The following is a 115,343-nucleotide window of genomic DNA, read 5'->3' as shown; positions in this document are numbered from 1 at the left end:
TCAAACGATTTCATTGGATTCCATCTAGGAAGTGATGGAAGTGGAGCACAACATGTATATCGTTCTGGATTATCCAAAATGGTCAATGGGATTGAGTTGATTGATACACAACTTCTTGTACAGAATGGTAGGGAAGTTTTTAGATGGGTCGTAAGGAATGTTCCAGATAGTATTAGACAAATTCTGAAAAAAACACAAACAACTTTAGATCAAGTTGATTGGTTTATTCCTCATAGCGCTAACTTAAGAATGATTGAACCAATCTGTGAAAAATTAAACTATCCAATGGAGAAGACTCTTTATAGTTTGGTGAACTTTGGAAATACCTCAGCTGCTACAATTCCTTTAGCACTTGATCTTGGAATACGTGAGGGGAAAGTAAAAAATGGAGATCAGGTTCTTATGTACGGATTTGGATCTGGTTTGGTTCACGCTGGACAGCTTTTAAAAATTAATTTTGATGAGCAAGTAACAGCCCCCGCAGAATTGTAAAGACTTTTAACTATTGCTTAGAAGTAAATGTTTGATCCTTGGGCTTTTAATTGAATAAAAAATCTTGAATAATCAGGCGTTTTCCTTTTCTGAAATAAGGAGAGCGTCTTTTTTTATGAAAAGGACAATTTAATTATTTGGAAATTAAGCTTTTATTATTGTGAATTCGAAAGTTTTTTACTTTATAAGCAGATGGAAGTAAATAGGCCGGATAAGAGGAAAATTAAGTAAAAACTAACTAAGTAAAGTTAGAAGATTATTGAAAAGCTATAAATAATTAAATGCCATTTTGGAAAGTTTAAGATTAGCATTGATTAATCAACAAGGAGGAGTTTCGATTGACTTATAACAAAAATGATAATCGCCCGAAAAGAAAATCGAAACCAAAGTTGAAAAAAGAAGAAATTACCGTTGTTGACACGAGTTCCGCACGTAAAGCTGTTATGGCAACTGCTGTTGGTAATGGAATGGAATGGTTTGATTTTGGAATTTACTCTTATCTAGCTGCTACAATTGGACAAGTATTTTTCCCTGATGTAAGTGGTCCTATGCAATTAGTATTTTCTTTTGCAACCTTTGCAGTTGCTTTTATTGCTCGGCCCCTTGGTGGGATATTCTTTGGGATGCTGGGAGACCGGTTAGGTCGTAAAAAAGTCTTAGCGATTACCTTAATCATGATGGCTCTGTCCACATTAAGTATTGGTTTGATTCCCGATTATGCATCTATAGGCTATACTGCCACTGTTCTTTTACTCATTGCTCGTCTAGTTCAAGGATTTTCAGCGGGTGGAGAATATTCGGGTGCTATGACGTTTATTGCCGAATCCACACCCGATAAAAAAAGAGGTTTTATGTCAAGTGGTCTTGAGGTGGGTACCTTAGTTGGCTATATCGCCGGAGCTGGTCTCGTTACTTTACTTACTTATATTTTAGGGGAGGAAACAATGTTGGATTGGGGTTGGCGTATTCCCTTTTTCTTATCGGCCCCAATTGGTTTAATTGGCTTTTACTTGCGAAATAATTTAGAAGAAACTCCTGCTTTTGAGGCAATGAAGGAAAACAAATCAGACGAAGACGATGAATCCGTAAGGCATATATTACAGTACCATTGGAGAGCAATACTGATTGGTATGTTTGTTGTTTTCTTTTATATTGTTGTAAACTATATTGTTTTATCCTATATGCCATCTCATTTAACCGCTGTTCTTGGTTATGGGGAAACAGAAGGGCTTTTATTAATTGTGATTGTAATGGTTATTATGATTCCAATTGTTCTGTTAATGGGCTATTTTAGTGACCGTATTGGAGCAAAGAAGGTAATTCAAGGCGGTTTAATCGGATTGATTATTTTAAGTATACCAGCGTTTAATTTAATCGGTAGTGGAAATACCTTGTTTGTATTTTTCGGTTTAATGATTCTTGGAATATTTTCTGCTTCTTTCCAAGGAACAATGCCAGGTTTATTACCTTCTCTATTTTTTACGAATGTGCGGAATGGGGCATTGGCGATTACCTTTAATATTTCTGCATCATTGTTCGGTGGTACGACACCTTTACTTGTATCTTGGTTAATTAGTAAAACGGCGAATCCAATGATACCTGCCTACTATGCGATATTTGCATCTATTGTCGGTATTATTGTGGTAACCCTCTTTCTAAAAGATACTTCAGGAAAAGCTCTCCGAGGTTCACCTCCAGCGGTAGAAGAGAAAGCTGAAATAAAAGAGATTTTAGAAGAACCAGAAGAAGCATTATGGTGGCACGAAGAAAAGAAAGAAATTGAAGAGCGTATCGAGGATCGTTCGGAAGATGGAAAGTGAACTGAGAAAAAATAAATGGAATGTTAAAACAGATTGAACCACAAAAGCAAGGTGAGTTAGTTAAACAGATTTTTCCGAGTTTTAATATAGGGTTCAATCAGAGTAAGTATAAAAAGATACAATTCAAATAAAAAGATGCAAGAATGCTTGTCTAACGACTACACTCTTGCATCTTTTAATTTATCAACTTTTATTAACGAACTGCTTTTAGCATATCTTGAGAGATAAAGAATTGCTTATCGTTGTAAACAGCAACTGAATTAAATTCAAGTGTATCAATTTTGCCATTCTGCTTATTTTCAACGAAAACAATGTTTTTATTTTCAGGGATTTTTACGATTTTATTGTTATTTTCTGCAACAAATACAGGATTATTTTCATCACTGTTATCAATTGAAGTAGTATAACCTAGTGTTTCAAATGATTCTTGTGCATTAACAAATAGATTGTTAGATAAATTATTTAAATCGAAATTCATCGCTTTAGCCATTGTATGTGCTAAATCAGTATTTTCTACTAGTCCAGTTGGGTGTGATGGACCATATGCGTATAAAAAGACATCGTCACCAGTGTGGCCGCCAGTAGTGAAACCGATATTTGCACGTTGTGATAACAATTGAACCATTGTTGCTGCTAGGTCTTCACTTTCGTTTAACTTTGTAATTTCTTCAGCTGATGGATTAGTTAATCCATAAAGTGCCGCAACATCTAGTAAGTTTGATTTATCTTCTTTTAATAAGCTTAATGCACCTTCAACTGTCATTGTCGCCTTTTTAAGTGGTTCAATATAAGCTGAAACTGGAGTTGTGTCATATGTTGAATCTGTGTTCGTATTACCTATTGTTATACCGCTGTTTCCGTGGTCTGTAACAGCGATGACTAATGTATTAGGATTTGTTTTAGCAAACTCTAAAGCTTCGTTTACAGCATCATCAAATGCTAGGAAATCAGAAATCATACCGATTGGATCATTAGCATGAGCTGCCCAGTCAATTTTACTGCCTTCAACCATTAAGAAGAAGCCATCTTTATCTTTGCTTAATGTTTGAATTGCTTTGTCAGTCATTTCAGCAAGTGTAGGCTCGTCTGGATTAGTTGATGGACGATCGAAATCATAAGCTAGAGCGCTTGGTGCAAAGCTTCCCCAAATTTTATTTGAATTTGTTGAAAGCAGCTCTTCGCGGTCAGATACAAAATCGTATCCCTTTTCTTCAATAGTTGTTAGCAAGTTTTCGCCGTCTTTACGAGTATCGTTTAAAGAATTATAGCCACCACCAAGAACAACATCTATGTTTTGGTAAACTTGTTGCTCTGCGATATCATCATAGTTGCTGCGGCTTGCTACATGGGAAGAAAAGCCAGCAGGAGTCGCATGCTGAATTTCAGAAGTAGAGACAATTCCAGTTGCTTTTCCAGCAAGTTTAGCTCCTTCTAGAACGTTTGCTACAGGTTTAAATGCATCTTCTTCAGCTACTGGTTCTACACCAGGTGTTGTTACAGTTGATGGCAACACACCTACGTAGCCGCTGTTTGATTTATTGCCAGTTGCAAGAGCAGTTGCAGCCGGTGCGGAGTCGGTAATTGCTGATTCAGCTGAATATGTTCTAACAGCGCCTGTTAAAATACTATCTAATGCTAAACTTTCACCTTTGTACCAGCGAGAAATAGTACTAACATTATCACTGCTGCCATCCATTACTAGCATAATAACATTTTTCGCTTTTTTATTATTAGAGTTAACAGTTTTTGCTTCAGCATCAGTCGCCCCCATTAAACCGAAAGAGACTAGAGATCCTACTAAAGCATACGAAAGCCATTTTTTTCTTAAACTTTTCACAACATTACCTCCCAAAAAATTAAATTACTATTATAAAGTAGCAATAAATTATTAATAGTAAATTGAGAGTTTGGTAAGATTTTGTTAAGAATGTAAATAATATAAAAAGATTAGAATAGATAATTATCTTTCTATAGTATCAAAAAAATAGCATTACATTCTATATAATGTCAGCCTTTATGAAATTATTTTTAACGCCATATCCTTTGTGGGATATGGCTTGTTTTGTATAGAGGGGCAAATTTGCACTTGCAAAATAGTGTTATAACACATATATTTTAATTATTCAGAATTATAGAAAATATCTATCAATTTGTTATGATACAAAATTATATAGATTAAGAGATTGTATTGTAAAAAAAGAAATAGAGAAATTGTCTAGGGGGAATTTAAAATGAATTTTAAAGTAAGAAGAAAGTGGCTATTAGGGCCATTATTAGCGGTATCAGCAATGCTGGCAGCCTGTGGGGGCGGGGAAGATTCAGCAGAAAATGCAGCAGATAAAGAATATAACTTGAAAATGTCAATTACAGTTGCTGACACTACGACGTGGTATGCTGGTGCTCAAAAACTAGCAGAAGATATTGAAAAAGAAACGGATGGTCGTATTACAATTGATGTATTTGCAAACGAACAATTATCTGGTGGAGATTCAGGTAAGGCAGTCGAAGGGTTATCAAAAGGTTCGATTGACCTAACATTAAACTCTACAATTATTTATTCAATCTTAGATGAACGATTTGGAGTAGCATCAGCTCCGTTCTTATTTAATTCATACGAAGAAGTTGATAAGGCTTTCGAAGGTGAAGCAGGAGAACAAATTAAAAGTTTATTAGCTGAAAAAAATGTACATGCCTTAGGTTTTGGTGAAAATGGCTTCCGTCAAATTACGAATAATGAAGGGCCGATTGAATCAGTTGATGACTTAAGCGGAATGAAAGTACGTATTCCTGGAATTACGATGTATACGGATTTGTTCCGTGAGTATGGAGCAGATCCAGCGACAATGACTTGGTCAGAAGTATTTACTGCGCTTCAACAAGGAACAATTGACGCACAGGAAAATCCAATCGATGTAATTCACTCATCGAAAATCGATGAAGTACAGGATTACTTAACATTGTGGAACTATTCATATGACCCGCTTGTGTTAGGAATTAACAAGGAACTTTATGATTCAATGAGTGACGAAGATAAAGCATTATTTGATCGTCTAGGAAAAGAAGCTGCTGATTACCAAAAACAATTAGCGCGTGAAAAAGAAGCGCAGCAATTATCAGAGCTTGAGGAAAAAGGCATGAAAGTAAATAAATTAACTGAGGAACAAGTACAAGCGTTTAAAGATGCTTCTCAGCCAATTTATGATAAGTATAAGGACATTTGGGGCGAGGATTTATTAAAGGCATTTCAAGGCAATTAAGGAGCTTAGCGCATGAAGATATTGAATTACTTTGAAGAGATTGTCCTATGTGTCGCTTTTATAGTGATTACAGTTTTGACATTTCTAAATGTCGTCTCGAGAAATTTAATGGGTTTGTCGATTTCTTTTACTGAGGAAATTACAATAAATGTTCTAGTTTTAATCACTTTCTTAGGAGCATCAATGGGTGTGCGGCGCTATGCACACCTTGGCTTTACTCTTATTTTCGATAAAGCTGGAAAAGGATTAAAGCAAGGAATTGTTATTTTTAGTGGATTAGTCAGTTTCATTTTGTTTGGCGTTTTAACATGGTATGGAATAGATATGCTTCTATTCCAAATGGATATGAATCAAAAAACACCCGCTTTAGGGCTGCCGCAATGGATTTTGTCGCTCGCATTACCAATTGGAACACTGTGTTGTATCATTCGAACAATTCAAGTTGTTGTTGAGGAGCTAAAAGACGGTGTTGTTAGCGGAGATGTGAAGGGAGAGAGACAATCATGACAGCACTGATTTTATTTGGTGTGTTTATCCTTCTCATATTTGCTCGTGTACCGATTGCCATTTCACTTGGGGCTGCGTCCATGGTCGTTCTTTTTATTGATAACGGTTTGGACAGCTTTGAAGTGTTGACTGATATTATGTATACAAGCGTAGCAAAATTTACTCTGCTAGCTATTCCTTTTTTCATTTTAGCTGGTGTTATTATGGATCATATTGGAATTTCAAAGCGTTTAATACATTTTGCTGAAGCGCTTGTTGGGCATAGGAAAAGCGGGATGGCTCTTGTAACAGTAATTGTAGCAATATTTTTTGCAGCAATTTCAGGGTCAGGCCCCGCAACAGTAGCGGCTATCGGAGGAATTTTAATCCCTTCAATGATAAAAAATGGCTACCGAAAAGAAACAGCTGGTGGTTTAGTAGCCAGCTCAGGTGCGATAGGCATTATCATCCCTCCATCTGTGGCATTTATTATCTTTGCTTTAGTTGCCGGAGATCAAATGCCTATCACAATTAATCGTTTATTTATGGCAGGGATAATCCCAGGCATTTTAGTAGGAATAGCCTTGCTGCTAGCCGCTATGTATGTACGCTATCGTGATACAAAAAAGGGGATATTCAATTCAGAAGGTAGGGAGCCTGCCCGTAAATATACTATAGAAGAAAAATTTCAGGCATTTGTTGGTGCACTACCCGGGTTGTTGATTCCTGTTATTATTCTTGGCGGTATTTATGGAGGTATTTTCACGCCGACAGAATCAGCAGTTGTTGCAGTAGTTTACAGTATAATTGTAGGCTTCTTTATTAACCGTAAAGGATACGGAAAAATCTTATATAAAATTTCAATTGAAGCTGCAGTGCAAACAGCGGTTGTTATGTTAATCGTTTCTACAGCATCAGTATTTGCCTATATTGTTACAACAGAACAAATTGCATCAACTATTTCTGATGCGGTAATGGCATTAACAGACAATAAATATATTATCCTATTACTAATAAATATTATTTTATTAATTGCTGGTGCATTTATTGATGCCATTTCAGCATATTATATTTTCGTACCTATTTTATTGCCGATTATGATTTCACTTGGGGTAGATCCTACTGTATTTGGTGTATTTATGACAATCAACCTGGCGATAGGATTATTTACTCCTCCTGTCGGTTTAAACCTTTATGTTGCAGCAGGATATGCTAAAACAAATATCATTGAGATTTCCAAAGGGGTTTTGCCATTTATTGTGGCATCAATTATCGTACTATTTTTAGTAACATACATTCCACAAATTTCAACTTTCTTGCCGGACCTACTAGGAGTTGAATAATAAAGGGGTTAATTATAATGAGCATTAAAGGGGATATTGCAATTGTAACTGGCGCTGCATCAGGGATAGGGCAGGCCATTGCAGTACAATTGTCTAAACAGGGAGTACATGTCGTATTAGTTGATATTAATTCATGTGAAGATACAATTAGTAAAATGGCTACAGATGTAAGTTATATTGAAAGTTTAGGGGATATTCGTGATGAGAATTTTGTAAATGCCACAGTCAATCAAACAATCGAACGGTTCGGCAAAATACATATTCTAGTAAACAATGCTGGAACATGTTGTCGTAAAAGTTTAGAAGATTTGACGATTGACGATTGGAATCGTGATTTAGATACGAACTTAAAGGCTGCATTTTATTTCACAAAAGCATGCGTTTATCCGCACATGAAAGAAGCGAAATATGGTCGTATTATTAATATTAGCTCAATTTCGGGAATGAACGGTGGTGTAACATCGGGTCAAGACGGTCAAGGACGTTCAGGTGCAGCTTATGCAGCATCAAAGGGCGGCATCATTGCATTTACAAAATGGGTTGCAAAGGAACTTGGCCCAGATGGTATTACATGTAATTCAGTAGCACCCGGCGCTACTGCTACAGGGATTACAGCAGGTGTACCTTACGATCTCTCCTTACAGCCAGTTCAACGCATTGGTGTACCAGATGATATTGCCCACGCTGTATTGCATTTTGCTTCCAGAGAAGCGAGCTATACAACAGCGCAGGTTTTAAAGGTAGACGGCGGCTTATCTATCGGGTAGTAAATGGGGATTGTCCATGGTGGGCAATCCTTTTTTAATAGGAGGTTTTTTGAATGTTAAAGGTATATGCAATTATGGTTTTAACGATGCTCTTCTGGGGATTAAATGTGTCTCTCTTAAAGCTGCTTATTAATGAGATTCCACCGTTAGTGATGCAAGGCACTCGGATATTCCTAGCTGGAATTACATTATTTATTATTTTATTAATCTGGAAAAAGCAAATTATTTATAAAGAGATGCCTTGGAAGCTTTTATTATTAGCAAGTTTTTTAGGTGTTATTGCCCATCATTCTTTATTAGCAACTGGAATGGTGGAGACGACTGCAATTAAAACGTCTCTTATTTTAGGCTTAGCACCGTTAATAACAGCCATTATTGCAGTATTAACACGTTCTACATCATTAACGGTTATAAGCTTCTGTGGGTTCGTAATCGGGTTTATAGGAATCGTTGTTGCTGTAGTTGATAATGTGTCTGAAGTCGTTTCTGTCGTTGCAGGGGACTTTCTTGTTCTAGCTTCCATTATTGCACAGGCGGTAAGTTTTTTTGTTATTCGACGGATCACATTAACGATTCCGCCTCTCGTAGTTACCGCATACTTGCTAACAATCGGATCGCTTATTTTAATGGTCTTTAGCTTTATAATAAGTCCAAAATCTTATGCAGTATTTATGCAATTAGATATTACGATATGGGGAGTATTTATTTTCTCAGCAGTATTTGCAACTGCGGTAGGACATAGCCTGTATAATTCGATGATTAAGAAAATTGGTACGGCTGAAACAGCAATCTTTACAAACTTAAGTACAATATTTGCCTTAATCGGTGCAACGATTATCATAGGGGAAGAAATGCACTTATCTCAAGTGATTGGTTGCTTATTAATTGTTATAGGAGTATTAATTGGTACCGGCGGAGTAGAAGAGTGGATACGAAAAAGAAAGCAGCAAGACAATAAGGAAGAATGCACAAGTAGTATCACATAATTTTCAAAGAAAAAAGGGTTCTATGTCAAATGTTGGGGTGAAGTGATATTACACGGCACCCCGATTATCCTAAATGAACCCCAATTTTCTTATATAAATTATTTAATAAAATTTTCGCTTTAAAGTGTTCATAGCTTCTAAAACCATAAGCATTGCGCTTCAAAACTTTTGATTTATTATTAATTCCTTCTAAAAAACCATTTGAATATCCAAAACTTAAACTATTTAAAATTTCAACTTGCCAATTTTTTAGCGTTTGAATAGCCTTTAAAAATGCCGGAATATTTGCTTCTTCTACCTTTCGGTAAAAGGCTTCTAATCTTTTTTTTATTTCTATCAAATCATTTGAAGTTTTTGCCCAATCAAACCATTCGCAGTAAGCTTCTTTTAATTCATAGGCTTGCTTTAGTTCCTTCGACATTCCTATGTAACGATTTAAGTACCAACGATTCGTTTCTGTTAACTTATCAAATCGTTTATATAGTACGTGACGCATTTTCTTACATTTCTTTCGATCATATGCATGCCATTCTTTTTGAACATTTCGACGTACTTCATCTAGTGCCCAGTAAATATAACGACAATAATGAAAGCGATCCGCAATAATAATCGGGCGATTTAACGCCTTCCTAACTGCTGCTTTAAAGCTTGGATTCATGTCCATAACCACAATTTCTACATCTGCACCGTATTTTTTCTACGATTTGGTAAAATATCAATTGGTTCATGTGTTTCCGCATTGGCAATAATTAATTGATAAGTTCCCGCATCGGTATCTGCTTTATATTCATCAATCGCGATACATTTTGGTAAATGAACCCCTTCATTTAATTGTTCCTTTACTACTTCTTTAAAGCGACGAATCACTGTTGAGCTTGATGTACCAAGTACTTCAGCTGCTTCTTTAAATGTTTTTGCCTTTATTGAACGGATTCGTACAACTTGATTCCATTCTTTCGAGAAACGTTGATATTTATCCACGAAAGGGGATTTTTCTGAAAAACGTTTCCCACATTGGCATACATAACGACGACGTTTATAAAAAAGGACGGTTAATCGTTCAAACCATTTTAAATGATTAATTTTTTGAATTCGATAATCATGGACTTTTGATGTTATATTCTTGCATGCTGGACATTGATGTTCTTTTTTTGGTATGGAAACGTGTAGAACAATACGTTCCCCCATCTCCTCCACCTTATGAACAGTTACACCTTTTAATCCTGGAATATTCATGTTAAAATTCATTTGCACGTATCACCTTTCATTGCTTGTTTCTCGACAATTCAAGTATATAGAAATCGGTGATTACGTGCTTTTTTATTTATGAAATTTTTTCAAACCCCAACAAATATTATAGAGCCGAAAAAAGAATTCGCTTGCTTCTTAGTGAAGTTTAGCGAATTCTTTTTATTTTGTAATTCATCTTAAGAAAGCTCAGCCTCTACAGGAGGTGTTGATTCTTTTACCGCTCGATTTGCTTTTGCCCCCCAGTAAGTTGCGATAATTGGACCTGAAATATTGTGCCAGAAGCTAAAAATCGCACTAGGTACAGCCGAAACTGGATCAAAGTGAGCCATTGCCAAGTTTGCACCTAACCCAGAGTTTTGCATACCAACTTCAATCGATACTGCTTTTTGATCATCATATTTAAGCTTAAATAATTTCGCTACTAGGAAACCAAGTAAGTAACCTAATCCGTTATGTAGTATAACAATGGCGAAAATAGTAGCACCAGTCTCCAAAATTCGGTCACGGCTGCCGCTAACAACAGCTGCTACAATTAAAACGATCGCAACTACTGAAACTGTTGGAAGAATATCAATACTTTTAGCTACAAGTGGTTTAAATACAAGTTGTACAACAACACCTAATACGATTGGAATTAATACTACCTGTACAACAGACATAAACATTGCCATGAATGATACTGGCAGCCATTCGCTAGCTAATAAGTAAATTAATGCTGGTGTCATAATTGGTGCTAATAATGTTGTAATAGATGTAATTGTAACAGATAATGCCGTATTTCCTTTTGCTAAAAATGTCATAACATTTGATGATGTACCACCTGGACAACAACCTACTAGTATTACTCCGACAGCAATTTCTGGTGGGAGATTAAATAATTTTGCTAATGCGAATGCAAGTAAAGGCATAATGACAAACTGAGAAACGACTCCAATTGCCACCCCTTTAGGATGCTTCAAAATCAATCTAAAATCATCGAGCTTTAAAGTCATCCCCATACCGAACATAACGATGCCCAGTAAAATAGTGATGTAGCCGCCAATCCATGTGAAGTATTCAGGAATCCAAATTGCAAAACCAGCAGCGACTAAAACCCAAAGCGCAAATGTATTACCGGCAAATTTACCGATTTTCTGTAAAGTGTTCATATTGATGTTACCTCTTTTCTACTGAATGCTGAAAATTCTAAATTAAAAGATTTCAAATAACAACAAAATTCTGAAAACTAAGAATAATTGTGATTAAGTGAGAATTTTATGTAATTAATATAGAAATAGTGGAAATGGAAATATTGATTTTACTTTTAATTAAAAGAAATTTAATAGGAAATAATTTATAAAAAATAGCGTAAAATTGTTGCTTCGTTAGTTAACATATTACGTTACAAATTGATAGGATATGATAATAATTGAATGATTTTAACTTGAATATTGTATCTTCAGACTATTTTTGGTATACTCTTACTTGTTGTGAAGTTTCAATTTCAGGAGGTGGAGTATATGCATACGGTATTGTTAATACTACTGATTATCGTGAGCGTAGCTTTAATTACAATCGTATTATTACAATCAGGTAAGAGCGCGGGATTATCAGGTGCCATCTCAGGTGGAGCTGAGCAACTTTTCGGTAAACAGAAAGCACGAGGAATGGATTTAGTTTTACATAGAATTACAATCGTTCTTGCAGTCCTGTTCTTTATCTTAACTTTAGCTATTGTAAAATTATAATGTGATAAAAATTTAAAGCCTAGCCGAGCATGGTTAGGCTTTTTATTATAAAATAAAAAAGAATGCAGATACTGTATACATAAGAAATAAATGGAGGCTTACTTATGCAAAAGGCAGAACTAAAACCATTTTTCTTTAAAGCAGGGAATCGGGCAGTATTATTACTTCATGGATTTACTGGCAGTTCTTCTGATGTTCGAATGCTCGGTCGATTTCTTGAAAAGAATGGCTACACTTGTCATGCACCACATTACAAAGGGCATGGCGTACCGCCGGAAGAACTAATCGAAACCTCTCCAGAAGAGTGGTGGGAAGATGTTCTGCAAGGATACCAAACATTAAAGGATGCTGGCTATGAAGAAATAGCAGTTGCAGGTCTTTCATTAGGCGGCGTTTTTTCTTTAAAACTAAGTACACTAAAACCATTAAAGGGCATTGTGACGATGTGTTCTCCTATGACGATGAGAACGACAGATAAAATGTTCGAAGGTGTACTAAAATATGCTAAGGACTATAAACGCTTTGAAGGGAAAAAGGATGATGAAATCGAACATGAAGTAGAAGCAATCCGATTAAAAGGAATGCCGTCCTTATCCGAATTGCAGCAATTAGTTGCAGATGTTCGTGGAGAACTTGACATGGTTTATGCCGCTTTATTAGTCGTTCAATCGAAAAATGATGAAATTATTGACCCGAATTCTGCTCATATTATTTATGACGAAGTGGAATCCTTAAAGAAAGAATTAATTTGGTTTGAACATTCTGGGCATGTCATTACGTTAGATAAAGAAAAAGAGCAATTACATGAAGCTGTTTTGAAATTTTTAGAGTCGCTGGATTGGGAAGTTTAAAACTGTAAATGACCAGCACCTCATTCCGATTAAGGGGTGAGTCTTAGGCACAAACAATTGGGCGTTTTCACTGCAGAGCAGCTAAGGGCGTTACAGTTTTCTTATAGTATCGCAAAAAGGAGGGAAATTATATGAGTCAAAATGAAGAATTACAACAGCGCATATTAAATCTGCTGAAACAGGATGATTATAAGCCGCTTAAAGTTGATGAAATAGAAGATGTGTTACAACTAGAGGACGCTGATGAATTTAAAGAATTAGTTAAAACATTGGTGAGAATGGAAGACGCTGGTTTAGTTGTGCGCTCTCGCTCGAATCGCTACGGTTTACCTGAACGTATGAATTTAATGCGAGGTAAATTTATCGGCCATGCAAAAGGCTTTGGATTTGTAACACCAGAAGAAGAGGGAATGGATGATATTTTTATTCCCCCTCATGAAATAAATGGTGCATTAAATGGCGATACCGTGTTAATACGTGTATTAAAGGAGTCATCGGGCGACCGCCGAGAAGGTACTGTTACGAAAGTTATTGAGCGCAGTAAAACGACTTTTGTTGGTACATATCAAGCAAATAGAGGCTTCGGTTTTGTCGTACCTGATGATAAAAAACTAAATATGGATATTTTTGTTGCAAAGGAAGATACATTAGGTGCAGTTGATGGACATAAAGTAGTGGTTGAAATCGTTAATTGGCCGGATGATATCAAGTCTGCAACAGGAATAATTACAAAAATTTTGGGCCATAAAAATGACCCAGGTGTAGATATTTTATCCATTCTTTATAAACACGACATTCCACCAGAGTTTCCACAAGAAGTCGTGGAGGCTGCGGGTGAAGTGCCAGATGAAATTACGGAACAGGATTTAGTTGGCCGCCGTGATTTGCGCAATGAAGTGATTGTGACAATTGATGGCGCCGATGCAAAAGACTTGGACGATGCAGTTACAGTAACAAAAAATGAGGATGGAACATATAAACTAGGTGTTCATATTGCAGATGTCAGCTATTATGTGACAGAAGGCTCAATCATTGATACAGAAGCATATGAGCGAGCAACGAGTGTTTATTTAACTGACCGTGTAATTCCAATGATTCCACATCGGTTGTCAAACGGTATTTGTTCGTTAAATCCGCAAGTCGATCGTTTAACGCTTTCTTGTGAAATGATTATTGACCAAAATGGACAAGTGATTGAACATGAAATTTTCCAAAGTGTCATAAAAACGACGGAACGGATGACGTATTCTGATGTTTATAAAATTTTAGAACATCAGGATGAGGAATTACTGAAACGCTATGAGCCACTTGTTCCGATGTTTAAGGATATGGCGGACTTAGCGGAAATTTTACGTAAAAAACGTATGGATCGCGGTGCCATTGACTTTGACTTTAAAGAGTCGAAAGTGTTAGTTGATGAAGATGGCTGGCCAACAGATATCGTTTTACGCGAGCGTACTGTATCAGAACGCTTAATTGAAGAATTCATGTTAGCTGCCAATGAAACAGTTGCAGAACATTTCCACTGGATGCAAGTACCGTTTATTTACCGTATCCACGAAGATCCAAAGCCAGAAAAGCTACAACGCTTCTTTGAATTTGTAACGAATTTTGGATTAGTTGTAAAAGGTACGGGAAATTCAGTTCATCCCAAAGCGTTGCAGGAAATTATCGCTGCTATTGAAGGAATGCCAGAAGAACCGGTTATCTCGACGATGCTGCTACGTTCCATGCAACAAGCGAAATATTATCCAGAATCGATTGGGCATTTTGGATTGTCTACTGATTTCTATACGCATTTTACATCACCAATTCGACGTTACCCAGACTTAATCGTTCATCGATTAATTCGTACGTATTTAATTGAAGGTGATGTATCGAAGGAAACGACATTTAAATGGGCACAAGCAATGGATGAAATTGCAGATCACACATCTGAACGTGAACGCCGTGCAGTTGATGCGGAACGTGATACAGATGCGCTGAAAAAAGCACAATATATGTCTGATAAAATTGGTGAAGAATTCGAAGGAATCGTATCATCCATTACGAACTTCGGTATTTTCGTTGAACTGGCTAACACGGTTGAAGGACTTGTGCATATTAGCAATATGACAGATGATTATTATCATTTTGATGATCGACAAATGATTATGATTGGTGAACATACAAATCGTCAATTCCGCATTGGAGATGAAGTGAAGGTTCGCGTAGCCAATGTTGTCATTGAAGAATCTTCCGTCGATTTTGAAATTGTCGGTATGGTCAAACAATTTGCTGGCCGCACTCGAAAAGCAGCACCTAAAGTGATTCATGCAGGCAGAAAAGGTGAAGGCGGCTCTGGAAGAGGAGAGCGCCGTGGCAAGAAGGATGAAGGTGGTTCCGCAAGAGGAAATCGCCGTGGAAAAGGCAGCGACGAAAAAGAAAGCTCACGCGGTGGCAATGGCGGCCGCAAAGTAAAACAAAAACAGAAGTTTTACGAGGGTGTCGCTAAAAAATCGAAAAAGAAAAAATCGAAGAAACGATAATATTGTTGGAGGGCTAGCTGTAATTGGCTAGCCCTAAAAACTGTTGGAAAATGATGAGGTTGCTTCTAATTTCGGGTTGAGACTAAGAAATTAGAGGCATCTCCTTGGCAATTGTGCGGTTTAAATGTATTATTTTCTAATAGAGCTTTTGTTGTGAGATTGTGAGGTGTTTGCTTTGGCAAAAGGAACTGGGAAAGTATTAGCCCAAAATAAAAAAGCAGGCCATGATTACTTTATTGAAGAAACATTTGAAGCAGGAATGGTACTGCAAGGAACTGAAATTAAATCAATCCGAGCTGGCAAAGTGCAGCTAAAGGATTCATTCGTTCGTATTCGAAATGGTGAAGCATGGATTTCAAATATGCACATTAGTCCATACGAGCAAGGAAATCGTTTTAATCATGACCCGCTGCGTACTCGTAAATTACTCCTACATAAAAAGCAACTTGGCGAATTAGTCGGTCGTACAAAACAAGATGGCTACACAATTGTGCCACTAAAAATCTATATTAAAGACGGCTATGCAAAACTGTTAATTGGTGTAGGTAAAGGTAAAAAGAATTACGATAAGCGTGATGATTTGAAGAAGAAAGAAGCGAAACGTGAAATGGAACGTGCGTTTAAAGCAAAAAATCAATTTTAGAGATTCGCTAGTTCTACAGGGCTTTGGTTAATAAAGGTACTGTAGGAATAAAGAGATGTGTTGAAGTTTTGCTATAATTATCTTATAATAAGATTACAAATTGCCAGTGCATTAAGGCACAAGCTTATAACGCCTTTTTCCCGTATGTGTGAAAACACATCTCCTTATTATAATAGGGGGACGTTACGGATTCGACAGGGATGGTTCAAGCTTGAGCTGCGCGTCGGAGGTCTCGGCTCCGTCATCAACGGAAGTTATATAATAACTGGCAAACAACAAAATTTAGCTTACGCAGCTTAGTCTCGTAGCGCTCCGCCTCTCTATCGCCCATGTAGAGAACGTGGGGCTCAACTTTAGTGGGATACGGTCGGTGGTGCCGCTTGAGTCACCGGCAAGAGATTTCCAAGCTAGCGTGCAGGACGCCTGTTTGTCGGCATAATGACACGCGAATTGTAAGTAGGCAAACTACACGCGTAGAAGCTTGAGTATTGGAGTTTCTGGACGCGGGTTCGACTCCCGCCGTCTCCATACATAGGATTTCATTGAATTTCATTTGATTTCAATGAATCTCAAAACCCTTGATATTCAAGGGTTTTTTGCTTTTTTAGAGATCCATTTACTTTCATCTAATTTCATTCAATTTCATTATTATATGGTCAATTACATGGTCAATTTAAGGTCACGATTTTAAGAAGTTGGTGAATAAATTAACAGTTTCTTTTTCGGCATGCGCAGTTAAGTGCGTGTATATGTCCATCGTCGTTTTTATATCTGAATGACCGAGGCGTTGTTGGACTTGCTTCATATTTGCGCCTGACTCGATTAAGATTGAAGTATGAGTGTGTCTGAGGCCGTGAGTTGTAAGTGGCGGAAGTTTATATTTTTCGATTACATAATTGAGCCACTTGCGCGTCTTAGTTGGTTGCAAATAATTGTTTTCTTCATTCGGCATCACTAACTGCTTTTTCTTTTTGAAACTGCGACCTAAAGATTTTTTAAGATCAATTTGCCATTCTTTTAATAGATTAATCGTTTCATCATCTAAGCTAATAGTTCTGCTAACACCTGTCTTCGTTGATTTCTCATACATAGTGTTTTCTAATCCGCGTGCAATTGCCTTGTTGATTGTCATTTCCTTTTTCTCGAAATCAATATCCTCCCAAGTGAGAGCTAATAATTCACCTTTACGCATCCCTGTGAAAGCCAAAATATGAATTGCAACGTATGCTTTTCGATTAGTTTCCTCTTTCATAATAGAGAGGAGAGTATTCAGCTCTTCCTTCGTATAGAAATTGCGTTCCACTCTATTCACGCTCTTTTTAGGGGCACGCTTTTTTGGCATCTCTACTAACTTAAATGGATTTGAATGAATCAGATTCCGTATAACGGCGTAATCTAATACCTTTGAAGCATATGCTTTTACAGCACGAGCCTTCACTAATTTTTCATGAAGCTTATTGACGAACTTTTGACAAATATCCACATTTAACTTTTCAATGCGGTAGTCACCGATTTCGGGTAAAATATGATGCTCGAAGTATTTTAAAGTTTTATTGAGCGTGCTCTCTTCGACACTGTTTTTATAAGTTTCAACCCAAGCTTCATATACTTCACGATACGTTTTATAGGAACGCTTTTGATACGTACCCTTACTTACTTCAAGTTTAATTCGAGCTAAAGCAATTTCCGCTTCTTTTTTAGTTTTAAAGTCCCTTATAGTTGTAGATCGTTGCTTTCCAGTTAAAGGATCTCTTCCAAGGTAAGGTTTAATATAATAATATGTTTTCCCATTTTTCTTATAAGGGTAAATAGGGAGATTTGATTTTCTTGGCATAGTTAGTATTCCTCCTATAATTACGGGGACAAATTACAAAGGGAATATAACCAGAGTTACTTAATGAAAGTAACACTTATATTATAAAATTACGGTTTCGAGTTGTCTAAAAAATAGCGTAATTTGCCACCGTAAGTTATTTTTTAGTTTTGAGTAATCGGAATTTTGATTAGCAGATTGCTAATGGAAAGGGTTTTAAAGAGTGGGATTAAAATGAGTGTTCATTAAGGAAGCGATCGATTTCACTTTTCGCAACGCGTTTTACGCCATCGATTTCAGCAACTTTTAGTCCCATAATGCGGAATTTTTTAAATGTGTTGTAGGAAATATTGAGATACTTGCATGCCTGTTCGATAGACATCCATTCTTTAGACTCTTCTTTTTGATTGTTTACAATTTCTTCAAGTAACTCAGCAATCGTATTTAGAATAATTGCCTGTGTGGTGGATTGAATTTCAGGTGTATTTAGTTCCATTACAAATGACCTCCTAATCGTAAAGTGAAATTAAATTATCTTCGTTATGATTAAGGTTATGTCATTGATAGTTCCTCCTTTCGAAATATGTAAATGCTTTAGTAAGCAGGAGGATAATTGGGTATAATAAAAAACAGGCTTATTTAAAAATACATATATACTTAAAATGCGCAGTTAGCCTAAAATGGGTACAGTACACCCGTTATTTGCTAAATAGCACTCTAAGTAAAAACATGTACGTTTAAATAAACCAGTTAAAAAATAAAAAAATCAATACATAAAAACTAAAATCCATATATTAAGTAGCCTATATTCAATTTTAATTGTATTTTATAAAGGAGTTTGTCTACTGTCAAGTCTTTTTACAAAAAAATAAAAGGGAGTCAGACTCATCCAGCTCCTTTAATTGTATATCGAAGCTATTCGAGTTTCGTCACTTTATATTAGCTCTTCTAATTCGTCCTCTTCAAAAGCTTCATCATGCCATGGAGTTGGAACATCTCGTAATGACTTTAGCACAAAGTTTGATAGAGCAGGAAGAGGTTTATGATCTCCACTCTTTAATGTTTAAGTCACCTTTAAGAGTTGCTAATAAGATTTTAACTGAGGAGGAAAAAATGCAGATAATTAATATAATCGAGCGGATTGTTGAATTTGAATGAACGGGTAACTCCGTGTGGCGCGAACTTAGTGAATTGGGAAGTTACGTGAGTGTATTGAAGGGGAGAGCTAATTTTCAGCCGAGAACGTAATTGTTCTCGGTCTTTTTTATTGAGTAGAACAGGGTTCAACATCAAAAGGACTTTTCAAATTTTGTTCTGTATGTATAATGAGTATTGATAAATTTTAAGTACCACTATCCATAATCCGTCCTCTGTTATTCATTTTGTTTTATTAAAACTTCTGTAACTATTATTTCTCACATTTGATAACCTACTTTTTGAAAACCACATAAGTAATCTGTGCCGACAGTTAAGTTTAACTGAACGTCTTTTTCTGCGTCTGCACACCTGCGTTCTTGTGAAGAAGAAATATATTTAAATTGGGAAAAATAATACATCTTAAACCTAATTGTAATGCTATATTTCATAAACCTAATTGTTTAAGTATACATATCTATTAATTAGGAGTGATCACATATGATTCATACTTTTTTAATGAAGTTTTTAATTAGCTTAGAAGATGTAGAGATAGTACAACTTAAACTTGGAGTGAATTACAAAAATATTAACCAACAGTTTCAGTTGATTTATGGAAAGCACTTCAATTACTCTTTAACGCCTCAAATTACGAAAGGTCACGGCAAATGGTATTTATCATTGTTTGTCGATGCAGTAGCCTTATTACAAAAATCTAATATTAACGAAACTGATTACAATGAAATAAAGCTAAATATCATGGAATGCTTAATGCTGTTATTTAATCACGCAACTCATTATGAGGACCATATACTTGCAAGACTCGATTATCGCTATGATGTAACAATCGAAGATAAAAAACTAAGAGAATTGTATTTCCATCTTATAAAGAAGCATGTTGAAAAGTATCGTTCTCAACAGAAATGTACTGGAAAAATTAATTCTTCAGGCGAGTTTGAAGACTTCGTCACGACAATTTATCATTCCTCGCAGTCAGTAGTCACTACCGCTTACGATAAAGAAGCAGAAAGGATTGCAAAAGGATGTAAGGTCGAAGAATATGAAAAGAATGTTGTGCGTTTTGAAGTCCGACTCCAATACAGTCATCTTTATTACAAAGCAAGTCACCGATGTAAAGAACCAATACCAATGCAATTAGAGAACTATTTAAAAGAAAACGTATATTATGAATATCTACGACTCTATCTTTTAAGTATTTACCCCCCAGGCAATTACTACAAGTACTCCGTTGCGGAACAATTAATCCACTATTCTCCCGTAAATGCTTCTGATAAAACTTTCCTAAAAGAATTCCTAAAGAAGACGGCTTATAAAAGTTTATCTACAACTAAACGAACATACTCAAAATATCGCTATAAAAAAGCTTTAAATTTTTTGAAAGGTTTGGGAATTAACCCTATCTTGATCGCCAAAAACTATCCTCAAGCGCCAAAGCAATTTGAAAATCCATTGAACAAGCTGTATGCGAAATATGAATAAATTCTATTTGTAGTTCTATTTGAGTTTGATACGCGAATATAATCGAATCTCTATTAGCGATTATGCTTGCAAACAGTATGATAATTACAATGCTAAATATATTTTGAGTTAAATTATTATCGTGAATGTATTTCAATTTGTATTATATTCGCGATTATAATCGTGGTTCGATTAGAAAATTGCATATATTCAACTACGCTTTTGTTGGGGGATTTCGTTGCCTTTGTAACGAATTTAAAAATATTTCATAAAATAAGTTTACAAACAAATCCATTTTGTTATATGATGCATTTAACTTAAGTGTTAAATGATTCATTTAACGAAATGGAGGTGTGATTTTTGTTATTAGGAGATGTAGCAGATATACGCGCAGGTATGGTAATTACGCGTAAAAAAGCGATGAATTTGAGTGAAGTAAAAGCAATGTATAATATGTTTACACTTAAAAATATTGACTCATTAAATGAGCCGTATGAGCAATTTCAAAGTAATGATGTTCTAAGTCCGCAACATTTCACACAAGTAGGTGATATTTTATTTCGTTTGAATTATCCATACTCGGCTGTTTATATTGATGAAGCAAAGTCAGGGCTATTAATTCCCTCAACGTTCGCGGTAATAAAAGTTCAGTCTAATTACTTTTCACCTGAATATGTAGCATGGTATATGAATACCGCTTTCGTAAAGAAGGAGCTGGAAAAAGGTCAAGCGGGAACGAAAATTCCAAGTACAAATAAAGCAACATTGAGAGCAATACCAATTGAGCCAATTGAACTTGAAAAGCAACGAAATATTGTTAAATTGTACAAGCTTCATTTACAAGAAAAACAGCTATTAACAAGCTTGATAAAAGAAAAAGAAAAGCTATTCCAAGCGCAGACAAATAAAGTGCTTCAGGGAATATAACAGGAGGAATTCACATGGCAGAAAAAGTTTCACAAGATCAAATCAACAGAAATTTATTTCAGGCCGCGGATACATTCCGCGGAAAAATTGACTCAAGTATTTATAAGGACTACATTTTAACAATGCTGTTCATTAAATATTTAAGTGACTCTTATAAGGAGCATTTAGAAGAATATACGGAGCGCTATAATGGTGATGAACAGCGTATTCAACGTGCATTAACGCGTGAACGATTTGTATTAGATAATGAATCTACATTTGATTATCTTTACAGCAAACGTAATGATGTCGAAGTAGGAGAAATCATCAACAAAGTGTTAGAACGTATTGAGAATGAAAATACAGGTAAGCTTCGAGGCGTGTTTCGTAATATTGACTTCAATAGTGAAGCGATTTTAGGGAAAGCAAAAGAGCGTAATGCAATGTTACGTACATTATTAGAAGACATCAATAAATTAAATTTAAAGCCTTCAGTAATCGGCAATGAAGATATTATCGGTAACGCATACCAATATATGATTGAGCAGTTTGCTTCTGATGCAGGTAAAAAGGGTGGAGAATTTTACACACCAACGATGGCATCTGAATTATTAGCTCGTTTAGTAAAGCCACAGGAAAATGACCGTATTTATGACCCAACATGTGGCTCAGGTTCATTGTTAATCCGCGTTGCGAAACAAGTACCAAATAATAAAGTAGCGATTTACGGTCAAGAGCGTAATGGTGCGACACATTCATTAGCACTTATGAATATGTATTTACACGGAATTGATGACGCTACTATCGAGTGGGGAGATACGTTAGCAAACCCACTTCATTTAGAAGATGGCAAGTTAATGAAGTTCCAGAAAATCGTTGCAAACCCGCCATTCTCATTAGACAAATGGGCAATGGGCTTTGCGGGTGAAAGTAATTCAGATAGCAAATTTAAAATGGAAGCAAGTTTAGATCCGCATCGCCGTTTCGAATGGGGTGTACCACCAACATCTAAAGGTGACTATGCCTTTGTACAGCACATGCTTTATTCATTAGCTGAAAACGGAACAATGGCGACGATTTTGCCACATGGCGTTTTATTCCGCGGTGGAAGCGAAGGGAAAATTCGTCAGCAAATTATCGAAATGAATTTACTGGACGCAGTTATCGGTTTACCAGAAGGTCTGTTCTACGGGACAAGTATTCCAGCATGTATCCTTATTTTTAAGAAAAATCGTACTTGCAAAGACGTACTGTTTATTGATGCATCAGGTGAAGGCAACTACGAAAAAGGTAAAAATCAGAACAAGCTACGAGAAGAAGACTTACAAAAAATTGTAACGACATATGATAGCCGTGAAGTAACTGAAAAATACTCGTATATAGCAACTTTAGAGGAAATCAAAGAGAACGATTTTAATCTTAATATTCCTCGTTATGTTGACACTTTTGAAGAGGAAGCGCCTGTGGATATGGAAGCAGTAAAGCAAAACATTGTGAAAATTAAGAAAGAGTTAGCAGTTGTTGAGGCTGAAATGGATAAGTATTTGAAGGAATTAGGTATGTGATATTTAGTTAGAACGCTATTAAATAGACGATAAAACTCTGCTTTAATTATCCAGTTGAGAAATTGGTTAGCTCTCTTATAAAAGCTAAACATAGGTATATACGAAGTGAAACTGAATAGTATTAAAACTTCAGTTGGCAACGATTAGTAGAGTAATGAATAATGACTATTCCAAATTTATAGAGGTAAATAAAAGGGTGGTAGATTAAATTGGATTCTTGGAAGAAGTACGAGCTTCAGGAAATTATTTCTTTATCTAAGGAAAAATATAATCCTAAAAAAGATAAAGAAAGTTTTAAATGTGTAGAGTTGGAACATTTAGAAAGTGGTACTGGTAGACTATTAGGGTATACAGATAGTTTAAATCAACAGAGTGTTAAAAATAAGTTTAATCCAGGGAATGTCCTATTTGGAAAATTAAGACCGTATTTAAAAAAGTATTATTTACCAGACTTTGAAGGCGTTTGTTCTTCTGAAATCTGGGTGTTAAAAGGTAATGAAGAAAAAATAAGTAGCACTTATTTATTTTACTTAATACAATCAAATAGGTTTCTTCAAAACGCTAATAAATCTGCAGGTTCTAAAATGCCACGTGCTGACTGGGGCTATCTCTCGGAAGTGATTTTTTCGATTCCAAGTTTGCGTGAGCAAGATGAAATTGCCTCGATATTATTGACTTGGGACAGAGCTATTGAGCTAAAAGAAAAGCTGGTTAATCAGAAAAAAAAGCAGAAAAAAGGGCTAATGCAAAGACTGTTGACAGGTGAAGTAAGACTTCATGGATATGAAGAGGAGTGGAAGTCAATAGAGCTAAAAGATGCAATAGCAAGGGTGATCGATAATAGAGGGAAAACACCTCCTTTAAGTAGTGAAGGGTTTGAATTAATTGAGGTTAATGCACTTGAATCAAATAATAAAAATCCTAATTATAAAAAAGTAGCTAAATATGTTAGTGAAGAAACCTATAATTCATGGTTTAGGAATGGACATCCGCAAAAAGGCGATATCTTAGTTGCTACAGTTGGTAGTGTAGGTTCTACAGTAATTATGAATGAAAATCGAGGTTGTATAGCTCAAAATATAATAGCGTTGAATATTAAAGATGAATATAATGCTGATTACATTTATTATTGGATGAATAGTAGTATATATTTAAATTTAATTAAGAAGGTCTTAATGGGCGCGGTGCAACCGAGTCTAAAAGTGCCTCATTTATTGCAATTTAAACTAACGATACCAAAAATCGAAGAACAAGAAAAAATAGCCGAGATACTGTCGAGTTATGATAATACAATAAATTTATTAACTCAAGAAATTAACAACTTGAAATTACAAAAAAAAGCCCTTATGCAACAACTTCTAACAGGAAAAATACGAGTGAAGGTATAGCACCTTTGCTTCACTTCCTGCACTTTTATAGATTGGAGGTGGCGATATGTCCACTGAGCAACCTTATGATGAAATTAATATAAGCCAACAGCCAGCGTTGGAAGTATTACAAAGTTTGGGGTATATCTATATCTCGCCTGAGCAAGCAGAGCAAATGCGTGGGAATCTTCATAACGTATTGCTTCGAGATGTGCTGGAAGACCAGCTACGAAAAATTAATCGCTATGAATATAAAGCCGAATCCTATTCATTTACTGAAAACAACATTCAACAGGCAATACGCGATTTAGATGAGCCTTTAACAAATGGACTTATAAAGGCGAATGAAGCGATTTACGAAACAATAATGTTAGGAAGAAGCTATATAGAGTTTCTTCCTGACGGCTCAAAGAAATCTTTTACTATACAGTTTATTGATTGGGATAATATCGAAAATAACGTCTTTCATGTAGTGGAAGAGTTTTCTGTTGAGCGTGCGGACGGGAAACTTGCACGTCCAGACATTGTCCTTTTCGTAAACGGGATACCTTTTGCGGTGATTGAATGTAAAAAAGCATCGATTTCAATGAGCCAAGGTATTAGCCAAATGATACGTAATCAAAAGAATGATTATATTCCGCAGTTATTCAAGTTTGTGCAAATTGTGATGGCGTCAAACAAAAATGAAACACAATATGCAACGTGTGGAACACCGAAAAAATTCTGGTCTGTTTGGAAAGAAGAAGAACAAACTTGGTTAGAGCAGTTGTTACAAAATAATGTGATAAATCGCTTACCAACTACGCAAGACAAAAATATTATCTCATTGTTCCATCCTGCACGTTTACTGGAACTCACAGCTTTTTTCACTTTATATGACAAAGATGTCAAGAAGGTAACTCGTTATCAACAATATTTTGCGATAAAACAAATTTTACAAACAGTGGAACAACGTGATGAAAACGGCAATCGCCAATCAGGTGTTATTTGGCATACGCAGGGGTCGGGTAAAAGTTTAACGATGGTGATGCTTGCAAGATATATATTAACAGAGTTATCAAGCTATAATCCAAAGGTAGTAGTTGTGACAGACCGTGTAGAATTAGATAAGCAAATTCATAAGACGTTTAACCATACGCGCTTAAAAGCAAGTCGTGCGAATTCGGGTAATCATTTAATTGCATTGTTAAATGACGGGAACACCGACATCGTTACAACTTTAGTGCATAAATTTGATACAGTGCAAGCAAAGCAACAAGTAAATGATTCACGAGATATTTTTGTTCTTGTAGACGAATCGCACCGCACACAGTATGGTGAGCTTCACAATAAAATGAAGAAGGTATTTCCAAATGCATCGTATCTTGGCTTTACAGGTACGCCTTTAATGAAAAAAGAAAAGAGTACCATGATTAAGTTCGGTAAACTGATTCATAAATATACAATTGCTGATGCGGTTAATGATAAAGCTATCGTACCTTTATTATATGAAGGGAAAATGGTTGATCAAACGGTTAATAAAACGGCAATTGATAACCGCCTGAACATGATTACACGTCATTTAAATGATACGCAAAAAGAAGAAGTGATGAAAAAGTGGGCGCACTTTGAGCGTATAGCTTCTTCAGACCAACGTATTAGTATGATTGCATTTGACATTAATGAACATTTCAATCGAAACTATAAAACGCAGGGTTCACAGTTTAAGGCGATGCTTGCGACAAATAGTAAGATGGAAGCAATTCGTTATTTGAATTTCTTTGAGGAGTTTGGGGATTTAAATTGCGCTGTTGTTATTTCACCTCCAGACCAACGAGAAGGGCATGACGAGATTGACGAAGACTCACAAGATTTAATACAGCGTTTTTGGAAGAAGATGATGGATCGCTACGGAACACCAGAAGCTTATGAAGATGCGATTAAAGAAGAATTTATTTACGGTGATGACATTGATTTATTAATCGTCGTAGATAAATTACTAACAGGCTTTGACGCACCACGTGCTTCGATTCTTTACATTGATAAACCAATGAAAGAGCATACGTTATTACAAGCGATTGCCCGCGTTAACCGACTTTATGAAGGGAAAGATTATGGTCTTATCATCGACTACCGTGGCTTACTTGAAAAATTAGATGAAGCGTTACAAATGTATTCAGGTGCTGGACTTGAGAATTTTGATCCCGAAGACATTCAAGGTGCGATTCACGATGTTATTACAACTATCGGTGATCTTCGTCAGTATCATTCACAACTATGGGACATCTTTGCATCAGTTCGAAATAAATCAGATGTAGAAGAATATGAGGTACTATTAGAAGATGAAGAACTGCGCACTGATTTTTATAATATGTTGAGTAAATTTGCGCGTAACCTTGCTATCGCATTGGAATCAGAGCGTATATATAATTCTTTACAGGAAGAAGAGCTATCTAAGTACAAGAAAGATTTGAAATTCTTCCAAGAGCTACGTAAAGCTGTGAAGTTGCGCTATTCAGACTCTATCGACCATAAGGAATATGAAGCGAAAATGCAAAAGCTAATGGACCAATATATTTCAGCCGAAGACATTATTCGTATTACAAATCCAGTCGATATTTTAAATGAAAAAGGATTCAAGGAAGAGCTTGATCGTCTTGGCTCGAAACGCGCAAAGGCGGACGCAATTCGTACACGTTTAACGAAAAGTGTTAGCGCTAAGTGGGATGAAAATCCTGCTTACTACAAGAAGTTCTCTGAACGTATTCAGGAAGTAATCGACCAGTATAAAGAAAAGCGTATTACGGAAGCAGATTACTTAAACTCAATGAATGAATTGTTAAATGAATTCCGTCAAGGAGAGCCGAAAGAAGATTATCCAGCAATCATTAAGGACAACGGTCATGCACAAGCCTTTTACGGCGTGACAAAAGATCTTTTAACGATGAAGGATGAACAAGTATCATATGGTAATGAAGACTTTGCGAAGCTATCAATAGAAATGGATACTATTATTAAGTGCCATAAGAAAGTAGATTGGCATAATAATGTGCAAGTGCATAACCGTATTGAACAAGACATTGACGATTTATTGTATGATTTTTCGAAAGAGAAGAATGTAGTTTTAGAGGATGATGTAATCCTCAAATTAATTGAACAAATTAAGGTAGTGGCTCTTAAGCGCTATTAAGGTAGTGAGCAATATGGAAAAGCACCAAATTCATTATGGCACTCAGCCCATTGATTTTTGGATAGAACGAAAGGACGTTAAAAACGTCAATTTAAACATTAAGCCTGACATGAGCATCGCAGTGTCAGCGAACGAAAAAGTACCCTTAAGTTTTATATATGACTTTGTGAAGAGTAAAGGTTCATGGATTTTAAAAAACGTAAAGCAGTTTGAAGATGTCCTTCCACTGAAGCAGAGCGAGCGCGAGTATGTTAGCGGTGAGTCGTTCAAATATTTAGGCAAACAATACCGTCTGCGCGTCGAACAATCAGCAGAGGAATGCGTCAAATATTTCAGAGGTTTTATATATGTACACGTACAAAATCCATCGAATCACTCTAAAAAGGCGAAACTTGTGGATGCATGGTACAAGGACAAGGCATACAAAGTGTTTGCTGAATCGCTAAATCGGATGTCCATATTAATGGAAAAGTACGGTGTTGAAAAGCCTAAACTCGAAATTCGCGTCATGAAAGCGCGCTGGGGTTCCGCCCAAGTAGACAACAATACGATTCTCATTAATACAGAGCTTATTAAAGCACCAAGATTCTGCATCGACTATGTAATACTGCACGAACTCATACACTTTAAATACAACAATCACAGTGAAAACTTTTACAATATGCTATTTGTGCTGATGCCCGATTGGGAAAAGCGTAAAAAAGTATTAGATGAAGAAATTGTGCGCGAACTATAACATCTTAGAAATCACATCATGAATATTTAACTTTCGACAGTTTCTTAGCATTACGCGAGGGAACTGTCTTTTTTTAGGGGGAATATATATGGGTGTAGCAAGTAACTTTGAAACTTTTTGTAAAAATTTAAGAATGAGTGAAGAAACAGTAAATAATATTAGTTATAGAACAAAGCGTATTACAAAGCAATTAAATAAGGATTTTTGGAAGACTACTTCAGAAACAGATCACAGTTTTTACTCAGGTTCATATGGACGGGGAACAGATATTCATACAAGTGATATTGATTTATTAGTTCGTTTACCTTACTCGACTTATGAAAAATATAATAATTATAGCTCCAATGGACAATCTGCCTTATTACAAGCGGTGAAAGAATCAATTGGAAATACGTATCCATCATATAAACGAGCAGACGGACAAGTAGTTAAGGTTGATTTTACTGATGGAATTTCATATGAAATCGTACCTTGTTTTATAAACAAAGATCAAGAAAGTTACACATATCCAGATACAAATAATGGTGGTAGTTGGAAGACGACTAATCCCAAAGCGGAAATTAAAGCTTTTAATGAATTGAATAAAAGGAGTAATAAAAATCTTAAGCGACTTTGTAGGATGATTAGAGCATGGAAAAATAAACATAATGTTCAAATGAGCGGTTATCTGATTGATACATTATGTTATAGGTTTATGCAAAACTGGTCATATAGTGATAAATCTTATATGTACTATGACTGGATGGTTCGCGACTTTTTCGATTTTTTAATAGAACAATCTGATAAAACATGTTGGTATGTACCTGGCAGTAACAGAAGAATAGAAGCCAATCATAATTTCTCTTACAAAGCTAAACAAGCTAAAAATTTAGCTTTAAAAGCAATTGAATATGAATCAAATGGTAATGAATATTCTTCTAAAAGGGAATGGAGGGAGCTTTTTGGAACAAAATTCCCAAGCTGAAGTGGAGCAACGAAATAAACTAATGAGTCAAATTAGAGAATGTTACGGGCGTGTTGCATATACTCAAAAAACACATGATATAAGCGCGGTATTATTAGAAAAGAAAGAAACACGATATAAAACGATTCAATTAATATTATCTACTTTGGTAGCTGGCGCATTTTTAATTGTGTTATTGGGTGATGGTAAAATAACAACTTGGATCGGTACATTTATATCTTTATTGTTATTGGTAGTTACAACAATCATGCGGGAATTTGACTTCGATGGTAATTCGAAAAAACATAGAAATGTAGCGCAAACATTATGGGTTATACGTGAGGACTATATTTCTTTAATTGCGGATATGGATTCTATGAGCATTGAAGAAATTAGAAATGCGCGCGATGAATTACAGTTAAGGACGTCAGAAATATATAGTAATGCGCCAATAACATCTGCTAAAGCATATAAAAAAGCTCAAGACGCATTAAAAGTAAAGGAAGAACTAACTTTCTCAGATCAAGAGATTGATTTTATGCTTCCAAAACATTTAAGAAATGACAAAGAAGTAGTTTAGTTCGCTAAACTACTTCTAATCATTTGAATAATTATTGCTAAAGTTTAATAAAAGTTGTGCAATGATGTCTTGTATTTTCAAATGCGGGAATTCTTTTTCACAAGTAAGGACGAATTGCTGATATAATTCCTCTGGCATACGGAACGTCTTAGTTGAAAGTTTAGAAGCGAATATTTTCTTATCAATTGTGAAGTCATCGTTGGCTTTTTGCTTCTCAATAATCTTTTTAAGGACGTCTATATTTTCAGTGAGAAATGCTGTTAAGTCGTCCGCAGAATTATCAATTTCTGAAATAACATTTTCATTGCGTACAAATTTGTAGTATTGATTTTCACGTTTTATATAAACGTAGTCGCCCTCTTGCATAATTTTCGTAAACGTAGAGTAGTTAACAGAGATAAAATCTGCAACTTGGTGCAAATCATAGCCTTTATTTTTTAACAAGTCATTCACGAATTCAACGCGCTGTTTGCAATCAAGAGTAAGGAACTTGTCTTTATTCATATTTGCATCTCCTTTAAAATTTGATGCTATATTATAGATAAATGCTTTCAAAATATTCACAGCGACTTGCAAAAATATTAAGAAATTAGTATGATAATCTTGCTTAACCGCAACAATATAAATTCATTCAATTCAAGTGCTATTGTATAGTCTTGCAAAAAAAAAAACTCTTTTGCACAGACTATAAACAATAGTGCTTTTTGTTTTGCCAGCAAAATAACTCATTGAATTCAAGTCTGCTAATGAAGAGTCGTGCGAAAATAGCACTTTTGTTTAGACTATTGTCAATGGCGCTTTTTTTGTTTGTCTAAAAACAAGGAGAATAATTTATGTTAGTAAAATTTGATGTGTTATTTTACGACGGGCATAATCCGACGTTTGAATTTAAAATGGATCATACAATTGATGCTATTGAAAAATTTGTAGGTGATTTATTTGAGGTCAATCAGTGTAGGCGAATGAAAATGAATGCGGAAGAAAAGTTTTACGATTGTAATAATCCGAATGAAACATTTCCGATTCTAATCTCAAGAAAAAGATATATTAAAATATCCAGTAGTAAGACCATGATAGAGTTCCAAATTGAAGATGCAAACTTACATAAGACGAGTTATCGTCAATATGAGAGATGTATGAGAGTGGGAGGAAAAATAAGGTTAGTTTTCACCTCGACTATGGAAGAGGTAAGTAAAGTATGCTTTATAGGAACTGCGCAATTAGTTAATTATTAATTTGTCCCCGTGAATTACCGTTTATGGTCAAAAGTATGGTCAAAATGTTTTGGATGGCTATAAACCCTTGATATAATAACGTTTCTCGACGACGGGGTAAAGCCCCGCCGTCTCCATACATATGAAACCATTGAGTTTCACTGAGTGTGACTTTAAGTATATTTTTGCCGGTTTGGCAAGGATATACTTAATTTTATTGGCTGTACAATTTATAACGTTGGTGAATGAAAATCACCTTCTCCCGAAAGTTGGAGAAGGTGATGGAATTTCACTAGCGTTATTTTCTTTTATTTTAATAATAGAAAACAAGTGAGGTTCCCTGTAGAATTAAAGTCGACCAAAACCATCATTCAGGAGGGAATTCACTTGTCATATTCTAATAGTATTAAATCCTTGATTGATATTCAAGACTTGAATATTACATTCGATGAAGATTGTGTAAAACAAGGGACTTTTAAAGGAAAAGCTTGTAAATACATCACTGGAACATTAACCTACAACCCTACTCATTGCGTAAAGTGTGGTATTGAAAACAAAAATTTTACAGTTTTTAAGAACGGAACTCAATTATCGCGAATTACTTTACCTCTTACCGGGGTAAGTCCAACCTATTTACTACTAAGAAAGCAACGCTTTATGTGTACAGAATGCAACACTAGCTTTACTGCCAAAACACCAATCGTTGAACGTAATTGTTATATTTCTAAGAATGTTAAAGTTCAAGTAATGATTAAATCTGCAGAAGCTCAATCCTTAAAATCGATCGCTAAAGATTGTTCGATTTCACCTACAACGGTTCAACGAGTCATTAATGAAGTTGCAGTGCATCTTAAACCCCATCATACTAAGCTTCCGAAGCATCTTTCTTTTGACGAATTTAAATACGCAAAAGGGGCAATGGCTTTTGAATATATCAATGTGTTGAATGGTGATATCTTGGACATTCTTAATCGTCGCGATAACTTCGCAATTAAAAATCATTTCATTGTGAATTACAGCCTAAATGACCGACGAAATGTGGAAACGGTAACGATTGATATGAATGCAGGTTATGTAAGCGTCATTAAAGAGCTGTTTCCAAAAGCGAAAATAATTATTGACCGATTTCACTTAGTTCAATTAATCAATCGATCTATGAATAAGTGCCGAATCAGTGTGATGAATCAACTAAGAACTTCAGATAACGAAGACATGAAAAAGTACCGTCGATTGAAGCGTTACTGGAAGCTAATTCTCAAAAGGAAATCGGCTCTCTCTAGCGTTGAATACAAATATTATTCGCTATTCGGACAACGTCTTGAAACAAGCATCGTTGAAGAGATTTTAGCGTATGATCCAGTGCTAAAAGCGAATTATGAGCTTTATCAAGCCCTTTTGAAAGCAATGGAAGAGAAGGACTTTAAAATGTTAGAATCTTGTTTAATAAATCCTGTTCATCCTTTAATCTCTAGCTATATGAAGACTAGTATAAAAACGTTGAAAGAGCATCTTCCGTATATACATAACAGCTTTAATTATCCTTATAACAACGGCAAAATTGAAGGGATTAACAATAAAATTAAAGTATTAAATCGTGTAGCTTATGGATATAGAAATTTTATGAATTACAAAAAGCGAATTATTTTACACTTCAAACTCAAAACAACAGAACAAAAACAACCACGCTCCCAAACAGCCTAAGGCTAGTTAAGAGCATGGTAATAATCGATTAATATCCTTCACCAACGTTATTTGACAAAGAACCATTTTATTTAAGGCAAGGTTATACTTAAAAATGTTCATACATGTGAATACAGTGTGATATAAAGTATGTTTCCTGACACATTGAACTCTGTATCGATTAATTGAAAAGGTTATTATCGGGCGTTTATCCAAAAAGGATTTTCGCTTTTTTGTTGAACAAATTGTACTGACGATTTAGTTTAGTTGAAATATCATCTTTAGCTGTTATTCCGCAAAACCAGCTAATAGAGGCTGATCTTTATTCAATAATAGGGGGCAAAAACAAATAACTAGTACATAAGCAGTGTATTTCGTAAATGAAAACACACTGCATTTGGCATTTTTAAATGCGGTTTTATAGTGGAATAACAAAGAGGATAATAAAACATACGTTTCATTTAAATAAAGAAGGATTAGACAACTTTAACCTAGAGTAGTTGTTTAAAAGCTTCGAAAACAGTAACAAATACTATTCTAACTGATTTAGTTCTACTGAAAGAAAAATTAAAAAGGAAACAATTGAGATACTTGAGGGATATAAAGTTACTGCACTACAAGATTCTTTCGCATCTATGAAAATGTATCACCTTATATGGAAATATTAAAGAAGGTTCAGAAGTAATAGAAGCACTTAGAGAACTTGATTTACAAGGTGTTGATGATATTCATAAAGCAGCTAAGGGGTACTATGAAATGGTTTCTTATAAAAAATGTAAGGTTTACTTGACAGAAATATTTGGAGTTTGATACTCCCAGTGTAAGGTAAACCTGACAAGATAAGGTGAAATAATATTGAAAAATAGAGTAAAAGATCTTCGAGAAAAACATGGATTAACACAAGGACAATTAGGAGAGAAAGTAAATGTTTCACGGTAAGCCATAAATGCAATAGAAAATGACAAATTTTACCCATCAATTTGGTTGGCTTATGATTTGGCAATATTTTTTAATATGTCCATTGAAGAACTTTTTGATTTTAAAAGGAGTGAGAGGAAATAAGATTGTTAAAATCGCCTATTATAAAAGCAACTTTTATTTGTTTGATGTCGGCTTTTTATTCACTAATTTTTATTTTTACTGCTAATCTTATGGAATTGAATGGAATGCTTGGTCTGACTTTAATGGAGAAATAAATGATTCTGCTATTTAACAGATCCAACCATAGAGGTTGATATGTATGTATATCGAGGCTGCTGCCCAGGCAGCCTTCTTTAGTTATTGTCCACTTTTAACGTGACTTCTTTTCTTTTATCCAATTGACCTTCTCCCCAATAGCAAATTGCATCTAATACAGGAATCAGTGATAAACCCTTTTCCGATAAACTATATTCTACTTTTGGAGGTACTTGAGGATATTCTTTTCGATTAATTAATTTATCACCCTTAAGTTCCTTTAGTGTATTGGTTAATGTTTTAAAAGAAATATTGCCAAGCATCCGTTTCAATTGGTTATAGTGAATAGGCTTATTGTTTAAATATAAAGCATATAAAATTGTCATTTTGTATTTCCCACCAATTAATGACAAAGTATATCCAAAACCAGTATCCTTCAAATTACCATTTAATACATAAGATTCTTTTTCCATTTGGCACTCTCCTTTAGGTTAGTATCTCACTTAAATTACCGTACTAGTAGAATGTTATAGCATACAATAAAATCAATGTACATTAAAATATGATGCAAATAAGGGAGAAGGGTGATTAATAATGAAAACAATTGTCTATGCACATCCATGGGAAGGAAGCTATAATCATGCAATCTTAACCTCTATCACGAAAGACTTAGAAGCTAAGGGAGAAAAAGTTCAAGTGATTGATCTTTATAAAGATGGGTTTAATCCCGTATTTACAGCTGAAGAATTGGCGCAATTTAATAGAGGAGAAACACCCTACAAATTAGTGAAGGAATATCAAAAAAAATTAAGCCAGGCAACTGAGTTGATTTTTATATTTCCTGTCTGGTGGTGGGACTTACCGGCTATTTTAAAAGGATTTATTGATAAAGTGATGCTGAGTGGCTTCGCTTTCCAAGAGGATAAAAAAACAAATACTCTGAAAGGTTTATTGACGAATATAGAAAAAACAACTGTCATTTCAACTTCTACAACGGATAAAAATTATATTGAATCTGAAGGAGGAAATGCTATTCAGGGAGTCTTCATTAACCGAACTCTAGCTGACCTGGGAATTAAAAATGAACACACTAAATGGATTCATTTAACAACAGATGAGAAGAGGAAACAATTTTTAAAAGAAATAACCCATGAAATTTAAAGTAGAATGAACTGAATAGAAAGATATTTGTGAGAAATACACTTAAACAAACGGTTGCGATTTTAATAAGGAGAAAAACTTAGTAAGTGTAATTTTCGTTCTTCCACAATCAGGCTGCAATTCTTGAAGAGGAATTGTTGTCTTTTTCAGAAATAGAGCCAGATTGTCGAGGAATTAATAATGGGTATTACAGAAGAAGGTCAAAGGAGGGGATGTATTGAAGAAATTCTTTCTCTCTGTATTTTTTGTAATTTCTATATTATCGGCATGTAATTTATCAACAGTGAGTATGAGTGAAGTTGAAAATGTACCTAATAATGTGTGGGCTATAATTGATCCTAATTTAGAGCTTCAATTAATCAATGATGGAGAAAAAGGATCATATATAATTTTTCATTCAAGTGAAGATGTAGAATTTGATTTTACAACTCAAGAGAATACGGTAACTATTAATTTTAATGAGAAATAGAATGATGTTGAAAAGCAAAATACTTATTATTTGACAACGGATTTAGAACACTATGCATTGGAAGTTTTAGTAAATGGGGGAACTGTGTATTGCATAATAAAAGTGCAGACTAGTGCAACGAATTTGTACAGAGTCTAGCACTTTTTTAGTGCAAAAAAATAGACTTGCCAGCCACCCCAAGTCACTCTACTGTTAAAGTGTCGAATTTTACCAGTGGAGGTTTGAAAGGATGCTAGCAATGTCTGAAATTAATTGTATCAAAACTTTAAGAAATGAAAAAGGATTGTCTATTTCTAAAATTGCAGAAACTATGAATGTAAATTGGCGTACCGCCAAAAAGTATGGTGATGGCAATCAGTTACCTCAAGAAAAAAAGCATATTAAAAAAGGGATGATGTACGAAGAAAAATGGGGAGAAATCGTTATAGACTGGCTTGAAGAAGATCTCAAACTAAAGAAAAAACTACGTCGAACAAATAAAAAAATAGTTGCGGATTTAAAAAGGATGGGGTTTAAAGGATCGTATCGAACGGTCTGTAACTTTATTCAAGAATGGCGTGCGACAGAAGATGATGAAGTAAGTAAAGGGCATGAGCGATTACAACATCCAGAAGGTGAAGCGCAACTAGATTTTGGCGTAATGGAGGCTGTTCAAGACGGAGAGATTGTCGATGTTCATGTTTTAGTTATGACGTTCCCAGCTAGTAATACTGGTTTTGCGATACCGATGCCTGGAGAAAATTTGGAGTGTTTCCTAGGTGGGTTACAAGAGCTGTTTAAGCAAGCTGGTGGAGTGCCAATTAGTATTCGAATTGACAATTTAACACCTGCGGTCAAAAAAGTACGCAAAGGTGATACAGAAGCTGAATTAACAGAAGCATTTCGCCATTTCCAAAACTATTATGGCTTTAAAGTGCAAGTGTGCAATCCATCCAGAGGTAATGAAAAAGGAAATGTGGAAAATAAAGTAGGCTATGTACGATATAACTTCTTTAGCTTACCACCAGTCATAAAAGACTTTGAAGATTTAACGGAACAATTAAAGCAACAACTGAAGGAAGATCGTGACCGACCACATTATGAAAAAGAAGAACTCATTGAGGATTTATGGCAGCAAGAGCAAAAGCAATTAATAAAATTACCAGAAGATCCGTATCCAGTATTTAAGCAGTTTCCGATTAAGTTTAATAAGTATAATGAGTTTAAGTTAGACAAGCATTTTATTCATGTGCCTAGAGCGCGTAACTATGTGCAGTTATATTGCATTACGTATTGGGATTCATTCAAAGTGATTACAAATGAGGGAGAAATTTTATTATCAGATGCAAGACCTTATATGAAGAAACGACGTTTCATTCCATGGAAAGATATTTTAAAAGATTGGTTAAAAAAGCCTCGTGTTATTGGGCATTCACGTTATACCCCTTATTTACCGACTCGTATAAAGGAGTATTTAACAGTTCCATCCTTGGCATTAAGGAAACAGCGTCTAAATGAATTACTCACTCTTTTAGTGACTCATGATATGAAAGAAATTGACCAGAATTTTTATGAACTTATTGGAAAAAATAGCGATGATCAAGAACATCCTTACGGTGTAAAATGGACTGATTATGATGCGCTATCTCCTAAAGGAATGGAGGCTTCAAGTCATGAATAATGCCATTTTACAATTGTGTAAGCAATTGCGGTTAGCTCATATCGCTGAAGCAATACATGATGTTCCATTTACAACACCTGAAGAATATATTTACCAACTTTTATTAAAAGAACAAGATGGTCGGGAACAAGCAAGGATCGCAAGAAACTTAAAGAATGCCCGATTTATCGATACGAAAACATTAGAGGGCTACGAATGGCACAAAGATATTTGTTTACCTAGTCATCTATCGAAAGAAGAACTAGTGCAGCTCGATTTTATTCGAAGAAAAGAGAATGTAATTCTAGTAGGGGCGCCTGGAACTGGTAAAACACATTTAGCTTCAGCACTGGGTAGAAAAGCTTGTGAGCAAGGTTTTGAAGTACGTTTTTATCGAGTTTCGCATTTAGTAGAAGAATTGGAACAGGCTTTACATGTGGGGAAATTAAAGCAATTTCGAAATAAATTAGAGAAAATTGATTTAATGATATTGGATGAAATGGGTTATCTTCCATTTGGTAAAGAAGGAGCGGAGTTACTTTTTCAAATCATTTCTGAATTTTACGAACAGAAGAGTTTGATTATCACGTCAAATTTAGAATTTAGTCAGTGGAATCGTATTTTTTCAGATTCACGTTTAACGGCAGCTCTGGTGGATCGTTTGATTCACCATGCCCATATTATTTCTTATACGGGACAGAGCTTCCGTTTAGCCAATGCGTTGTCGAGAAAACAGTAAAAATATTGGGTGGCAACACTCTGTATTTTTCATTGCAATTCTCTGCATTTTTATCTTGCAAAATACAACATATACATGCCCTAATCAGAAACGTCTTGAATTTCGTTATCATTCTGTTCGTAATGACCAAACAGGCTTCCAACGGAAATTCAAAATCTACGAGTGCGAAGACTGTTCGGGTTGCCCATTCCGTTCATCATGTACAAAAGCAAAGGAAGGCAACAATCGGAAACTAATGGTGAATGAAAAATGGGAACAGCAAAAAGAATATGTAACAGCGAAGCTTTCAGAAGAGAAAACGAGTGCCATCTATCGAAAACGTAAAACCGATGTGGAACCAGTTTTTGAATCCTTGAAGGCTAATTTGCGTTTCACTCGATTTTCTGTACGGGGAAAACCGAAGGTAGAAAACGAAATGGGCCTCGCGTTAATGGCCGTGAATTTAAGAAAATTCACGACCAACAACTAAGGTAATAGAAGATTTTCACAGGCGAAAAGAGAGAAAGGTGAATTTGAGCATGCTCAAATTCACCTTCTTACTATTCGAAGCTAGTTATGTCCCAGCCTCTGGTAGGAATTTTTAATATTATTAGTCAGCTCATTTAAAATAATTTTTTTCTTTCCCTGAGGTAAATGGCAGCTTAAAATTAGCAAATCAACTAGGTCAGGTTGTTCCTCAGCAATTTCCTGCAAGTAATCCCTGCCAAACTCTTTCATAACAGGTAGCAAACTGCTCATTTTTAATGGAAATCCACATCAATTCTCTTTTTATTTGTTTGAGTTTGTTTAGGCATGATAACTTCTAGTACACCATTCTTATAAGAAGCCTTTATACCTTCCTCAGAAACAGGAGTTGGTAGTGTAATAGCTCTTTGAAAGCTACCTGTGTATCTTTCTCTCCTATGCATATTCTCTTCTTTAATCTCATTAGTTCTGTTAATTGAGCCACTAATTCTCAATACATTATTTTCAATATCAATGTTTACATCTTCTTTACTCTGTAAGCCTGGAATGTCACAAGTTGCAACTACCTCTTTATCTGTTTCATGAACATCCACTCTTATATTCCCCAATTGATTCATTTCATTGTCTAAATGAAAAGGGAAATCATTGAATAATCTGTCAAAATCTCTCCTAATGTTAGTTAATTGTCTAAATGGATCATAAGGTATTAATGCCATTTGTATCATCTCCTTAGTTATTTTTAACAAATATATCTTTTACATTTTACTATGTAATTATTCATTTAAGGGATAAGCTGAGTCAGTTTTAGAAAAGCATCCTATTACAGAAAAAGGAGAGCCTAATTAGCTCTCCTCAGTGTCATTAGTTTTAACCTCATATCCAAATAGCTGTGACCTTTCATCAGGTATCCATTTTCCATCTCTAATCCTGCTCAAGCCCTGATACAAAGAGCCTCCTATAATATTCTCTAACCATTTGGAGCATTTAGTCATAGTATCAAAATCATGTAAGTATACTCCATTTTTATACAGTGAATACTTTTTATGTTGCATACGAACACCTCCTTTGATTGATACATGTATCGTACCAGGAGGTGCTGCGTGTTTATATGCGTTGTTTGAATGGGGGCTTACATTGTTTATTCATTTTGTAGTGTAATTTTTTGGTTTAATTTCAATTATCACCCTTTTGTATAAATGGAAGTTTTCACTAGTTCTTCAAATAAGTCAGTAGAAATAGGTGAAAACCATTGTTCAAATGATGTTTTTCGTGTAAACTTATCCATGCTTATATCCTTTATTTTGGATTTGGATAGGTTACTACCACCAAACCATTATAAAGGCTTTTTTTATGCAATTGGTAAGTTACAGAAAATTCAATTTATAAGGGTGCGATTAATTATTTTAATGCGACACTAGTGACTATTGATGAACAAAAATTACTTAAGAAAAATCCTTATGTGAAGACTGTTAGTGAAAAAGGAATTACATATACTGATGAATTTAAATCAGTGGCCATTAAAGAGTATGAAAACGGGAAAAGTCCAAGAGAAATATTTGAGGAATCCGGATTTGATATTGAGATTGTTGGCATTGAACGTGCGAGCTCGTCATTAAAAAGATGGCGCAAAGCTTATAAAGAAAACGGTGTGGCTGGACTTGAGGATGCACGTAAATACTATTCAGGACGACCACTTGAACGCGAATTAAGTTTTGAAGAAAAGTTTGCTAGATTAGAGGCACAAAATGCATTATTACGTGCAGAAAATGAATTATTAAAAAAGATCGATTTAGCAGAAAGGATGCTGGTGAAGAAAAGAAGAACTAAGGGCAGAACAGAAATTTCAACTGATCCACACTGTCATCAAAAAATATAAATTAAAACGAATGGTACGTTATCTTTGCGAGTTAGTAGGGGTCTCTCGTTCAGGATATTATCGTTATTTTCAGAAGAAGCAGAGACAAAAAGACAAACACGTCATCAAGAAGATGAAGAGATGAAAGAAGTTATTTTAAAGGCATTTCATTTCCGCCGCCGGAAGAAAGGCGCACGTCAAATTAAAATGACTTTAGAAAATCAGTTTCAAATTACATATAACCTAAAACGAATTCGCCGTATTATGAAAAAGTTTGATATTGTTTGTCCAATTCGAAAAGCGAATCCTTATCGAAGAATGGCAAAAGCAACAAAAGAACACAGAACATTACCGAACCTATTGAATCGTGAATTTAAGCAAGGTGTTGTTGGGAAGGTATTATTAACAGACATTACATATTTAAGTTATGGAAAAGGGAAACGCTTATTTATCTACCATTAAAGACGCCGAAACCAATGAAATTCTAGCATATGAAGTGTCTGACAAAATAACATTAGCTATCGCTCTAAATACGGTCAAGAAATTAAAGAGGAATGGTAGAAAATTAGCTAAGGGTGCATACATCCATTCAGATCAAGCAGTCCATTATACTAGCCCCCAATTCCAAAAGCTTGTGAAGAAAATGGGATTAAGTCAGTCTATGTCAAGGCGTGGAAACTGTTGGGATAATGCCCCACAGGAATCGTTTTTTGGGCATTTTAAAGATGAAACCGACTTAAAATCGTGTGAAACATTAGAACATGTAAAACTAGAAATAAAGAGTTATATGACCTACTATAACCATTATCGTGGTCAATGGAACTTAAAAAAGATGACGCCTGCACAATACAGACATCATCTTCTTCAAGTTGCCTAGCTTTTTTTAAAATGTCCTTTACAAAGGGTACACTTTATTTTTGGAGGAAAGCCAGGCTTTTGTGATGAAATCATGGTCATTTCCATAGTTTTCGACCACAACGCTCGCTTGTGTTATTGTATAATTATGACAGAATTTACACAATGCTATAGATTCTAAGGCATTTGTTTACGTTATGGGTTATTCGATAGGAAAAATTAAAGGTTTGGCCTTTTTGAATTTGCATCCGTCAAAGGATCGATATTAATAATGTATTTTATTTTAATGTTCATCTTCTCAAACATTTCAATCCATTTTTTTTCTTCCATTGGTTTTGAGAATGGTCTTTTTGTTTGTATGCCAAGCTGTAATGGATCCACTTTCAATTCTTGCATCTTTTTAACTAGTTCATGTGTTTGTTTTTCAAGATGGGTTTCGATATCTTTTTTCATATTTTCTAACTGCTTTGGGTCAAATAATTGCTTCTCTCCCCGGTATTCCTCAATCCTAGTGTCTATATTCACGGTATAGGTCATTGTAGAATAGCTGCTATCGATATCTACTATTACTTTAGATCTAACATGACCCAGTACAATTTCAAATTTTTGAATCGGTAAAACAGCTAAGTAGTGATCGTTGTTTATCAGCTGGAAGATACGATCATCTAAAGATGAAATAGTTTCAACTAGCTTGTCATCTTTAAACAAGGCTGTACCTTCATAGTTGAACCCATCCTCTTCTATTTTGAATACAGGCAAAAAAGGATCTGAATAAGGAGTATAGAGCAAATTTTTAAATTCATGAAGATTAACGACAGTTAATTGTCCTTGGTTTTTTTCCTCATAATGCTTCAGCATACGGTAAAACGAGTAATCAAAGTTTTCATCTTTGTCCAATTGACTTTCCAAGTATTCATCAAAATTTCCTTTTACGATTACTAAATAGATTCTCGGAGAAATATCCGGATCAGTCAATAATACATTTATAATGGACATAATCCCGTCTCTTCCAAGTTCATCACTAATTACCAGCATCCGCATTTGTCCGAATTTAATTTCCTGGTAGAAGTTTAAATCGTACTTCTGTACTCCCTCCTTTAATAAGCTGACTTCTTGCGACATAACAAACTTCTTTTCTTTACTTAGAGGAGGCAAAATTGTACTGACTTTTAATTTCCCTTTATCCCCCTTACTAATTGACAAAAAGGTAACGGGAGAAATTTCTTCAATAAGGTTGTTTTCAGTAAAAGGGGCACAGCCAGATAACCAAAAAGTCATAAAAAGGAGTATCAATCTTTTACATATCTTTTTATGTAGACGCATGTTTTTTAACCCCCTCTTTTTTCATTACTAAAACAATAACAAGAGGAACAAGAAAATAGCTTATGCTTCCAGCTATAATTTGGAGATTAAGTAAAAAGTTCTGCTTCTCCTCAGACTTCCAAAATAATTCATTCATAAGAACCATTCCGATAAAAATAAGGAAAACATTGGATAATAAACCTTTTCCACTGGTTGGCTTGCTCATTTTACCAAAAGCTATTTTAGATGCTCCATAAAACAATAGTAAAAATAGAGAAACTGCAAAAACTAGGTTAAATAATTCAAAGGAAAGCATGATCATATCAATTCGTTCAAACACTGGGTTTTGAAAATAACGGGACATATTAATAATTGGATATTGAGTTTTACTTAAATAATTGGAACCGAAAAAAAATAGGGATGCTATAAATAGGAATACATACTCTACAACGGTGAGAGCGTTGCCGTAAGACAAATAGCGAAAGGTTTTATTGTTTGTTTTAAGCCATGGTCCCAAAAATACCAGAAATTCCGGACCAGAATAGGAAGACAAAATTAAAAAAAAGGCTTTCCAATTTTCTACTTTCCACTCCATTGGAATAAGCGGATACAAATCACTGAGTTGAGCTATTGGGGGAAAGAAGAAAAAAACGAAAAATGTGATCATCGAAAATGTACAGAAAAAAGAAATCAACACAAAACGAATGGTATGTTCAACGCCCTTACCTGCGACATAAAAACAGAACAACAAAATAAAAAAGACAAGAAAATTTGTATCTGTTGATGGAAGCATAAATGTTTGAACAATTTGGCTGAATCCTAAGGTTATGACGGAAAGTTTAAGCAGAATAAAGAACAACCCGATGAAAGAGAGAAATCGTACCAATTTTTTTCCAAACATTTGGACAAATCCATTATATCCATTGCTAGATAAACGGGTTAAAAGCCACTTCGATAAAAGAAGAAGGTTTAGTTGGGATAATATCCCGACAGCTATAAGCACCCAAATCATATATGAATGGATCAAGATATTTGGCATAATCAGAAAAAAGTAAAGCATTTGGAGGCGATTTACCAACAACATGGCATAGAGCCCATTATAGGTTTCATTCTTTTTAAATAATTGGTAAGTTCCCATCAAGTCATCTCCTAGTTTTATATCTCTTCAGTTTTAGAGGTTTAAGATGCTCTGGACGCTCCAACATCTTGGTTAATGGCCCTCGAATGAATAAGTCTATCCAATCCTTTCTAAAGAAAGGGGAAACTGGTGAAAAATAGGGTTGCTTGATTGAAGACAAGCTATTAAGATGGGCTAAAATAGCAATGCTTCCTAGTGCAATCCCAATTATCCCAAGTAAAGAAGAAAAAACTAGAAGCATCAATTGAATTAATGAATTTGCTTTTGTCATAAGGTAGTTGGGAATAAGAAAGGAAGCTATCGTCGAGATCCCAACCATGACAATTAATACTTTGCTAGCGAATCCAGCCTCAACAGCCGCTTGACCAATCACAATACCACCAATAACCCCAAGTGTTTGACCTGTTTTTGTAGGCATTCTTAAACTTGCTTCTTTTATGATTTCAATAAAAATTAACATGATAAATGCTTCCCAAAAAGGAGTAAAAGGAAGCTTGCTCCTTGATTCGACCAAGACCAGAAGTGTTTGCATAGGAATCATTTGATAGTGATGAGTTGTCAATGCCACATAGATAGGAATCAATGAGACTGACAGAAGAAAACAGACATATCGGATGATGCGCAAAAAACTGGCAACTACCCATCGATTAATATAGTCCTCGGGTGATTGGAACAAATGGAAAAAAGTAATGGGTGCAACAAGAGCAAATGGTGTATTGTCTACCAGAAGGGTGATCTTTCCTAATCCCAGAGAATAAGCAACTACATCAGGCCGGTCAGTTTGCTGAAACTGAGGAAAAATACTGTTTTGATTTTCCTCCATGAATGCCGCAACTTGAGAGGAGTCAAAGAAGAGATCAAAATTAATTTCAGAAATCTTCTCTTTGACTGTTGAAACAAAATCTGGATTAGTCAATCCCTCTATGTACATTAAAACAACACTTGTCTCACTCATAGAACCGACAGTAAACTTCTCTGCTTTCAGTTCATGTATGGGGAGTCGTCTTCGAATAAGCGTAATATTTTGTTCTACTTGTTCACTAAAGCTGTCTTTTGCTCCGAACATTATGGTTTCTGTTTCAGATGTTTCAATGGCACGTCCAATAGGATTTTGTAATGGCACAGCTAACCAAAGGTTTTGCGAAGAATCAAATAACAAAATGGACCCTGAAAACAACTGTTTTTTTGCCTCTATAAAAATAGGAATGGGAATAATTGAGGAATTCACAATGCAATCTTGAATAGACGGTTTGGAACAATTAGTTAAAGGTTTTATAATGCTTTCATTCAATTTTTCTTGGTCAATGAGAGTTCGTATGTAAACAAGATGAATTTTTCGAATATCGGAAATGTCAATTTCCACAAATTCTGCATCATCCATTTGAACGAGGCTTTTTTTCAGAGCTTCTACCGATAATTCTGATTCAGTTATTGATTGAGCAACAAGCTTATTTTCAATTTGTTTTTTTTTCCAAAACATGTACATCGCACCCCTCTTATTGAGAAAAAACATTTCTAGTCGTACTTAAAAATTCCTTATTCATACATATTATTAGCAATTTAATTTAAAGTATACAAAACACGTAGAGGTACATAACGATCCAAGAAGAACAAAGGCAATCCATAATAGATAGGCCTTCTTCATCTTAAAGATTGTTATAATAAAGAAGTGTCAGAAGCTAACTGTAGCTTTGGATGCTCTTTTTTGTCCAAAACACGAATCTTACTAACCAGGGAGTTAATTTTAGAGATGAATAACAAAGATATAGCGAAGATTCTAAAACAATTTAAGTTGGATAAGAGTGTGTGCGAATTTTTTCTGAGAGGCATCAAGAATATCATGTATTTTCTAACAAAAAATTCTCATACTGTGGTCAAAGAGGAGAAGTTGATGTTTTAGTAACTTTGCCTTTCGCTACAGAGTAACTTCCTGCGGGAATAGCGTGTGCCTTGAGACCCCGCAGGAGCCTTAAAGGAACAAAGCCTAAGAGCGCCACTTCCATGTGGCAACGGCTTCGTGACCAACATCGTGTTGGCCCGAGGAGGCTCAAGCCACGCCCGCGGAAAGCGTCCGTCTGTAGCGGAGATTGAATAATGCTTTACTTAAACAACAAAGACTCCACACCTTCATAACTGCTTAGCTTCGGTGGCCAAACACTTAAGTCAAATGGAAAATCAGACCCTGGAACGACTCGATCTTCTCCAACACATTTGATAAGGAAATCAATACTATCCTCATTCCAAAGAACATTATCATACCAGAAACGTTTTAAATATTCAGATGGATGCGCTTTCAAATTGGATGATACAAGGTTCCATTGATCAAAGCCTTTGTCTATTCTACCGATTTGATATGGAAGGAAGCCTCCACCATGGGCAAATAATATTTTCACATCTGGATATTTATCGATTAATCCACTTAACAGGATATCTGCTGCACAAATGGTCGTCTCCCAAGGTACCCCGATTAAGTTCGGCAACATTCTTCTTTTTAATCTTGGATCTTCACATAGTAATGGATGAATAAAAAGGACTGCCTTCAGTCGATTTGCCTCTTCAAAAAAAGGTGTGAAAAATTCATCTGATAGCATATGATCTGCTAAACCTGGACCAATGATGACGCCTTTCAGACCAAGATTCATAACTTGTAGCAGCATTTGAGCAGCTTTGTCTGGATCATTCAATGGAACCGTTCCGAGTGCTGAAAGGGTTGTAGGTGAAGAAGCTGCCCATTCAGCAAGTGATTGATTATAAACCTCTGAAATTTCACTTGTAATTTCTATAGGAAAATCATACATAAACAGCTGTGGAATCGGTGAAACCACTGAATGTGAGACATTAGCTTCTGCTTGTTGGGCCATGTAAAGTTTACTGTCGATAAAAGATTTTTTTAATTCAAATCCCCATTTTTCATTGACTACTAGGAGGGGATCCTTGTTTTCCTCTTTATGAACCCATTGAGCATGAACAGCCTCTTTATTATCCTTGAGCCAAGATAGAACATTTTCAGGTATAAAGTGTGTATGAAGATCGTACAAATCGATTTCCCCCTTTTTAAGCTTCTATATTTGTTCTATTTCCAATACCCCATTCGACTCGAAATTTCATCAGCTGCATGAATCACTCTTTTAGCCAAGTTGTTTAATCGCTGATACTGAATTCGCTGTTTCGGGCCAACCATTGATAGAGCAGCAATAACTCTTCCGCGATAATCATAAACGGGAGCTGCAATGGAGTGTACCCCTTCGTTATACTCTTCATAGCTATAAGCGAAACCATTGTGTCTGATTTCCTTTATATGCTCTATCAATTTTTTAGGATCTGTTATCGTTTTTTTTGTGTATTGCTTTAAACCTTTTTTGATTACTTTATCTAAAAGCTCTTGATCTTTGCTAAATGCTAGAAACACTTTCCCTGAACTAGTGCAGTAAAGCGGGTTGCGCCTGCCAACATGGGTTAAAACTCTAACGGGATGATTGCATTCAACCTTTTGCAGATATACCACTTCTAAATTATCAATGATAGAAATGTGAGAAGTCTCTCCAGCGGTTTCTACCAATTTATTAATGATGGGCATTGATTCTCGGTAAACGTCCATATTGCTATTTACGATTCCACTTAGAGAAAGAATGGAGTAGCCTAAACGATATTTTTTTGTTTCTGGATCTTTATAGACAAAACCTTCGCTTGCTAAAGTTGACATTGTTCTACTTACTGTACTCTTATTTAAACCAAGCGCTTCAGCGAGATCTCCTATCTTCTTTTCAGGTTCGTCCATTGTAAAACTTTTTAAGATTCGAAGAGCATTTTTAACAGTGGATAGTTGATTCAAATCTTCCTTCTCAAAGCTCATAAAATTCCCTCCTTCATTTGATAGTCAATCAATTGTTATATTGAGGAAAATATAGCAAATAAAAAAATTCTTGGAAAGTCACTTTTTATAAAATTCTAACTTTTCATTTTTCTTATTCAATGGAATTGCTTGTTATTACTTGATTTGTAAGTAAATCAAAAAGTTTCAAAAAATTTGTAGTTGTTGCAAATAGAGCAACAAGGACGTTGAAGATGCAATTAACAACAATTAACATAAAATTATGAAAATTTTAAACTATTTTTTAATTGGGAGGAATTGTAGTATGCAACTAGAAACAAAAGTAAAAGCAATTGATTGTTTACATTTCATAAACGGACAATTTGTAGAATCTCAAAACAAAAAAACCTTTGAAAATATTAATCCAGCTACAGAAGAAGTATTAGGAACAGTTTCTGAGGGTGGCAAGGAAGAAGTAGATTACGCAGTGGCTGCTGCAAAGAGGGCTTTAAATGGTTCTTGGAAAAAAATGACGCTTGTAGAACGCTCAAAAATCCTTCGACGAATTGGCGATCTTATTTTAGAAAGACAAGAGGCACTTGCACTTTTAGAATCATTAGATACTGGAAAACCAGTTTCTTTAGCTAATAAAATTGATGTTCCTCGTGCGGCATACAACTTCCACTTCTTTGCAGATTATATGATATCTGTCGGTACTGACGCTTATCAGCAGGATGATCAAGCAATTCATTATGCATACCGTCGACCTGTAGGTGTTGTAGGAATTATCAAACCATGGAATCTACCATTACTTTTATTAACATGGAAATTAGCACCCGCTTTAGCAATGGGGAATACTGTAGTCATTAAACCAGCAGAATGGACTCCAATGACAGCGACGGTATTGATGGAGATTTGTAAAGAGGCAGGCGTACCTGATGGGGTAGTCAATTTAGTTCATGGGTTTGGTCCAAATTCTGCAGGAGCAGCAATTTCGGAGCACCCAGATGTAGATGCTATTTCATTTATAGGTGAACCGAGCACAGGAACGGCGATTATGAAATCTGCCGCGAACACTCTGAAGAAACTTTCCTATGAATTAGGTGGGAAAAATCCAAACATTATTTTTGCTGATTCAGACTTAGATGATGTCATTGATACAACAATCAAATCTAGCTTTATTAACCAAGGTGAAGTTTGTCTCTGCGGTTCACGCATTTACGTAGAACGACCAATTTATGAAGAATTTGTCCAAAGATTTGCAGAAAGAGTAAGAGAATTAAAAGTAGGAGATCCACTTGAAAAAGGTACTGATGTTGGTGCATTAGTTTCTAAAGAACATTATGAACGAGTGAATAGCTATATCGACATTGCGAAAAATGATGGAGCGACAATTGTTACAGGTGGAAAACGTCCTGAAGGTTTAACTAAGGGGTATTTCCTTGAACCTACAATTCTTACAGGCTTAGATCGCAATTCAAGATGTGTAAGGGAAGAAATTTTTGGACCTGTCGTAACAATAACTCCATTTGATATGGAAGAAGAAGTGATTATGCAGGCAAATGACACTCATTACGGATTAAGTGCAACGATATGGACGAACGATTTAAAACGTGCTCACCGTGTTGCTCATCAAATTGAGGCAGGAATTACTTGGGTAAATACTTGGTTCTTGCGTGATCTACGTACTCCATTTGGTGGCATGAAGCATAGCGGAATTGGACGTACAGGTGGCATGCATAGCATTGATTTCTATTCAGAACTATCTAATATCACAATTAAGCTATAAAAGGAGGGAACAAAATGACTACTAAAATTAAAGAATACGCCGATCAGCTTGCTGCGGCAGAAGCAACGGGAATTGGAATCGACCCACTAAGTGAAAGGGATAATGAGCTAACAGTGAATGATGCCTATTCGATTCAACTCGAAAACATTCACCGAAAGCTGGAACAAGGACATAAAATCGTAGGGAAGAAAATTGGTTTAACTTCATTAGCGATGCAAACATTACTTGGAGTAAATGAACCTGACTACGGCCACCTGTTAGACAGTATGGTTATTGAAAATGGCGGTAGAGTCTCCATAGAAAAGACTCTTCAGCCGAAAGTTGAAGCTGAAATTGCCTTTGTCTTGAAAAAAGACCTTCAAGGGCCAAATGTTACGACACTGGATGTTTTACAAGCAACTGAATATATTGTCCCTGCATTAGAAATTGTTGATAGTAGAATTACAGATTGGAAGATTAAGTTAACTGATACAGTCGCAGATAATGCATCATCTGGATTTTATGTACTGGGTGGTAAGCCGACGAAAATTGAAGATATCGATCTTGAATTAATAGGAATGGTGTTTAGTAAAAATGGTGAAGTCGTAAACACAGGTGTCGGTGCAGCAGCATTAGGAAACCCTGCAAGCTGTGTTGCTTGGCTAGCAAATCGACTATCCGATTTTGATATTTCTTTAAAAGCGGGTGAAGTTATTTTATCGGGCGCACTTTCAGCAGCGATTGAAGCAAAGAAAGGTGACTTCTTTACTGCAAGATTCGCTCATCTTGGGCAAGTAAGTGTTCAATTTTAACATTAAGGAAAGGAGAGTAGAACACGATGGCAAAAGTAAAGGTTGCTATATTAGGGTCAGGAAATATTGGAACAGATTTAATGTATAAATTAGGTAGATCTGAGGTACTTGAATTAACAACAGTAATTGGTATTGACCCAGATTCAGAAGGTTTGAAAAGAGCGAAGGAACTAGGATATGTAACAATCGATACAGGAATTGAAGGATTTTTGGAGAGGGCAGAACTTGCTGATATTGTTTTTGACGCAACAAGTGCAAAAGCTCATATTCGACACGCAAAATTACTAAAAGAGGCTGGAAAACAGGTGCTTGATTTAACACCTGCAGCTGTCGGCCCATTTGTAGTTCCAACTGTAAACCTAGATGAACATTTAGATGCTGACAATATTAATTTAATAACGTGCGGTGGTCAAGCAACGATTCCAATGGTTCATGCAATTAATCGAGTACAATCTGTTGAGTATGCAGAAATAGTGGCGACGATTTCAAGTAAGAGTGCGGGTCCAGGTACACGTGCAAATATTGATGAATTTACGCAAACAACCTCACGTGGGATTGAACTTATTGGTGGAGCGAAAAAAGGGAAGGCAATTATTATTTTAAACCCTGCTGAACCTCCAATCATTATGAGAGACACAATTCATGCCATTGTTGAAGGCGCTTACATTAATCAACAAGAAATAACAGCTTCTATTAAAGAGATGGAACAAGAAGTGAAATCATATGTTCCAGGTTATCGACTCAGACAAGAACCAATCTTTGATGGTAATCAAATTACAATCTTAATCGAAGTAGAAGGTGCAGGAGATTATTTACCTAAATACTCAGGCAACTTGGATATTATGACTGCTGCTTCTGTTAAAGTCGCAGAAGAATGGGCAAAAAATAGAATCACTAAACTTACTGTTTAACTTCATTCAGCAGAAGTCTCCACTTCTATAAGTGGTGAGAAGAATGCAAAAGTTATATCGATTCAGTAGAGGTACAAACCCCGACTGAAAGAAGTTAAAGCCTCTGGCAGATGCCACATATTTTTTAAAGGTAATTTATCGAGCGAGCTCGATAAAATCTGGGTGCAAATAAGCCAAGGCGCATTTGATTAGAAAGGAGATATACAGATGACAAATGAAAGAGATGTGTTAATCAATGAAGTGGCATTACGTGATGGAAGCCATGCCATTAGACATCAATTTACAGTAAAGCAAGTTACTGACGTTGCAAAAGCATTAGATGAAGCAAATGTACCTTTTATCGAAGTTTCTCATGGTGATGGACTTGGGGGTTCTTCTTTACAATATGGGTTTTCACTAACAAACGAATTGGAACTAATTGAAGCAGCAGCTTCAGTTGTCAAGCAAGCGAAAATTGCTGTGCTGCTTTTACCTGGAATTGGTACGATGCCTGATTTAAAACAGGCAGCTAAGCTAGGTGCAAAAATGGCTAGAATTGCAACCCATGTAACGGAAGCAGATGTATCGCCACAGCACATCGCATTAGCGAAGGATCTTGGTCTTGAAACAGTTGGCTTCCTCATGATGTCGCATATGGCACCAACGGAAAAATTAGTAGAACAAGCGAAATTAATGGAAAGCTACGGTGCAGACACAGTTTATGTTGTAGATTCTGCCGGTGCTTTATTGCCGTACCAAGTGAAAGAAAGAATACGAGCATTAAAAGATTCTTTAAAAATAAATGTTGGTTTCCATGCGCATAACAACCTGTCTCTTGCAATGGCAAATACCCTTGTAGCTATCGAAGAAGGTGCGACCCGCATTGATGGAAGCATTCGATGCTTAGGAGCTGGTGCTGGAAATACACAAACTGAGGTGCTAGTTGCAGTATTAGATAAACTAGGAATTAAAACAGGAATTGATATTTATAAAATGATGGATATTGCGGAAGAATTAGTGGCACCGATTTTAGAAAAACCACAAGAGATTACGAAAGACAGTCTTGTTCTAGGCTACGCAGGTGTATATTCAAGCTTTTTACTACATGCGCAAAAGGCGGCACAACGTTTTGGTATTGATTCTCGGGATATCTTACTTGAACTTGGGAATCGAAAAGTAGTTGGCGGACAGGAAGATATGATTATGGATGTAGCCGCAGAAATTTCAAATAGGGGGCTTGTTCATGAGCACTAAAATCTATAAAAATATAGCTGACTACTTAGTTGCAGCGGAAGTCGAGAAGCGTGAAGTATTAAAAGTTACAGCTGAATTGAAGCCAGACCTAACTGTTGAAGAGGCTTACCTCGTTCAACAAGAACTTGTTAGAACGAAGCTTGAAGAAGGTAGACGAATCGTTGGTCCAAAAATGGGATTAACAAGTAAAGCGAAAATGAAACAAATGGGTGTGGAAGAACCAATTTACGGATACGTATTTGACTATATGTTAATCCACAATGGTGGAAAGGTTCCATTTCATGATTTAATTCACCCTAAAGTTGAAGCTGAAATCGTATTCTTAATTGGGGAAGATATCGAAGGCCCTGGAATTACCGGAGCACAGGTACTTGCGAAAACTCAAGCAGTTCTACCAGCATTAGAAATTATCGATAGTAGATACGAAAACTTTAATTTTACATTACCTGATGTTGTAGCTGATAATGCATCCACTTCCAGGGTTGTGTTTGGTACAACATTAAAATCACCAGAACAATTTGAATTAGATCTAGTTGGTGCAACACTTTCAATTAACGGAGAGATTAAAGATTTAGGTGCTGGGGCAGCAGTTTTAGGTCATCCAGCAAATGCAATTGCGATGCTAGCAAATATGCTTGCAAAAAAAGGGGAAAAAATACGTAAAGGTGATGTTATTTTATCGGGAGCCCTTACTGGTGCTGTCATGCTTAATGTTGGGGATTATGTAAGCGGGAAATTTGATGGTCTAGGAGAGGTTACATTTACGGTAATCGAATAAGGGGGAATCGGAATGCCAATCGTTCAACTTCAAATTTTACAAGGAAGATCTGAAGAGAAAATAGCAGAAGTGATTGAAAACGTGACGAATACAATCTCAGAAACATTAGATGCCCCAAAGGAGAGTATCCGTGTCATTGTAACTGAGATTCCTAAAACGCATTGGGGAAGAGCTGGAATACCTATGTCTAAAGTTCAACAATAAAAAAATTCTAAGGGATGGGGGATTTTTTATGACAATTGAATTGTGTATGTTGTTGCCACATGTACCGAGTTTATGTTACGAGGATCAAGTTCCAGAATTTCAAAAGGATATGGCAAATGCCATGAAGGAATTAGGAAAAGAGCTTTCAAATAATAAACCAGATGTCATTGTACTAGTTTCATGTCATTGGCCATCTACATTCTTTCACTATGTAGATGCTACGCCAGTTCATAAGGGAATATTAATTGCAACAGAAGCTCCCGACCTTATTAGAGACGTTCCATACTGCTATCCAGGTGACAACGAATTAGCATTGGAATTAGTGAAATCTGGTGAGGATTTAGGACTCCAAGTAAAAGCAGTAAATGATCCGTATTTTGTTTGGGATTATGGCAGTGTCGTTCCATTGCGCTACATTGTACCTAACGAAGATATTCCAGTTATCAATCTATCTGTTACATTAGCTGCAAGTTTAGAAGAAACTTATACGTGGGGGCAGCAAATAGCCAAGGTTTTACGTAATACGGATAAAAGAGTCGTGTTTATTTCTAGTGGTGCTTTGTCACATAATCTAGTACGTGGTAGACATAACAAGCCAACAGTTACAGAGCACTCGATGGATAAACAATTCGTAGAGTTTGTAATGAATAAAGATTACGAATCTGCTTATAATATGCTTCCAGAATATGCTCGGTTTGCTAAAGTCGAGTCTGGAGGACGTCATTTAGCAATGCTGTTCAGTATGATCGATAAAGATTTTGAACCGGTGTATCTAGCAGATGGCCAATCATCAGGTAGTTGGAATGTATTAATCACATTTGGCAATAAAGAACTTGTAACTGTAAATGCAGTAGAAGCGAGTGAGCATGTTAAATAATAAGTTAGCAACAAAAAATACTGTATTTACTTATGTTTCTATCAGAAAGAAGTTTGAGTAATCGAGCCCCTTGAGTCGCTTTACATCCTGTTGCTAAGGCAAAAAGCCCCTTCTTGTCGGAGGTTCCGCCGCACATGGATGTGCAAGTGCCGACATTGCCACAGGACGTGGCGGTATGTCGGCTAGAGCTTTTCAGGGCAAAGCGGGGCCTTGCGCTTTTCTGATTGAATTAGATAAAAAAATTTAACTTGTTGCATATAGTGCAACACCTATGTTGAAGATGCTGGTAAATAGTGTGAATATAATAATTAGAATATTCTAATAATAGTTCGTTGTTATAGAAGAGTAAGATTTTTATAAATCAGTAAAATGAAAGCGTTTTAGTTTGTTAATCAACGAGGAGTATTAATTAAATGATGGGAGAAAATACAATGCAAACACAGGTAGGTATTATTGGTGCTGGCCCAGCTGGACTTATGCTATCACATTTACTACATTTGCAAGGAATTGAATCCATCATCTTAGAAACAAAATCACAAGCTCAAGTTGAAAGTAGGATTCGTGCAGGTGTGTTAGAACAAGGTACTGTAGATTTACTAAAGTCTACAGGCATAGGTGAAAGAATGATGAAAGAAGGCTTCGTACATGAAGGCATAGTAATACAGTTTAATGGTAAACGACATCGTCTCAATTTCAAAGAACTTACTGGTGGCAAGGAAATAATGGTTTATTCACAACATGAAGTAGTGAAGGATTTACTTGAAGCCAGACTGAATGCTGGTGGTAAAGTTTTGTTCGAAGTTAAAGATGTGAGCTTACACCAAATTGAAACGAATTCACCGGTCATTCGATTTATGCATGAAGGAGAACTACAAGAACTACATTGTGATTTTATAGCAGGATGCGACGGATTTCATGGACCAAGTAGACAAGCTATACCAGTAACAATCCGCCAAGAAAAACAAGAAATATATCCTTTTGGTTGGTTAGGAATATTGGCAAAAACTCCTCCAGCAAATAATGAATTAATCTATGCCACACATGAAAGAGGTTTTGCTCTTCTTAGTACAAGAACGCCAGAAATTCAACGCTATTACTTACAAGTTGATCCAAATGATTCAATCTCAGATTGGTCAGACGAGCGCATCTGGGAGGAGCTTCAATTACGTGTCGAAACAAACGATGGTTGGAAACTAGAAGAGGGACCCATCATTCAGAAAAGTATCGTTTCAATGCGAAGTTTTGTTTGTGAAACTATGCAATATGGCCGTTTATTCCTTGCTGGTGATGCTGCACACATCGTACCTCCAACAGGAGCAAAAGGATTAAATTTAGCAATTGGAGATGTTCAAGTTCTAGCAGAGGGATTAAAACAATTTTACAGGAATGCTAGTGATAGACTCTTAGGCGATTATTCTGAAATATGTTTAAAGCGAATATGGAAAGCTCAAAGATTCTCAAAATTAATGACAGAACTTCTACACAGAAACAAGGAGCACAGTCCTTTTGAGTACAGTATTCAGCTTGCAGATTTAGATTATATCACCTCATCACGAGCAGCTGCAGAAAGCCTTGCAGAAAACTATGTAGGATTGCCGGTCCAGTTTCCGAAATATGAACTTGTCTAATTAAATGTTCTAGGGATTATATAAAAGCTTAGGGGAAATAAAATTTGTCTTTGTAAAAAATTCAATATTTTGGAACTAAAGGGGAGAACCAAATGCGAAAAACAAAGTGGAAGTTTATAGGTGTAATGTTGCTTATAGTTGTGATGATTCTTTCAGCATGTGGTAATTCTGGAGAAAGTGGCGATGCTGCTTCTCAAGATAAAATAAAAATAGGATTTATTCTTTCGGATTCGGGTACATTTGCACCGCTATCTGAAAATATTAAAAATGGCTTCAAACTCTATTTAGAACAGAATGACAACAAACTTGGCGGCAGGGAAGTTGAATTAATCTTTGAAGATGATGAAGCAAATCCACAAGTTGCATTAAGAAAATATAAAAACTTGGTAGGGAGTGAGAAAGTTAATTTCCTTGTTGGACCTATTTCATCAAGTGTTGTCTACGCACTTCGTGATGAAGTAGAAAAAGATAAAGTTATATTAATTGATGCTAATGCTGCGGGGAACGACCTTTCTTGGGATCTACGAAGTGATTATGTGATTCGAACTTCTTTCTCTAACTGGCAAAATGGAAGCAGCGCAGGATCTTATATAGCAAATAATATTGGGAAAACTGCGATGGTAATCGCACCAGATTATCCAGCAGGGCAAGAGGTTGCAAGTGCGTTTAAAGAATCATTTGAAGCTTCAGGTGGGAAAGTTGTCAAAGAAGTTTATCCAAAATTAGGCACAAATGATTTTGCTACTTATTTGACAGATGTTTCTCAAACAAATCCAGATGTAGTATATGCCTTCTTTACTGGTAGTGATGGTATTCGATTTGTACAACAATATAATGACTTTGGACTAAAAGGAAAAATACCATTAACTGGTCCTATGGAGTTTGGAGATTTGTTAATTGTTGAACCATCAGGAGATTCTGCAGAAGGTATTGTTTCTGGAATTATTTATTCTCCATGGATAGATAATGAGGAAAACAAACAATTTGTAGAAGCTTACCAAAAAATGTATAACAAACTTCCAAATACTTTCTCTGTACAAGGGTATGACTCGGCTTTAATCATTGATAAAGCAATTAAGGAAGCTGGAAGTGTTGATACTGAGGAGTTGGTAAAAGTATTAAAAGGTATTTCATTTGATAGTCCACGCGGTCCAATTACAATTGATCCGAAAACAAATAATCCAATTCAAAATTTCTATATTGTAGAAAATGTGAAAAAGGATGGTCAAGTAGTTCCAGAAGTAATTGAGACAATTGAAAATGTGACAATGCCTGAAACAAATCCGGCAAAGTAGTAAATAAATTTTGTAGGAATTTAGTGATAAAGTGAAACTTCGATCAGTGGGGGAGTTCTGATACACAGGACGTGGGTTATGCAGATGTTGGGACAGGATATGGCGTTTTTAGTCTGCAACCAATCAAGGTGTTAGCGTCCGTTAACTCTCATCTATCTTCTTATTTCTTTTGAAGCTTGAGGTGGTAGTCTTACGGACAGTTACACCGGGATAAATTCCTACCAATTTATTTAAGGAAGTGGGGGAGATATATGTCTATCTACATCGTTCAATTATTAACAGGGGTAGCATATGGAATGCTGTATTTTATGATTGCAGCAGGATTAACAATTATTTTGGGGGTAATGAATGTTGTTAATCTAGCTCATGGGGCATTCTTTTTGCTTGGAACTTATTTTGCGTTTACTTTCATGAGTTTACATTTGAATTTCTGGTTAGCACTATTGTTGGCAGTCATTGTTACTGCAATTCTAGGAATTATTATAGAAAAGTTATTAATTAATAAATTATATGGAAAAGAACTCGAGCAAGTTCTTCTAACATTTGGTTTGACATTTGTTATTGCAGATTGTGCAAAATGGATTTGGGGTACAGAAATGCAAACAATTGCAGTACCTGAGCTATTAAATTCTTCTATAACAATTGGAGAGATGGTGTTTCCAGCATATCGTCTTTTTGTAGTCCTTGTTGGTTGTATTCTTGCTGTTATACTTTGGTATCTTGAAAGTAGAACACGTGTAGGAGCAATTATTCGTGCGGGTGTAGATGATCGGGCAATGGTTGCAGCTCTAGGCATCAATGTTCGTCTTGTTTTTACAGGTGTTTTTGCTTTTGGAGCTGGGCTGGCAGGCCTTAGTGGAGTTTTAGGTGGGCCATTAATCGGCATGTATACAGGGATGGATTCTGATATTCTCGTAACATCGCTAATTGTCGTGGTTATTGGAGGACTCGGTTCTTGGAAAGGTAGTTTCGTTGGTGCAATATTAATTGGATTAATCGAAACATTAGGTAAAATTTGGTTCCCATCACTGTCCATGCTAATTGTATTTTTACTTATGGTTGTTGTTCTGATGATTCGACCACAAGGACTTTACGGGAAAGTGGTGTCACAATGAAAAATAATCTATTTATTATTTTAATTTTAATAATATCCGTTTCCGGATTACCATTCTTACTTTCTGGTTTTGGTGTTGATTTGGCCACAGAAATCTATATAATGGCAATTTTTGCAATGAGCTTGGGTTTGCTTATGGGATTTGCTGGTATGGTATCGCTTGGTCACGCAGCATTTTTTGCAATCGGTGCCTATACTGTTGCAATTTTAGGCCAATTTATTAACAATGTGTATATTTTGATATTATCAGCAATCATTATTGCTGGTTTAATAGCTTTACTGACTGGTTCTCTATTCATTCGTACATCAAATTTTTATTTTTTAATGATTACACTTGCTTTTGGTCAATTATTATACGCATTAGCTTGGCAATTAGAAAACTGGACAGGTGGAGCAGATGGAATGAGGGTCTCAGCTACACTGGATTTTGGATTTGGAGAAATCGCTAGTCCTTTAGCTATTTATTATTTAATGGGGATAGCTTTTATCTTTGTTTATATACTGTTAAAGCTCTTTGTAAATTCTCCAGCAGGAAGGATTATAAAGGGGATTATGGAAAATCCGTCTCGTATGGCAGCATTAGGTTATGAAGTTAGAGTTTATAAGCTTTTAGTCTATTCATTGGCAGGTGCATTAGCTGGGTTTGCAGGTTCACTCTATGGTTATTTTAATATGTTTGTCAGTCCTGATTTAACTTATTGGAAATTTTCCGGGGAAGTTATGATTATGGTAATTTTCGGTGGCGTGGGAACACTTATCGGTCCTGTCCTTGGTGCAGGTCTATTTATTATATTGCAAAACTTTATCAGTTCATATACTGAACGTTGGCAATTGATATTAGGTGCAATTTTAGTGCTCCTAGTCCTTGTAGGTAAAGGCGGTATTATCCATTGGTTTGGTTATTTTAAAGAGAAATTTATTATACGAAAAGGTACAAAAAATGTAGAAACTTCAAAACCAATCGAAGAAGAGAGGGAGGTAATTACATGACTTTACTAAAAGTTGATAACATCAGTAAATCTTTTAATACCCTGCAGGTTTTGCAAAATGTTACTCTAGATGTTCAACCAGGTGAACGACATGTCATCATTGGGCCAAATGGTGCAGGGAAAACAACATTATTTAATTGCATCACAGGCCAATTACCTCTTAATTCGGGTGCTGTTTTTTTAGAAGATGTTGAAATTAGTAAACTTCCTCCTAATAAATTAGTACATCTAGGCATGGCACGGACATTCCAAAAGAATAATTTATTCGGTGATCTAACGGTTAAAGAAAATCTGCATTTAGCATTAACTGCTTTAAAACCTTATCGTTATCAACTTTTTAAACCATTATCAAATTATTCCGACCTCAAAAAAGAAACGGAAGAACTGATTGAACAATGGCAAATTTCCGACCGTCAAAATGTAAAAGTAGACAAGCTTTCATATGGTGAACAACGATTATTGGAGGTTCTTTTAGCGCTGGCTTCTAAACCAAAAATTTTGCTCCTGGATGAACCGACTTCAGGGATGTCACCGGCTGAAACTGCACAAACATCTGAAATGATTCAAAAACTTCCTAGATCAGTTGCTTTATTAGTAATTGAACATGATATGGATGTTGTATTTGCGATTGCAGACAGAATAACTGTAATCCATCATGGTGAAGTCATTTTTAGTGGAACTCCAGAAGAAGTTCGAAATGATGATACAGTTAGACAAATTTACTTCGGAGGAGGTGCAAAGGCACATGCTTGAGCTTGAAAATGTCCATGCATATTATGGCAATAGTCACATACTCCAAGGAGTATCTTTAGCTGTTCCAACAGGCAAATGTGTTGCCCTTCTTGGTCGAAATGGTGCTGGAAAATCAACTACAATCCATACAATTGCAGGTTTGCATAAATCTCAAAGGGGGAGTATTCGCTTTAAGAGTAAACCAGTAGAATCCCTTACATCCTATCAAATTTCTCGCGAAGGAATTGGGCTTGTGCCACAAGGAAGGCGTATTTTCCCCTCTCTTTCAATACGTGAGAACCTAACGATGGCAGCCCGAAAAAACTTAAAGGGCGATACTAGTGAATGGGATATAGAAAAGGTTTATGAATTATTTCCAGTACTAAAAGAAAGAGAAAAAAATATGGGAACTCAATTATCAGGAGGACAACAGCAAATGCTCGCAATCGGTCGAGCGTTAATGACCAATCCCCAATTTTTACTTATGGATGAACCTTCTGAAGGGTTAGCGCCTGTAATTATTGATCAGATAGGTGACATTGTTGCAAAATTGAAGGAATCAGGATTATCAATTTTAATGGTAGAGCAAAATATTTCACTTGCCTGCCAAGCCGCTGATGAAATACTGATTATGAACAAAGGAACAATTGTATGGAAAGGAACACCTGAAGAACTATTGGAAAATGATGAAATTCAGCATAAGTATCTAGGGGTTTAAACATTTAATGAATGGTTATGACTATGTACTGACTGTTAAAGACTATAAAGAAACCAATATAATAAAATTTTTATAGAACGAGGTTTAAGGACAATTAGTAATTTTCCTTAAACCTCGTTTTATACTTTGATACAAAGGTGTAACAACATTTCCCTCTTAATTTCCACACTTACCTGCAGCTTCAAAAAAAGTTTAGTTAAACTCTACCAAGACTATTAAATTTCCAAAAAAATATAGTTATTATTGAACCGAATACGCATTATAACTCTGTAATTTTCTACTTTATGTGTTGTTTTATGTCGAAAAAAACATTATTGACTTCCCTAGGTAAGTGTTGTAACTTAAAAATAAGTTCTGTATAAAAAAACCAGTTCTCTATACAGAACAAGGAGGCTTCTGATGACAAATCTTGTTCCATCGATTGAAAAAATGGACGTAATTTTAAATGTAATAGCTGAAAGTAGACAAGGTGTTAGTTTCATGGAAATTGTTCATCAAACAAAATTGAACAAGAGTACCATTTATTCGATTCTCAATACCTTGGAAAACTTAAACTATATTTCAAAAAACGATAAGAAGAATTATGTAATAGATTATCGTTTAGCTTTTTTAGGATCTAAGTATTCTGAAAATTCCAAGTATATAGAACTCTTCGACCACTTTGGCAACGAATTAGTGGAGCAGGTCAATGAAACATGCCAATTATCTATCTTAAAAGGGGGGAATATATGTTATTTGGCAAAAGTAGAATCTAAATCCAATATTCGAATTAAAACTGAGCCAGGACAAATGATTCCTGCTCATGCAACTGCAATGGGGAAGGTTTTATTAAGCGGCCTGCCAAATGAGGAGTTATATGAAAGATTAGGAGAACCTCCTTTTAAACCTTTGACAAGGAAGACAGTTCAAACTATGGAGGAGCTAATCAAACAGATACAATTTGGACAACAAAATGGCTATGTATTGGAAAGAGGAGAAACAGAAGAGGGTTTATTTTGTATAGCAGCGCCAATATTCAATCATAAAAAAGAAATGATAGCAGCTGTTAGTGTTACCGCTTTAGATGTTTATTATGATTCGAAATCAGAGGTTCTGAAGGAAGCTGTACTTAATTTAGCACGAAACATTTCTTCAAATCTCTAAAAATAAGGGGGGAAAAGTTTGAGATTGACCAACAAAGTAGCAATTATCACCGGTGGGGCTTCGGGAATCGGTTTGGCTACCGCAAAGCTGTTTTTACAAAATGGTGCTACAGTTGTAATTTTTGATTTACTTCATAATGATTCAGTAGCAGAGTTAGAAAAAGACTTCCAAGATAAGACTGCCTTTTTTGAAGTAGATGTAACAAATGAAGAAGCTGTGATGAAGAATGTGAATAAAGTTTTTGAGCAATATGGGAAAATTGATATTTTATTTAACAATGCAGGGATAAGTGGTATTGGGAAAATCCATGAATTGTCGCAAGATTACTGGAATAAGGTCATGAATGTAAATGTCAATGGTGTGTTTCTAATGTCCAAGTATGTTGTGCAAAAGATGTTAAATAGAGGTGGCTCAATTATCAATATGTCATCTTGTGTTGCTGAAATTGGTTTAGAGGACCGAGTTCTTTATGCCGCAACTAAAGGTGCCGTGTTAGCTATGACAAAATCGATGCAGGTCGATTATGCATCACACAATATTAGAGTGAATGCTTTATTACCAGGAACAATTTATACACCATTTGTTGAAAAATATTTATCTACTGCTGAAAATTCTGAAGAGACTTTAAATGGCATTAAAAAGAGACAATTATCTGATGAATTAGGGAAACCAATTGATGTAGCACAAGCAGCATTGTATTTAGCATCTGATGAGTCAAAATTTTTAATGGGTTCACCACTATATATTGATGGCGGCGCTGTTTTCGGAAAAAAAATATGAAGAGGTGTTTAAATGAAACTATTAAGTTATGTTGAGAATCAAACAGTTCGTGTAGGGGTTAAATTGGAAGAAGGTATTTTCAAGTTATCTGATTATGCTGAGAAAAATTCAATTCAATTAAATAATATTCACGATATCATTGAAAATCCAGATTTACTTAAAAAAATAGAAAGTATTATTGAAGCTCATGAAGAGGAATTTGTAGTGGAAGAATCTACTCTAACATTGGCTCCGGTTCTTCAGCGGCCATCTAAAATCATATGTGTAGGGCTCAATTACAGGAAGCATGCTGAGGAATCAAATATGGCTATTCCAGAGTTTCCGGTGCTTTTTAATAAATTCAATAACTCTCTAGCAGCACATAATGAGGAAATTTCTTTACCTGAAGATTCAAGTGAAAACGATTATGAAGCAGAATTGGCGATTGTAATTGGAAAAGAGACAAAAAATGTCTCTGATGAAAGCGCTTTAAATTATGTTTTTGGTTACTGCAATGCGAATGACCTATCCTCACGTGATTTACAATTTAGAACAAATCAATGGTTACTAGGTAAAGCATTAGATAAATTTTGCCCAATAGGTCCCTATTTAGTAACGGCAGATGAAGTCGGTAATCCAAACGATTTAGAGATTAAAACCTATGTAAATGGAGAGCTCAGACAAAACTCAAATACTAGCGATATGATTTTTAACTGCAAAGAAATCATCTCATATATTTCTAGATATATCACATTAAGCCCTGGTGATGTTATTTTAACAGGTACCCCTGAAGGAGTAATACTTGGTCTTCCAGAAAATGAGCGGGTTTATTTAAAACCTGGTGATGAAATGATTGTTGAAATTGAAAAACTAGGAAAGCTATACAACAAAATCGTTTAGAGGGGGGCTTAATATGTACAAAAGTATCATATTAACGGAAAAAGACAATGTAGCGACAGCCTTGGAAAATATCCCTTCTGTAGAAGATTTAAAGATTACGATAGGGGATGAGCAACGCGTTATAAATTTATTAGAACCAATTCAATTCGGTCATAAGTTTGCCATTCAGGATATTGCTGAAGGTGGATACATTATTAAATATGGAGAAGTCATTGGCAGGGCAACAAAATTTATTAAATGCGGGGAATATGTACACGTCCATAATCTAGAAGGAACAAGGGGAAGAGGGGATAAAGATGCAGTTTGAGAAAGGAAAATTTTTAGGCTATCGTCGTGCAGATGGAAGAGTAGGGGTTCGTAATCATGTACTAATTTTACCGACAATCACATGTGCTACGAAAGCTGCTCGTCAAATTACGGAACTGGTTCATGGAACAGTTAGCTTTGTTCATCAACATGGCTGTGCTCAAGTCGGTGTAGATTATGAGCAAACTTTTAGAACTTATGTTGGGATGGGGCTAAATCCGAATGTTTATGGTGTTGTAGTCCTCGGTTTAGGCTGTGAAACACATCAAGCTCGTAATGTAGCTAAGGAAATTGCTGCATCAGGTAAACGAGTCGAAGTAGTATCCATTCAAGATGAAGGTGGAACATTGGATGCAATAGCACAAGGAGCAAAATTAGCTGCGAGGTTGGTACAAGAGGCATCTGAAGTGCAAAGAGAATGGTGTGATTTTAGCGAGCTTATTATTGGGACAGAGTGTGGAGGCTCAGATGCATGCTCTGGGTTATCAGCAAATCCAGCTGTCGGATATGTAAGTGACAAGATTGTTGAATTGGGTGGTACATCGATTTTAGCTGAAACAACAGAACTTATTGGTGCAGAACATTTATTGGCGAATCGAGCTAAAAATGAACATGTGGCTAAACGTGTATATGAAGTAATAGATGCTATGGAAAAGCGATCCATTAATATGGGAGTTGATATCCGTACAGGTAATCCAAGTCCAGGGAATATTAAAGGTGGTTTAAGCTCACTTGAAGAAAAATCACTTGGTGCAGCAAATAAAGCTGGAAAAAGCACATTAAATGAACTGATAGATTACGCTGAACGCCCAACAGAAAAAGGGTTAGTTTGGATGGACACGCCAGGACACGATATTGAACAATTAACAGGTATGGTTGCTGGTGGTGCTCAAATTGTTCTATTTACTACAGGTCGAGGCACACCTACAGGATCACCCATTGCTCCCGTTATTAAAATAACAACAAATACAGGAGTATTTGAGCGAATGAGTGAAAATATGGATATTAATGGTGGAACAATTATCGAAGGTAAAGAGACTGTTGAGCAAGTAGGGGAAACTATTCTTAACGAAATTTCGAAAGTTGCTTCTGGAAAATTAACGAAAGCGGAAATTTTAATGCAGCATGATTTTGGGATTTGGCGTATTGGACCAACATTTTAATAAGGGGGAAATAAACATGACAAAGGGGAAACTAAAATTTATAAGTGGTATTGCTTTATCTATGTTATTACTAGTTGCTTGTGGGGATGCAACTGATACATCTAGCAATGGTGCAAATGCGGACACAGAAACGTATACGATTAACATTGCATATGGAAATCAACCAGGTGAACCAATTGATGAATTAGCGAAAAAATGGGAAGAGCTTGCTGAAGAAAAAAGTAATGGTCAAATTGATTTAGTATTATATCCTAGCTCACAATTAGGCGCAGAGAAGGATGTAATTGAACAAGCGATTCAAGGTAATAATGTCATCGTTCTAGCTGGTTATGACTTTTTGCTGGATTATGTCCCGGATGCTGGGATTTTAACGGCACCATATTTAACAGATGACACAGAGTTGCTGCGTAAAATCACGGATACTGAATGGTTTAGTAATATTAATAACCAACTGAAAGATAAAGGAGTTAGCGTAATTATTCCAAACGTAGTGTATGGGGAACGTCACTTAATGACAGGAAAGAAAGTTGAAACACCTGAAGATTTAGCTGGATTAAAGGTGAGAGTACCGAATAATCAAATGTCGATTAAAACAATGGAGGCTCTAGGTGCAGCTGCAACTCCTCTACCGCTTGCAGATCTATATCCTTCGTTGCAACAAGGGTTAATTGATGGAGCAGAAAATCCTGTTTCAGTACTTCATGGGGCAAAAGTACAAGAAGTTTCAAAATATTTATCATTAACTGGGCATCAACGCTTTATCGTGTCGTTTTCGGGTGGCGAAAGTTTTATTAATGGGCTGCCAGAGGATATTGTAACAATTTTAAAAGAAACAGGTGCTGAAGCTGCAGATTATGGATATGAAGTTCTAAAAGAAACAGACCAAAAAGTTTTGGAAGCTTTTGAAGCAGAAGGTGTAGAGATTGTAGAAGTAGATACAGCTTTGTTTAAAGAAAAAGTTGCCAGCGTCTATGATGAATTCGAGGATGTATGGTCTGACAATCTTTATAATAATTTATTAGCTGAATTAGAGAATTTAAAATAAATATCTAGGTTTTTACGAAAAATAAAGACTGAATATTCAGTCCATATACCTGGGGGATGACTATATGATCCTATTAAAAAGCTTCTTAAAAAATATTGATGATTGGATTGCAGTAGTTAGCTTGGCTGGCATTATTCTTTTAACAGGTACAAATGTAATTTTACGATATTTATTTTCAAAACCGATTGCCTGGACAGAAGAAGTAACCTTAATGCTTTTTGTATGGTTAATTTTTGTTGGAATGAGTACGGCTATGAAATATAACACGCATATCGGGGTAGATTACTTTGTTGAAAAACTTCCAAAGCCATTAAGAATAGTAGCAGATTTTATTAGAATTCTTTCTATATATATAGTATTAATCTATGTATTTATTATTTTAGGAGTTAAGTTTATTGGCAATGTCTCTGGGAAAGTGACTCCTATTTTAACAATCAATTATCAGTATATAAATATTGCAGTTATTGTAGGAGCAGTATTCACAATTATTCGTTTCACTTCTCAAGTAATAACAAGTTATAAAGAGACTCAAAAAGGGATTGATGCTTAATGGCAATATTTGCAACGTTAGCAGTTTTAATTATCTCATTTCTATTGAATATTCCGATTGCATTTGGGCTGATTTTAAGTTGTTTAATGTATTTTACTTTTAATAATAGTTTTTCAAGTGAAATTTTAATTCAACGTTTAATAAGCGGAATGGAGTCAGTTCCACTACTGGCAATAATCTTCTTTATTTCAGCTGGTATTTTAATGAACTATACAGGGATAACTTCTAGAATGTTGCGTTTTTCTACAGTTATTACAAATCCGCTACCGGGATCATTAGCTCAAGTTAACGTAATATTAAGTACATTAATGGGAGGAATATCAGGTTCTAATGTTGCTGATGCAGCAATGCAATCGAAAATACTAGTACCTGAAATGGAGAAAAAGGGATATAAAAAATCTTTCTCAACAGTTTTGACAGCTTCAACATCACTCATTACTCCTATTATTCCACCAGGTATCGGTTTAATAATGTATGGCTATGTGGGTAATGTATCGATTGGTAAATTATTTATGGCAGGGATATTGCCAGGAATTGTTTTATGTATTTGCTTTATGATTTATGTTCATTTTTATGCAAAAAAATACAATTTAGAAACAGATTCAAGTATCAAATATTCAACAAAAGATTTTCTATTAAGTTTTAAAGATGCTGCTCTAGCTTTACTGTTGCCGATTATTATTATCGGAGGTATCCGTCTTGGTGCATTCAGCGCAACTGAAGCAGGTGTAATCGCAGTATTATATGCGATTGTACTAGGGATGTTTATTTATCGGGAAATGAAAGTAAAGCAATTAATTTTAAGCTTGAAAGAAACAATTCAAACGGCAGCAGCGGTTTTACTGATTATTGCAGCTGGTTCAGCTTTTGGATGGGTTTTAACTTTGGAACGTGTACCTCAAAAGGCAACAGAGTTAATGGTATCTTTTGTTTCGAATGAAGTTCTATTCTTCTTAATTACATTGATTTTCCTATTAATTGTAGGGATGTTTTTAGAGGGGAACGTATTAATTATTATTTTAACACCGTTATTTATGCCAATGTTAATTGAATATGGGATTGATCCAGTGCACTTTGGTATTTTCTTTATTATGTGTATAAGTATAGGAACATTAACACCACCATTAGGGACAATCATGTTTACTACTTGCGGCATTACTGGAACTCGGTTTGAAGAATTTATTAAAGAAAGCTGGCCTTTCTTGCTATTACTTATATTTGCAGCTTTATTAATTGCCTTCTTCCCGTCAATTTCATTGTTCTTACCTAATTTATTAGGTGCATAATTCATTTATATGGAGGGGAATTATTTGAAATTTATTCGTTACCGCGATCAGGAACAAATTCAAGGTGCATTAATTGATCAACATAATCTTATATATAACATTCCTTTTAATAATTACGTAGAGTTTTACTATACGTTAAAAAAAGGGGGTTTAACAGTTGAAGAGTTTATTAAAAATAATGGTTTAGAGCCAATTGAGAAACGAATTGATGAAATTGAGCTGTTAATTCCAATCGTTCCTGATGAGGTTTGGGCTTCAGGTGTGACCTATTTAAAAAGTAAAGAAGCACGAAATTATGAGGCAACAAATGGGGAGTTAGACAGAGAAACTTTTTATGATAAGGTTTATGACGCACCGAGACCGGAGTTGTTTTTGAAGTCTACAGGCCGCCGTGTTGTTGGTCCAAATAGTGAAGTGTTTATACGCAGTGATTCGAATTGGCAAATTCCAGAACCAGAATTGACACTAATTTTAGGTGAAGGTCGGGATATTATTGGCTATACATTAGGTAATGACATGAGTTGTCGTGATATCGAAGGTGAAAATCCTCTTTATTTACCTCAAGCAAAGGTGTGGAAAAATTCTTGCTCAATAGGACCCGCTATCCTTATTCCTGAGTCAGTAGAGGATCCTTATTCGATTGATCTAACATGTAGAATCTATAGAAATGGCGAACTCGTTTTTGAAGGAAATGCAGTAACTAGTCAATTAAAACGTAAATTAGAAGAATTAGTAGATTATTTAGTCTATGATAATGATTTATTACCAGGTACAGCATTAATGACTGGTACGTGTATCGTTCCGCCAAATGATTTTACATTACAGCTTCACGATCATATTGAAATAATCAGTACACAAATTGGTTCCTTAAAAAATGAAGTGAACATCAACGATTTGGTTGTGAAAGGATGATGAACGTGACGAATGAAATTTTGAATTATATAGATGGTAAGTGGAGTAAAAGCAGCAGCGGAAATGTAATTGAAAGTATCAATCCTTCAACACTTCAAGTAGTCGGGAGGGTTCAAAATTCTACTCGTGAAGAAGTAGAATTGGCTGTGAATGCTGCATCAGCTGCCAAAAAGGAATGGCATCAATTAGGTCAATTTCAAAGAGGACAAATTCTTTATAAAGTTGCTGAAAATGTTGAAAAAAATAAAGAAGATATTGCTAAAACATTATCGGATGAAATGGGAAAAACCTACCCAGAAGCATTAGGTGAAACAGAGCGCGGCGTTGCGATACTACGTTATTATGCTTCTGAAGGCAGCCGAAAAGATGGTGATGTAATTCCTGCATCAGATAACAAAGCTATCATGTTTACGAAACGTGCACCATTAGGCGTTGTTGGGGTAATTACACCGTGGAATTTCCCAGTTGCGATTCCTTTGTGGAAAATTGCGCCTGCTTTAATATATGGAAATACAGTTGTATTTAAACCAGCATCAGAAGCAGCAGTAACCGCAGCTAAAATCGTACAATGTTTTGATGAAGCCAATATTCCAAACGGCGTATTAAACTTTATTACAGGCAGTGGCTCAAGTGTAGGAGATGCTCTAATTAATAATCAACATTTAAACGGTATCACATTTACTGGTTCTAGTTCGACTGGGAAGTTAGTAGCAGAAGCGGCAACAAAAAATGGCGTAAAGTTCCAGTTGGAAATGGGAGGAAAAAATCCAGTCATTGTATTAGCTGATGCAAATTTAGATAATGCAGTGGCAGCTGTATTAAGTGGCGGTTTTAAATCAACAGGGCAAAAATGTACAGCTACAAGTAGAGTGATCGTTGAATCATCTATTTATGAAACGTTTAAAAATAAATTATTAGAAGAAGCAAGTAAAATTTCCATTAATAATGATCAAAAGCAAAGTTGGATGGGACCATGTGCAAGTGAAAGCCAGTACAATACGGTATTGGACTATATTGCAATTGGCAAGGAAGAAGGAGCAAAGTTAATTTTTGGTGGCAACGCTTTAAAATCAGAAGAATTAAAAGGCTTCTATGTAGAGCCGGCTGTTTTTGAGGATGTAACAGCAAATATGCGAATTGCCCAGGAAGAAATTTTTGGTCCTGTCATAGCATTGATGAAAGCCGATTCATTAGAAGAGGCAATCGATATTGCAAATGATGTTGCATATGGTTTAAGTGCATCAATATTTACTAAAAATCTTGGTTCCGCTATGACTTTCATTGATCAAATTGAAGCAGGGCTAGTACGTGTAAACGCAGAAAGTGCCGGAGTAGAATTCCAAGCACCATTCGGCGGCGTAAAAGCTTCAAGTACAGGCGTGCGCGAACAAGGTGAAGCCGCAAAAGAGTTTTATACTTTAACGAAAACAGTATTTCTAAAAAGCGAATAATAAATAAGGGTGACCCAAAACTAAACTGGCACCTATGTCAAGGACACAATAAAAAAAGAGATTAAGCAATTTGAAGATGATTCCTATATTGAATAGGGGTCATCTTTTTTAAGTTCCACTGATATCGATAATTGTTGTAGTAAACCATGTAATGATTTATTTTTGCTTTTAATTCTTTTAATGTTTTACTAGACTGATAGTCTACCTCATCTTTTAAATGACCGAAGAATGACTCTTGAGGCGCATTATCCCAACAGTTGCCCCTTCTAGACATAGATTGGCCTAGACCATATTTCTTTAATAATTTTTGATAGCTTGGACTTGTGTAATGGCTTCCTTGGTCTGAGTGGATGAAGGCATTTTTATGTAGAATGATTTTTTTGTTCTTGACTAATTTATGGATTGTCTGGGTTACGATGTCTAAAGTGATTCGATCAGAAACATGATAAGCTAGGATTTCGTTCGTGGCGGCATCTTTTACGGTCGACAAATAAGCCATACAATTATTGTTATATGGCAAATAAGTAATGTCTGTTAATAACACTTTTCCAGGAACACCTTGCTTAAATTCTCTGTTTAGCTTGTTTGAAACGACCTGATGTTCTTTTGTCGCTTTGGCCATTCTTTTATACGGATTCGCCTTTCTATAAGGGCAGACGATTCCGTATTTCTTCATAATTCTTTGGATTTTTTTTCGACTAAAGATAAGATTAAAGTCATTCTCCAGAATCATTTTTATGGAACGGGACCCTTTCTTATAACCACGTCGATTAAAGGCTTTTAATATGATCTCTTTCGCTTCTAAGTCTCGTTGCTCTCTAGCTTTACGGCTAGAACCCGCCTTTAGGTAACTGTAATATCCAGAACGTGAGACTTCTAAAAGGTCACATAAATAAGCCGTCATTCGCTTAAATTGATTCTGTTCAACGGTTTCATAAATTAACTGATATATACTACTTGGATCTAGACTTTCTCTGGCGTTTAGCAGCCTCCTTTCTGTCACTTCGAGCTTTTTTAATAATTCCACTTGGCCCTCTAATAACTTAATTCTAGCCTCTTGCCTTTCGATAATTTCAGAAGATGTCAGTTCACGAATGAATGGTCGACCAGTATTACTTTTTCTCGAATCTGTGAGTCCAATTGAACCATTCTTTTCATAAGCTCTCTTCCATCTATAAGCAGATTGTTCAATGCGTTTAATTCCTATAACGTCTACATCGAAGCCGTTTTCTTCAAAAATTTGTCGAGGAAGTTTACCAGCTAAATATTCATCTAAAAATGTATTTTTAAAGGTATCTGTATATGTAATCGCCCGTTCACTTACACGTTGTACATTTGGATTCTTTTCTAATGTTTTAATCTCTTTAAGTGAAAATATTATCTTACTCATGATGTCCTCTAATCTCCATTTATTAAAATTCAGTATATAAAAAAATACCTGTAGATAAAACACTCTTTTTCAAGTGTCCTAACTACAGGTACCATATTAAACTAACGAATTTGGGTCACCCTTTTTGTTTATTTTAATTTTTAGATTTCTAAAATATCCATTTGTTTTAACTCATCATTGTTCTCTACTTTTACAAAAATTTGTTTAGTCGATATTGTTTTCTAGAGTTTGATTTTTAGCTTCTCAATTTCTTTTCTTCTAACCCGGCCTCCCACACCCAAATGGTATATTTAGTAAATTATTGAAAGTTTAGGCGCTCACATGTATCATGTCCTACTGGGTGCCAACACTCTGTATATTTAATTGCAATTCTCTGCACTTATTGCAAATCACACTATAACTAAAGTATGTACTTTTTCATAGTAAAGCTGCTCTTTTAATTTGTTATTGTTATAAAATTTATCAATATTTGTATATATTGTAAAATTCACTAAAATTAATAGAAAAATAGTTTATTATATGATATTATTACATTTGTTGGTATTATTACCAGTACTTTACAAATATAGGAGAATGTTTACATGAAGAGATTAATTACAGTATTAATGTTTGGCATGCTTTTTGCATTATCACTTCCTTTATTAGCTGATGCGGCAAGTAAGCAAGAGACTCAAGAAAGTAAAATCTTGATTAACTTTTTAGAATCTATGAAAAATGGTGATATTGATGGAGTGATAAAATATGTAAATGACGAGCGTTTTGAATCTACTAAACGACTTAAAGAAGAGTACAAATTATTATTATTTAAAGATAAGCTTGTAGAATATGAAATTATTGAAAACAAAGAAAATAATTATTTTATTGTAAATTTAAGTGTATTTCGCAAGTAAAAATTGAGCCATTTATTAATTAAAAACTGAGCCACTTAAACCTGACTATTTTCCAACCATTCCTTTGTGTCTAATATTCGATAAGATGGTCCTACCATGTCTACCATATATGCTCGATGTGTTAGTCGGTCCGTTAAAGCTGCTGTTAAAACTGGATCATGAAATATTTCTTCCCATCGATCAAATGATAAATTACTCGTAACGATGGTGGATGCTCGTCCTGCCCGAAGGGAAAGATGAGTAAATAATAACTCGGCTCCTTCTTTATCAAAGGAGATATAACCTAATTCATCAATGATTACTAAATCATATTTTTCAAACTTCAGTTCAAATGAACGTAACGTTCTTTCAGAACGGCTCTCTTTTAATTGGTTTACTAGAGATGATACCGTTGTAAAAAATACTTTATATCCTGCCAAACAAGCTTCAATTCCTAAACCTATTGCTATATGGGTTTTACCTGTTCCAGGTGAGCCAATTAATAAGACGTTTTGTTTTTCTTGAATAAAGTCCAATTTCCTTAAATGTGGGAGGCGAGAGGCCGCATTTTGCGGTAATCTCTCAAACTCTAATTCAGTTAATAGTTTCTTTTCAGGGAAATTTGCAGATCGAATGCGATTCGCTTTTGCTCGCACTTCTCGATCTTCCATTTCTTGCACTAGTGCGTGATATAAGAAATCTTCTGCTGTCTGATATTGTTTCCACATATCATCTTCTTGAATAAATCCCCGAATGCTTGGTAATCGAAGTTCCTTGCACATCTCAATCATTTCTTGTCTTTTATCCATTAGTGAAGCACCCCTGTCTTTTTCGTTTCAAATAACGCCGTTATGGCTGAAAGATTTTCGAGAGATTGGGTGGTGACCTCATTTTTGGAATGTACAGTTTTATGGATGTATTCGCCTTGACTAGCTATGAAAATAATTTTTTCTGTTGTTATTTGAACCATAGGGTTCTTTTCGAGTTGTTCAATCGCTGCTAAGACTTTTTCTAGATTGTTATGTTCTTTTAGATAAATAAGTAACTCTAGAAAATCTCGCTCATTTCCAATATAATAATCTTTGTATAATTTTTTTATTTTTGTTGGTGCTTGACTCAAACATTCACTTTGAGCCAATGCACCTTTTTTCTTTTCAAATGTACGTAAGTAATGATAAATATCCATAATCCATTGATGGATCTGCCAACTTCGCTTATGTGTCGCGATACAGGCATTTTCACTAAAAATAAGAATTTTTTCCGCACTCGCTTTTACTTTCACCCATTCTCCAACATGTCCTTCTGGAACAGAATAACGATTTTGTCTATAAGTAATCGTGCTATATTTGTCCACTCTAAATTCATACAACTCAGAGGCATCAAATGGAATAATTTCTGCGCTTACTTGCCTAGCTATACGCTCTTCTAGCATTAATTCATGGTGCGTTTGGTTTTTCTTATAATGCTTACGAGAGTTTAATTTCATGATAATTTCTGTTAGATAAGCCTGAGCTTCTTCTAGACTTGTAAACGTATCTCGATGGGCAAATGCTTTCCGGCGGATGTATTCTACACTTCGCTCTACATGCCCCTTCTGATTTCCTTTTCTCGGTTCACATAGTCGTATTTTAAAATGATAATGCATCGATAGATTTTTCATACCATCGGTAATCTCACGTTCAGTCCCAATAAAGTTCTTTACAACTGTCCGCATATTATCGTAGGTAAAAACTTCTGGTACAAAGCCTAAATAGTCAATACATTTTACATGAGCATCTTGTACGCACACCATTGTTTCGGATTCATATAAATATGCAATTCTTTCATTACTATATGGTAGGGTAAAGACCGCCATTGAAAGAGAACGTAATGTTTGATCAATGATTAATTTTACTTCACCCCAGTCAAATTCAATCTCATGACCAGCAGTTGCCTTTTGACGAATAAACACTTCTTTTTGACGTTTCTCCTCACTATTTACAAAATTTCTAACAGTGGTATAACTAATTTCAAAACCTTCATCTAATAACTTTTCATGAATATCAATCATTTTTAGTTGTTGCTTGTGCATCTGATGTTGCCGTTTATACTCATTATCTTTTAACATTTTTCGGATACGTTTCATCACCGTAGGTGTTAATGCTCTTTTATTGCCTTTTCGTTTCTTATACGACGGAGGCGTTACATAGTTATCTGTAATAGGTAGTTCTCGAATATCTTGCTTTCTTTTTTCAAGATCCTCTTCAATATATTTTTTTACAGTATTCCGAGAAATACCAAGCTCCTTCGCAATTTGACGCTGACTTTTATCATCTTGATGAAAGGCAATTAGCACTCTCTGTTTCTTTTCCAATGAAATCACCTCTATACGCTCCTAACTCTATGAAGTTAGGATTATTTTCATATAAAAGTGGCTCACTTTTCAACTGCGATGGTGGCTCAGTTTTAGCTTATCAAATACATTTAAGTTTTGAGAATGGTGGAGTCTCTAAGGTTCCTTTCACTATTAATTCGGACAAGGTTAATATTAATTCTGAATCTTTAGACACTGATGATTTTGAAGTAATAAAAGAGGGTGAAGATTTAACTATTCGTCCACTACATACCCTTTGTGATTGGCATTTTTCGGCAAGGAACCAAGGTTCTACTTTTTATTCTGATTGTGAATTTAATATAAGTGGTACATCATCATTAGATGTGCTGTTAACACAAGAAACTTCTATATCAGGAGTAACTCCAGGAATAGTTTATAGTGTGGTAAAAAAACATTGGTATGGTGATGATGTTTGGGGAAGTAGATATGTTAGTGGTACTAAATCTAGTCCTTATTCTACAACTATAACAGGAAAAAGTGACTCATTTACAGGTGCTCAAATGAGATTTGAGACTGATACAAATTCGAAAGGTGCCCGTTATGAAGGAATTGGTTCTGTATTAAAATAATTTTTAAAAACATACTAACATTAGTAGCATAAACCAAGGCCATGGTTTGTGCTACTGTTTTTTATAGTAGAAGTGAAGGAAAGTCGACAGGCCTCTAGGATCATTTAGAATCCATATTTAAAACTGGCTAACTTCACACCTTTATTTGAATCAGTTTAGTATGTTGGGTCCAAGAGATCGTGCAAAAGAAAATGGAATCGATATGGCACTGTGAAACCCTTTTATGATTGGTAAAAAGGAGTAGATTTGTCATCGTACATGATGAAGTAAAGGGAAAAGTACAATCGCCATTTTTTATGGGGATAAACAATGTGAATTTGATGGTGAGTTTGATCATACACTTTCTGAATTTGAGCAGCTACACCAACGTATTGAGGAAATCACAGCTTTTGATGGACAAGCCCCTGAAATCGTATTTGAAGCGACGGGTGTCTATTCGAAGCAAGTTGAAAAGTTTCTAGGTGATTATGTCCATATATAATAGAAATGGCAGGATGAGCATGCTAAAACAATGTATAGTCCTTTATGCCTAAGAGTGAATCGAGTAAATGAAGCGGATAGATAGAGTGAAAGTGCACATACTATGATGGATGGATTCAAAGAAGACTGCGAATGCGCTTTTGGAAGAATTGGAGGAAACTAAAGACAAAGGTACGTAATCTCATTCGCTTTGGTGTACCGGATTGAAAAGCCTGCAAATGGGGGAATACACGAAAAAGTTATTGGAGAATATCGAATAGTCCATATTACACGAAACCCTTGGCAACTCATATTGGAGTAGTCAAGGGCTGAAAGTCTGCAACCTCGTTACGAAAAATTTCGTTATACACCTTAATTGACCGCAGTATACGGAACCGTATGTACGAGGGTAATGCTACTCTAACTCGATTTAAAAACAAGAATAATCTTATGAAAAAACTCTTTTATAAAAATGCGTTAACTTTTTTAGCACTTTCTATATCGAATCTCATTTTACTAAAATAGGAATATTAACTTAGCGTTTTTTGAAATAAACTAGTAATGCTAGGTATTGTCACTATAACGAAATATCCCAAAACTCCTCCTATGGTATTTAATATAATATTGTCAATATCAAATTGCCCAACTTGAAGAATTAACTGTTGGGCTTCGAGTGAAAAACTAATAAAAATTAAACTAATAAAAACTCTTGAGAATTTATAGAATTTATGAAATAGGATAGGAAGAAGTATTCCTAAAGGGATGAAAATCACGATATTACCTAACGTATTATTGATAATAATATCATCGTTAAATTGCATGGAACCAGTTAAATAAGTAAGTATATTTTTAAAAGGGATGATATTTGAGTTCAATTGTAATACTTCTAAATTATAAAATTCGTTTGAATCATTTGGATAAGAAAAATATCGATTACGAACAGGAAAATCATAAGTAGCAGAATTAAGAATATCAGTAAAACGTATAATAATTCGTTGGTATATTAACTTAAATAAAACAATAAACGAGTATAGACCAAATAAAATCCATGTCCCTATTTTGAACAATTTATAAAAGGGGAAAATAGCTTCTTGAAAGCCATTTTTCAATTGGTTTTGCTCTCCAAAACTTTCTAATGCCAAATTAGTAGCTTCTTTATCAGATAAGCCTTGTTCTAAATATTCATTTTTCAATAAGTATAAATGGTCTTTTATTTCATCAACTATTTCTTGTTTTTCTTTTTTATCACACCCCAATTCACTTACAATTTGGTTAATGTAGGTTTCAATAATTTTATCCAAGCCATTCCCTCCGAACAAACTTTTATTAAATCACTAATTTTCCCCCATTCTCGTAATTTTTTGAGCAATTCCTTTCTACCATCTTCTGTGATCGTATAATATTTTCTTCTTCCACCTGACTCTGAATTTTCCCAATAAGATATAAGCCACTCTTTTTTCTCTAGTCTTTTTAAAGCAGGATATAGGGTTCCTTCACTCATGTTATAAAGTTCATTGCTATTTTCTTTCAACGTTTTTACCATCTCATAACCGTACATATCTCTTTTATTTAAGAGTGAGAGAAGTAAAATATCAATGCTACCTTTCATAATTTCTTTGTCCATTACTACACCTCATTTCATAGAAACTTAAATACATCGTAACACGATATACAACGTGTTACAAGTTAATAATTCCAAAAAAATCCTTAGGAGGTAATTATATAGCATATTAATGTTTTAATAGGTTAATATAAATAGAAAATATAACCTTATTTGTAAAGGGAGAAGTTATTCAATCTGAGTGGAAGGATGCAATGGGCTTTATTGAAGGGAATATTGTAATTGAAAGCTTCGCTGATAAAGAAAAATATACTATTTGGTTTAGAAATGAAAATATGTATTTGAAGAAAAACGATGAGCTGATTTCAATTGCACCAGAAATTATTTCGATTTTACATGCCGATACTGGTGAACCTATTTTAAACCCTTATTGTGAAATAGGCATGAAGGTTGCTGTAGTCAACTTCAGAGCGCCCGATATTTGGGCTAATGAAGGAATTAATGTTTTTGGCCCAACGTATTTCGGGATGAGAAATGAACAGTTTTATGAGATACAAAAGAAGCTTTATACTGATAAGTGACTATATGTTTTCAAGATAGCTGTAGGGAAAGCAAAGCTTCTCTACGGCTGTTTTATTACTGCTAGAGTATATTGCTGTTGCATATATTAATTGTAAAATATTATAAAATTATCAAAAAATTAAATTACAAATTTCCAGTAATGGTATATACTTGTATTATTCTATTCTAGGATTGTATTTATGGATGGGAAGGTAGTAACATGGATAAGTTTCTTCAATACGCTTTTATGTGTCACCGTTTGCCTGAAAGGTCATTTCACTGTAATGGGAAGCAGTTTCCGTTATGTGCGCGGTGTACAGGGATTATGGCAGGCTATGTCATTGGGTTGCTTATCTTAGCTACATACGGAAGGCTATCACTACTCCTTTCATTTGCTCTGATTATACCTATGATTGTGGATGGCACAGGGCAGCTCTTTCATAAGTGGGAGAGCAACAACATTCGTCGATTAATAACGGGAATTATGGGTGGCATTTCGATTGATTTTATTATAATCAATATCACAACTATATTCGTGAATTTGGGGAGAGAGTTTGGACGAGCCTTTTTTCTTTAAGCTTCCATACGTAAATATAAGTTTCTAAAAATACATATTAGGGAGGCATTAAATTATGTATTGTCCAAATTGTGGCGATCAAATATCAGCATACGCAGAGGTTTGTCCGAAGTGTGGTGTTAGAGTAAAGGAGACTTCATCTTCTGGTGAAGATAAACCGAACATTGCAGTTAATTTAATTTCTTTTTGTTGTATACCAATTCTAGGGATTGTAATGTTCTTTGTATGGAAAGATAATAAACCTAGAGCAGCTAAATCTGCATTAATTTGGGCACTTGTGTCAATTGTCCTTTGGTTTATCCTATCATTTGGTTTTGGATTATTAGGAGCTGTACTAGAAACAATGAATTATTAATTTTGATGTATCGTCCACTTTTTAAAGTGGACGATTTAATTCTTAATAAAGGTTGTGTTGTAACTTTAATTGTACACATTGTTCTAAGGTTATCTCAGATTTAGCTGAAATCTGTCCTAAATGTGGCGTAAGACAGTATACGATAAAGAATTATTTCAAGTAAAACTAAACGGCCTTAGCCCTACAGGGTTAAAGCCGTGTAACTCAGTTTATATTATTTCTACTATCTACTGAAAGGGTGCAGTACACTATTGGGGAGCACTTCATTTTAGATTGACTTGGTCCATTAAATTCCAGCAAGGACTTCAGTGGTAATGAAAGTTAGCTACGTTTTTTTCTGATAGTTGAACAAGAGAGATGTGATGTTATTGTAAATTATAAAACCACGAAAGTAATTGCTTCATTCATATTCTAAGAGTAACACCAGCATAGGTCTAACATAAATATGAACTTATTTAATTTTGTCTGATATTTCAAGGACAATTTCTTCATTAGGGTTTAACTGCTTCATCTCAACTATTACAGTTCCTTGCTCATGTGCTTCCACATATTCACTTAACATAATTGACTTTGGCTTTCCTTCAATATCATGATAATTTAGCATTAAACTGATTGAAATTTCTTCCGTTGAATACTTAATATTTCTTTTCTCACCCGGTGGTATTATATATATTTGTTCTTCTTCGGGTGAAAGCCAAATTGATTGTTCGGAAAATGTATCATTGTGTACTGTGATTTTTATATCTCCCCTAAAAATAAAACTTGAAGCAACATAAATTAGTACGGTCAATACTAAAGCTACAAAAAGAGCAGGTTTTAAATATTTCTTATTTTTCACGTTAACCCCCATTTGTTACTTATTATTTTTTCCCTACTGTATTGGTTGATCTTAGGGTCCAAGTTGAAATTGCCTTCATTTGATCAAAGCTGTAACCCATTTGACTGTCTGTTTTTATTCTTTGACACCAACCATTATCAACATAATATTGAACTCTAGTTAATATTGATGCTTCCGATGAATCGTAGTAAGTCTCTCCTATAACTCTACCAGCAGCATTATTTAGTAAATCCATACGCTTGTCTTCTGCAAATTGTGATGATGAAAGCCCATCTGGTTTTGTTGCTCCGTTTTCATGGGCATCAGTCCACATTTTAGTCTTGGCTATTACTTGTGAAACTGAACCTTTGCCTAATCGATAAAATCGTTGTACCAACAAAGCATTCCATGCAGTGTGACGAAAAGCATCTTGATTTCCTAAATAAGCACCGCTACTATATCTACTACCAGCTTCGTTGTTTGCCATTTTTGAAGATGTATATACCGCAGGTAAATCTGACGGATATTGTTTCGAGAGTGCTACCTCCTGTGAATTCATCCCTGTCGAACTTTCCAAAAGATCATCATAATAACCAAGAGGCTTGATATCAATTTGTTTTTTGTTATAAGTTTCAATATAAAATTCTGTAGCGATTTTATCTAATTCTTCCTCAGTTACATCAGGATTATTCTCTTTATAATCTACTAAAATATTGTATATATTATCTAGATCATCTTCAGTTAAAGATAAAATAATTTCATCGGTTAGTTTTGTTTGGACTTCTCCTCTATTAATTTCCTTTGCAAAACCTTGTGTATTAAAGGAAAAGAACATTAATACTACTAATAATAGCATTGTCATTCTCTTGAATCTCATTTTCATTCATCTCTAATTCTATCGTTAATAAAGTAACCTACAATATAAAACGATTGCTACATACCCCCCTTATTTGTAAGATTATAGGTTTATAAAAATTTTACCTTATATTCCTTATTATGTAAAATATTTATTTTTTTGGTATTATTAAAATTAAATTTCCCCCATGAACCTTTTATGCAATTTTATTTACTGTTGTTTCTATATTTTACTTTCAGTAAACTTTTTCGTTTTCTTTTCAACACTCTTCTGTTTTTTTAATCCAATTTAAAATAATCTATTTTATTAATATTGAAATAGATTTCAGCACAAACTCTCCTCTATCTATATATTCGATTTAGTTTGTCTATACAGCACCGAAAAGGGTTGTTTAATGGTTCCGAAGAATACTTTATCAAAATCTCTCATTATCTATAAATCCTTAGAGCCAAAACCCATTCCAAAATCAAAATAACATTACGTTTTTGGTGCTAAAATACATTCATAAAACAAGTTTTTTTGTAAAGAAATAGCCCTATTTAAAGTAGAGAAGTAGAATTCTATCGTTGCGAAAAATCATATTAAAAGGATGCATTTTCGCTAGACTACAAGTTTATATTTTATGATATTGTAGTCATAAGAATAATTTCAGGCAAAATAAAAAAGCCATTCCTACAGTCAATGGCCAGACACGGAATGACTTATCAACAAAATGCCTAACAAATCATACTGGAATATGGATGTCAGCTTAATTAATCATTGGTGCTGTTCCATTTTAAAGCTTAATGGAACAACCCCGATTCTTTTGATTTTTCCTTTAGTTTATCTGTCTGTTTATTTATCATTTCTTTTAAAAATCCACCTAGTACAAGTGCGATTAATCCAAAAAGTAAGAGAAATAATACGTCATACATTACCTTTTCCCAAATTATGCCTCCGACGGCTTCTCTCATTAGGCTAATTGCATACGTAAATGGTAGAAAAGGGTTAATTATTTGAAAGAATTCGGGCAATAGGACAACAGGATACGTTCCACCAGACCCCGCGATTTGAAGTACTAATAAAATAATCGCAAGTGCCTTCCCAACATCTCCGAAGACTGAAACAAGTGTATATACAATCATAATAAATACAAGACTGCAAAATAGCCCAAAAACAACAAACCAAAATGGTTCACTGATTTCCACAGGCAGTATAAAAATATTTCCTAATGTCACAATGATTGTTTGGAAAAATCCTATAGTCATGAACGTGAACATTCGACCAAAGTAAATTGTTCTACCTGAATATGCTTCATTTGGGTGAACTTCCGTGGATAGTAATGAAATTAACAACAATCCCCCGACCCATATAGAGAGCACCGTATAAAATGGGGTCATCCCAGTTCCATAATTCGGGATGGAGAATAATTTATACTCTTTCAGTACAACTGGCTCTGCAAAAAATCCTCGTTCTGCTTCAGGGTCATTTTGTAGCAGTTGGATGATTTCGTTAATATCGGCTTCTTCTTGTATATTTCTTAATCGATCTGCCAATTCATTCACTTTATCATTCACATATGGAAATTCTTTGCTCACATATCGGAGAGTCTCTTTTCCCTTTGATAAATTATTCGCTGTACGGTTCAGCATCTTTTCTACTTCAGGTATTGTTGATTGGATCGATAACAATATTTGTCTTGCTTGTGCTAGTGTTTTTTTTGCATTATTTACTTTTTCGTTTACAGCTGGTTTTATCCTTTCATTATAATCTTTCATGAATGTATCAATCTGGGAGTTGGCCATTTCTGTTTTTTCCGCAATGTTAGATAGCCATCCGTCAATTTTCTTTTGCCTGTCTTCTAGAAACGAATCTTGTTCATTCGCTTGTCCCTGTAGCTCGTATAAGTTTTGTTTAATCCGCTCTAATTCACTGATAATCGCGTTGATCCTTTCGTTGCCATTTGGTTCTTCACCATTCTCTTGCCCATTTGAATTAAGTTGAAGATGAGTAAGAATATTTGAAATGTTATCAATTGATTGGAGCGAGTTATTTACTCTTTCATTGATAACATCATTTATTTGATTTCCTTCAGGATGGTTTAAAATCGCAGTATCAATATTTTTTACAAAGTTATTTGTGTCTGCCAATACACTTTGTATTTTGACTAATTCCTTATCAATTTGCGGTACAATTTCATCCATACGTACCTCAGCTTCTTGTAAAAGGTGGGACGTATTATCAATTATTTGTATACCATTGGATGAGGCATCACTTACTTTTGGAATTACTCCTTGTGCTTGATGAATAAGCTTTTCAGCATACTCTGCATCCTTCGTCGTGTCATTAATTATTTTATAAATTTCTGGTAGATTTTCTTCCATTGTAAAAATATAGCTTTCAAACTTTTCAATATCTGGTAAATTCTTCTCTAATTCGATCCCTATTTCATTAAACAGTTCAAAGATAATCCCATTTACAGTGGATATAAAATTATTGCTGATTTGTTGGACAATCACACTTGCACCTTTTTCCGTAATTTTAGGTGCAATCGCGTTAAGCTTTTCATTCACATAGTATTCAACATTAGCTTTTTCGGGGTTGTCACTGATGACTGAGCCTAATCTCTTTGAAAAGTTTGAAGGGATTATAATTGCAGCATAATAATCTCCATACTTTAGCTTGTCTATTGCTGTTTCACGATTAACAAAATGCCAGTCCATCGACTTATTTTCTTTTAATGAAGCGACAATGTCATTTCCTACATGAATGGACTGGTCACGCACAACGGTCCCTTTATCTTCATTTACTATTGCTATCGGAATTTGATCTGTTTGACCATAGGGATCCATTGATGCTTCAATATTAAGCCATGCATATAGCGATGGTAAGAGGATTAGTCCACCGATTAATACAGCTGCAACCCAGTTTCTGCCGATATTTTTTATATCATTTAAATAGAGAGTCCAACTTGCTTTCACATTTTATCATCCTTTAAGAATGCATTTTCATAATACAGTTATTTTGTCGTCATTTACTTTTTTTATCCTAGTATTGAAGAAATGCGTGGATCTATTTCGGATTGTAAGATTGGAAAAGAGGAGAGGAGATTTTTGTTAAAAGTATTTTGAAGTGCTCGAAATAAAAGGCTTCATTTTCCCTTAAAACATTAATGGAGTCAAGTTGCTCGCTTATTAACGTTTTTTTTGTTTTAAAATGCTTTCATGCTTAATTGCAAAAAAACTAAATAACAAATAACTAAGAAATTTCAGAAAACTTCTTGCATCTCATTTTTATTCGTGTTAGATTACTAAATATATTTATGAAGCCTAGACTTCAAAATAGTTAAAAATAAAGGGGAGGCTTCCTCTAAACGATATGGGAACAATCAAAGAAAGAATTGAACAACATTATAATTCGTTATCAAAGTCGCAGCAAAAGGTGGCGAACTTTGTATTAAATAATCCTACGTATGTTGGGGTTCATTCTGCGGCAGAAGTTGGAAAGCTTGCGGGTACTAGTGAAACGACCGTTATTCGCTTTTGCTATGCCATTGGTTTAAATGGCTATGCCCAGCTGCAAAAAGAGCTGACGATGTATTTATTTGAGAACAACACCAATAGCACATTAGGAAATTATGTTTCATCCAAAGAAGAGCTTTTCAAGGAACAGCAGCTTTGTGAAAAGGTGATGGGGCAAACTAGTGCTGAAATTGTCAGAATTGCTAAACAAATAGATCTGGATCAATTTCATGAAACGACGAAAAAATTTCATGAAGCAAAAAACATCTATCTAGTCGGGGAAGGTGCTTCAAGTTTTGCAGCTCAATGGTTTCAGTTTACTTTAAATATGCTTCGCCCGAATGTGAGGCTTGTTCAAACAGAAACGGGCATGCTTATTCGAACACTACAGGAAGTAGATGAAACATCACTGGCCATCGTTATTTCATTGCATCGCTATTATAAGGAGCCTATTCAAATTACGGAGGAATTCGTAAAGCGTGGTGTTTATACAGTTGCGATTACAGATTCAAATGTTGCACCGATTCATGCATTTGCAAATGAATCATTTGTTTTGCAGCAAACCGAGTTATCGACAATTGATATGATGCCTGCTCTTATTTCATTTTTAAATACACTCGTAGTAGGCATGATGTCTCATGACGTAGAGTATTATAATCAACAACGTGTAAAATTTGATGATTTCCAAAATAGTTTTATTGCAAATCGATGGAGTTGATGAATATGCAAGAACAACAATTAATTGAACGTATGCAAAAGGTGTTTGAGCATTTACATGCAAACCCAGAAGTGAGCTGGGCAGAAACAAATACCACAGCTTACTTAGCAGCTTTACTTAAAGAAGAGGGTTTTAAGCCGCATACCTTTGAAGATATGACAGGCCTCTACGTTGATATTGGGGAAGGAGTACCGAAAGTTGGATTCCGTACTGATATCGATGCATTATGGCAAGAAGTTAATGGTGAATTTAAAGCAAATCACTCATGCGGACACGATGGACATATGACAATGGCAATCGGTGTGGCACTTTTACTAAAGGAAAAGAAAGAATCATTGCCAGGAGCTGTTCGACTAATTTTCCAGCCAGCCGAAGAAAAGGCGGGCGGAGCAAAAGCCATCGTTCAAAAAGGGATTGTCGATTCATTGGAATATTTATTTGGCGTACATGTTCGTCCGCTAGTAGAGCTCCCAGATGGCGTCCATTCACCTGCATTATATCACGGTGCTGCAAAGCTCTTTACAGGCACGATTACAGGAGTGGAAGCGCACGGTGCACGGCCTGAACAAGGAATAAATGCAATAGAAGTAGCAGCTGCTTTAGTTGATGCTTTGAAGCGCATTTGGATTAGTCCAGCAGAGTCGGGTTCAATTAAAATGACACAACTTCAAGCAGGGGGTACATCTACAAATATAATTCCAGGCTCTGCAACATTTAGCATTGATACACGTGCACAAACGAATGAAACGATGGATGCCTTAACGAGAGGTTTTGAAAAGGCAGTCAAAGCAGTGAGCACATTATATGGCGCAACGATTTCAACTAATGTAGATGCACATATTGTCGCTGCTCAAGTTCATAATGATGCAAAAGCGATAATGAAGCAGGCGATTATTGAAACGGTCGGCCAGGAACATTGTGCATCTGATGTTATTACGCCAGGGGGAGAGGATTTCCATTTCTATTCCTATTCAAGACCACATTTAAAAACGACTATGCTTGGTCTCGGATGCGGCGTTACACCAGGACTTCATCATCCACAAATGACTTTTAACAGACAGCAGTTGCCTGTTGGGGTGCGCATTATTACTAGAGCACTCCTTATTGCATTACAGCAAGTAGAAAGAAGAGATTAAACATGATAGTGATTAAAGAATTAACAACAATAGAAGAAATGGAACAAGTTCAACAGCTTGAAAAACAAGTATGGGGTATTGAACCTATTCCAACTCACCAAACTTTAACAGCTGTGAAAAATGGCGGCATTATGGTTGGGGCCTACGATGGCGAAAAGCTAGTTGGTTTTAGCTACGGTTTTACAGGATTTAAAAACGGCAAAGTCTACCTATGTTCACATATGCTTGGAATCGATGAAGCTTACAGGTCACAGAGAATAGGCGAACAGTTAAAGCAAGCACAGCGTGAAATTGCTATTGCAAAAGGCTATAACAGCATGCATTGGACATATGATCCGCTGGAAACTCGCAACGGCTACTTAAATCTGACAAAACTGAACGGCATTTGTCATACATATATCGAAAATTGCTACGGAGAAATGCAGGATGGCTTCAATAAAGGGTTGCCATCTGACCGCTTTGAAGTACATTGGCATTTAACAAGCGAGTATGTTGAAAAGCAAATTGAACCAATTATTGAAAATCCTCAGCCACTCGGTGAAATCATTTTCGATGAAGCGGGTTTACCAACTTTAAAAATAGCAGCACTTGAAAACTTAACTGCGGACGCGTATTCATTGCCTGTACCTTTGGATTTTCAAAGCGTAAAAGCAACAAGTCAGGAACATGCGGTGCATTGGCGAATGGAATCGCGTAAAGTATTCCAAGCAGTATTTGCTGCAGGCTTCACGGCCGTACGAATTCAAAAGAACGAACATTGGAACGACTATATTTTTGTTAAGAAAGATACATTAGCACTTGGAGGGTACTAATATGAAAATTACTGAAATTACAATTCGTCATTTACAAATGAAGTTAAAAGCACCGTTCACAACAAGCTTTGGTACATTTACAAATAAAGATTTTTTACTTCTAGAAGCTAAGGATGAAGACGGTACAGTTGGCTGGGGGGAATCGGTTGCATTCCACGCACCTTGGTACAATGAAGAAACTTTAAAAACGAACTGGCATATGTTGGAGGACTTTTTAATCCCACTCATTTTAAATAAAGAAATTTCCCATCCAGATGAAGTAAATGAAATTTTTGAGCCAATCCGCAAAAATAATATGGCGAAATCAACAATTGAAGGTGCTGTTTGGGACATTTATGCACAACAAACGAATCAATCGTTGGCATCTGCACTTGGCGGCACAAAAGACAAAATCGAAGTAGGAATTAGTATTGGTATTCAAAAGAGCATCGATGATTTAGTAGCTCTTGTAGATGAGTATGTAAAAGAAGGCTATAAACGCATTAAAGTAAAAATTAAGCCAGGCTGGGATATAGAAGTTATGCGTACATTGCGTGAAAAATTCCCGGATGTTGCTATTATGGCGGATGCAAACTCAGCTTACAGACTTGAAGATGCAGAACTATTAAAGCAATTAGATGAATTTAACTTAACGATGGTTGAACAGCCTTTAGCATCTGACGACATTATTGACCATGCAATTTTGCAAAAACAAATGACAACGCCAATTTGCTTAGACGAGAGCATCCACTCTCTTGAGGATGCGCGTAAAGCAGTAGAGCTTGGTGCAACGAAAATTATCAATATTAAAATTGGTCGTGTTGGTGGTTTAACAGAGGCAAAGAAAATCCATGACTACTGCGAGTCTAAAGGTATTCCTGTATGGTGCGGCGGTATGCTTGAGTCAGGCATTGGACGTGCACATAATGTTGCATTAACTACATTATCAAACTTTATTTTGCCTGGAGATACAGCAAGTTCTAACCGCTACTGGGAAAAAGATATTATCGAGCCGGAAGTTGTTGCAGAAAACGGCTATATTCATGTACCGCAAACAGCGGGTATCGGCTACAAAGTAAACGTAGAAACAATTGAATCTTATACGGTTGATAAGAAGACATATAAATAATGAAGTTTCCTTAGGACCAACACTATGTTGGTCACTCATACGTTGCCACAAAAGTAGTTTTGCGACGAGTAACCGCGTGGCGTTCTTAGTCTGAGTTCATTCATTACATTCATTGGAGGTTAAACCTCCAATGAATGTAGATAAAGATGCTTAAGGGAAAATCGACGCTTATTTTGTCAGAATTTTTAAATTATTTAAATAAAAAATATAGCAGGTGAATTTATGAAGAAAAGTTTACAAATTGGTGGTGCATTTGTCGGACTGATTGTTGGAGCTGGCTTTGCATCAGGTCAAGAAATTATGCAGTACTTTACGAGCTTTGGAATTATGGGTATTGTGGGCGGAATCGTTGCAACAATCGCCTTTGCTTTTTTAGGAATGACGTTGGCACAGCTCGGTTCAAAACTGCAAACAGCATCACATAAAGGGGTTATTTACTATATTGGTGGTCGATATATTGGGGCAGTGTTGGACTTCCTTATTACATTCTTCCTATTTGGAGTGGCAGTCGTAATGTTTGCAGGGGCAGGCTCTACATTTAATCAAATGTTTGGGATCAGTCCAATGGTAGGAAGCATTATTATGGTTGCATTAACTATTGGAACACTTTTATTAAATTTAAAAAATATATTAAACTTAATCGCAATTATTACCCCATATTTAATGGTCGTTATTTTCATTATCTTAATCTACTCTTTATTTACGATGGATATTTCGATTTCAGAGGCAAATACAATTGCTCAAAATCAAGCAAGTGCAGCTTCCAACTGGTTTATGGGTGCATTGCTATATGTATCTTATAATATTGCAGCAGGAGCAGCCCTTTTAATCGTAATGGGCGGTACTGAAAGAAATAGTAAAGTAGCTGGTGTTGGTGGCATTTTAGGTGGCGTTATGCTAGGGGTATTAATCATTTTAATCAACTTAACGATGTTTGTGAAATTAGATGTTGTTGATGGTGTAGATATGCCTACGCTGGAACTAGCGAAACAAATCCATCCAACAGTTGGCGTATTAATGGCCATTGCCCTTCTTGGGATGATGTACAATACAGCTGTAGGGATGTTCTACGCATTTACCGTGCGATTTGTTGCACCAGATCATAAAGTATTTAAGCCAACAGTTGTCGTTGTAGGTTTAGTCGGGTTTATTGCAAGCTTAGTCGGCTTTACGACATTAGTTGGAAAAGTTTATTCAACAATGGGATATCTAGGCTTTGCATTAATCATTGCAATCGTGATTGCGTGGATCCGTAGAGATAAAAAAAGAAGTAGTTTCATAGTTTTATAAATAAATATAGAAAAGCATTCGGAATGGGACATTTCGAATGCTTTTTATCATAATAAAAAGTGGATTAGACTAGTTTATATAGCTTCAATTATTCAAAACATTATGATGAGACTGCTTACTTTTTGTTTGAAACAGTTGACTCGAAAACTGTTTTGCTATTGCTCCAAAAGAGCTTTTTTTTAAGTATTGATATATCTTTATAGGTGTTAAAGCATTACATCTCCACAATTTGGTCCAAGTGTTTGACCAGTGTAAATATTTCCATCCGGTTCAGCAGCTAAAAAGACAGCTGTTGGAGCAACTTCGTATGTTTGTCCAAAGCGTGGGAGAGCAAGCTCTGCTTTTTTATTTTTTTTCCAACTTTCGTCGATTCCGGCTACTAGTTCAGTTTCTATTGGACCCGGTGCAATGCAGTTAGCTGTAATGCCGTATCGACCCAATTCAATAGCTATAGATTTAGTAAATCCTATTACACCAGCCTTTGCCGCTGCATAATGGCTTAATTCATATCCACCTTTTTGCCCGATTTGAGAGGCAATATTAATAATTCTTCCAGATTTTTGTTTAATCATTTGATTCACTACAGAACGTGTAGTTAAAAAAACAGATTTTAAATCTAAATTAATCATTTCATCCCAGGTATCTTCGGTCATATCCTGAATGAGTGCTTGTGTTAGGATGCCTGCGTTGTTAACTAAAATATCAATTTTTCCAAACTCTTCTAAAGCAGTACTAGTTAGCTTATTAATGGTTGATTGGTTTGTAATATCACCGTCTATTAGAATAGTTTTTTGATTAAATGCACTAAATTGTTCTTCTACTAATTTCTGCTCTTCATTAGTTAATTGAAAAGTGTTTAAAATTAAATGAGCACCTTCTCGAGCATAAGCTAATGCAATTTCTTTTCCGATTCCTCTATTTGCACCAGTTATGATAGCAACTTTACCTTCTAGACGCATCTAACCCCTCCTAAAGTTAATTTATATTACACTAATATTTAGATACTAGAATGTTATCTTCATTTACTGTTTCTGTTGTTTCTTCTTTTCTTAAATCATTAATGATAATCCAATCGCGATTAGCAGAAGTACCTAAGTAGTCATCAGAGAAATTAGATTCAACTTCTGCTTGGGGGTATTTCTCTAAATACCAGAATTTCATAAGACTATAGTATAGTACTACTGCTAATGGGAATCCTACTAGGTACATATATTCTAAGAAATAGATAGCAACAGCACTTGCTACTAACCAAGAAATCATGCCAGCCCAGTTAATTCCTTTATTATAACGATATTGACCTTTTGGATTATATAAATCTTTTACATTTAAACGACGTTTACGAATAATATAATAATCACAAATCATAACACCAGCTAATGCCGACATTGTTGCACCATAATATCCCAAGAAGTTGGATAATTGATCTAAGATAGCCCAAGGTTGGAATAACGTTCCGATAACACCAGCTAAAACAATTCCCCATGCATAAGAGAAATTCCATTTAGCACCAGCATTAACAAATGTTAATGAAGCTGGAATTAGGTTTGCAGCTGAGTTTGTAGACCACTGAGCTAAAACAACCATCAATAAAATTACAACCATTAACCAACCTGTTGCAATTTCTTGTACTACTTCTATAGGATTCCAATTACCTGTTGCTAAGAAACTTACTGCTCCAATAACCCCCATGAAAGTTTGGACTGTTGGCAATGCTAATAGATGTGGAATATAGCTGTTTTTGTTTCGTTTAAACCATCTTTTCTCATTAGTTGGTGCTTTCAAATAACGTGTAATATTTGGTATATCAACTGCTAACAAGGACCAGAAACCCATGTTGGCAGCCATAATATACATCCATGTTGTTTGATTAGATGTACCTTCGTAAGTGAAAATATTTAGATTCGCCTCTTTTGCAATACCGTTAATTTGGAAGAATATCCAGATTGAAATTAAAATAATGCATGGAGCTGCTATTACTGCAAAACGGTCTACAGCCTTAATTCCTGCAGCTGTATTAATTATTTGTACTGCTGCAAAGACTACATACCATAAGAACCATGAGTCAAAGCCAGTGATGCTTGCAAATATATAATTTATAGCTGTAGATCCTAAATAGGTTTGTATACCAAACCAAATACAAGCTACTACCCCTTTACTTAGAGAAGGGAATTGTACACCTGTAATTCCAAAAGGAGCACGTAAATATGCAGAAAATGATAGTCCGTGTTCTACACCAATATCTCCTGTTAGACTGGCAACGATAGCTATTAATAGATTAGCAATGAAAATTGCCCCGGCTAGTTTCCATAATGACATTGATTCAATCCCGTTTGCACCAATTTGGAATGTCGCAATGATTACAGCCATACCGACCCAAATATTTAAAAACCCAAACCCACTAATAATTCGATCTTTTTTTAGTGTAGGGACTATATCTTTTGTTATTAAAGAGTTTTTTTCCATTTACATTCCTCCTAATTATTTAAATTTATTAAACTCACTGATTACTAATGGAATATTTAAATCTCTTAAATAAGGAATAGTTCTTCTTTGCTCCTTTACTAGAGATAAATCTATTTCAGCAATTATAATTTCTTCATCATCTAAAGCTTCTGCAAGTATTTTTCCTGTTGGATCAATAATCCTACTGTGGCCCCCAAAAGTGGTTTCATCTTTTTCGGTACCAATACGATTAGCTGCAATCACAAAACAACCATTTTCTAAAGCTCTTGCTCTTGTAGCGATATCCCAAGCATATAATCGGGCATTGCCAAATGCTGATGGATAGATTAATAAATTAGCGCCCTGTAGTGTTAAAATCCGTGCACCTTCAGGGAATCCAACTTCATAACAAATTTGTAGACCAATATTGAGGTTTTCAATTGAATAAGTTTGATAATTTTGTCCTTGTGCGAAACGTACATTTTCTTGGTCCCATAAGTAAATTTTCCGGTAGGAGCACTGTAACCCACTTTTATCAACGATTACAGCTGTATCATATAAAACACCGTCAACAATACTTTCTTCAGTTATACAGGAAACCAAAATAATATCTAATTCTTTAGCTATATTTTTCATCCAATCTATCGTATCTCCAGGAAACCTTTCGGCTAACTCCAAATCTTTCTCTTCAACACGATAGCCTGTACTAAATAATTCAGGTAAAACAATCAGTTTAGCTTGCTTTTTGGCGGCATTTGTAATAAGGGAATAGGCTTTATTTAAATTTTCTTCTTTGTTACCAAGTACACAGTTCATTTGAATAGCTGCGACTTTAAAAATATCTTTTTTCATACAGTCTCCTTCATCTGCTTGCAACTTTTAAAATGTAATAATTGGTTTAATGATATTATCATCTGCATTTTCAAATATTTGATATGCCTCCAAAATATCATCAATATGGAATCGATGAGTGATCATAGGGGTGAGATCAATCCTATTTTGAGAAACAAGAGTCATTAATTGCGACATACGTTCGCGCCCCCCTGGACAAAGTGTTGTAATTATTCTATGGTCGCCCATTCCTCCAGCGAAATGTTCAATAGGAATTTGAATATGGCCAGAATAAATGCCCACACTTGAAATACAGCCGCCTCTACGGATAACTTTTAAAGCATTTTGGAATGTTTCTTCTTTACCTAATGCTTCGATAGCAACATCGGCACCTTTACCATCTGTTATTTTCAATATCTCTTCTACAGGATTGATTAAGGAATAGTCTAAGACAATATCAGCCCCCATTTTTTTGGCTAAATCAAGTCTTTTTTCATTTCCATCAATTGCTATGATTTTACTGGCACCTTTTAAACGAGCACCGGCTATTGCACACAAACCAACGGGACCACAAGCAAATACAGCTACAGTATCACCGATTTGAATATCCGAATTTTCAGCAGCAGCAATTCCAGTTGAACCAATGTCAGTTAGAAGTAAAACTTCTTCGTCGCTTAAATTGTCTGGAATTTTTGTAATATTATATTTGGGATAAGGCATTATAAAATATTCTGCATGAGTACCATCCACTGTATTTCCTAAACGCCAACCTCCAGGATTTGAAAAATCATTGTTAGGACCAATACATTGTGAAGGCAGGTTTTTTTGACAGTAGTAACATGTTCCACATGGTGTACATGACCCACTCATAACACGATCACCGACATCGATTCCTTCTACACCTTCACCTACTTCATAAACAATCCCCACATGCTCGTGCCCGAGTGTTCGATTAGGTTCAACTGGATGTTCGCCATGGACGATATGAATGTCTGTTCCACAAATTGTTGTAGCAGTAGTTTTAATCACAACTTCTCCAGGTTTTGCTTTAGGAATCTTTTTGTAAACAAGCTCTAAATTACCTACGCTTTTAAATATTGTAGCTTTCATATACCCTTCAGGTGCATTTACATCTTTTTGAACAGGGGTAAGTTCCGTAAGTTGAATCATAGTAATTTCTCCTTTTTAAAAATTTTCTAAAAATTTTAATAATGATTATCTTAAGGGAAAAAAATTTTTTGAAAACTTTTTTATTTATTTTTTTTTCAGATATGCAAAGTTGCATAAAACAAAAACAATCTATGCAAAATTGCATAGATTGTTTTTGTTTGGCAGGAATAATGTGAGTACCACCTATATTATTTTATTTCGATATTTAATTTTGAAATCTTTCTACTTATAGTAGATTGGTTTACTTCTAATGCTTTTGCTATTTCTGTAGTGGATCTAAATTTTAGAGATGCTAATTTTAAGAGGTTTTTCTCTGCTAATTCAATACATTCCTTTAAAGGAATTATTTCATGAACTTGAACAACTTTCTCAGATTTACTCTCAGAGTTGGGGAGTAAATTTAATAATTCATGGGAGATTTCTTCTTTTTCACTCATAACAATTAAACGTTCAATCAGGTTTTTTAACTCTCGAACATTTCCTGGCCAATTATAGGATTCTAAAGTAGTAGCAATTTGTGGAGAGAGATGTTTATTGGTTCCGTATTTTTGATTAAATTGAGAGATGAAAAAATTAGCAAGTGGTAATATATCTTCTTTTCGTTCACGTAGTGGGGGCAACGTAATCGGAATTACGTTTAATCTATAATAAAGGTCTTCTCTAAATTGCCCTACTTTAACGGCTTCTAAAAGGTTTTTATTTGTAGAAGCGATGATCCGAACGTTAATGGAGATAGGCTTAGTACTCCCAATCCGATTAATTTCTTGTTCCTGAAGAACCCTTAACAACTTCACTTGAAGAGTATAGGGGATTTCTGCTATTTCATCGAGTAATACAGTACCGTTATTAGCAAACTCAAATAACCCAATTTTACCTTCAGTTGCACCTGGAAATGCTCCTTTTTCATAGCCGAATAATTCATATTCCAATAGACTCTCTGGAATTGCGCCACAGTTTATTTTAATAAATGGCTTATCTCTACGGTTACTTAGCTCATGAATATAGTTTGCGAAATCTTCTTTTCCAACACCAGATTCTCCAAGTATTAAAAGTGTTGCATCTACTTTAGCTACTCTCTTTGCTAAATCTAAATAAGGCTCCATTGTTTTACCTTGATAAATATTTTTCCGTTCATCATTAATAGTTTGTTGAAGCTGAGCAATCTCCAACTGATAATCTTCTACTAGAGACTTCATTTGTTCGATTTCTTCTTGAAGTAACTCTATTTCTGTTATATCTCTAGAAGCATTTACTACGCGTATAATATTTCCATTATCATCCTTTATTGGTGTACCGATAACTAACAGTCTGCGATTTTTTTTAGTTGTTTGTATAGCAGAAATTTTTTCTCCTTTTTCTAATACTAATCTTGTTATTGAAGGGGTATATACCCCTTGTTTTTCTAAGTCAATAACATTTCTCCCAATTAAATTATCAGCTGTCTCTCCCCAAAAGTATTTACAAGCAGAACTTACTCTTAAAGTATTGCCTTTATTATCTGAAACATATAAAACGTCATAAGAACTTTCAAAAAGTGCCTTTAAATCTTCGCTTTCTTCTTTATATATTTCGTAATCTTTTTGTATAGGGATATTTGTATCAAAGTAGACAATGACTTCTAAAACTTCACTTTTGTCATTTTTTAATGGAACATAATAATAACGATATTGAGATTGTTCAATTTCTATCAATTGAGTTATAGGGGATGCTTTTCTAAAAACTTCATCTAGGAAAATATCCATTTTTTCTGGAGTTATGAACTTCGGATTTTTTTTTAAGGCTTGTTGGGCTACATTATTGAGATGTTTAAGTTTATGGTGACGATTAAAGATGAGAACTGATATGGGGATTAGATTTAAATGTTTTTCAATTTCGGTTGTAGATAAATTGGAAATAGAATTTAGCATATACATCCTTCCTTCACTAATTATATTTTCAATATTATATAATTCAGAAAAATCAAAAACAATGTTCAAAATTGCATAGAAGTTATGCGAATTTGCATAATTTATTATTTTTTCTGAAAGATGATTGACTAATAATCAAAATGAATATTAGGATTAATTATCAGAAAATTATATTTCTTTAAATATTTTTTTGTAGGAGGAGAATGATAGTATGAGTAAAAAAGAGATTTTAGTAGCTTATGGTGTAGATGTAGATGCAGTAGCAGGATGGTTAGGATCATATGGAGGAGAAGATTCACCGGATGATATTTCACGTGGTTTATTTGCTGGGGAAGTAGGATCAATCCGTTTATTAGATTTATTTGATAAATATAATTTGAAAACAACTTGGTTTATTCCTGGTCACTCCATTGAAACGTTTCCAGAGCAGATGAAGGAGGTTGTAAAACGCGGTCATGAGGTAGGGGCCCATGGTTATTCTCATGAAAATCCGATTGCAATGACACCTCAACAGGAAGAAGAAGTACTTTTAAAGTCAATCGATCTTATTACAGAGCTTTCTGGCAAAAGACCAACTGGCTATGTGGCACCTTGGTGGGAGTTTTCAACTGTAACAAATGAGTTATTGCATAAGCATGGTATTAAGTATGACCATAGTTTAATGCATAATGACTTTACACCATATTATGTTCGAATAGGAGATAAGTGGACTAATATTGATTATACTAAAAAAGCAAGTGAGTGGATGCAACCATTAGTAAGAGGAAATGAAACAAATTTAATTGAAATACCAGCAAACTGGTACTTAGATGATTTACCACCAATGATGTTTATTAAAAAATCACCTAATAGCCATGGATTTGTAAATCCGCGAGATATCGAAGAAATGTGGAGAGATCAATTTGATTGGGTATATGAAAACATGGACTATGCAGTCTTTACAATGACGATTCACCCTGATGTAAGCGGTCGCCCACAAGTTCTTAAAATGCACGAACGTTTAATAAATTATATTAACTCACATGAAAATATTCGTTGGGTAACATTTGATGAAATTGCAGATGACTTTGCTAAACGCAATCCACGTAAAGATACTGTAACTATATAACGTTATAATCCGCCTACCTTTTGGAAGGCGGATTAATGCTTTAAAGGAGATGAAAATATGTGTATTCTATGCAGCGATTTTATTACACAAGTTCACTGGACAGATCAAAGAAAAGAGTCAACTAATGGTGAAGTTATAATAGGGGAAGGACAACGTGAACGCCAAAGAGAACGATTAAAGCGTATACAATTATGTAATGAAATTTTAACATTATATAAATTAAAAATAAGAGATTGGAATGGTAGTAAATTTATATTAGAGGATGCAAAAGGAAATACCCGGATTGTGCATGATTTAGGTGTTTTATGGCATGACGTTCAAGAGTTAGTAGGAAAGGCTATTAATCCTTTGGATGAGTATTTGATTTCAACAATGAAAAATAAAAAGGGGTGAAACAATGAGTGAGTATAATGGAAAAAAACCTGTAACTGTTATAACAGGTTGCTTAGGAAGTGGGAAGACAACTTTAATTCAAAAAATATTATCTAACAAAGAATCTAAAGAAGATTATGCGGTTATTGTAAATGAGTTTGGACAAGTCGGATTGGATCATCACTTAATAAAGCGAGTAGAAGAGAGAACTGTTTTATTGAATGGTGGTTGTATTTGCTGTAATTCTCGTGAAGATTTAGAGGAAGAGTTGAAAGATTTATTATATGCTGATGAAAGTGGTAAAGAAACTTTTGATCGAGTGATTATTGAGACTACAGGTTTAGCCGACCCAGCCCCGATTCTATTTACAATAATGTCAAACCCATTATTGCAAAACCGCTATGTTGTAGATTGTGTAATTACTACAATAGATGCGAAGAATGGAAAAATACATTTAAAAAACAATCCAGAAATTTATAAACAACTTTCAGTTGCTGATAAAGTTATTGTAACGAAAATAGATATTGCATCTGAAAAAGAAATAAATGAATTAGTTGCTAATGTAAAAGGAATTAATCCAACTTGTGAAATTATTTATTCTAAAAATGGAGATGTTAATCCAGATATCGTTAAATTAAACAAATCATCTATTGGCATTTCTAATATAAATGTAAATGAAACTTCTAATACAAATCATTATTCAAACGATATTCAATCCATCTCTTTTACTTTCTCGAAACCATTAAATTGGGTAGCTTTTGGATTATGGTTAAGTATGTTGCTTCATGCGGAAGGTGAGTCTGTTTTACGTGTTAAAGGATTATTGGATGTAGGAGAAGAAGGTCCAATTGTTTTGAATGGAGTTCAGCATATAATTCATCCTCCTCAACACTTAGATAGTTGGCCTATGGGAGAGGATGTTTCACATATTATTTTTATTTTACGTGGAATTAGTATGGAAACACTAAGTGAATCCCTTTTTACCTTTCAAAAATTCTTGGATACAGAAGTATCAGTTTTAGAATATTTAAAAGTATAAAGATATATTGGAATCTGATTTGATAAAAACGAGAGTTGCCTAGCTGATAGGGTTTTGGCTTACTCTTGTTATTAATTGGCATCCGCATAAAAAATCCCATGCGCGTAAAAACAGCAGTAAACCGCGTAAAAAGTAATCAAACTCGCGTAAAAGAAAAACGCAACCGCGTAAATAGAGCAAGAAATCGCGTAAAAAATGCAAAGCGCGTAAAAACAACAGCAAACCGCGTAAAAAGTAATCAAATTCGCGTAAAACAAAACAAAATCACGTAAATAAAACGAGAAACCGCGTAAAAAATCCAAAGCGCGTAAAAACAGCAGTAAACCGCGTAAAAAGAAATCAAACTCGCGTAAAAGAAAAACGCAACCGCGTAAATAATCAAAAAAAACGCGTAAAAGCCCACGCGCGTAAAAACAACAGCATACAGAGCAAAAAAATAACCTAACTGCTCCTAACCACATATAAGGAGCAGTTTTTCAATTTCTAAGCTCTTTATTTATTTTCATTAGTATTGCACATACCCTAGTTGAAAAGAGATAGCTCGGGAGGCATCTAATATTTTTTCAGCTAATTCCTTATCAATTCTCTCCATTGTCACTCGTGTACTAGGCCCGGAAATACTGAAGCTTGCAATAATTTTTCCGGAAAAATCATAAATAGGAGCAGCAATGCATCGAATGCCTTCTTCATTCTCAATATTATCAAGTGCATATCCGGATTTTCGAATAGCACTAATTTCTTGAAGTAAATCATCGGGTGTTAAAATAGTATAATCTGTTCGTTTAGTAAATTGTATTCTTGAAATCACTTCGCGTAAAGCTTCGTCATCTTTTCCTGATAACAGCATTTTCCCAACACCAGTGCAGTACATTGGAGCGCGGCTGCCTATACGAGAATACATTCGTATTGTTTGGTTGCTTTCAATTTTATCGATATATACTACCTCTTCATTTTCTTCCACACATAAGTGCACCGTTTCATTAATCTCATTAGCTAACTTTTCTAAGAAAGGCTTAGCAGCAGGGATTAAACTTGAATTACTCAAAATATTACGCGTTAAATATAATGCTCGATAACTTATGTAATATCGATCAGTCTCCATATCTTTCTTTACATATTGCAACTCAATTAGTGTCGCGAGTAATCGATGAACGGTACTTTTTGATAATCCAGTTTCAGATGCCAATTTTGTAATTTGCATACCATTTGGATGCTCAGATAAATGTTCTAATATGATAAAAGCACGTTCAATAGATTGTACGGTTGCCATTCTATTTCTCCACCATTTCTAATATTTTCGTAATCCTTAACAATCATATTCGAAATTCTATAGATTTGTAAATGAAATGTCAAAACGTTAATAATGATTGTCGAAATTTGCGGAAAAATCATTTTTTTCTTGTAATTGATAATTTTTGTGCATATAATGTTTATAAAACGGAACAAGGTTCTACTATGTGGAACGTTTTTTGTTTCTGATAACGCTTTCTTTTAAACCAAGGGGGAGAAATTATGAAAATTGTTTATGCACATCACCCTGAAGATGTGAAACATTACACAACTGAGAAATTACGAGAAGAATTTTTAATGGAAAAAGTATTTGTTGAAAATGCTGCGACATTGCATTATAGCCATGTGGATCGAATTATTTACGGGGGAATTTACCCAATCGATCAAAAGGTTACTTTAGATGCAGGCAAGGAACTAGCCGCAAAGTATTTTTTAGAACGCCGTGAAATGGGTGTTATTAATATCGGTGGTCCAGGACGAATTCTCTGTGACGATGAGCTCTTTGAAATTGGACATAAAGAGGCACTATACATTGGAAAAGGTACAGAAAATTTATATTTCGAATCGATTGATTCTAGTAATCCAGCAAAATTTTATATAAATTGCTGCCCAGCCCATGCCAAATATCCAACATTAAAAATCGACCAGGAAAAAGCTATTAAGCGTCCTATGGGAACTGACAGCAATATGAATAAACGAGTGATTAACCAGTACATTCATCCTGATGTATTAGAAACTTGTCAATTAAGCATGGGAATGACTGTTTTAGAAGAGGGCAGTGGCTGGAACACAATGCCTTGCCATACTCACGAACGACGTATGGAAGTATATTTCTATTTTGATATGGAAGAAGACACGCGAGTGTTTCATTTAATGGGTCAGCCAAACGAAACTCGACATATTGTGATAGCAAATGAACAAGCTGTTTTATCACCTAGCTGGTCGATTCACTCCGGCATCGGTACAAAAAATTATACGTTCATTTGGGGAATGTGCGGAGAAAACTTAGATTTTGATGATATGGACCATGTTGAAATGAAGGATTTGAAATAAACACAAAAGGTGATGACTTATGAAAGTTATTATTTCTGATTGTGATCATGCAGATATTCAAATAGAACAAGATATTTTTAATAGAAATAATATTTTATATGAGCTGCAGCAAAATCAAACAGAAGACGATTTAATTCAAAATTGCAGTGAAGCAACTGTCATTATTAATCAGTACGCACCGTTTACTGAAAAGGTGCTCTCACAATTGCCTAATTTAAAATTAATCGTTCGCTACGGTGTAGGAGTTAACAATATTGATTTGACGGCGGCAACAAAATATGGAGTTCAAGTTTGCAATGTTCCTGACTATGGTACACATGAAGTTGCAGATCATGCTTTAGCATTAATGCTAGCGCTTACAAGAAAAATAACGAAAATGAATCGCTTAGTAAAAGATGGTGTATGGGACTATCAAGAGAGTATTCCCATCTATCGTCATAGCGAGCAAATCGTAGGTATTGTAGGTGTTGGGCGAATAGGTTCCGTGTTTGCAAAGAAAGTACATGCACTAGGATGTAAAGTAATTGCCTACGATATTTCGGAACAGCAAAAAAGACATGATTCTAGCTTATCGTTTATTGAATTCGTAGAGTTTGAGGAACTTATTAAGCAAGCTGATATTATTTCCATACACTGTCCATCAGATAATGCTATGAATCTATTTAATGGAAGCGTTTTCGAGAAAATGAAGCCTACAAGTTATTTAATCAATGTGTCAAGAGGTGGCATTGTTGATGAAGATGCCTTATATGAAGCATTAGCTTCCTACAAAATCGCGGGCGCTGCACTAGATGTCTCGGTAAAGGAGCCGATTAATTCAAACTCTCCTCTGCTGTCACTAGAGCAATTTATTTGTACACCGCATATGGCTTGGTATTCAGAACAAGCTGCTCAGGAATTAAAGAGAAAAGTTGCAGAAGAAGCAGTGAGATATGTGAAGAATGAGAAACTTCACTATCCTGTTAATAAAATTTAACTAAAACTCATATTGGAGGGGACCAAGATGAAAAAATCATACAAACAATTAATATTTTTAGGGGTTATGGCACTTGTTTTATCTATTTTAGCTGCTTGTGGCGGCGATGAAGGAGCAACTACTACTGAGGCGGAAGGAACTTCAAATGGTGAAGCTCAAGTATTAAAAGTTGCATTTAACCAACCGGAAAACCATCCGCAATATAAAGCGATGCAAGAGTTTGGCGAAAAATTAAAAGAACGTACAAATGGAGCATATGAAATCGAAATTTTTCCTAATGAATTGCTAGGTGCACAACGTGAAACGATTGAATTAGTACAAACAGGAACAATTGCAATGTCAATTGTTGCAGGTAGTTTACTAGAAAACTTCAATGAGGATTTTGCTGTATTTAATTTGCCATATGTATTTGAATCGGCTGAACATCAAATGTCAGTTTTAAATAATCAAGAGGTGGTAGGAGATTTATATTCTTCACTAAAAGATCAAGGAATATTTGTTGCTGGTGCATTCCATTCAGGAGTACGCAATGTATACAACAGTGAGAAACCAATTAATACACCAGAAGATTTAAATGGTTTAAAAATTCGTATTATCGAATCTGATACAAATATTAAAATGATGGAACAAATGGGTGGTACAGGTACACCAATGGGGCAAGGTGAAGTATATACTGCAATACAATCAGGCGTAATTGATGGTGGGGAAAATAATGAACTAATTTATGCAAACCTTAAACATGCTGAAATCGCACCTTACTATTCATATACAAAACATTTAATGTTCCCAGACTACCTACTTATTAATTCTCAATTATTTGATGGTATGAGTGAAGAACATCAACAAATTTTTAAAGAAGAATTGTTAGCGGCAATTGACCGTGAAGTTGAAATGTGGGATGAAGATGTTCAAAAAGCAATTGCAGATGCAGAGGCTGCAGGAGCAAAATTCAACGAAGTTGATGTAGAGTTATTCCGTAAAGCGACAGAATCAATTGTTCAAGAGAAGTTAACAACTGACAATGCAAAAGCGTTATATGAAAAAGTTCGTGAAGCAGCTAAATAGTAGTGGTGGTGATTTCATATGGAAACAACAAAAAAAGTGCTTGATAAAATTTTATCATCTATATGCGTCGTATTATTCGGCGCATTAGTTCTTCTTGTTACGTGGCAGGTTTTCACACGTTTTGTATTAAACAATCCAAGTGCTTTTTCAGAAGAATTAGCAAAATATTGTTTTGTATGGTTAGTACTATTTGGTACAGCATTTGTATTCGGAGAAAATGGACATATGCGCATTGAATTTATCCAAGATGCATTACCAGTAAAAATTAAAATGGTTGTTCAAATATTTATAGAAATAAGTATTATTTTCTTCTCCGCTCTTGTTTTACTATCTGGTGGTTTAACTATAACAAAATTGGCATGGGAGCAACTGTCTGCGGCACTGCAAATACCAGTCGGTTACTTATATGCAGTTATGCCGGTAAGTGGAATATTTATTATTTTCTATTGTATTTACAATATTTACACTATTTTGAAAAATAAAAAGCCATTGGAAGTTGTGTAATTACAAGAGAGGGGCAGTATAAACGATGATGTCTGCAGGGGTAGCAGCTTTAATTTTATTTGCAGGGGTAGCATTTTTTCTAATAATTGGTGCACCAATTAGTATTAGTGTTGGAATTGCGTCTATGCTGGCTATGTTTTCTATATTAGATCCGGCAAATGCTCTTCAAACTTCAGCACAGCGAATGTTTACAGGAATAAATTCATTTACGTTGCTAGCAATTCCTTTCTTTATTTTAGCAGGGGTTATTATGAATAACGGTGGAATTGCGATGCGTCTAGTAAATTTAGCTAAAGTTTTAACCGGTCGAATGCCAGGGTCATTAGCCCAAACAAATACTTTGGCCAATATGATGTTTGGTTCAATATCTGGTTCTGCTGTTGCTGCTGCTGCAGCGGTTGGCTCAACAATGGCACCAATGCAAGAAAAAGAAGGATACGATCGTTCTTTTAGTGCAGCAGTTAATATTGCATCGGCACCAACAGGTATGTTAATTCCACCGAGTAATACTCTAATCGTATTTTCTTTAGTAAGTGGTGGAACTTCAATTGCGGCATTATTTATGGCAGGATATGTCCCAGGTATTTTATGGGGAATAGCATGTATGATTGCTGCTTATGTAATAGCAAAGAAAAAAGGTTATAAAGGAAATGAAAGAGTTCCATTTAATGTAGCATTAAAAGTATTTATCGATGCCATCCCAAGTTTGTTGCTGATCATAATAGTAATTGGGGGTATTATTGGCGGTGTATTTACTGCAACAGAAGGTTCAGCAATTGCAGTAGTTTATTCATTGTTACTATCATTCTTTTATAAAACTATAAAATTAAAAGAATTGCCTAGAATTTTGATGGAGTCAACGCGTACAACAGCGATTGTTATTTTCTTAATTGGTGTTTCTACAATTATGTCGTGGGTAATGTCTTTTACTGGTATACCTAAGTTAATTGCCGATACCCTATTAGGCTTTACGGATAATATGATCGTTATTTTAATAATTATGAATATTGTTCTTTTAATCGTTGGTACTTTTATGGATCCAACACCAGCTATTTTAATTTTCACTCCGATTTTCTTACCAATCGTTACGCAGTTTGGTATGGATCCAGTACATTTCGGAATTATGGTTGTTTTCAACTTAAGTATTGGTACAATAACTCCTCCAGTAGGACCAGTGCTATTTATCGGAGCGCGTATAGCGAAATTGAAAATCGAACAAGTAATTCGTCCATTAATACCGTTCTTTGCAGTAACGGTCGGCGTACTTTTATTAGTAACATATATCCCGGAACTTTCACTATGGTTACCAAAGTTATTTGGCCTTATTAAATAACAATGTAATAGGCGCCCGAAGGTATAAGTGGTACTTTTGGTCGCCTTTCTATATCATGTAAGGCAATTTTATAAAGAGAGGGACGAAAAAGCATGAAAGCTATTGTTTATACAGCACCTAATAAAGTGGAGTGTAGAGAAGAAAATAAACCGAATGTGCCTAAAGGGTATGTTTTATTAAAAAACGCATATGCAGGAATTTGTGGAACGGATTTAAATATATTTGCAGGCACACATCCTCGAGCAAAAGCACCACTTATTTTAGGACATGAATTTTCGGCAACGATTGAAAGTGAACACCCTAAATACCCGATTGGAACAAAAGTAACGGTTAACCCTTTAATTAGCTGTGGCTCCTGCATTCCATGCACCACTGGACAATCTCATGTTTGCAATGATTTGAAATTAGTTGGTATTGATGTAGATGGTGGAATGGCAGAATATGTAGCGGTAGAAGAGGATAAAGTCATCCCATTGCCAGAAAATCTATCATTAGAGCTAGGCGCACTCTCAGAGCCTATAGCAGTAGCAGTACATGCCGTTAGGACAGCGAAGTTTTTAGTCGGAGATCGTGCGGTTGTTTACGGTGCCGGAACGATTGGCTTATGTGTGGCTTTAACACTACGAGCATATGGAGCATCAGAGGTAATCATTATTGAAGCGAATGAGCTTCGCCAACAAAAGGCTAAAGAATTAGGGTTTAAAACATTTAACTCTTTGAAAGATGATGTTATTAAAGAGTTAGCTAGTATTACAAATAATGCGGGAATTGATTATGTATTTGACTGTGCAGGTCATCCAGCGGTAATAAAGCAAGTAACAGAAATAGTAAAAGTACAAGGGACAATTGTTATTGTTGCAGCATATAAGAAGCCAACAGAAATGAATTTAATTCAAGGCATGTTTAAAGAGTTATCTATTCAATTTGTTCGGGTTTATACAAAACGAGATATTGAATTAGCGCTAAATTTATTGACGGAGGTTCCACAGTTCTCAGAAATTATTACACATGTTTTAAGTCCAGAACAAGCAATGGAAGGCTTCGAATTATTAACAACACCAACGAATGCTATTAAAGTATTATACGCATTTTAGGAGGAGACCGATGCACCGATTATTTGATTTGACTGGTAAAAATGCTGTGGTTACAGGCGGCAGCCGCGGATTAGGAAAGGAAATCGCACTAGGCTTAGCTGAGGCAGGAGCCAATGTAGCAATAATTTCAAGAGCGGAAAGTCCGGAAGTTGTAAAAGAGTTAGAGAAATTTGGTGTGAAAGCTGTTTCGATTGCTTTTGATATTAGTAATATTCAATTGCATAAAGAGCTTCTAAATATAATAGAAGAAAAGCTGGGGAAAATTGATATTTTAGTAAACAACGCGGGTGTTCAAAAAAGACATCCAGCAGTAGAGTTCCCTCAAGATGATTGGCAACATGTGATGAATGTAAATGCTAACGCTGTATTTAGCTTATGCCAAGTTTTTGGCAAGCCAATGTTAGAACGAGGGCAAGGAAAAATTATTAATGTAGCTTCTTTGTTATCATTCCAAGGTGGTATTACAGTTCCAGCCTATGCTGCAAGTAAAGGTGCTGTTATGCAATTCACAAAATCTTTAGCAAATGAATGGGCATCTAAAGGTGTCAATGTAAATTGTGTAGCACCTGGTTATATGGCAACAGATATGAATGAAGCGCTTATTAATGATGAGGTGAGAAGCCGCCAAATATTAGAACGCATCCCCGCTGGACGTTGGGGTACAGGGCAGGATATGCAAGGTGCTGTCATCTTTTTAGCATCCAGTGCTTCAGATTATATTAATGGTTTTACAATTGCAATCGATGGCGGCTGGTTAGGAAGATAACAACATATACTTAGGAATTTAGAGCTTCTATTAAGTAGAAAAGGAGAGAAGATATATGAGTTTTCATTTAGATTATTTTTCTTTAAAAGGAAAAACTGCATTAGTTACAGGAGCACGTACAGGGATTGGGCAAGCTATTTCGGTGGGGCTTGCAGCTGCTGGAGCACACCTAATTTTAGTTGGCCACCAAGATAATATGCAAGAAACACAAAATAAAATTACTGAATTGCAAGGCACTTATGAAACATTTTTAATTGATCTAAGCGATGTAGAAAATTTAAAATCAAATCTTCAGCCAATTTTAGATAAATATAAAATTGATATTTTAGTAAACAATGCAGGTATCATTTATCGTGAACCAGCTGCTGCACATGATGTACAACAATGGAATCGTGTGTTGGATGTGAATATTAATTCAGTATTTACCCTTTGTCAAACAATTGGTAATCAAATGATTGCTAATAAGTCGGGGAAAATTATTAATATTGCGTCGTTGTTGTCATTCCAAGGAGGCATTAATGTACCGAGCTACACAGCAAGTAAACATGCTGTTGCAGGATTGACAAAAGCATTGGCAAACGAATGGGCATCGCATAATATCCAAGTAAATGCAATTGCACCTGGTTATATTTCTACTAATAACACTGAGGCGCTTCGTAATGATGAAGAACGAAGTAAATCTATTTTAGAACGTATTCCAGCAGGACGTTGGGGTCAGGCTGATGATTTAGCAGGAACGGCAGTATTTTTAGCATCCCGTGCCTCAGATTATGTATCTGGTCATGTTTTAGTTGTAGACGGAGGCTGGATGGGACGTTAAATCAAGTTGAGTGAGGTAATGAAATGGATATTATTACAATTGGAGACGGCATGATTACATTTGATCCATCTGAAAAAGGTCCATTGCGCTATGTGAGTGAATTTAAGCGTAAAATTGGCGGGGCCGAATTGAATGTAATAATAGGCTGTGCACGTTTAGGATTAAAAGCAGGATGGATTAGCCGACTAGGAAAAGATGAATTTGGGAGACATATTATTAATACTGTCCGTGGTGAAGGAATAGATGTTTCGGAAGTTAAACTAATTGAGGGCTACCCAACATCCTTAAATTTTAAAGAAGTACATGCTTCTGGAGATAGTAAAACATTCTATTACCGCCATAAGTCGCCAACAGAAACATTTAAAATTGATGAGTTGCCAATTGATTATATTAAAAAGACGAAAATTTTACATGTCACAGGAGTATTTCCTGCAATATTAGAGCAAAATCGCCAAATAATTTTAGAAGCGGTAAAAGTAGCGAAACAGCATGGAGTAAAAGTATCTTTAGATCCGAATATTCGTTTAAAGCTTTGGTCAAAAGAACAAGCGCGGGAAACGTTGTTATCCTATTTGCCCTATATTGATTTTTTATTAACAGGCCGTGAAGAGTTAGAAATTTTATTCGGGACGGCAAATGAAGAAGAAATAATTCTAGCGCTCCAAAACTATGATGTTGAGCATGTAATTGTAAAGGATGGAGCGTCCGGAGCGTCCTATTTAGAGAATAGTAGATTTATACAAGTACCAGGGTTTAAAGTCAATAAGGTTGTCGATACAGTAGGAGCTGGTGATGGATTTGATGCAGCTTTTCTATACGGCATTATCCAAAATTGGTCTGTAGAAAAATCTATTCATTTAGCAAATGCTGTTGGAGCAATGGTTGTTCAAGTTGAAGGAGATAATGAAGGGTTACCTTATTTAGAAGATGTTGAAGTATTTTTAGGAACACGCGAAAATATCGAACGATAGGAAGATGGCCGTGTATAGTAAATTACAAGGTATTCAGTTAATACCAGTTTTGCGAAAGATACCGTATGAGCTTTGCCAAGAACTAGTGAAAGCGTTGAAGGATGGTGGAATAAAAGCCGTAGAAATTACAATGGATTCTGAAAACGCTGTTGAAATGATTCGTGAAGTGAAGCAACAAAATGACGGTACTTTAGTAGTTGGTGCAGGAACAGTCTTAACAGTGGAAGATTGTGAAAAAGCTATTGATGCAGGTGCAGAATTTATCGTTTCCCCATCATTAAATTTGGATGTAGTCAACAAATGTCTTGAAAAGAATATTCCAGTTATTCCAGGTGTATTTACACCAACTGAAATGCAAACTGCATATAGTGCAGGAGCAAAAATAATAAAGCTTTTCCCAGCCTCTTCTCTAGGAACCAAGTTCATTAAAGATGTAAAGGGACCATTATCGCATATTCAAATTATGACAACTGGTGGTATTAATCTCGAAACAGCATCATCATATATAGATGCAGGAGCACAAATTGTCGGAGCTGGCAGTGATCTTATAAAAAAAGAATGGCTCCAATCAAAAAATTGGGAAGCAATTACGAACGAAGCGATTGCATGGAATAGAAGTTTGCATAAATAAATGTATATGAAGTTTAAACTTGAGAATTAAAAAAACTAGTTTTGATGCCCCCTATATGAAGCCCTTTAGAACAATTTTGTTCAAAAAGGGCTTCTTTTTTCGATTGTCATTTTGAATTTATAAAAATATGTTTACTAATATACCAAAATGATAAATTTTAGTATGATTATCCAAATCCTCTTTTGAAAATGAAAGGGTCGTTAAAATGAATTTAAGGTTAAAAGTATATTTAGGATGTATAATATTAATTCCTTTTTTAATAACTGCCATGATTCGAGGTTTAGCATTAGTGCCTGAAGAAATGCAAGTAATAGTTTATTTTCTAGCATTTATTGCTACTCATCTAGTAGTAAGTAAAATACAGGAACTAATGCACTAACAAATATTTTTAGAAAAAGGTCGTTGTCTCAAATGAGATAGCGTCTTTTTATTGTTGGAATGTGAAAATCGCTGTTTGGGAATTATATAAGTATAGTTGAATGATTATGCTTCATCATCCTATTGCTTTTAGGTTACACAATTACTAAACGCGATACCTTTTCAAGAAATGTAAAACAACTGGGCAGGGAAATAGATGCAGTCGGCAGGCTCTCTATAAATTTATGTTCAACAGTGGAACAAAAAGGAGGGAAAATTAATATGGGTGAATTTCGCATTGAACTAGAGCAATTTATCGATGCATCGCGTGAAGAGATTTTTAAGGCATTAACGAAAAATGTGGGGGATTGGTGGGAGTTTTGTGTCGCTCCTAAAGGGATATCCTCTTTCTTTACATTTGATCCGGTTCCAGGTGGAAAGTTTATTGAAAACTGGGGCGAAAATGAAGGAGCTGTATGGGGCAAAGTTTACTATGTCCACTCTCCTACAGAAATTCGCCTATTTGGTCATCTAGGTATGCAAGGAGCTATAAATAGCGCCTATACTTACCGCCTTCTGGAAAAAGACGGAGGAACACTGCTTCAACTTTCTCACACAGCTTCTGGAGTTATATATGAGCAATGGGAACAAGAGCATTTAGAAGGCTGGGATTATCTTCTTGGCACATTATTAAAAAATTACGTAGAAAAGAGTTAAAAACATGGTGGATGTATTTACTGAAATAACCATTAATAGCCCAATCTCGAAAGTGTCTGAATATGCAGCGAACCCAGATCATGCACCAGAATGGTATGTTAATATTCATTCGGCAGAATGGAAAACGCCGAAACCACTCACTTTAGGATCACAAATTGCGTTTAAAGCAAAGTTTCTTGGACGTGAACTTGCTTATGTCTATGAGATTGTCGAATTCAAGCCAGGAAAGAAATTAGTCATGAAAACTGTAAATGGTCCCTTCCCAATGGAAACTACTTATACCTGGCAGGCTATTGATGATAAAAGAACGCGTATGACATTATCAAATAAAGGCAATCCTACGGGTTTTAATAAACTATTCTCTCCATTCATGACCACCATGATGAGGAAAGCCAATATGAAAGACTTGAAGAAAATAAAAGATATCCTTGAAAAACAATAAATAGCTTACCTTTAGCAGTTCTATTCGTATAGTAATTGGATTGTTTTTATTTTATCAAATTATTAGTACCATATTTTTACTTTTCAGTCCTAGTTTTTAATATAATAAAGGGGGAGAGTTGTAGTTAATTGAAATTCTTAAATGAAGGTATGTTGTCAAATATTCAATATTGAAAAAGAGAAAAAGAAACTATTTTCATATAACCATATAAACGAATTACATAAAAAAGTGGATTGGGGAATTAGAATTTCTTCATCAATAATTTTAATTCTACTAGTTTTTTACTCTATAGAGATTCAGGAATATCCTGCAATACTTTCACTAATTGTACTAGTCATTTTTACTACAATTGATTTTGCAGTAAAGGCATTTTTTGAGTGGAGATATTCAGATAATCCTAAACAATCCATTTTGACTATAAGCGAAATGATAATATGGATAACCGCTATAATTATCGTTATTCAAATCGTAATTCATTATCTTGATTAAAAATTTGTCATTTATTAATGGGAATGATAAAAATTATCAAAAGACTGAAAAGTTATATTAGAATTTTAAGTTGATGAGGTAGAACATGTTCAAATAAAGTCAAGACATGATATTGGATGAACAATAACACGCCCCCCTGAGTAAATCATCCGATATATTTTCTATACCTTTAAAAAGTGTAAGGTCCCTAAAAAGCTCCCTTAATACATGTAATTATTCTACTTCCGAAAAATTATGGAAGTAGCTATTGAAGAAAGGCCAATCACAATAGATAATGGAAGCGCCCTAGCAATTAACGCCTCAGCTACGTAATCTAATTGAAAGACAATAACCAAACTAATTGATGAGATGATAAGTATAGCAAGCAATAACCATTTAGCAATATGTTCAATCATTCTAACCTTCCCCCTACTTTTTATCAATGGAATAATGTTGTATAGATAAGATATCTCTTGAATTAACAGTCATTAGTTAAATCTGTTCCTGCTTAAACATAATCCAAATGTTCTAATTCCAGTAAATAAAATCTTCTAAATACAATTACATTTTTTTACAATATAATATATAAATTATAATTACATATTTTCTTAAAAAGAGGATAGGTATAAATTACCATTTTATAGAAATGAAGTTAAAATCAACATCCGATCAGGTCCAAAATCAATTAAAAATGATACTAAAAAAACTTTATGGGTAAATTTGAATGTGAATTTATCCCTTTTGTAGTCCTAAATGTAATTTTTGATATACTATTGACAAAGGATCATTATTATCATATATTTAAGTTAATATTTGAATAGTTCTCCTAAAGGGGAGTAGCTTTTACAACCAAGTCGTCATTTCGGAAGATTTCTTCTTCCCGGCTTCGTTGGCAATGAACTCATTGTTAGCAAGACCTTTACCTAAATAAGGTAAAGGTCTTTTGTTTTTTTAAAACCTTTACCATGTCTGGTAAAGGTTTTTTGTTTATATAAATCTAAGTCAGATCAATTAGAACATTCAATATGTGAATTTTTTGAAATGGAGATGATAGATGAAGGTAGGATAAATTAATTTTCGTAAGTGTTTTGAATTAAATTTGAGAAATGAAAATGGATTTGTGTATAAAACTATCCTAAGGAGGATTAATACGTTGGATATATCGATTTTAATGGAGTATGGTTGGGTATTATTATTATTAGTTGCTCTTGAGGGATTGCTTGCAGCTGATAACGCACTTGTTTTAGCGATTATGGTGAAGCATCTTCCAGAACAAGATAGGAAAAAAGCACTGTTTTATGGGTTAGCTGGAGCTTTTGTTTTCCGTTTCGCTTCATTATTTATTATTTCCTTCCTTGTCGATGTATGGCAAATTCAAGCAATCGGAGCATTATATCTTCTATTCATTGCTATTAACCATATCGTGAGGAAACTGGTGTTTAAAAAGAAGGAAGAGCAAGAGGAGACAGAAGAAAAAGAGAAGAAACAGTCAGGGTTTTGGGGCACAGTTATAAAAGTTGAGTTAGCTGATATCGCTTTTGCAGTCGACTCTATTCTCGCAGCGGTAGCCCTTGCAATGACACTTCCAAACACAAATCTCCCACAGATTGGCGGAATGGACGGAGGAAAGTTCCTTGTCATCTTTATTGGTGGATTTATAGGTTTAGTCATTATGCGCTTTGCAGCAAACTTGTTTGTTAAATTGCTACAATCGAGACCAGGTCTTGAAATAGCAGCTTTTGCAATTGTTGGATGGGTAGGAGTAAAGCTAGCGGTGTTAACGCTGGGTCACCCTGAAATCGGGGTTATATCCCATGATTTTGCTCACTCTACTGAATGGAAACTAATCTTCTATGCAGTGTTAATCATAATTGCTGCAGTAGGTTGGTTCATGTCGAAAGATAAAAAAGAAGAAGTTCAACAGACAACACTTTAATTTGTTAGGGAACTGCTAAGCCTCATTAGGGAAAAGATAAAAGTGTACATAACTAAAATCAACTTAGTTATGTACATTTTTTATTTGGCTTAATTATCACACTAATTGTTTATAGGATTAAACAGTTTTGTCACCTTAAAAAAAGGCTATTTAGGGCGGGTATACTGATTTTTGGTAGTTTTTTATTAATAAAATTTTCCGATAAGATATTTGTACAGATATATAATTAATTTACAGTAAAGTCGTTTAATTTATAATAAAAAACTCCAGTCATGTTATTCAACAATTGAGCCATACTGCGGAATAAACTACTTTAGCTACAATTGATACCAGAAGCATGAAAAACATACTAACAATTAGACGTAAAGTATTCATCACTCAATCAGTGGAGAAAACAACCTTGGAGTAAATTCGAAGTTAAAAGCATGGAATTGTATACCCATTATTAATTGCCTACCTATAGTAATAAACTTTCAAATTATATTTAATTGTGGAGGTGAAACAACAACAACCAGCGTAACAACCATCAAAAAAATGATGCTGACAACCGTAACAACCGTGAGGAGTTTGCTGAAGATTTGGCTGTAACAACAATGACAACCATAATAACAAGCGGTAATTAAACATATTATAGATTAACGAGAAGTTGTATAATTACGCTTATCTGACGTCAGAATAATTTCGCTTTTTCATAAATTATTCTGGGTTTTTATTATTTTTGATAACTAAAAGAATATCTTAATAATCGAATGGATTGCTCTCCGTAATGAAGTATAAAATCCTCGAGGGAAATATCTGAAAAACAAGGATTTACAGAAACTCTTTAACAAAAAGAATTAATAGTATAAATTGATTTATGTTTGGCAAGTATAATCAAGTAGGAAATAAAGGCCATAACACCTTTCCGAAGTAGCTCAGTGGTAGAGCAATCGGCTGTTAACCGATTGGTCGTAGGTTCGAGTCCTACCTTCGGAGTATAAAATCATTAATTTAAATTCCAAATCTAAACTAACGCTATTCTTGAAAAAGGATGAGCGTTCGTTTTTATTATTACCATTTAACAGCTTTATTTTTTGATATTCAACAATCTGGGACATTTCTTTACAAGGAATGTGTCTTTTTCCGTTTAAGGGTTGATGTTGAAGCAACGCCTTTAAAGATAATTGATTTCTAGTTGAAAGCCTTGAAGATGTTGTGAATTTTATAAATTGTTCTTGTCTTTATTTAAACTTTTCCTTAGACAAATACTCCAATCAAAATTTGTTCATAATAATAAAAAGGACGTGATGACTATTCTAAACGAGAAGAAGATAACAAAGTTAAAAAATATGCTAATTGAGCAAAAATACTCGCTCCAACGAAAAATGGATACAGATGATGAATATTTAGAACGTGGTAGTCTACGGGATTCTGTTGATGAGTTGTCAACAATCGATAATCATCCTGCAGATCTAGGTACCGAATTATACGAACGTGAAAAAGATATGGCGTTAAAAGTCCATGACGATGATGAGTTAGCAAAAGTAAATACTGCCTTACAAAAGATTGAGGATGGAACCTATGGCGTATGTGAAGTTTGTCTTCAAGATATCCCATATGAAAGATTGGTGGCACTGCCCTATACCTCTTTTTGTATTGAACATACGGATGCAAAAGATATACCAACAGATCGACCGGTTGAAGAGCAGGTGATTCTTCCTCCAGTTGACAATTCTTTTTCTGGCCGAGATGACAAGGATGATATTCATGATTATGAAGATACGTTTCAAGTTGTAGCAAAATATGGAACATCCGAAACACCGTCTGATTTTGAAGGGGATTTTGATAATTATGATGAATTATACGAAGACCCGGAAGAAATTGCCGTTAATGACGAATGGGATTCCTACCACATCTCTGAAACAGATGAATTAACACGTCAAGTTTCCATTCGGGAAGTAGAACACGCGAGAAAATTTGATTATTTAGAGGATTAAATGTGGGATTCAAAATGAGTCTAACAAAAACCGTTATTGAAGTAACAGTTACTTTAGCTTAATTAACGGCTCCCATAATCGAGCGTAATTCTTTTAAAAGAGGGCACTGCAAAAAGAAAGAAACTTTAAAAAATACTACAAAAAAGTCTCTAGTAATTTAAATTTTTTATTACCAGAGACTTTTTTGTCATTATTGCCTATAAAAAGCCCTTAGTTGGCTTCCTGTAGTTTTATCATTCTTTTTACATTTACAACAAATGCAGTGAGATACGCTTGCATTTTCATGCCAAATAGACCACGGTATTTTGCCCTGGTCATTCTATGTGCGTTCTTAAGTTCAGCATTTTATGTTCAATTCGTTTATGGGTCCCTTTGCGTTGACCGTAAACAATTGGATTTAGTGGAATATTGGCCTTTATGTTTTCTGTTTGTAGAAAAGATAAGTTATCCTTTGATGAGTATGCTGTATCTGCAAAAACTTCTTTTATAGTCAGATGTTTGTTTCGAGAGTTATTTACTAAAGTCTGTAATTGCCTTCCATCATCTTCATTCCCAGATGTAACAACTAAATCTGTAATAATTTCTTCTTCTGTCATTGTTAAATGTGTTTTATATCCGAAAAAGGATTTTGATATGGACTTACGTCCAAATCGGGCATCTGGATCTATAGCAGATGAAATTCCTTTTTTAGCTAATAGCCTTTCATCAGTAACAATTTGTATATGGAATCGTTTTGGGAGTGCCATTCTTTAAAAAGAATTGTGCTTTTTTTACTAAAAGTTCAAGTTGAAAATACAAGTATAAAATTACACTTATAGTGATTCCTTGGTTAGTAATTAGATTTGAACAAATGGGAGTTAATAATCTTGATGCTATAAAACATAAAGAAATTCCATAAGTTGTTCAACATCGGGCGCTATTGTTGAATAAAACTGAGAGTTTCAAACGACCTTATTGTAACATCTAAGACGTGTTATTCAGCAATTGCACCAAAAATTAAACAATTTTATTTTTACACCGTCCAGAGATGCTGACGGTGTAATGCGTTTTGGGATTTAAAATTAAATAATTTTATCGCGATTACACAATATTACACTTATTTTGCTTGCATAGGATTTCATGTACTACATAAAAAAAGTGATGAATCCTCTAAGATTCATCTTCTATCAATTCTAAAAATCTGTGGTTCCAAATATTCTCAT

108 protein-coding genes, 1 tRNA gene, 1 other RNA gene and 6 pseudogenes (2 of these 116 only partly in view) are annotated in these 115,343 nt (G+C 35.1%); 83 read left to right on the top strand and 33 right to left on the bottom strand.

The features are described 5' to 3' along the window. Nucleotides 1-492, top strand: the end of a protein-coding gene (locus MKY04_RS17330; protein ID WP_126296208.1) for a ketoacyl-ACP synthase III. The gene continues 516 nt to the left of window position 1, outside the view; only the last 492 of its 1,008 coding nucleotides appear in the window; the start codon falls outside the window, past its left edge; the stop codon is at nucleotides 490-492. A 443-nt stretch (nucleotides 493-935) separates the two neighbouring features. After that, nucleotides 936-2,312 (top strand): MFS transporter, encoded by a 1,377-nt coding sequence (locus MKY04_RS17325; protein WP_410799296.1) that lies wholly within the window; start codon nucleotides 936-938, stop codon nucleotides 2,310-2,312. 193 nt (nucleotides 2,313-2,505) lie between these two features. Here the strand turns inward: MKY04_RS17325 and MKY04_RS17320 are convergent, their stop codons facing one another. Next, nucleotides 2,506-4,149 (bottom strand): alkaline phosphatase, encoded by a 1,644-nt coding sequence (locus MKY04_RS17320; protein ID WP_410799291.1) that lies wholly within the window; start codon nucleotides 4,147-4,149, stop codon nucleotides 2,506-2,508. Nucleotides 4,150-4,543: 394 nt separating this feature from the next. On the opposite strand from MKY04_RS17320, the gene MKY04_RS17315 reads away from it, so the two are divergent. The 5 genes from MKY04_RS17315 to MKY04_RS17295 are packed head-to-tail and all read left to right on the top strand — an operon-like array spanning nucleotide 4,544 to nucleotide 9,151. Continuing rightward, a complete protein-coding gene (locus tag MKY04_RS17315; RefSeq protein WP_346234832.1) occupies nucleotides 4,544-5,569 on the top strand; it encodes a DctP family TRAP transporter solute-binding subunit in 1,026 nt (341 codons plus the stop codon). A gap of 12 nt (nucleotides 5,570-5,581) precedes the next feature. After that, the gene (locus MKY04_RS17310; protein ID WP_126296206.1) at nucleotides 5,582-6,076 is read left to right on the top strand and encodes a TRAP transporter small permease; all 495 of its coding nucleotides are present in this window, start codon (nucleotides 5,582-5,584) and stop codon (nucleotides 6,074-6,076) included. Beyond that, nucleotides 6,073-7,398, top strand: coding sequence for a TRAP transporter large permease (locus MKY04_RS17305; RefSeq protein ID WP_126296205.1), 1,326 nt, complete (start codon nucleotides 6,073-6,075; stop codon nucleotides 7,396-7,398). The genes MKY04_RS17310 and MKY04_RS17305 overlap by 4 nt, the downstream gene beginning before the upstream one ends. Before the next feature lie 17 nt (nucleotides 7,399-7,415). Next, complete coding sequence (locus MKY04_RS17300) at nucleotides 7,416-8,165, top strand: SDR family NAD(P)-dependent oxidoreductase (protein WP_126296204.1); 750 nt, start codon at nucleotides 7,416-7,418, stop codon at nucleotides 8,163-8,165. Nucleotides 8,166-8,218: 53 nt separating this feature from the next. Next, entirely contained in the window at nucleotides 8,219-9,151 is a 933-nt protein-coding gene (locus MKY04_RS17295; protein WP_126296203.1) for a DMT family transporter, read from the top strand. Between the two features lie 64 nt (nucleotides 9,152-9,215). On the opposite strand, the pseudogene MKY04_RS17290 reads toward MKY04_RS17295, so the two are convergent. Together MKY04_RS17290 and MKY04_RS17285 are read right to left on the bottom strand one after the other, a co-directional pair. After that, nucleotides 9,216-10,405: pseudogene (locus MKY04_RS17290) on the bottom strand (ISL3 family transposase). Between the two features lie 173 nt (nucleotides 10,406-10,578). Continuing rightward, nucleotides 10,579-11,550 (bottom strand): bile acid:sodium symporter family protein, encoded by a 972-nt coding sequence (locus tag MKY04_RS17285; protein WP_126294771.1) that lies wholly within the window; start codon nucleotides 11,548-11,550, stop codon nucleotides 10,579-10,581. Nucleotides 11,551-11,901: 351 nt separating this feature from the next. On the opposite strand from MKY04_RS17285, the gene secG reads away from it, so the two are divergent. The 5 genes from secG (at nucleotide 11,902) to ssrA (ending at nucleotide 16,682) form a co-directional block, all read left to right on the top strand. Next, nucleotides 11,902-12,129 carry a preprotein translocase subunit SecG gene (gene secG / locus MKY04_RS17280; protein ID WP_126294770.1) on the top strand — a complete coding sequence of 76 codons (228 nt, stop codon included), beginning with the start codon at nucleotides 11,902-11,904 and terminating at the stop codon, nucleotides 12,127-12,129. A gap of 104 nt (nucleotides 12,130-12,233) precedes the next feature. After that, entirely contained in the window at nucleotides 12,234-12,980 is a 747-nt protein-coding gene (locus tag MKY04_RS17275; RefSeq protein ID WP_126294769.1) for an alpha/beta hydrolase, read from the top strand. A 131-nt stretch (nucleotides 12,981-13,111) separates the two neighbouring features. Further along, a complete protein-coding gene (gene rnr, locus MKY04_RS17270; protein ID WP_126294768.1) occupies nucleotides 13,112-15,508 on the top strand; it encodes a ribonuclease R in 2,397 nt (798 codons plus the stop codon). 175 nt (nucleotides 15,509-15,683) lie between these two features. Next, the gene (gene smpB, locus MKY04_RS17265) at nucleotides 15,684-16,151 is read left to right on the top strand and encodes an SsrA-binding protein SmpB (RefSeq protein ID WP_126294767.1); all 468 of its coding nucleotides are present in this window, start codon (nucleotides 15,684-15,686) and stop codon (nucleotides 16,149-16,151) included. 176 nt (nucleotides 16,152-16,327) lie between these two features. Continuing rightward, nucleotides 16,328-16,682: a transfer-messenger RNA gene (gene ssrA, locus MKY04_RS17260) on the top strand. Nucleotides 16,683-16,830: 148 nt separating this feature from the next. On the opposite strand, the gene MKY04_RS17255 is transcribed toward ssrA, so the two are convergent. Then, a complete protein-coding gene (locus tag MKY04_RS17255) occupies nucleotides 16,831-17,985 on the bottom strand; it encodes a site-specific integrase (protein ID WP_346234831.1) in 1,155 nt (384 codons plus the stop codon). Nucleotides 17,986-18,193: 208 nt separating this feature from the next. Next, nucleotides 18,194-18,460, bottom strand: coding sequence for a helix-turn-helix domain-containing protein (locus MKY04_RS17250; protein WP_346234830.1), 267 nt, complete (start codon nucleotides 18,458-18,460; stop codon nucleotides 18,194-18,196). Between the two features lie 1,139 nt (nucleotides 18,461-19,599). Between MKY04_RS17250 and MKY04_RS17245 the strand changes: the two genes are divergently transcribed. The 8 genes from MKY04_RS17245 (at nucleotide 19,600) to MKY04_RS17210 (ending at nucleotide 29,843) form a co-directional block, all read left to right on the top strand. Then, nucleotides 19,600-20,598 carry a hypothetical protein gene (locus MKY04_RS17245; RefSeq protein WP_346234829.1) on the top strand — a complete coding sequence of 333 codons (999 nt, stop codon included), beginning with the start codon at nucleotides 19,600-19,602 and terminating at the stop codon, nucleotides 20,596-20,598. A 339-nt stretch (nucleotides 20,599-20,937) separates the two neighbouring features. Further along, nucleotides 20,938-21,504, top strand: coding sequence for a restriction endonuclease subunit S (locus MKY04_RS17240; RefSeq protein WP_346234828.1), 567 nt, complete (start codon nucleotides 20,938-20,940; stop codon nucleotides 21,502-21,504). Between the two features lie 14 nt (nucleotides 21,505-21,518). After that, entirely contained in the window at nucleotides 21,519-23,048 is a 1,530-nt protein-coding gene (locus MKY04_RS17235) for a type I restriction-modification system subunit M (RefSeq protein WP_346234827.1), read from the top strand. 209 nt (nucleotides 23,049-23,257) lie between these two features. Continuing rightward, on the top strand, nucleotides 23,258-24,436 hold the full coding sequence (locus MKY04_RS17230; protein WP_346234826.1) for a restriction endonuclease subunit S: 1,179 nt from the start codon (nucleotides 23,258-23,260) through the stop codon (nucleotides 24,434-24,436). 46 nt (nucleotides 24,437-24,482) lie between these two features. Further along, nucleotides 24,483-27,584: a type I restriction endonuclease subunit R gene (locus tag MKY04_RS17225; protein WP_346234825.1), complete on the top strand. Its 3,102-nt coding sequence runs from the start codon at nucleotides 24,483-24,485 to the stop codon at nucleotides 27,582-27,584. A 13-nt stretch (nucleotides 27,585-27,597) separates the two neighbouring features. Beyond that, nucleotides 27,598-28,320, top strand: a complete 723-nt coding sequence (locus tag MKY04_RS17220; RefSeq protein ID WP_346234824.1) for a SprT family zinc-dependent metalloprotease — start codon at nucleotides 27,598-27,600, stop codon at nucleotides 28,318-28,320. 88 nt (nucleotides 28,321-28,408) lie between these two features. Continuing rightward, on the top strand, nucleotides 28,409-29,284 hold the full coding sequence (locus tag MKY04_RS17215; RefSeq protein WP_346234823.1) for an SMODS domain-containing nucleotidyltransferase: 876 nt from the start codon (nucleotides 28,409-28,411) through the stop codon (nucleotides 29,282-29,284). Then, nucleotides 29,262-29,843 carry an SLATT domain-containing protein gene (locus MKY04_RS17210; protein WP_346234822.1) on the top strand — a complete coding sequence of 194 codons (582 nt, stop codon included), beginning with the start codon at nucleotides 29,262-29,264 and terminating at the stop codon, nucleotides 29,841-29,843. Before MKY04_RS17215 ends, MKY04_RS17210 begins: the two co-directional genes overlap by 23 nt. Before the next feature lie 15 nt (nucleotides 29,844-29,858). On the opposite strand, the gene MKY04_RS17205 is transcribed toward MKY04_RS17210, so the two are convergent. Then, entirely contained in the window at nucleotides 29,859-30,347 is a 489-nt protein-coding gene (locus MKY04_RS17205; protein ID WP_346234821.1) for a hypothetical protein, read from the bottom strand. 329 nt (nucleotides 30,348-30,676) lie between these two features. On the opposite strand from MKY04_RS17205, the gene MKY04_RS17200 reads away from it, so the two are divergent. From MKY04_RS17200 to MKY04_RS22305, 3 genes are all read left to right on the top strand, one after another. After that, complete coding sequence (locus MKY04_RS17200; RefSeq protein WP_346234820.1) at nucleotides 30,677-31,078, top strand: hypothetical protein; 402 nt, start codon at nucleotides 30,677-30,679, stop codon at nucleotides 31,076-31,078. 366 nt (nucleotides 31,079-31,444) lie between these two features. Beyond that, nucleotides 31,445-32,758, top strand: coding sequence for an ISL3 family transposase (locus MKY04_RS17195; protein WP_346234635.1), 1,314 nt, complete (start codon nucleotides 31,445-31,447; stop codon nucleotides 32,756-32,758). Between the two features lie 834 nt (nucleotides 32,759-33,592). Then, nucleotides 33,593-33,676 carry a helix-turn-helix transcriptional regulator gene (locus MKY04_RS22305; RefSeq protein ID WP_342774131.1) on the top strand — a complete coding sequence of 28 codons (84 nt, stop codon included), beginning with the start codon at nucleotides 33,593-33,595 and terminating at the stop codon, nucleotides 33,674-33,676. A gap of 335 nt (nucleotides 33,677-34,011) precedes the next feature. Here the strand turns inward: MKY04_RS22305 and MKY04_RS17190 are convergent, their stop codons facing one another. After that, complete coding sequence (locus tag MKY04_RS17190; protein ID WP_126296380.1) at nucleotides 34,012-34,386, bottom strand: winged helix-turn-helix transcriptional regulator; 375 nt, start codon at nucleotides 34,384-34,386, stop codon at nucleotides 34,012-34,014. A 121-nt stretch (nucleotides 34,387-34,507) separates the two neighbouring features. On the opposite strand from MKY04_RS17190, the gene MKY04_RS17185 reads away from it, so the two are divergent. The 5 genes and pseudogenes from MKY04_RS17185 to MKY04_RS17165 all read left to right on the top strand — a co-directional run. Beyond that, nucleotides 34,508-35,074 (top strand): NAD(P)H-dependent oxidoreductase, encoded by a 567-nt coding sequence (locus MKY04_RS17185; protein WP_126296381.1) that lies wholly within the window; start codon nucleotides 34,508-34,510, stop codon nucleotides 35,072-35,074. Nucleotides 35,075-35,291: 217 nt separating this feature from the next. Continuing rightward, nucleotides 35,292-35,543, top strand: coding sequence for a hypothetical protein (locus MKY04_RS17180; RefSeq protein WP_126296382.1), 252 nt, complete (start codon nucleotides 35,292-35,294; stop codon nucleotides 35,541-35,543). Nucleotides 35,544-35,772: 229 nt separating this feature from the next. After that, the gene (istA, locus tag MKY04_RS17175) at nucleotides 35,773-37,203 is read left to right on the top strand and encodes an IS21 family transposase (RefSeq protein WP_346234451.1); all 1,431 of its coding nucleotides are present in this window, start codon (nucleotides 35,773-35,775) and stop codon (nucleotides 37,201-37,203) included. Continuing rightward, nucleotides 37,196-37,921: an IS21-like element helper ATPase IstB gene (gene istB, locus MKY04_RS17170; RefSeq protein ID WP_036180664.1), complete on the top strand. Its 726-nt coding sequence runs from the start codon at nucleotides 37,196-37,198 to the stop codon at nucleotides 37,919-37,921. Before istA (MKY04_RS17175) ends, istB (MKY04_RS17170) begins: the two co-directional genes overlap by 8 nt. 64 nt (nucleotides 37,922-37,985) lie before the next feature. Further along, nucleotides 37,986-38,390: pseudogene (locus MKY04_RS17165) on the top strand (transposase); the annotation flags it as partial. Between the two features lie 80 nt (nucleotides 38,391-38,470). Here MKY04_RS17165 and MKY04_RS17160 read toward each other — a convergent pair. The 3 genes from MKY04_RS17160 to MKY04_RS17150 form a co-directional block, all read right to left on the bottom strand. After that, nucleotides 38,471-38,659: a hypothetical protein gene (locus MKY04_RS17160; protein WP_126294922.1), complete on the bottom strand. Its 189-nt coding sequence runs from the start codon at nucleotides 38,657-38,659 to the stop codon at nucleotides 38,471-38,473. A 2-nt stretch (nucleotides 38,660-38,661) separates the two neighbouring features. Further along, a complete protein-coding gene (locus MKY04_RS17155) occupies nucleotides 38,662-39,102 on the bottom strand; it encodes an Hsp20/alpha crystallin family protein (RefSeq protein ID WP_126294921.1) in 441 nt (146 codons plus the stop codon). Between the two features lie 126 nt (nucleotides 39,103-39,228). Then, nucleotides 39,229-39,438 carry a hypothetical protein gene (locus tag MKY04_RS17150; protein ID WP_126294920.1) on the bottom strand — a complete coding sequence of 70 codons (210 nt, stop codon included), beginning with the start codon at nucleotides 39,436-39,438 and terminating at the stop codon, nucleotides 39,229-39,231. A gap of 341 nt (nucleotides 39,439-39,779) precedes the next feature. Here MKY04_RS17150 and MKY04_RS17145 point away from each other — a divergent pair. Continuing rightward, nucleotides 39,780-41,118 (top strand): annotated as a pseudogene (locus MKY04_RS17145) (IS3 family transposase). A 197-nt stretch (nucleotides 41,119-41,315) separates the two neighbouring features. Here the strand turns inward: MKY04_RS17145 and MKY04_RS17140 are convergent. From MKY04_RS17140 to MKY04_RS17120, 5 genes are all read right to left on the bottom strand, one after another. After that, nucleotides 41,316-42,419: a Ger(x)C family spore germination protein gene (locus tag MKY04_RS17140; RefSeq protein WP_346234819.1), complete on the bottom strand. Its 1,104-nt coding sequence runs from the start codon at nucleotides 42,417-42,419 to the stop codon at nucleotides 41,316-41,318. After that, nucleotides 42,406-43,536 carry a GerAB/ArcD/ProY family transporter gene (locus MKY04_RS17135; protein WP_246020362.1) on the bottom strand — a complete coding sequence of 377 codons (1,131 nt, stop codon included), beginning with the start codon at nucleotides 43,534-43,536 and terminating at the stop codon, nucleotides 42,406-42,408. The genes MKY04_RS17140 and MKY04_RS17135 overlap by 14 nt, the downstream gene beginning before the upstream one ends. Nucleotides 43,537-43,540: 4 nt before the next feature. Beyond that, a complete protein-coding gene (locus tag MKY04_RS17130) occupies nucleotides 43,541-45,016 on the bottom strand; it encodes a spore germination protein (RefSeq protein WP_126294916.1) in 1,476 nt (491 codons plus the stop codon). Between the two features lie 619 nt (nucleotides 45,017-45,635). Continuing rightward, complete coding sequence (locus MKY04_RS17125) at nucleotides 45,636-46,574, bottom strand: amidohydrolase family protein (protein ID WP_346234818.1); 939 nt, start codon at nucleotides 46,572-46,574, stop codon at nucleotides 45,636-45,638. A 35-nt stretch (nucleotides 46,575-46,609) separates the two neighbouring features. Beyond that, nucleotides 46,610-47,389 (bottom strand): IclR family transcriptional regulator, encoded by a 780-nt coding sequence (locus MKY04_RS17120; protein WP_126294913.1) that lies wholly within the window; start codon nucleotides 47,387-47,389, stop codon nucleotides 46,610-46,612. A 283-nt stretch (nucleotides 47,390-47,672) separates the two neighbouring features. Between MKY04_RS17120 and MKY04_RS17115 the strand changes: the two genes are divergently transcribed. The 23 genes from MKY04_RS17115 to gucD all read left to right on the top strand — a co-directional run bounded on the left by MKY04_RS17115 (nucleotide 47,673) and on the right by gucD (nucleotide 69,921). Then, a complete protein-coding gene (locus tag MKY04_RS17115) occupies nucleotides 47,673-49,136 on the top strand; it encodes an aldehyde dehydrogenase (protein ID WP_346234817.1) in 1,464 nt (487 codons plus the stop codon). A gap of 14 nt (nucleotides 49,137-49,150) precedes the next feature. Continuing rightward, nucleotides 49,151-49,927, top strand: coding sequence for a 2-keto-4-pentenoate hydratase (locus MKY04_RS17110; protein ID WP_346234816.1), 777 nt, complete (start codon nucleotides 49,151-49,153; stop codon nucleotides 49,925-49,927). A gap of 26 nt (nucleotides 49,928-49,953) precedes the next feature. Next, nucleotides 49,954-50,838: an acetaldehyde dehydrogenase (acetylating) gene (locus MKY04_RS17105; protein WP_346234815.1), complete on the top strand. Its 885-nt coding sequence runs from the start codon at nucleotides 49,954-49,956 to the stop codon at nucleotides 50,836-50,838. A gap of 207 nt (nucleotides 50,839-51,045) precedes the next feature. After that, complete coding sequence (gene dmpG / locus MKY04_RS17100) at nucleotides 51,046-52,071, top strand: 4-hydroxy-2-oxovalerate aldolase (protein ID WP_346234814.1); 1,026 nt, start codon at nucleotides 51,046-51,048, stop codon at nucleotides 52,069-52,071. Beyond that, nucleotides 52,061-52,849 carry a 2-keto-4-pentenoate hydratase gene (locus MKY04_RS17095; protein WP_126294907.1) on the top strand — a complete coding sequence of 263 codons (789 nt, stop codon included), beginning with the start codon at nucleotides 52,061-52,063 and terminating at the stop codon, nucleotides 52,847-52,849. The genes dmpG and MKY04_RS17095 overlap by 11 nt, the downstream gene beginning before the upstream one ends. Before the next feature lie 12 nt (nucleotides 52,850-52,861). Further along, complete coding sequence (locus tag MKY04_RS17090; protein WP_126294905.1) at nucleotides 52,862-53,053, top strand: 4-oxalocrotonate tautomerase; 192 nt, start codon at nucleotides 52,862-52,864, stop codon at nucleotides 53,051-53,053. Nucleotides 53,054-53,081: 28 nt separating this feature from the next. Continuing rightward, nucleotides 53,082-53,930, top strand: a complete 849-nt coding sequence (locus MKY04_RS17085; RefSeq protein ID WP_126294903.1) for an extradiol ring-cleavage dioxygenase — start codon at nucleotides 53,082-53,084, stop codon at nucleotides 53,928-53,930. Between the two features lie 431 nt (nucleotides 53,931-54,361). After that, the gene (pobA, locus tag MKY04_RS17080; protein WP_126294924.1) at nucleotides 54,362-55,558 is read left to right on the top strand and encodes a 4-hydroxybenzoate 3-monooxygenase; all 1,197 of its coding nucleotides are present in this window, start codon (nucleotides 54,362-54,364) and stop codon (nucleotides 55,556-55,558) included. Nucleotides 55,559-55,650: 92 nt separating this feature from the next. Then, nucleotides 55,651-56,853 carry an ABC transporter substrate-binding protein gene (locus MKY04_RS17075; protein WP_126294902.1) on the top strand — a complete coding sequence of 401 codons (1,203 nt, stop codon included), beginning with the start codon at nucleotides 55,651-55,653 and terminating at the stop codon, nucleotides 56,851-56,853. A gap of 251 nt (nucleotides 56,854-57,104) precedes the next feature. Then, a complete protein-coding gene (locus MKY04_RS17070) occupies nucleotides 57,105-57,968 on the top strand; it encodes a branched-chain amino acid ABC transporter permease (protein ID WP_126294900.1) in 864 nt (287 codons plus the stop codon). Then, nucleotides 57,965-58,957 carry a branched-chain amino acid ABC transporter permease gene (locus tag MKY04_RS17065; protein ID WP_126294899.1) on the top strand — a complete coding sequence of 331 codons (993 nt, stop codon included), beginning with the start codon at nucleotides 57,965-57,967 and terminating at the stop codon, nucleotides 58,955-58,957. Before MKY04_RS17070 ends, MKY04_RS17065 begins: the two co-directional genes overlap by 4 nt. Next, a complete protein-coding gene (locus tag MKY04_RS17060) occupies nucleotides 58,954-59,709 on the top strand; it encodes an ABC transporter ATP-binding protein (protein ID WP_346234813.1) in 756 nt (251 codons plus the stop codon). Before MKY04_RS17065 ends, MKY04_RS17060 begins: the two co-directional genes overlap by 4 nt. Beyond that, nucleotides 59,702-60,406 (top strand): ABC transporter ATP-binding protein, encoded by a 705-nt coding sequence (locus tag MKY04_RS17055; RefSeq protein WP_346234812.1) that lies wholly within the window; start codon nucleotides 59,702-59,704, stop codon nucleotides 60,404-60,406. The genes MKY04_RS17060 and MKY04_RS17055 overlap by 8 nt, the downstream gene beginning before the upstream one ends. A 399-nt stretch (nucleotides 60,407-60,805) precedes the next feature. Beyond that, complete coding sequence (locus tag MKY04_RS17050) at nucleotides 60,806-61,549, top strand: IclR family transcriptional regulator (protein ID WP_346234811.1); 744 nt, start codon at nucleotides 60,806-60,808, stop codon at nucleotides 61,547-61,549. Nucleotides 61,550-61,567: 18 nt separating this feature from the next. Continuing rightward, a complete protein-coding gene (locus MKY04_RS17045) occupies nucleotides 61,568-62,329 on the top strand; it encodes an SDR family oxidoreductase (protein ID WP_346234810.1) in 762 nt (253 codons plus the stop codon). 12 nt (nucleotides 62,330-62,341) lie between these two features. Continuing rightward, on the top strand, nucleotides 62,342-63,208 hold the full coding sequence (locus tag MKY04_RS17040) for a fumarylacetoacetate hydrolase family protein (RefSeq protein ID WP_346234809.1): 867 nt from the start codon (nucleotides 62,342-62,344) through the stop codon (nucleotides 63,206-63,208). A 13-nt stretch (nucleotides 63,209-63,221) separates the two neighbouring features. Then, nucleotides 63,222-63,515, top strand: a complete 294-nt coding sequence (locus tag MKY04_RS17035) for a UxaA family hydrolase (protein ID WP_126294890.1) — start codon at nucleotides 63,222-63,224, stop codon at nucleotides 63,513-63,515. Next, nucleotides 63,505-64,677: a UxaA family hydrolase gene (locus MKY04_RS17030; RefSeq protein WP_126294889.1), complete on the top strand. Its 1,173-nt coding sequence runs from the start codon at nucleotides 63,505-63,507 to the stop codon at nucleotides 64,675-64,677. The genes MKY04_RS17035 and MKY04_RS17030 overlap by 11 nt, the downstream gene beginning before the upstream one ends. A gap of 16 nt (nucleotides 64,678-64,693) precedes the next feature. Continuing rightward, a complete protein-coding gene (locus MKY04_RS17025) occupies nucleotides 64,694-65,722 on the top strand; it encodes a C4-dicarboxylate TRAP transporter substrate-binding protein (RefSeq protein ID WP_126294888.1) in 1,029 nt (342 codons plus the stop codon). 64 nt (nucleotides 65,723-65,786) lie between these two features. After that, nucleotides 65,787-66,272: a TRAP transporter small permease gene (locus MKY04_RS17020; RefSeq protein WP_126294887.1), complete on the top strand. Its 486-nt coding sequence runs from the start codon at nucleotides 65,787-65,789 to the stop codon at nucleotides 66,270-66,272. Then, nucleotides 66,272-67,558, top strand: a complete 1,287-nt coding sequence (locus tag MKY04_RS17015; protein ID WP_346234808.1) for a TRAP transporter large permease — start codon at nucleotides 66,272-66,274, stop codon at nucleotides 67,556-67,558. The genes MKY04_RS17020 and MKY04_RS17015 overlap by 1 nt, the downstream gene beginning before the upstream one ends. Nucleotides 67,559-67,582: 24 nt before the next feature. After that, nucleotides 67,583-68,470 carry a fumarylacetoacetate hydrolase family protein gene (locus tag MKY04_RS17010; protein ID WP_346234807.1) on the top strand — a complete coding sequence of 296 codons (888 nt, stop codon included), beginning with the start codon at nucleotides 67,583-67,585 and terminating at the stop codon, nucleotides 68,468-68,470. Between the two features lie 5 nt (nucleotides 68,471-68,475). Then, the gene (gucD, locus tag MKY04_RS17005) at nucleotides 68,476-69,921 is read left to right on the top strand and encodes an alpha-ketoglutaric semialdehyde dehydrogenase GucD (protein WP_428833887.1); all 1,446 of its coding nucleotides are present in this window, start codon (nucleotides 68,476-68,478) and stop codon (nucleotides 69,919-69,921) included. Nucleotides 69,922-69,982: 61 nt separating this feature from the next. Here gucD and MKY04_RS17000 read toward each other — a convergent pair whose 3' ends face one another. Beyond that, nucleotides 69,983-71,311, bottom strand: a complete 1,329-nt coding sequence (locus MKY04_RS17000; RefSeq protein WP_346234805.1) for an IS3 family transposase — start codon at nucleotides 71,309-71,311, stop codon at nucleotides 69,983-69,985. Nucleotides 71,312-71,892: 581 nt separating this feature from the next. On the opposite strand from MKY04_RS17000, the gene MKY04_RS16995 reads away from it, so the two are divergent. After that, nucleotides 71,893-72,201, top strand: a complete 309-nt coding sequence (locus tag MKY04_RS16995) for a hypothetical protein (protein WP_346234804.1) — start codon at nucleotides 71,893-71,895, stop codon at nucleotides 72,199-72,201. A 35-nt stretch (nucleotides 72,202-72,236) separates the two neighbouring features. Here the strand turns inward: MKY04_RS16995 and istB (MKY04_RS16990) are convergent, their stop codons facing one another. Then, complete coding sequence (istB, locus tag MKY04_RS16990; protein ID WP_126296391.1) at nucleotides 72,237-72,989, bottom strand: IS21-like element helper ATPase IstB; 753 nt, start codon at nucleotides 72,987-72,989, stop codon at nucleotides 72,237-72,239. Beyond that, nucleotides 72,989-74,533, bottom strand: coding sequence for an IS21 family transposase (gene istA / locus MKY04_RS16985; protein ID WP_221766347.1), 1,545 nt, complete (start codon nucleotides 74,531-74,533; stop codon nucleotides 72,989-72,991). The genes istB (MKY04_RS16990) and istA (MKY04_RS16985) overlap by 1 nt, the downstream gene beginning before the upstream one ends. A 29-nt stretch (nucleotides 74,534-74,562) precedes the next feature. Between istA (MKY04_RS16985) and MKY04_RS16980 the strand changes: the two genes are divergently transcribed. Further along, complete coding sequence (locus MKY04_RS16980; protein WP_346234803.1) at nucleotides 74,563-75,123, top strand: hypothetical protein; 561 nt, start codon at nucleotides 74,563-74,565, stop codon at nucleotides 75,121-75,123. A gap of 582 nt (nucleotides 75,124-75,705) precedes the next feature. Further along, nucleotides 75,706-75,958: pseudogene (locus tag MKY04_RS22300) on the top strand (group II intron reverse transcriptase/maturase); the annotation flags it as partial. A gap of 154 nt (nucleotides 75,959-76,112) precedes the next feature. On the opposite strand, the gene MKY04_RS16975 reads toward MKY04_RS22300, so the two are convergent. Together MKY04_RS16975 and MKY04_RS16970 are read right to left on the bottom strand one after the other, a co-directional pair. Next, the gene (locus MKY04_RS16975; protein WP_126294879.1) at nucleotides 76,113-76,883 is read right to left on the bottom strand and encodes a VanZ family protein; all 771 of its coding nucleotides are present in this window, start codon (nucleotides 76,881-76,883) and stop codon (nucleotides 76,113-76,115) included. After that, the gene (locus tag MKY04_RS16970; protein ID WP_126294877.1) at nucleotides 76,844-77,206 is read right to left on the bottom strand and encodes a PadR family transcriptional regulator; all 363 of its coding nucleotides are present in this window, start codon (nucleotides 77,204-77,206) and stop codon (nucleotides 76,844-76,846) included. Before MKY04_RS16970 ends, MKY04_RS16975 begins: the two co-directional genes overlap by 40 nt. 131 nt (nucleotides 77,207-77,337) lie before the next feature. Between MKY04_RS16970 and MKY04_RS16965 the strand changes: the two genes are divergently transcribed. The 3 genes from MKY04_RS16965 to MKY04_RS16955 all read left to right on the top strand — a co-directional run bounded on the left by MKY04_RS16965 (nucleotide 77,338) and on the right by MKY04_RS16955 (nucleotide 78,636). Then, nucleotides 77,338-77,724, top strand: coding sequence for a DUF917 family protein (locus tag MKY04_RS16965; protein WP_126294876.1), 387 nt, complete (start codon nucleotides 77,338-77,340; stop codon nucleotides 77,722-77,724). 200 nt (nucleotides 77,725-77,924) lie between these two features. Further along, nucleotides 77,925-78,281 carry a DUF2085 domain-containing protein gene (locus tag MKY04_RS16960; RefSeq protein ID WP_126294875.1) on the top strand — a complete coding sequence of 119 codons (357 nt, stop codon included), beginning with the start codon at nucleotides 77,925-77,927 and terminating at the stop codon, nucleotides 78,279-78,281. A gap of 55 nt (nucleotides 78,282-78,336) precedes the next feature. Beyond that, entirely contained in the window at nucleotides 78,337-78,636 is a 300-nt protein-coding gene (locus MKY04_RS16955; RefSeq protein ID WP_126294741.1) for a zinc-ribbon domain-containing protein, read from the top strand. A 451-nt stretch (nucleotides 78,637-79,087) separates the two neighbouring features. Here MKY04_RS16955 and MKY04_RS16950 read toward each other — a convergent pair whose 3' ends face one another. The 3 genes from MKY04_RS16950 to MKY04_RS16940 all read right to left on the bottom strand — a co-directional run bounded on the left by MKY04_RS16950 (nucleotide 79,088) and on the right by MKY04_RS16940 (nucleotide 83,269). Next, the gene (locus MKY04_RS16950; protein ID WP_126294740.1) at nucleotides 79,088-79,474 is read right to left on the bottom strand and encodes a hypothetical protein; all 387 of its coding nucleotides are present in this window, start codon (nucleotides 79,472-79,474) and stop codon (nucleotides 79,088-79,090) included. A 22-nt stretch (nucleotides 79,475-79,496) separates the two neighbouring features. Next, nucleotides 79,497-80,330, bottom strand: a complete 834-nt coding sequence (locus tag MKY04_RS16945; protein WP_346234802.1) for a DUF6973 domain-containing protein — start codon at nucleotides 80,328-80,330, stop codon at nucleotides 79,497-79,499. Between the two features lie 761 nt (nucleotides 80,331-81,091). Next, the gene (locus MKY04_RS16940) at nucleotides 81,092-83,269 is read right to left on the bottom strand and encodes a YhgE/Pip domain-containing protein (RefSeq protein ID WP_346234801.1); all 2,178 of its coding nucleotides are present in this window, start codon (nucleotides 83,267-83,269) and stop codon (nucleotides 81,092-81,094) included. Nucleotides 83,270-83,666: 397 nt separating this feature from the next. Here MKY04_RS16940 and MKY04_RS16935 point away from each other — a divergent pair, with 397 nt between their 5' ends. The 5 genes from MKY04_RS16935 to MKY04_RS16915 all read left to right on the top strand — a co-directional run bounded on the left by MKY04_RS16935 (nucleotide 83,667) and on the right by MKY04_RS16915 (nucleotide 88,873). Next, nucleotides 83,667-84,527: a MurR/RpiR family transcriptional regulator gene (locus MKY04_RS16935; RefSeq protein ID WP_126294737.1), complete on the top strand. Its 861-nt coding sequence runs from the start codon at nucleotides 83,667-83,669 to the stop codon at nucleotides 84,525-84,527. Beyond that, nucleotides 84,527-85,663 (top strand): M20 peptidase aminoacylase family protein, encoded by a 1,137-nt coding sequence (locus MKY04_RS16930; RefSeq protein WP_126294736.1) that lies wholly within the window; start codon nucleotides 84,527-84,529, stop codon nucleotides 85,661-85,663. The genes MKY04_RS16935 and MKY04_RS16930 overlap by 1 nt, the downstream gene beginning before the upstream one ends. Nucleotides 85,664-85,665: 2 nt before the next feature. Continuing rightward, nucleotides 85,666-86,475, top strand: a complete 810-nt coding sequence (locus MKY04_RS16925) for a GNAT family N-acetyltransferase (protein ID WP_126294735.1) — start codon at nucleotides 85,666-85,668, stop codon at nucleotides 86,473-86,475. A gap of 1 nt (nucleotide 86,476) precedes the next feature. Beyond that, complete coding sequence (menC, locus tag MKY04_RS16920; RefSeq protein WP_126294734.1) at nucleotides 86,477-87,583, top strand: o-succinylbenzoate synthase; 1,107 nt, start codon at nucleotides 86,477-86,479, stop codon at nucleotides 87,581-87,583. Between the two features lie 222 nt (nucleotides 87,584-87,805). Then, nucleotides 87,806-88,873 carry a hypothetical protein gene (locus MKY04_RS16915; protein ID WP_346234800.1) on the top strand — a complete coding sequence of 356 codons (1,068 nt, stop codon included), beginning with the start codon at nucleotides 87,806-87,808 and terminating at the stop codon, nucleotides 88,871-88,873. Between the two features lie 206 nt (nucleotides 88,874-89,079). On the opposite strand, the gene MKY04_RS16910 is transcribed toward MKY04_RS16915, so the two are convergent. The 5 genes from MKY04_RS16910 to MKY04_RS16890 form a co-directional block, all read right to left on the bottom strand. Further along, complete coding sequence (locus tag MKY04_RS16910) at nucleotides 89,080-89,832, bottom strand: 3-oxoacyl-ACP reductase family protein (RefSeq protein WP_346234799.1); 753 nt, start codon at nucleotides 89,830-89,832, stop codon at nucleotides 89,080-89,082. 31 nt (nucleotides 89,833-89,863) lie between these two features. After that, a complete protein-coding gene (locus tag MKY04_RS16905; RefSeq protein ID WP_126294731.1) occupies nucleotides 89,864-91,336 on the bottom strand; it encodes an NCS1 family transporter in 1,473 nt (490 codons plus the stop codon). Between the two features lie 15 nt (nucleotides 91,337-91,351). Next, the gene (locus tag MKY04_RS16900) at nucleotides 91,352-92,167 is read right to left on the bottom strand and encodes a carbon-nitrogen hydrolase family protein (RefSeq protein WP_126294730.1); all 816 of its coding nucleotides are present in this window, start codon (nucleotides 92,165-92,167) and stop codon (nucleotides 91,352-91,354) included. Between the two features lie 27 nt (nucleotides 92,168-92,194). After that, nucleotides 92,195-93,316: a zinc-binding dehydrogenase gene (locus tag MKY04_RS16895; RefSeq protein WP_346234798.1), complete on the bottom strand. Its 1,122-nt coding sequence runs from the start codon at nucleotides 93,314-93,316 to the stop codon at nucleotides 92,195-92,197. 188 nt (nucleotides 93,317-93,504) lie between these two features. Further along, nucleotides 93,505-95,223: a sigma-54 interaction domain-containing protein gene (locus tag MKY04_RS16890; protein WP_346234797.1), complete on the bottom strand. Its 1,719-nt coding sequence runs from the start codon at nucleotides 95,221-95,223 to the stop codon at nucleotides 93,505-93,507. A gap of 211 nt (nucleotides 95,224-95,434) precedes the next feature. Here MKY04_RS16890 and MKY04_RS16885 point away from each other — a divergent pair, with 211 nt between their 5' ends. The 3 genes from MKY04_RS16885 to MKY04_RS16875 are packed head-to-tail and all read left to right on the top strand — an operon-like array spanning nucleotide 95,435 to nucleotide 97,742. Then, entirely contained in the window at nucleotides 95,435-96,331 is an 897-nt protein-coding gene (locus tag MKY04_RS16885) for a polysaccharide deacetylase family protein (RefSeq protein WP_126294728.1), read from the top strand. A gap of 57 nt (nucleotides 96,332-96,388) precedes the next feature. Continuing rightward, complete coding sequence (locus tag MKY04_RS16880) at nucleotides 96,389-96,724, top strand: hypothetical protein (protein WP_346234796.1); 336 nt, start codon at nucleotides 96,389-96,391, stop codon at nucleotides 96,722-96,724. Between the two features lie 4 nt (nucleotides 96,725-96,728). Beyond that, nucleotides 96,729-97,742, top strand: a complete 1,014-nt coding sequence (locus tag MKY04_RS16875; protein WP_346234795.1) for a GTP-binding protein — start codon at nucleotides 96,729-96,731, stop codon at nucleotides 97,740-97,742. Nucleotides 97,743-98,247: 505 nt separating this feature from the next. Here the strand turns inward: MKY04_RS16875 and MKY04_RS16870 are convergent. Beyond that, nucleotides 98,248-99,012: an IclR family transcriptional regulator gene (locus tag MKY04_RS16870; protein ID WP_126294724.1), complete on the bottom strand. Its 765-nt coding sequence runs from the start codon at nucleotides 99,010-99,012 to the stop codon at nucleotides 98,248-98,250. Nucleotides 99,013-99,254: 242 nt separating this feature from the next. On the opposite strand from MKY04_RS16870, the gene kduI reads away from it, so the two are divergent. The 14 genes from kduI to MKY04_RS16800 all read left to right on the top strand — a co-directional run bounded on the left by kduI (nucleotide 99,255) and on the right by MKY04_RS16800 (nucleotide 110,250). Further along, a complete protein-coding gene (gene kduI / locus MKY04_RS16865; protein WP_126294723.1) occupies nucleotides 99,255-100,085 on the top strand; it encodes a 5-dehydro-4-deoxy-D-glucuronate isomerase in 831 nt (276 codons plus the stop codon). Between the two features lie 19 nt (nucleotides 100,086-100,104). After that, nucleotides 100,105-101,061 carry a C-terminal binding protein gene (locus MKY04_RS16860; RefSeq protein ID WP_126294722.1) on the top strand — a complete coding sequence of 319 codons (957 nt, stop codon included), beginning with the start codon at nucleotides 100,105-100,107 and terminating at the stop codon, nucleotides 101,059-101,061. Between the two features lie 27 nt (nucleotides 101,062-101,088). Further along, on the top strand, nucleotides 101,089-102,126 hold the full coding sequence (locus MKY04_RS16855) for a TRAP transporter substrate-binding protein (RefSeq protein ID WP_126294721.1): 1,038 nt from the start codon (nucleotides 101,089-101,091) through the stop codon (nucleotides 102,124-102,126). Between the two features lie 18 nt (nucleotides 102,127-102,144). Further along, complete coding sequence (locus MKY04_RS16850; protein WP_346234794.1) at nucleotides 102,145-102,630, top strand: TRAP transporter small permease; 486 nt, start codon at nucleotides 102,145-102,147, stop codon at nucleotides 102,628-102,630. 28 nt (nucleotides 102,631-102,658) lie between these two features. After that, the gene (locus MKY04_RS16845; RefSeq protein WP_221766332.1) at nucleotides 102,659-103,963 is read left to right on the top strand and encodes a TRAP transporter large permease; all 1,305 of its coding nucleotides are present in this window, start codon (nucleotides 102,659-102,661) and stop codon (nucleotides 103,961-103,963) included. Between the two features lie 92 nt (nucleotides 103,964-104,055). After that, nucleotides 104,056-105,057, top strand: coding sequence for a zinc-dependent alcohol dehydrogenase (locus MKY04_RS16840; protein WP_126294718.1), 1,002 nt, complete (start codon nucleotides 104,056-104,058; stop codon nucleotides 105,055-105,057). A gap of 10 nt (nucleotides 105,058-105,067) precedes the next feature. After that, nucleotides 105,068-105,823, top strand: a complete 756-nt coding sequence (gene kduD, locus MKY04_RS16835) for a 2-dehydro-3-deoxy-D-gluconate 5-dehydrogenase KduD (protein WP_126294717.1) — start codon at nucleotides 105,068-105,070, stop codon at nucleotides 105,821-105,823. Between the two features lie 55 nt (nucleotides 105,824-105,878). Further along, nucleotides 105,879-106,643 (top strand): 2-dehydro-3-deoxy-D-gluconate 5-dehydrogenase KduD, encoded by a 765-nt coding sequence (gene kduD / locus MKY04_RS16830; protein ID WP_126294716.1) that lies wholly within the window; start codon nucleotides 105,879-105,881, stop codon nucleotides 106,641-106,643. A gap of 23 nt (nucleotides 106,644-106,666) precedes the next feature. Continuing rightward, nucleotides 106,667-107,614 carry a sugar kinase gene (locus tag MKY04_RS16825; RefSeq protein WP_346234793.1) on the top strand — a complete coding sequence of 316 codons (948 nt, stop codon included), beginning with the start codon at nucleotides 106,667-106,669 and terminating at the stop codon, nucleotides 107,612-107,614. A 10-nt stretch (nucleotides 107,615-107,624) separates the two neighbouring features. After that, nucleotides 107,625-108,245, top strand: a complete 621-nt coding sequence (locus tag MKY04_RS16820; RefSeq protein WP_185807741.1) for a bifunctional 4-hydroxy-2-oxoglutarate aldolase/2-dehydro-3-deoxy-phosphogluconate aldolase — start codon at nucleotides 107,625-107,627, stop codon at nucleotides 108,243-108,245. Between the two features lie 205 nt (nucleotides 108,246-108,450). Then, nucleotides 108,451-108,624 (top strand): hypothetical protein, encoded by a 174-nt coding sequence (locus tag MKY04_RS16815; protein ID WP_185807740.1) that lies wholly within the window; start codon nucleotides 108,451-108,453, stop codon nucleotides 108,622-108,624. Between the two features lie 260 nt (nucleotides 108,625-108,884). Further along, nucleotides 108,885-109,319, top strand: a complete 435-nt coding sequence (locus MKY04_RS16810; RefSeq protein WP_346234792.1) for an SRPBCC domain-containing protein — start codon at nucleotides 108,885-108,887, stop codon at nucleotides 109,317-109,319. A gap of 4 nt (nucleotides 109,320-109,323) precedes the next feature. After that, on the top strand, nucleotides 109,324-109,761 hold the full coding sequence (locus MKY04_RS16805) for an SRPBCC family protein (RefSeq protein ID WP_346234791.1): 438 nt from the start codon (nucleotides 109,324-109,326) through the stop codon (nucleotides 109,759-109,761). Between the two features lie 141 nt (nucleotides 109,762-109,902). Next, nucleotides 109,903-110,250 (top strand): DUF4181 domain-containing protein, encoded by a 348-nt coding sequence (locus MKY04_RS16800; RefSeq protein ID WP_346234790.1) that lies wholly within the window; start codon nucleotides 109,903-109,905, stop codon nucleotides 110,248-110,250. 218 nt (nucleotides 110,251-110,468) lie between these two features. Here MKY04_RS16800 and MKY04_RS16795 read toward each other — a convergent pair whose 3' ends face one another. Continuing rightward, nucleotides 110,469-110,645, bottom strand: coding sequence for a hypothetical protein (locus tag MKY04_RS16795; protein ID WP_185807739.1), 177 nt, complete (start codon nucleotides 110,643-110,645; stop codon nucleotides 110,469-110,471). A 737-nt stretch (nucleotides 110,646-111,382) separates the two neighbouring features. Between MKY04_RS16795 and MKY04_RS16790 the strand changes: the two genes are divergently transcribed. The 3 genes from MKY04_RS16790 (at nucleotide 111,383) to MKY04_RS16780 (ending at nucleotide 114,141) form a co-directional block, all read left to right on the top strand. Then, entirely contained in the window at nucleotides 111,383-112,165 is a 783-nt protein-coding gene (locus MKY04_RS16790) for a TerC family protein (protein ID WP_346234789.1), read from the top strand. Between the two features lie 903 nt (nucleotides 112,166-113,068). Next, a tRNA-Asn gene (locus tag MKY04_RS16785) sits at nucleotides 113,069-113,140 on the top strand. A 317-nt stretch (nucleotides 113,141-113,457) separates the two neighbouring features. Then, complete coding sequence (locus MKY04_RS16780) at nucleotides 113,458-114,141, top strand: TraR/DksA C4-type zinc finger protein (RefSeq protein ID WP_126294742.1); 684 nt, start codon at nucleotides 113,458-113,460, stop codon at nucleotides 114,139-114,141. A 210-nt stretch (nucleotides 114,142-114,351) separates the two neighbouring features. Here MKY04_RS16780 and MKY04_RS22295 read toward each other — a convergent pair. The 3 genes and pseudogenes from MKY04_RS22295 to MKY04_RS16770 form a co-directional block, all read right to left on the bottom strand. Further along, nucleotides 114,352-114,500 (bottom strand): annotated as a pseudogene (locus tag MKY04_RS22295) (transposase); the annotation flags it as partial. Nucleotides 114,501-114,518: 18 nt separating this feature from the next. Further along, a pseudogene (locus MKY04_RS16775) lies at nucleotides 114,519-114,860 on the bottom strand (transposase); the annotation flags it as partial. Between the two features lie 430 nt (nucleotides 114,861-115,290). Then, nucleotides 115,291-115,343, bottom strand: the end of a protein-coding gene (locus MKY04_RS16770) for a cysteine hydrolase family protein (RefSeq protein ID WP_126294708.1). Its footprint extends 460 nt past the window's final position; the window shows 53 of its 513 coding nt (coding positions 461-513); its start codon lies beyond the right edge, outside the window; the stop codon is at nucleotides 115,291-115,293.

The sequence above is a fragment of the Lysinibacillus telephonicus genome (assembly GCF_039654155.1).
Taxonomy (GTDB): Bacteria; Bacillota; Bacilli; order Bacillales_A; family Planococcaceae; genus Ureibacillus; species Ureibacillus telephonicus.
Note: the sequence above shows the minus strand (reverse complement) of the source record. Positions and strands in the feature narration are given on the sequence as shown.

Bases quoted from the DNA above. Each gene is read 5' to 3' on its own strand.
- MKY04_RS16930 (WP_126294736.1), top strand. From the start codon at position 84,527: ATGAATATGCAAGAACAACAATTAATTGAACGTATGCAAAAGGTGTTT.
- MKY04_RS16840 (WP_126294718.1), top strand. From the start codon at position 104,056: ATGAAAGCTATTGTTTATACAGCACCTAATAAAGTGGAGTGTAGAGAA.
- MKY04_RS17135 (WP_246020362.1), bottom strand. From the start codon at position 43,536: ATGGGAACTTACCAATTATTTAAAAAGAATGAAACCTATAATGGGCTC.
- MKY04_RS16910 (WP_346234799.1), bottom strand. From the start codon at position 89,832: ATGCGTCTAGAAGGTAAAGTTGCTATCATAACTGGTGCAAATAGAGGA.
- MKY04_RS16845 (WP_221766332.1), top strand. From the start codon at position 102,659: ATGTCTGCAGGGGTAGCAGCTTTAATTTTATTTGCAGGGGTAGCATTT.
- MKY04_RS17120 (WP_126294913.1), bottom strand. From the start codon at position 47,389: ATGAGCTTTGAGAAGGAAGATTTGAATCAACTATCCACTGTTAAAAAT.
- MKY04_RS16795 (WP_185807739.1), bottom strand. From the start codon at position 110,645: ATGATTGAACATATTGCTAAATGGTTATTGCTTGCTATACTTATCATC.
- istB (WP_126296391.1), bottom strand. From the start codon at position 72,989: ATGGATAAAAGACAAGAAATGATTGAGATGTGCAAGGAACTTCGATTA.
- MKY04_RS16810 (WP_346234792.1), top strand. From the start codon at position 108,885: ATGGGTGAATTTCGCATTGAACTAGAGCAATTTATCGATGCATCGCGT.
- MKY04_RS16800 (WP_346234790.1), top strand. From the start codon at position 109,903: ATGAAGGTATGTTGTCAAATATTCAATATTGAAAAAGAGAAAAAGAAA.
- MKY04_RS16815 (WP_185807740.1), top strand. From the start codon at position 108,451: ATGAATTTAAGGTTAAAAGTATATTTAGGATGTATAATATTAATTCCT.
- MKY04_RS17300 (WP_126296204.1), top strand. From the start codon at position 7,416: ATGAGCATTAAAGGGGATATTGCAATTGTAACTGGCGCTGCATCAGGG.
- MKY04_RS16870 (WP_126294724.1), bottom strand. From the start codon at position 99,012: ATGGCAACCGTACAATCTATTGAACGTGCTTTTATCATATTAGAACAT.
- MKY04_RS16980 (WP_346234803.1), top strand. From the start codon at position 74,563: ATGAAGTTAGGATTATTTTCATATAAAAGTGGCTCACTTTTCAACTGC.
- menC (WP_126294734.1), top strand. From the start codon at position 86,477: ATGAAAATTACTGAAATTACAATTCGTCATTTACAAATGAAGTTAAAA.
- MKY04_RS17310 (WP_126296206.1), top strand. From the start codon at position 5,582: ATGAAGATATTGAATTACTTTGAAGAGATTGTCCTATGTGTCGCTTTT.
- MKY04_RS16890 (WP_346234797.1), bottom strand. From the start codon at position 95,223: ATGCTAAATTCTATTTCCAATTTATCTACAACCGAAATTGAAAAACAT.
- kduI (WP_126294723.1), top strand. From the start codon at position 99,255: ATGAAAATTGTTTATGCACATCACCCTGAAGATGTGAAACATTACACA.
- MKY04_RS16805 (WP_346234791.1), top strand. From the start codon at position 109,324: ATGGTGGATGTATTTACTGAAATAACCATTAATAGCCCAATCTCGAAA.
- MKY04_RS17190 (WP_126296380.1), bottom strand. From the start codon at position 34,386: ATGGAAAAAGAATCTTATGTATTAAATGGTAATTTGAAGGATACTGGT.
- MKY04_RS17065 (WP_126294899.1), top strand. From the start codon at position 57,965: ATGAAAAATAATCTATTTATTATTTTAATTTTAATAATATCCGTTTCC.
- MKY04_RS17325 (WP_410799296.1), top strand. From the start codon at position 936: ATGGCAACTGCTGTTGGTAATGGAATGGAATGGTTTGATTTTGGAATT.
- MKY04_RS17085 (WP_126294903.1), top strand. From the start codon at position 53,082: ATGACAATTGAATTGTGTATGTTGTTGCCACATGTACCGAGTTTATGT.
- MKY04_RS17015 (WP_346234808.1), top strand. From the start codon at position 66,272: ATGGCAATATTTGCAACGTTAGCAGTTTTAATTATCTCATTTCTATTG.
- MKY04_RS17050 (WP_346234811.1), top strand. From the start codon at position 60,806: ATGACAAATCTTGTTCCATCGATTGAAAAAATGGACGTAATTTTAAAT.
- MKY04_RS17295 (WP_126296203.1), top strand. From the start codon at position 8,219: ATGTTAAAGGTATATGCAATTATGGTTTTAACGATGCTCTTCTGGGGA.
- MKY04_RS17140 (WP_346234819.1), bottom strand. From the start codon at position 42,419: ATGCGTCTACATAAAAAGATATGTAAAAGATTGATACTCCTTTTTATG.
- MKY04_RS17245 (WP_346234829.1), top strand. From the start codon at position 19,600: ATGATTCATACTTTTTTAATGAAGTTTTTAATTAGCTTAGAAGATGTA.
- MKY04_RS16960 (WP_126294875.1), top strand. From the start codon at position 77,925: ATGGATAAGTTTCTTCAATACGCTTTTATGTGTCACCGTTTGCCTGAA.
- MKY04_RS16935 (WP_126294737.1), top strand. From the start codon at position 83,667: ATGGGAACAATCAAAGAAAGAATTGAACAACATTATAATTCGTTATCA.
- MKY04_RS16895 (WP_346234798.1), bottom strand. From the start codon at position 93,316: ATGATTCAACTTACGGAACTTACCCCTGTTCAAAAAGATGTAAATGCA.
- MKY04_RS17055 (WP_346234812.1), top strand. From the start codon at position 59,702: ATGCTTGAGCTTGAAAATGTCCATGCATATTATGGCAATAGTCACATA.
- kduD (WP_126294717.1), top strand. From the start codon at position 105,068: ATGCACCGATTATTTGATTTGACTGGTAAAAATGCTGTGGTTACAGGC.
- MKY04_RS17235 (WP_346234827.1), top strand. From the start codon at position 21,519: ATGGCAGAAAAAGTTTCACAAGATCAAATCAACAGAAATTTATTTCAG.
- MKY04_RS17285 (WP_126294771.1), bottom strand. From the start codon at position 11,550: ATGAACACTTTACAGAAAATCGGTAAATTTGCCGGTAATACATTTGCG.
- MKY04_RS17200 (WP_346234820.1), top strand. From the start codon at position 30,677: ATGTTAGTAAAATTTGATGTGTTATTTTACGACGGGCATAATCCGACG.
- MKY04_RS17160 (WP_126294922.1), bottom strand. From the start codon at position 38,659: ATGAGCAGTTTGCTACCTGTTATGAAAGAGTTTGGCAGGGATTACTTG.
- MKY04_RS16855 (WP_126294721.1), top strand. From the start codon at position 101,089: ATGAAAAAATCATACAAACAATTAATATTTTTAGGGGTTATGGCACTT.
- MKY04_RS17000 (WP_346234805.1), bottom strand. From the start codon at position 71,311: ATGAGTAAGATAATATTTTCACTTAAAGAGATTAAAACATTAGAAAAG.
- MKY04_RS16900 (WP_126294730.1), bottom strand. From the start codon at position 92,167: ATGAAAAAAGATATTTTTAAAGTCGCAGCTATTCAAATGAACTGTGTA.
- MKY04_RS16995 (WP_346234804.1), top strand. From the start codon at position 71,893: ATGAAGAGATTAATTACAGTATTAATGTTTGGCATGCTTTTTGCATTA.
- MKY04_RS17130 (WP_126294916.1), bottom strand. From the start codon at position 45,016: ATGTTTTGGAAAAAAAAACAAATTGAAAATAAGCTTGTTGCTCAATCA.
- MKY04_RS16915 (WP_346234800.1), top strand. From the start codon at position 87,806: ATGAAGAAAAGTTTACAAATTGGTGGTGCATTTGTCGGACTGATTGTT.
- MKY04_RS17305 (WP_126296205.1), top strand. From the start codon at position 6,073: ATGACAGCACTGATTTTATTTGGTGTGTTTATCCTTCTCATATTTGCT.
- MKY04_RS16880 (WP_346234796.1), top strand. From the start codon at position 96,389: ATGTGTATTCTATGCAGCGATTTTATTACACAAGTTCACTGGACAGAT.
- MKY04_RS17025 (WP_126294888.1), top strand. From the start codon at position 64,694: ATGACAAAGGGGAAACTAAAATTTATAAGTGGTATTGCTTTATCTATG.
- MKY04_RS17115 (WP_346234817.1), top strand. From the start codon at position 47,673: ATGCAACTAGAAACAAAAGTAAAAGCAATTGATTGTTTACATTTCATA.
- istA (WP_346234451.1), top strand. From the start codon at position 35,773: ATGCTAGCAATGTCTGAAATTAATTGTATCAAAACTTTAAGAAATGAA.
- MKY04_RS16885 (WP_126294728.1), top strand. From the start codon at position 95,435: ATGAGTAAAAAAGAGATTTTAGTAGCTTATGGTGTAGATGTAGATGCA.
- rnr (WP_126294768.1), top strand. From the start codon at position 13,112: ATGAGTCAAAATGAAGAATTACAACAGCGCATATTAAATCTGCTGAAA.
- MKY04_RS17030 (WP_126294889.1), top strand. From the start codon at position 63,505: ATGCAGTTTGAGAAAGGAAAATTTTTAGGCTATCGTCGTGCAGATGGA.
- MKY04_RS16860 (WP_126294722.1), top strand. From the start codon at position 100,105: ATGAAAGTTATTATTTCTGATTGTGATCATGCAGATATTCAAATAGAA.
- MKY04_RS17225 (WP_346234825.1), top strand. From the start codon at position 24,483: ATGTCCACTGAGCAACCTTATGATGAAATTAATATAAGCCAACAGCCA.
- MKY04_RS16925 (WP_126294735.1), top strand. From the start codon at position 85,666: ATGATAGTGATTAAAGAATTAACAACAATAGAAGAAATGGAACAAGTT.
- MKY04_RS16970 (WP_126294877.1), bottom strand. From the start codon at position 77,206: ATGGACAAAGAAATTATGAAAGGTAGCATTGATATTTTACTTCTCTCA.
- MKY04_RS17215 (WP_346234823.1), top strand. From the start codon at position 28,409: ATGGGTGTAGCAAGTAACTTTGAAACTTTTTGTAAAAATTTAAGAATG.
- MKY04_RS17060 (WP_346234813.1), top strand. From the start codon at position 58,954: ATGACTTTACTAAAAGTTGATAACATCAGTAAATCTTTTAATACCCTG.
- MKY04_RS17095 (WP_126294907.1), top strand. From the start codon at position 52,061: ATGAGCACTAAAATCTATAAAAATATAGCTGACTACTTAGTTGCAGCG.
- MKY04_RS17150 (WP_126294920.1), bottom strand. From the start codon at position 39,438: ATGCAACATAAAAAGTATTCACTGTATAAAAATGGAGTATACTTACAT.
- MKY04_RS16850 (WP_346234794.1), top strand. From the start codon at position 102,145: ATGGAAACAACAAAAAAAGTGCTTGATAAAATTTTATCATCTATATGC.
- MKY04_RS17105 (WP_346234815.1), top strand. From the start codon at position 49,954: ATGGCAAAAGTAAAGGTTGCTATATTAGGGTCAGGAAATATTGGAACA.
- MKY04_RS17090 (WP_126294905.1), top strand. From the start codon at position 52,862: ATGCCAATCGTTCAACTTCAAATTTTACAAGGAAGATCTGAAGAGAAA.
- pobA (WP_126294924.1), top strand. From the start codon at position 54,362: ATGCAAACACAGGTAGGTATTATTGGTGCTGGCCCAGCTGGACTTATG.
- MKY04_RS16875 (WP_346234795.1), top strand. From the start codon at position 96,729: ATGAGTGAGTATAATGGAAAAAAACCTGTAACTGTTATAACAGGTTGC.
- istB (WP_036180664.1), top strand. From the start codon at position 37,196: ATGAATAATGCCATTTTACAATTGTGTAAGCAATTGCGGTTAGCTCAT.
- MKY04_RS16905 (WP_126294731.1), bottom strand. From the start codon at position 91,336: ATGGAAAAAAACTCTTTAATAACAAAAGATATAGTCCCTACACTAAAA.
- MKY04_RS17070 (WP_126294900.1), top strand. From the start codon at position 57,105: ATGTCTATCTACATCGTTCAATTATTAACAGGGGTAGCATATGGAATG.
- secG (WP_126294770.1), top strand. From the start codon at position 11,902: ATGCATACGGTATTGTTAATACTACTGATTATCGTGAGCGTAGCTTTA.
- MKY04_RS17315 (WP_346234832.1), top strand. From the start codon at position 4,544: ATGAATTTTAAAGTAAGAAGAAAGTGGCTATTAGGGCCATTATTAGCG.
- MKY04_RS17250 (WP_346234830.1), bottom strand. From the start codon at position 18,460: ATGGAACTAAATACACCTGAAATTCAATCCACCACACAGGCAATTATT.
- MKY04_RS17185 (WP_126296381.1), top strand. From the start codon at position 34,508: ATGAAAACAATTGTCTATGCACATCCATGGGAAGGAAGCTATAATCAT.
- MKY04_RS17035 (WP_126294890.1), top strand. From the start codon at position 63,222: ATGTACAAAAGTATCATATTAACGGAAAAAGACAATGTAGCGACAGCC.
- MKY04_RS17220 (WP_346234824.1), top strand. From the start codon at position 27,598: ATGGAAAAGCACCAAATTCATTATGGCACTCAGCCCATTGATTTTTGG.
- MKY04_RS16825 (WP_346234793.1), top strand. From the start codon at position 106,667: ATGGATATTATTACAATTGGAGACGGCATGATTACATTTGATCCATCT.
- MKY04_RS17255 (WP_346234831.1), bottom strand. From the start codon at position 17,985: ATGCCAAGAAAATCAAATCTCCCTATTTACCCTTATAAGAAAAATGGG.
- MKY04_RS17205 (WP_346234821.1), bottom strand. From the start codon at position 30,347: ATGAATAAAGACAAGTTCCTTACTCTTGATTGCAAACAGCGCGTTGAA.
- dmpG (WP_346234814.1), top strand. From the start codon at position 51,046: ATGACAAATGAAAGAGATGTGTTAATCAATGAAGTGGCATTACGTGAT.
- MKY04_RS16955 (WP_126294741.1), top strand. From the start codon at position 78,337: ATGTATTGTCCAAATTGTGGCGATCAAATATCAGCATACGCAGAGGTT.
- MKY04_RS17075 (WP_126294902.1), top strand. From the start codon at position 55,651: ATGCGAAAAACAAAGTGGAAGTTTATAGGTGTAATGTTGCTTATAGTT.
- MKY04_RS17110 (WP_346234816.1), top strand. From the start codon at position 49,151: ATGACTACTAAAATTAAAGAATACGCCGATCAGCTTGCTGCGGCAGAA.
- MKY04_RS17040 (WP_346234809.1), top strand. From the start codon at position 62,342: ATGAAACTATTAAGTTATGTTGAGAATCAAACAGTTCGTGTAGGGGTT.
- MKY04_RS16945 (WP_346234802.1), bottom strand. From the start codon at position 80,330: ATGAGATTCAAGAGAATGACAATGCTATTATTAGTAGTATTAATGTTC.
- MKY04_RS17155 (WP_126294921.1), bottom strand. From the start codon at position 39,102: ATGGCATTAATACCTTATGATCCATTTAGACAATTAACTAACATTAGG.
- kduD (WP_126294716.1), top strand. From the start codon at position 105,879: ATGAGTTTTCATTTAGATTATTTTTCTTTAAAAGGAAAAACTGCATTA.
- MKY04_RS17275 (WP_126294769.1), top strand. From the start codon at position 12,234: ATGCAAAAGGCAGAACTAAAACCATTTTTCTTTAAAGCAGGGAATCGG.
- MKY04_RS17020 (WP_126294887.1), top strand. From the start codon at position 65,787: ATGATCCTATTAAAAAGCTTCTTAAAAAATATTGATGATTGGATTGCA.